The organism is Citrobacter sp. UYEF32, assembly GCF_040546205.1.
Taxonomy (GTDB): Bacteria; Pseudomonadota; Gammaproteobacteria; order Enterobacterales; family Enterobacteriaceae; genus Phytobacter; species Phytobacter diazotrophicus.
In genome coordinates this window covers 402,913-518,255 of the sequence record NZ_JBEPNI010000004.1, presented here as the reverse complement: position 1 = coordinate 518,255, position 115,343 = coordinate 402,913, and the positions used below count along the sequence as shown (strand labels likewise).

99 protein-coding genes and 1 tRNA gene (2 of these 100 only partly in view) are annotated in these 115,343 nt (G+C 52.4%); 55 read left to right on the top strand and 45 right to left on the bottom strand.

Going from position 1 to position 115,343, the window contains the following annotated elements:
• Positions 1 to 615, bottom strand: the start of a protein-coding gene (locus ABIB59_RS13780) for an MFS transporter (protein WP_039077524.1). Its footprint begins 687 nt before the window's first position; 615 of the gene's 1,302 nt are visible here — the first part of the coding sequence; its start codon is at positions 613 to 615; its stop codon lies off the left edge, out of view.
• A 455-nt stretch (positions 616 to 1,070) separates the two neighbouring features.
• Between ABIB59_RS13780 and uxaC (ABIB59_RS13775) the strand changes: the two genes are divergently transcribed.
• From uxaC (ABIB59_RS13775) to ABIB59_RS13765, 3 genes are all read left to right on the top strand, one after another.
• The gene (gene uxaC / locus ABIB59_RS13775; RefSeq protein ID WP_039077525.1) at positions 1,071 to 2,483 is read left to right on the top strand and encodes a glucuronate isomerase; all 1,413 of its coding nucleotides are present in this window, start codon (positions 1,071 to 1,073) and stop codon (positions 2,481 to 2,483) included.
• Positions 2,484 to 2,500: 17 nt separating this feature from the next.
• Entirely contained in the window at positions 2,501 to 3,988 is a 1,488-nt protein-coding gene (locus tag ABIB59_RS13770) for a UxaA family hydrolase (protein ID WP_071194465.1), read from the top strand.
• Positions 3,989 to 4,192: 204 nt separating this feature from the next.
• Complete coding sequence (locus tag ABIB59_RS13765) at positions 4,193 to 4,747, top strand: YgjV family protein (protein ID WP_039077527.1); 555 nt, start codon at positions 4,193 to 4,195, stop codon at positions 4,745 to 4,747.
• Here ABIB59_RS13765 and sstT read toward each other — a convergent pair.
• From sstT to ABIB59_RS13745, 4 genes are all read right to left on the bottom strand, one after another.
• Positions 4,744 to 5,988, bottom strand: coding sequence for a serine/threonine transporter SstT (sstT, locus tag ABIB59_RS13760; RefSeq protein WP_165157951.1), 1,245 nt, complete (start codon positions 5,986 to 5,988; stop codon positions 4,744 to 4,746). The two genes, ABIB59_RS13765 and sstT, sit on opposite strands and share 4 nt — an antisense overlap.
• Positions 5,989 to 6,171: 183 nt before the next feature.
• Positions 6,172 to 7,140: a TerC family protein gene (locus tag ABIB59_RS13755; protein WP_039077529.1), complete on the bottom strand. Its 969-nt coding sequence runs from the start codon at positions 7,138 to 7,140 to the stop codon at positions 6,172 to 6,174.
• Between the two features lie 430 nt (positions 7,141 to 7,570).
• A complete protein-coding gene (locus ABIB59_RS13750) occupies positions 7,571 to 8,569 on the bottom strand; it encodes a Gfo/Idh/MocA family protein (protein ID WP_071194468.1) in 999 nt (332 codons plus the stop codon).
• A 110-nt stretch (positions 8,570 to 8,679) separates the two neighbouring features.
• Positions 8,680 to 9,855 (bottom strand): aminotransferase class I/II-fold pyridoxal phosphate-dependent enzyme, encoded by a 1,176-nt coding sequence (locus ABIB59_RS13745; protein WP_110295711.1) that lies wholly within the window; start codon positions 9,853 to 9,855, stop codon positions 8,680 to 8,682.
• Positions 9,856 to 10,075: 220 nt separating this feature from the next.
• Between ABIB59_RS13745 and ABIB59_RS13740 the strand changes: the two genes are divergently transcribed.
• From ABIB59_RS13740 to ABIB59_RS13715, 6 genes are all read left to right on the top strand, one after another.
• Positions 10,076 to 10,882 (top strand): MetQ/NlpA family ABC transporter substrate-binding protein, encoded by an 807-nt coding sequence (locus ABIB59_RS13740; RefSeq protein WP_039077532.1) that lies wholly within the window; start codon positions 10,076 to 10,078, stop codon positions 10,880 to 10,882.
• A gap of 8 nt (positions 10,883 to 10,890) precedes the next feature.
• The gene (locus ABIB59_RS13735; protein WP_039077533.1) at positions 10,891 to 11,904 is read left to right on the top strand and encodes a methionine ABC transporter ATP-binding protein; all 1,014 of its coding nucleotides are present in this window, start codon (positions 10,891 to 10,893) and stop codon (positions 11,902 to 11,904) included.
• Complete coding sequence (locus ABIB59_RS13730; protein WP_039077534.1) at positions 11,897 to 12,565, top strand: methionine ABC transporter permease; 669 nt, start codon at positions 11,897 to 11,899, stop codon at positions 12,563 to 12,565. Before ABIB59_RS13735 ends, ABIB59_RS13730 begins: the two co-directional genes overlap by 8 nt.
• Positions 12,566 to 12,596: 31 nt before the next feature.
• On the top strand, positions 12,597 to 13,052 hold the full coding sequence (locus ABIB59_RS13725) for an S-ribosylhomocysteine lyase (protein ID WP_039077535.1): 456 nt from the start codon (positions 12,597 to 12,599) through the stop codon (positions 13,050 to 13,052).
• Between the two features lie 3 nt (positions 13,053 to 13,055).
• Positions 13,056 to 13,817 (top strand): SDR family NAD(P)-dependent oxidoreductase, encoded by a 762-nt coding sequence (locus ABIB59_RS13720; protein WP_039077536.1) that lies wholly within the window; start codon positions 13,056 to 13,058, stop codon positions 13,815 to 13,817.
• A 160-nt stretch (positions 13,818 to 13,977) separates the two neighbouring features.
• Entirely contained in the window at positions 13,978 to 16,302 is a 2,325-nt protein-coding gene (locus tag ABIB59_RS13715) for a molybdopterin-dependent oxidoreductase (RefSeq protein WP_354035804.1), read from the top strand.
• Between the two features lie 4 nt (positions 16,303 to 16,306).
• Here the strand turns inward: ABIB59_RS13715 and ABIB59_RS13710 are convergent, their stop codons facing one another.
• The 3 genes from ABIB59_RS13710 to ABIB59_RS13700 all read right to left on the bottom strand — a co-directional run bounded on the left by ABIB59_RS13710 (position 16,307) and on the right by ABIB59_RS13700 (position 18,884).
• On the bottom strand, positions 16,307 to 17,500 hold the full coding sequence (locus tag ABIB59_RS13710; RefSeq protein WP_317077204.1) for an amino acid aminotransferase: 1,194 nt from the start codon (positions 17,498 to 17,500) through the stop codon (positions 16,307 to 16,309).
• A gap of 38 nt (positions 17,501 to 17,538) precedes the next feature.
• Positions 17,539 to 18,153 (bottom strand): YitT family protein, encoded by a 615-nt coding sequence (locus ABIB59_RS13705; RefSeq protein WP_039077539.1) that lies wholly within the window; start codon positions 18,151 to 18,153, stop codon positions 17,539 to 17,541.
• Positions 18,154 to 18,404: 251 nt separating this feature from the next.
• On the bottom strand, positions 18,405 to 18,884 hold the full coding sequence (locus ABIB59_RS13700) for an Lrp/AsnC family transcriptional regulator (RefSeq protein ID WP_039077540.1): 480 nt from the start codon (positions 18,882 to 18,884) through the stop codon (positions 18,405 to 18,407).
• 335 nt (positions 18,885 to 19,219) lie between these two features.
• On the opposite strand from ABIB59_RS13700, the gene ABIB59_RS13695 reads away from it, so the two are divergent.
• Together ABIB59_RS13695 and ABIB59_RS13690 are read left to right on the top strand one after the other, a co-directional pair.
• Entirely contained in the window at positions 19,220 to 20,602 is a 1,383-nt protein-coding gene (locus ABIB59_RS13695; protein ID WP_071194474.1) for an amino acid permease, read from the top strand.
• 685 nt (positions 20,603 to 21,287) lie between these two features.
• Positions 21,288 to 22,472 (top strand): aminotransferase-like domain-containing protein, encoded by a 1,185-nt coding sequence (locus tag ABIB59_RS13690; RefSeq protein WP_039077542.1) that lies wholly within the window; start codon positions 21,288 to 21,290, stop codon positions 22,470 to 22,472.
• A 445-nt stretch (positions 22,473 to 22,917) separates the two neighbouring features.
• On the opposite strand, the gene ABIB59_RS13685 is transcribed toward ABIB59_RS13690, so the two are convergent.
• Positions 22,918 to 23,415, bottom strand: a complete 498-nt coding sequence (locus ABIB59_RS13685; protein ID WP_039077543.1) for a M48 metallopeptidase family protein — start codon at positions 23,413 to 23,415, stop codon at positions 22,918 to 22,920.
• A 69-nt stretch (positions 23,416 to 23,484) separates the two neighbouring features.
• Between ABIB59_RS13685 and rlmG the strand changes: the two genes are divergently transcribed.
• Positions 23,485 to 24,615 (top strand): 23S rRNA (guanine(1835)-N(2))-methyltransferase RlmG, encoded by a 1,131-nt coding sequence (rlmG, locus tag ABIB59_RS13680; RefSeq protein ID WP_354035800.1) that lies wholly within the window; start codon positions 23,485 to 23,487, stop codon positions 24,613 to 24,615.
• 113 nt (positions 24,616 to 24,728) lie between these two features.
• Here rlmG and ABIB59_RS13675 read toward each other — a convergent pair whose 3' ends face one another.
• The 3 genes from ABIB59_RS13675 to lsrR form a co-directional block, all read right to left on the bottom strand.
• A complete protein-coding gene (locus ABIB59_RS13675; protein ID WP_169038779.1) occupies positions 24,729 to 26,750 on the bottom strand; it encodes an NADPH-dependent 2,4-dienoyl-CoA reductase in 2,022 nt (673 codons plus the stop codon).
• A gap of 213 nt (positions 26,751 to 26,963) precedes the next feature.
• Positions 26,964 to 28,556 carry an autoinducer-2 kinase gene (gene lsrK / locus ABIB59_RS13670; RefSeq protein WP_079497077.1) on the bottom strand — a complete coding sequence of 531 codons (1,593 nt, stop codon included), beginning with the start codon at positions 28,554 to 28,556 and terminating at the stop codon, positions 26,964 to 26,966.
• Positions 28,557 to 28,599: 43 nt separating this feature from the next.
• Positions 28,600 to 29,571: a transcriptional regulator LsrR gene (gene lsrR, locus ABIB59_RS13665; protein WP_039078174.1), complete on the bottom strand. Its 972-nt coding sequence runs from the start codon at positions 29,569 to 29,571 to the stop codon at positions 28,600 to 28,602.
• Between the two features lie 216 nt (positions 29,572 to 29,787).
• On the opposite strand from lsrR, the gene lsrA reads away from it, so the two are divergent.
• The 6 genes from lsrA to lsrG are packed head-to-tail and all read left to right on the top strand — an operon-like array spanning position 29,788 to position 35,507.
• Complete coding sequence (gene lsrA / locus ABIB59_RS13660; protein WP_354035797.1) at positions 29,788 to 31,278, top strand: autoinducer 2 ABC transporter ATP-binding protein LsrA; 1,491 nt, start codon at positions 29,788 to 29,790, stop codon at positions 31,276 to 31,278.
• Entirely contained in the window at positions 31,275 to 32,309 is a 1,035-nt protein-coding gene (gene lsrC / locus ABIB59_RS13655) for an autoinducer 2 ABC transporter permease LsrC (protein WP_132438544.1), read from the top strand. The genes lsrA and lsrC overlap by 4 nt, the downstream gene beginning before the upstream one ends.
• A complete protein-coding gene (gene lsrD / locus ABIB59_RS13650) occupies positions 32,310 to 33,287 on the top strand; it encodes an autoinducer 2 ABC transporter permease LsrD (RefSeq protein WP_039078171.1) in 978 nt (325 codons plus the stop codon). It begins immediately after the preceding gene.
• Between the two features lie 16 nt (positions 33,288 to 33,303).
• Positions 33,304 to 34,317 (top strand): autoinducer 2 ABC transporter substrate-binding protein LsrB, encoded by a 1,014-nt coding sequence (gene lsrB / locus ABIB59_RS13645; RefSeq protein ID WP_071194480.1) that lies wholly within the window; start codon positions 33,304 to 33,306, stop codon positions 34,315 to 34,317.
• Positions 34,318 to 34,329: 12 nt separating this feature from the next.
• Positions 34,330 to 35,217: a 3-hydroxy-5-phosphonooxypentane-2,4-dione thiolase gene (lsrF, locus tag ABIB59_RS13640; protein WP_071194481.1), complete on the top strand. Its 888-nt coding sequence runs from the start codon at positions 34,330 to 34,332 to the stop codon at positions 35,215 to 35,217.
• Positions 35,214 to 35,507 (top strand): (4S)-4-hydroxy-5-phosphonooxypentane-2,3-dione isomerase, encoded by a 294-nt coding sequence (lsrG, locus tag ABIB59_RS13635; RefSeq protein WP_108700590.1) that lies wholly within the window; start codon positions 35,214 to 35,216, stop codon positions 35,505 to 35,507. The genes lsrF and lsrG overlap by 4 nt, the downstream gene beginning before the upstream one ends.
• A gap of 198 nt (positions 35,508 to 35,705) precedes the next feature.
• Here lsrG and ygjG read toward each other — a convergent pair whose 3' ends face one another.
• A complete protein-coding gene (gene ygjG / locus ABIB59_RS13630; protein ID WP_047373471.1) occupies positions 35,706 to 37,085 on the bottom strand; it encodes a putrescine aminotransferase in 1,380 nt (459 codons plus the stop codon).
• A 142-nt stretch (positions 37,086 to 37,227) separates the two neighbouring features.
• Here ygjG and ABIB59_RS13625 point away from each other — a divergent pair, with 142 nt between their 5' ends.
• The 3 genes from ABIB59_RS13625 to ABIB59_RS13615 all read left to right on the top strand — a co-directional run bounded on the left by ABIB59_RS13625 (position 37,228) and on the right by ABIB59_RS13615 (position 41,057).
• Entirely contained in the window at positions 37,228 to 37,383 is a 156-nt protein-coding gene (locus ABIB59_RS13625; protein ID WP_158276533.1) for a hypothetical protein, read from the top strand.
• A gap of 135 nt (positions 37,384 to 37,518) precedes the next feature.
• The gene (locus ABIB59_RS13620) at positions 37,519 to 39,039 is read left to right on the top strand and encodes a methyl-accepting chemotaxis protein (protein WP_039078167.1); all 1,521 of its coding nucleotides are present in this window, start codon (positions 37,519 to 37,521) and stop codon (positions 39,037 to 39,039) included.
• 455 nt (positions 39,040 to 39,494) lie between these two features.
• Positions 39,495 to 41,057 carry a methyl-accepting chemotaxis protein gene (locus ABIB59_RS13615; RefSeq protein ID WP_110295718.1) on the top strand — a complete coding sequence of 521 codons (1,563 nt, stop codon included), beginning with the start codon at positions 39,495 to 39,497 and terminating at the stop codon, positions 41,055 to 41,057.
• On the opposite strand, the gene ABIB59_RS13610 is transcribed toward ABIB59_RS13615, so the two are convergent.
• Positions 41,054 to 41,650: a PadR family transcriptional regulator gene (locus ABIB59_RS13610; RefSeq protein WP_079497081.1), complete on the bottom strand. Its 597-nt coding sequence runs from the start codon at positions 41,648 to 41,650 to the stop codon at positions 41,054 to 41,056. The two genes, ABIB59_RS13615 and ABIB59_RS13610, sit on opposite strands and share 4 nt — an antisense overlap.
• A gap of 236 nt (positions 41,651 to 41,886) precedes the next feature.
• Between ABIB59_RS13610 and ABIB59_RS13605 the strand changes: the two genes are divergently transcribed.
• Positions 41,887 to 42,660, top strand: a complete 774-nt coding sequence (locus ABIB59_RS13605; protein ID WP_354035917.1) for a siderophore-interacting protein — start codon at positions 41,887 to 41,889, stop codon at positions 42,658 to 42,660.
• 146 nt (positions 42,661 to 42,806) lie between these two features.
• Here the strand turns inward: ABIB59_RS13605 and ABIB59_RS13600 are convergent, their stop codons facing one another.
• The gene (locus ABIB59_RS13600; RefSeq protein ID WP_039078163.1) at positions 42,807 to 43,976 is read right to left on the bottom strand and encodes a coiled-coil domain-containing protein; all 1,170 of its coding nucleotides are present in this window, start codon (positions 43,974 to 43,976) and stop codon (positions 42,807 to 42,809) included.
• A 364-nt stretch (positions 43,977 to 44,340) separates the two neighbouring features.
• Here ABIB59_RS13600 and ABIB59_RS13595 point away from each other — a divergent pair, with 364 nt between their 5' ends.
• From ABIB59_RS13595 to ABIB59_RS13585, 3 genes are all read left to right on the top strand, one after another.
• The gene (locus ABIB59_RS13595; protein ID WP_039078162.1) at positions 44,341 to 46,227 is read left to right on the top strand and encodes a beta-glucoside-specific PTS transporter subunit IIABC; all 1,887 of its coding nucleotides are present in this window, start codon (positions 44,341 to 44,343) and stop codon (positions 46,225 to 46,227) included.
• A gap of 141 nt (positions 46,228 to 46,368) precedes the next feature.
• Positions 46,369 to 47,373 (top strand): LacI family DNA-binding transcriptional regulator, encoded by a 1,005-nt coding sequence (locus ABIB59_RS13590; protein WP_354035792.1) that lies wholly within the window; start codon positions 46,369 to 46,371, stop codon positions 47,371 to 47,373.
• A gap of 28 nt (positions 47,374 to 47,401) precedes the next feature.
• Positions 47,402 to 47,662: a hypothetical protein gene (locus tag ABIB59_RS13585; protein WP_079497083.1), complete on the top strand. Its 261-nt coding sequence runs from the start codon at positions 47,402 to 47,404 to the stop codon at positions 47,660 to 47,662.
• A 52-nt stretch (positions 47,663 to 47,714) separates the two neighbouring features.
• Here ABIB59_RS13585 and ABIB59_RS13580 read toward each other — a convergent pair whose 3' ends face one another.
• Both ABIB59_RS13580 and ssp4 read right to left on the bottom strand, forming a co-directional pair.
• Positions 47,715 to 48,245 carry a YoaK family protein gene (locus tag ABIB59_RS13580; RefSeq protein ID WP_165157961.1) on the bottom strand — a complete coding sequence of 177 codons (531 nt, stop codon included), beginning with the start codon at positions 48,243 to 48,245 and terminating at the stop codon, positions 47,715 to 47,717.
• A gap of 62 nt (positions 48,246 to 48,307) precedes the next feature.
• Positions 48,308 to 49,270: an Ssp4 family T6SS effector gene (gene ssp4, locus ABIB59_RS13575; RefSeq protein WP_039078159.1), complete on the bottom strand. Its 963-nt coding sequence runs from the start codon at positions 49,268 to 49,270 to the stop codon at positions 48,308 to 48,310.
• Between the two features lie 605 nt (positions 49,271 to 49,875).
• On the opposite strand from ssp4, the gene ABIB59_RS13570 reads away from it, so the two are divergent.
• The gene (locus tag ABIB59_RS13570) at positions 49,876 to 50,352 is read left to right on the top strand and encodes a hypothetical protein (RefSeq protein WP_354035789.1); all 477 of its coding nucleotides are present in this window, start codon (positions 49,876 to 49,878) and stop codon (positions 50,350 to 50,352) included.
• Positions 50,353 to 51,074: 722 nt separating this feature from the next.
• Entirely contained in the window at positions 51,075 to 51,398 is a 324-nt protein-coding gene (locus tag ABIB59_RS13565) for a DUF1889 family protein (protein WP_039078157.1), read from the top strand.
• Between the two features lie 360 nt (positions 51,399 to 51,758).
• On the opposite strand, the gene ABIB59_RS13560 is transcribed toward ABIB59_RS13565, so the two are convergent.
• The gene (locus ABIB59_RS13560; RefSeq protein WP_354035787.1) at positions 51,759 to 52,313 is read right to left on the bottom strand and encodes a hypothetical protein; all 555 of its coding nucleotides are present in this window, start codon (positions 52,311 to 52,313) and stop codon (positions 51,759 to 51,761) included.
• Between the two features lie 533 nt (positions 52,314 to 52,846).
• Here ABIB59_RS13560 and ABIB59_RS13555 point away from each other — a divergent pair.
• Entirely contained in the window at positions 52,847 to 53,101 is a 255-nt protein-coding gene (locus tag ABIB59_RS13555; RefSeq protein WP_354035785.1) for a hypothetical protein, read from the top strand.
• Between the two features lie 180 nt (positions 53,102 to 53,281).
• Here the strand turns inward: ABIB59_RS13555 and ABIB59_RS13550 are convergent.
• Positions 53,282 to 53,357, bottom strand: a tRNA-Ile gene (locus ABIB59_RS13550).
• A 1,167-nt stretch (positions 53,358 to 54,524) separates the two neighbouring features.
• Here ABIB59_RS13550 and ABIB59_RS13545 point away from each other — a divergent pair.
• Genes ABIB59_RS13545 through ABIB59_RS13535 form a run of 3 tightly spaced genes read left to right on the top strand, consistent with a single transcriptional unit; the run spans position 54,525 to position 58,239 of the window.
• Positions 54,525 to 55,301, top strand: coding sequence for an ABC transporter permease (locus ABIB59_RS13545; RefSeq protein WP_354035915.1), 777 nt, complete (start codon positions 54,525 to 54,527; stop codon positions 55,299 to 55,301).
• The gene (locus tag ABIB59_RS13540) at positions 55,298 to 55,969 is read left to right on the top strand and encodes an ABC transporter ATP-binding protein (RefSeq protein ID WP_354035783.1); all 672 of its coding nucleotides are present in this window, start codon (positions 55,298 to 55,300) and stop codon (positions 55,967 to 55,969) included. The genes ABIB59_RS13545 and ABIB59_RS13540 overlap by 4 nt, the downstream gene beginning before the upstream one ends.
• Positions 55,970 to 55,980: 11 nt before the next feature.
• On the top strand, positions 55,981 to 58,239 hold the full coding sequence (locus ABIB59_RS13535) for a capsular polysaccharide export protein, LipB/KpsS family (protein WP_354035781.1): 2,259 nt from the start codon (positions 55,981 to 55,983) through the stop codon (positions 58,237 to 58,239).
• Positions 58,240 to 58,416: 177 nt separating this feature from the next.
• On the opposite strand, the gene ABIB59_RS13530 is transcribed toward ABIB59_RS13535, so the two are convergent.
• The 8 genes from ABIB59_RS13530 to rpsU form a co-directional block, all read right to left on the bottom strand.
• Entirely contained in the window at positions 58,417 to 59,694 is a 1,278-nt protein-coding gene (locus tag ABIB59_RS13530; protein WP_354035913.1) for a capsule polysaccharide biogenesis protein, read from the bottom strand.
• A 26-nt stretch (positions 59,695 to 59,720) separates the two neighbouring features.
• Positions 59,721 to 61,763: a capsule polysaccharide biogenesis protein gene (locus ABIB59_RS13525; protein WP_354035779.1), complete on the bottom strand. Its 2,043-nt coding sequence runs from the start codon at positions 61,761 to 61,763 to the stop codon at positions 59,721 to 59,723.
• A 95-nt stretch (positions 61,764 to 61,858) separates the two neighbouring features.
• Complete coding sequence (locus ABIB59_RS13520) at positions 61,859 to 63,535, bottom strand: polysaccharide biosynthesis/export family protein (protein WP_107223698.1); 1,677 nt, start codon at positions 63,533 to 63,535, stop codon at positions 61,859 to 61,861.
• Between the two features lie 34 nt (positions 63,536 to 63,569).
• Entirely contained in the window at positions 63,570 to 64,721 is a 1,152-nt protein-coding gene (locus tag ABIB59_RS13515; RefSeq protein ID WP_071194530.1) for a capsule biosynthesis protein, read from the bottom strand.
• Positions 64,722 to 64,799: 78 nt separating this feature from the next.
• Entirely contained in the window at positions 64,800 to 65,003 is a 204-nt protein-coding gene (locus ABIB59_RS13510) for a hypothetical protein (RefSeq protein ID WP_079497092.1), read from the bottom strand.
• A 572-nt stretch (positions 65,004 to 65,575) separates the two neighbouring features.
• Positions 65,576 to 67,423: an RNA polymerase sigma factor RpoD gene (rpoD, locus tag ABIB59_RS13505; protein ID WP_039078118.1), complete on the bottom strand. Its 1,848-nt coding sequence runs from the start codon at positions 67,421 to 67,423 to the stop codon at positions 65,576 to 65,578.
• Positions 67,424 to 67,581: 158 nt separating this feature from the next.
• The gene (dnaG, locus tag ABIB59_RS13500; protein WP_079497196.1) at positions 67,582 to 69,327 is read right to left on the bottom strand and encodes a DNA primase; all 1,746 of its coding nucleotides are present in this window, start codon (positions 69,325 to 69,327) and stop codon (positions 67,582 to 67,584) included.
• A 239-nt stretch (positions 69,328 to 69,566) separates the two neighbouring features.
• Positions 69,567 to 69,782, bottom strand: coding sequence for a 30S ribosomal protein S21 (gene rpsU, locus ABIB59_RS13495; RefSeq protein WP_001144069.1), 216 nt, complete (start codon positions 69,780 to 69,782; stop codon positions 69,567 to 69,569).
• Between the two features lie 237 nt (positions 69,783 to 70,019).
• Between rpsU and tsaD the strand changes: the two genes are divergently transcribed.
• Together tsaD and ABIB59_RS13485 are read left to right on the top strand one after the other, a co-directional pair.
• Positions 70,020 to 71,033, top strand: coding sequence for a tRNA (adenosine(37)-N6)-threonylcarbamoyltransferase complex transferase subunit TsaD (gene tsaD, locus ABIB59_RS13490; RefSeq protein WP_039078116.1), 1,014 nt, complete (start codon positions 70,020 to 70,022; stop codon positions 71,031 to 71,033).
• 200 nt (positions 71,034 to 71,233) lie between these two features.
• Complete coding sequence (locus ABIB59_RS13485) at positions 71,234 to 72,460, top strand: zinc-dependent alcohol dehydrogenase (protein WP_354035752.1); 1,227 nt, start codon at positions 71,234 to 71,236, stop codon at positions 72,458 to 72,460.
• 47 nt (positions 72,461 to 72,507) lie between these two features.
• Here ABIB59_RS13485 and ABIB59_RS13480 read toward each other — a convergent pair whose 3' ends face one another.
• Positions 72,508 to 74,304: a thiamine pyrophosphate-requiring protein gene (locus ABIB59_RS13480; RefSeq protein ID WP_039078114.1), complete on the bottom strand. Its 1,797-nt coding sequence runs from the start codon at positions 74,302 to 74,304 to the stop codon at positions 72,508 to 72,510.
• A gap of 210 nt (positions 74,305 to 74,514) precedes the next feature.
• The gene (gene plsY / locus ABIB59_RS13475) at positions 74,515 to 75,117 is read right to left on the bottom strand and encodes a glycerol-3-phosphate 1-O-acyltransferase PlsY (RefSeq protein ID WP_039078113.1); all 603 of its coding nucleotides are present in this window, start codon (positions 75,115 to 75,117) and stop codon (positions 74,515 to 74,517) included.
• 107 nt (positions 75,118 to 75,224) lie between these two features.
• Here plsY and folB point away from each other — a divergent pair, with 107 nt between their 5' ends.
• The gene (gene folB, locus ABIB59_RS13470; protein ID WP_107223702.1) at positions 75,225 to 75,593 is read left to right on the top strand and encodes a bifunctional dihydroneopterin aldolase/7,8-dihydroneopterin epimerase; all 369 of its coding nucleotides are present in this window, start codon (positions 75,225 to 75,227) and stop codon (positions 75,591 to 75,593) included.
• A gap of 106 nt (positions 75,594 to 75,699) precedes the next feature.
• On the top strand, positions 75,700 to 76,518 hold the full coding sequence (gene bacA / locus ABIB59_RS13465; RefSeq protein WP_039078111.1) for an undecaprenyl-diphosphate phosphatase: 819 nt from the start codon (positions 75,700 to 75,702) through the stop codon (positions 76,516 to 76,518).
• An 11-nt stretch (positions 76,519 to 76,529) separates the two neighbouring features.
• Here the strand turns inward: bacA and ABIB59_RS13460 are convergent, their stop codons facing one another.
• Both ABIB59_RS13460 and ABIB59_RS13455 read right to left on the bottom strand, forming a co-directional pair.
• The gene (locus tag ABIB59_RS13460) at positions 76,530 to 77,771 is read right to left on the bottom strand and encodes a multifunctional CCA addition/repair protein (protein WP_039078110.1); all 1,242 of its coding nucleotides are present in this window, start codon (positions 77,769 to 77,771) and stop codon (positions 76,530 to 76,532) included.
• Positions 77,772 to 77,887: 116 nt separating this feature from the next.
• A complete protein-coding gene (locus tag ABIB59_RS13455) occupies positions 77,888 to 78,508 on the bottom strand; it encodes a TIGR04211 family SH3 domain-containing protein (RefSeq protein WP_039078109.1) in 621 nt (206 codons plus the stop codon).
• Between the two features lie 237 nt (positions 78,509 to 78,745).
• On the opposite strand from ABIB59_RS13455, the gene ABIB59_RS13450 reads away from it, so the two are divergent.
• The 3 genes from ABIB59_RS13450 to hldE are packed head-to-tail and all read left to right on the top strand — an operon-like array spanning position 78,746 to position 84,399.
• The gene (locus tag ABIB59_RS13450; RefSeq protein WP_169038814.1) at positions 78,746 to 80,047 is read left to right on the top strand and encodes a CYTH domain-containing protein; all 1,302 of its coding nucleotides are present in this window, start codon (positions 78,746 to 78,748) and stop codon (positions 80,045 to 80,047) included.
• 19 nt (positions 80,048 to 80,066) lie between these two features.
• Positions 80,067 to 82,919 carry a bifunctional [glutamate--ammonia ligase]-adenylyl-L-tyrosine phosphorylase/[glutamate--ammonia-ligase] adenylyltransferase gene (gene glnE, locus ABIB59_RS13445; protein ID WP_169038815.1) on the top strand — a complete coding sequence of 951 codons (2,853 nt, stop codon included), beginning with the start codon at positions 80,067 to 80,069 and terminating at the stop codon, positions 82,917 to 82,919.
• A 46-nt stretch (positions 82,920 to 82,965) separates the two neighbouring features.
• Positions 82,966 to 84,399, top strand: a complete 1,434-nt coding sequence (gene hldE, locus ABIB59_RS13440) for a bifunctional D-glycero-beta-D-manno-heptose-7-phosphate kinase/D-glycero-beta-D-manno-heptose 1-phosphate adenylyltransferase HldE (RefSeq protein WP_354035748.1) — start codon at positions 82,966 to 82,968, stop codon at positions 84,397 to 84,399.
• Between the two features lie 124 nt (positions 84,400 to 84,523).
• Here the strand turns inward: hldE and ABIB59_RS13435 are convergent, their stop codons facing one another.
• The 4 genes from ABIB59_RS13435 to ubiK all read right to left on the bottom strand — a co-directional run bounded on the left by ABIB59_RS13435 (position 84,524) and on the right by ubiK (position 87,667).
• Positions 84,524 to 84,583 carry a type I toxin-antitoxin system Ibs family toxin gene (locus tag ABIB59_RS13435; RefSeq protein WP_115464832.1) on the bottom strand — a complete coding sequence of 20 codons (60 nt, stop codon included), beginning with the start codon at positions 84,581 to 84,583 and terminating at the stop codon, positions 84,524 to 84,526.
• Positions 84,584 to 84,828: 245 nt separating this feature from the next.
• Positions 84,829 to 86,532, bottom strand: a complete 1,704-nt coding sequence (locus tag ABIB59_RS13430; RefSeq protein ID WP_079497097.1) for a flotillin family protein — start codon at positions 86,530 to 86,532, stop codon at positions 84,829 to 84,831.
• A 17-nt stretch (positions 86,533 to 86,549) separates the two neighbouring features.
• The gene (locus tag ABIB59_RS13425; RefSeq protein WP_039078105.1) at positions 86,550 to 87,179 is read right to left on the bottom strand and encodes an OB-fold-containig protein; all 630 of its coding nucleotides are present in this window, start codon (positions 87,177 to 87,179) and stop codon (positions 86,550 to 86,552) included.
• A 182-nt stretch (positions 87,180 to 87,361) separates the two neighbouring features.
• Positions 87,362 to 87,667: a ubiquinone biosynthesis accessory factor UbiK gene (gene ubiK, locus ABIB59_RS13420; RefSeq protein WP_039078104.1), complete on the bottom strand. Its 306-nt coding sequence runs from the start codon at positions 87,665 to 87,667 to the stop codon at positions 87,362 to 87,364.
• Positions 87,668 to 88,155: 488 nt separating this feature from the next.
• Between ubiK and ribB the strand changes: the two genes are divergently transcribed.
• Together ribB and ABIB59_RS13410 are read left to right on the top strand one after the other, a co-directional pair.
• A complete protein-coding gene (ribB, locus tag ABIB59_RS13415; RefSeq protein WP_039078103.1) occupies positions 88,156 to 88,809 on the top strand; it encodes a 3,4-dihydroxy-2-butanone-4-phosphate synthase in 654 nt (217 codons plus the stop codon).
• 202 nt (positions 88,810 to 89,011) lie between these two features.
• Complete coding sequence (locus tag ABIB59_RS13410; RefSeq protein WP_039078102.1) at positions 89,012 to 89,224, top strand: hypothetical protein; 213 nt, start codon at positions 89,012 to 89,014, stop codon at positions 89,222 to 89,224.
• 22 nt (positions 89,225 to 89,246) lie between these two features.
• Here the strand turns inward: ABIB59_RS13410 and zupT are convergent, their stop codons facing one another.
• Positions 89,247 to 90,026 (bottom strand): zinc transporter ZupT, encoded by a 780-nt coding sequence (gene zupT / locus ABIB59_RS13405; RefSeq protein WP_039078101.1) that lies wholly within the window; start codon positions 90,024 to 90,026, stop codon positions 89,247 to 89,249.
• A gap of 197 nt (positions 90,027 to 90,223) precedes the next feature.
• On the opposite strand from zupT, the gene ygiD reads away from it, so the two are divergent.
• Positions 90,224 to 91,012 (top strand): 4,5-DOPA-extradiol-dioxygenase, encoded by a 789-nt coding sequence (ygiD, locus tag ABIB59_RS13400; protein ID WP_354035745.1) that lies wholly within the window; start codon positions 90,224 to 90,226, stop codon positions 91,010 to 91,012.
• 51 nt (positions 91,013 to 91,063) lie between these two features.
• Here ygiD and ABIB59_RS13395 read toward each other — a convergent pair whose 3' ends face one another.
• The 3 genes from ABIB59_RS13395 to tolC form a co-directional block, all read right to left on the bottom strand.
• On the bottom strand, positions 91,064 to 92,224 hold the full coding sequence (locus ABIB59_RS13395; protein WP_039078189.1) for a glutathionylspermidine synthase family protein: 1,161 nt from the start codon (positions 92,222 to 92,224) through the stop codon (positions 91,064 to 91,066).
• A gap of 5 nt (positions 92,225 to 92,229) precedes the next feature.
• Entirely contained in the window at positions 92,230 to 92,904 is a 675-nt protein-coding gene (locus tag ABIB59_RS13390) for a DUF1190 family protein (RefSeq protein WP_039078099.1), read from the bottom strand.
• 159 nt (positions 92,905 to 93,063) lie between these two features.
• Positions 93,064 to 94,509: an outer membrane channel protein TolC gene (tolC, locus tag ABIB59_RS13385; protein ID WP_039078098.1), complete on the bottom strand. Its 1,446-nt coding sequence runs from the start codon at positions 94,507 to 94,509 to the stop codon at positions 93,064 to 93,066.
• Between the two features lie 205 nt (positions 94,510 to 94,714).
• Between tolC and nudF the strand changes: the two genes are divergently transcribed.
• The 5 genes from nudF to parE are packed head-to-tail and all read left to right on the top strand — an operon-like array spanning position 94,715 to position 99,127.
• Positions 94,715 to 95,347: an ADP-ribose diphosphatase gene (gene nudF / locus ABIB59_RS13380; RefSeq protein ID WP_039078097.1), complete on the top strand. Its 633-nt coding sequence runs from the start codon at positions 94,715 to 94,717 to the stop codon at positions 95,345 to 95,347.
• Positions 95,344 to 95,766 carry a DUF1249 family protein gene (locus ABIB59_RS13375; protein ID WP_039078096.1) on the top strand — a complete coding sequence of 141 codons (423 nt, stop codon included), beginning with the start codon at positions 95,344 to 95,346 and terminating at the stop codon, positions 95,764 to 95,766. The genes nudF and ABIB59_RS13375 overlap by 4 nt, the downstream gene beginning before the upstream one ends.
• A 24-nt stretch (positions 95,767 to 95,790) precedes the next feature.
• On the top strand, positions 95,791 to 96,618 hold the full coding sequence (gene cpdA / locus ABIB59_RS13370; RefSeq protein ID WP_039078095.1) for a 3',5'-cyclic-AMP phosphodiesterase: 828 nt from the start codon (positions 95,791 to 95,793) through the stop codon (positions 96,616 to 96,618).
• A complete protein-coding gene (gene yqiA / locus ABIB59_RS13365) occupies positions 96,618 to 97,193 on the top strand; it encodes an esterase YqiA (protein WP_039078094.1) in 576 nt (191 codons plus the stop codon). The genes cpdA and yqiA overlap by 1 nt, the downstream gene beginning before the upstream one ends.
• A 41-nt stretch (positions 97,194 to 97,234) precedes the next feature.
• On the top strand, positions 97,235 to 99,127 hold the full coding sequence (gene parE, locus ABIB59_RS13360) for a DNA topoisomerase IV subunit B (RefSeq protein ID WP_039078188.1): 1,893 nt from the start codon (positions 97,235 to 97,237) through the stop codon (positions 99,125 to 99,127).
• A gap of 48 nt (positions 99,128 to 99,175) precedes the next feature.
• Here the strand turns inward: parE and ABIB59_RS13355 are convergent, their stop codons facing one another.
• Together ABIB59_RS13355 and uxaC (ABIB59_RS13350) are read right to left on the bottom strand one after the other, a co-directional pair.
• Positions 99,176 to 100,708 carry an MFS transporter gene (locus ABIB59_RS13355; protein ID WP_071194541.1) on the bottom strand — a complete coding sequence of 511 codons (1,533 nt, stop codon included), beginning with the start codon at positions 100,706 to 100,708 and terminating at the stop codon, positions 99,176 to 99,178.
• A 20-nt stretch (positions 100,709 to 100,728) separates the two neighbouring features.
• Positions 100,729 to 102,135, bottom strand: a complete 1,407-nt coding sequence (gene uxaC, locus ABIB59_RS13350) for a glucuronate isomerase (RefSeq protein ID WP_354035741.1) — start codon at positions 102,133 to 102,135, stop codon at positions 100,729 to 100,731.
• A gap of 325 nt (positions 102,136 to 102,460) precedes the next feature.
• Here uxaC (ABIB59_RS13350) and uxuA point away from each other — a divergent pair, with 325 nt between their 5' ends.
• The 3 genes from uxuA (at position 102,461) to ABIB59_RS13335 (ending at position 104,471) form a co-directional block, all read left to right on the top strand.
• Entirely contained in the window at positions 102,461 to 103,531 is a 1,071-nt protein-coding gene (uxuA, locus tag ABIB59_RS13345) for a mannonate dehydratase (protein ID WP_079497099.1), read from the top strand.
• A gap of 258 nt (positions 103,532 to 103,789) precedes the next feature.
• A complete protein-coding gene (locus ABIB59_RS13340; protein WP_039078090.1) occupies positions 103,790 to 104,122 on the top strand; it encodes a TehB family protein in 333 nt (110 codons plus the stop codon).
• A gap of 10 nt (positions 104,123 to 104,132) precedes the next feature.
• Entirely contained in the window at positions 104,133 to 104,471 is a 339-nt protein-coding gene (locus tag ABIB59_RS13335) for a DUF1869 domain-containing protein (protein ID WP_039078089.1), read from the top strand.
• A gap of 183 nt (positions 104,472 to 104,654) precedes the next feature.
• Here ABIB59_RS13335 and ABIB59_RS13330 read toward each other — a convergent pair whose 3' ends face one another.
• Positions 104,655 to 104,969 carry a putative quinol monooxygenase gene (locus ABIB59_RS13330; RefSeq protein WP_039078088.1) on the bottom strand — a complete coding sequence of 105 codons (315 nt, stop codon included), beginning with the start codon at positions 104,967 to 104,969 and terminating at the stop codon, positions 104,655 to 104,657.
• 30 nt (positions 104,970 to 104,999) lie between these two features.
• Entirely contained in the window at positions 105,000 to 105,581 is a 582-nt protein-coding gene (locus ABIB59_RS13325) for an NAD(P)H-dependent oxidoreductase (RefSeq protein ID WP_047373098.1), read from the bottom strand.
• Between the two features lie 200 nt (positions 105,582 to 105,781).
• On the opposite strand from ABIB59_RS13325, the gene ABIB59_RS13320 reads away from it, so the two are divergent.
• From ABIB59_RS13320 to ABIB59_RS13300, 5 genes are all read left to right on the top strand, one after another.
• Positions 105,782 to 106,648 carry an AraC family transcriptional regulator gene (locus ABIB59_RS13320; protein ID WP_071194544.1) on the top strand — a complete coding sequence of 289 codons (867 nt, stop codon included), beginning with the start codon at positions 105,782 to 105,784 and terminating at the stop codon, positions 106,646 to 106,648.
• Between the two features lie 173 nt (positions 106,649 to 106,821).
• Entirely contained in the window at positions 106,822 to 109,080 is a 2,259-nt protein-coding gene (parC, locus tag ABIB59_RS13315) for a DNA topoisomerase IV subunit A (protein WP_039078085.1), read from the top strand.
• A gap of 174 nt (positions 109,081 to 109,254) precedes the next feature.
• Positions 109,255 to 109,992, top strand: a complete 738-nt coding sequence (locus tag ABIB59_RS13310; RefSeq protein WP_039078084.1) for a 1-acylglycerol-3-phosphate O-acyltransferase — start codon at positions 109,255 to 109,257, stop codon at positions 109,990 to 109,992.
• Positions 109,993 to 110,061: 69 nt separating this feature from the next.
• Positions 110,062 to 111,474: a cell division protein FtsP gene (ftsP, locus tag ABIB59_RS13305; protein WP_354035737.1), complete on the top strand. Its 1,413-nt coding sequence runs from the start codon at positions 110,062 to 110,064 to the stop codon at positions 111,472 to 111,474.
• Positions 111,475 to 111,658: 184 nt separating this feature from the next.
• The gene (locus tag ABIB59_RS13300; RefSeq protein WP_502910508.1) at positions 111,659 to 113,947 is read left to right on the top strand and encodes a YgiQ family radical SAM protein; all 2,289 of its coding nucleotides are present in this window, start codon (positions 111,659 to 111,661) and stop codon (positions 113,945 to 113,947) included.
• A gap of 97 nt (positions 113,948 to 114,044) precedes the next feature.
• Here ABIB59_RS13300 and ABIB59_RS13295 read toward each other — a convergent pair whose 3' ends face one another.
• Positions 114,045 to 114,578, bottom strand: coding sequence for a DUF3828 domain-containing protein (locus ABIB59_RS13295; RefSeq protein ID WP_354035735.1), 534 nt, complete (start codon positions 114,576 to 114,578; stop codon positions 114,045 to 114,047).
• A 105-nt stretch (positions 114,579 to 114,683) separates the two neighbouring features.
• Between ABIB59_RS13295 and ABIB59_RS13290 the strand changes: the two genes are divergently transcribed.
• Positions 114,684 to 115,154 (top strand): carboxypeptidase-like regulatory domain-containing protein, encoded by a 471-nt coding sequence (locus tag ABIB59_RS13290; RefSeq protein ID WP_110295740.1) that lies wholly within the window; start codon positions 114,684 to 114,686, stop codon positions 115,152 to 115,154.
• A 46-nt stretch (positions 115,155 to 115,200) separates the two neighbouring features.
• Here the strand turns inward: ABIB59_RS13290 and ABIB59_RS13285 are convergent, their stop codons facing one another.
• On the bottom strand, positions 115,201 to 115,343 hold the final stretch of the coding sequence (locus ABIB59_RS13285) for a DASS family sodium-coupled anion symporter (RefSeq protein WP_039078082.1). It continues 1,312 nt past the right edge of the window; only the last 143 of its 1,455 coding nucleotides appear in the window; its start codon lies beyond the right edge, outside the window — the gene reads right to left on this strand; the stop codon is at positions 115,201 to 115,203.

The following is a 115,343-nucleotide window of genomic DNA, read 5'->3' as shown; positions in this document are numbered from 1 at the left end:
ACCGCCAATGATGTATTCGCGTTCTTCTTCGGTCAGTTTTTTCTGATCGCGCGGGTGTTTGTAGAAAACCAACCATGCCATTGCCCAGGCGAAGCTCAGTACGCCAGAGATAATGAACGCGAGCTGCCAGCTATGCATGACGATTGCCCACACGACCAGCGGCGGTGCAATCATCGCACCAATAGAAGAACCGACGTTGAAGTAGCCCACTGCGATAGAACGTTCTTTCGCCGGGAACCACTCAGAAGCCGCTTTCAGGCCCGCCGGAATCATTGCCGCTTCGGCAGCACCAACGGCACCGCGCGCCAGCGCCAGACCACCCCAACTGCCTGCCAGCGCAGTAGCGCCACAGAAGATGGCCCAGGTCACGGCGAACACTGCGTAGCCGATCTTGGTGCCCAGGATGTCCAGTACATAACCTGCGACCGGCTGCATGATGGTATAAGCCGCCGAGTAAGCCGCAATAATGTAAGAGTATTGCTGTGTGGAGATATTCAACTCTTGCATCAGCGTGGGCGCTGCCGCAGCAATCGTGTTACGCGTCAAGTAACCCAGCACGGTGCCGATCGTCACCAGCGCTATCATGTACCAACGTAACCCTTTAATTTTACGCATGTAAACCTCATCGTTATGTTAATTCCGCTAGCGCGGTCACCTGCCGGTTGCGGTCGGGAGGTGAAAACGGAGGGCGTAACCGGTAAACACCGGAACGACCCGAACCTTGCTATTCAACGTGCTCAATTCGGTATCCGTACCGTAAAGACCGATGATTAATCACCGGCAATGCATTCCGTCGGCTGATGTATTCGACGGCAGAAAGATAACTTGTCATACAACTTCAAAAGGTGAGTGACATCACAAAAGCGTTTTTCTTTGTGTGGTTTTTAACTTTGCGGCACCAGACCAGAACTGGCGCGGCCTGGCGGTGATTTTGACGCGCATTCTTGTAAATATTTGTCATCGTTTATTGATCTAACTCACGAAAAAGCCTTCGGCCACTGGAAATTGGTGTGATAACTTTGTCAGCATTAAGGTAAGCATCAGACGCACTCGTTGAGAGGAAGACGATAATGACCCCGTTTATGACTGAAGATTTTCTGTTAGATACCGAATTTGCGCGCCGCCTGTACCATGACTACGCGAAAGATCAGCCGATTTTTGACTTCCATTGCCACCTGCCGCCGCAGCAGATCGCAGATAACTACCGCTTTAAAAACCTGTATGACATCTGGTTAAAAGGTGATCACTACAAGTGGCGTGCAATGCGTACCAATGGTGTGCCGGAACGCCTGTGTACCGGCGATGCCAGCGATCGTGAGAAGTTTGACGCCTGGGCTGCAACCGTACCGCATACGATTGGCAACCCGTTATACCACTGGACCCATTTAGAGCTTCGTCGCCCATTTGGTATTACAGGTAAGCTGCTTTCTCCGTCTACGGCGGATGAAATCTGGAATCTGGGCAATGAATTGCTGGCGCAGGATAAATTTACTGCCCGCGGTATCATGCAGCAGATGAATGTGAAGATGGTCGGTACCACTGACGATCCGATCGACTCTCTGGAACACCATGCTGCCGTTGCCAAAGACACCACCTTCACCATCAAAGTGCTGCCAAGCTGGCGTCCGGACAAAGCCTTCAATATTGAACTGGCTACGTTTAACGATTACATGAGCAAGCTGGGTGAAGTGTCTGACACCGATATCCGTCGCTTTGCCGATCTGCAAACGGCGCTGACTAAACGTCTGGATCACTTTGAAGCACACGGTTGTAAAGTATCGGACCACGCGCTTGACGTTGTGCTCTTCGCCGAAGCAAGCGACGCGGAACTGGACAGCATCCTCGCACGCCGTCTGGCGGGTGAAGCATTAAGCCAGCATGAAGTCGCGCAGTTCAAAACGGCCGTTCTGGTATTCCTCGGCGCGGAATATGCCCGTCGCGGTTGGGTACAGCAGTATCACATTGGCGCGCTGCGTAATAACAACCTGCGCCAGTTCAAACTGCTGGGGCCAGATGTGGGCTTCGATTCCATTAATGACCGTCCGCTGGCGGAAGAACTGTCAAAATTACTCAGCAAGCAGAACGAAGAAAACCTGCTGCCGAAAACCATCCTGTATTGCCTGAATCCGCGTGATAACGAAGTGCTGGGCACCATGATCGGCAACTTCCAGGGCGAAGGTATGCCAGGCAAGATGCAGTTTGGTTCCGGCTGGTGGTTCAACGACCAGAAAGACGGTATGGAACGTCAGATGACCCAACTGGCGCAGCTCGGTCTGCTGAGCCGCTTTGTGGGCATGCTGACTGATAGCCGCAGCTTCCTGTCTTATACCCGTCACGAATATTTCCGTCGCATTCTGTGCCAGATGATTGGCCGCTGGGTGCACGCGGGTGAAGCTCCGGCTGATATCCAGCTGCTGGGCGAGATGGTGAAAAATATCTGCTTTAACAATGCGCGTGACTACTTCGCGATTGAACTGAACTAAGGCCGTTTGAGGTTGATATGCAATACATCAAGATCCACTCGCTGGATAATGTCGCGGTAGCGCTGGCGGATCTCGCCGAAGGCACAGAGGTTGTGGTTGACGGTCATGAGATTCTGCTTCGTCAGGCAGTGGTACGCGGACATAAATTTGCCCTGCAGGCCATCCCGACGGGCGAGAATGTTGTTAAATATGGTCTTCCTATTGGCCATGCCACAACAGATATCGCCGCAGGTGAACACATACATTCTCACAATGTGCGTACCAATCTGAGCGATTTGGATGAGTATAGCTATCAACCTGATCTCATTGGTGAAAATGCACCGGCGGCCGATCGCGACGTTCAGATCTACCGCCGTGCAAACGGGGAGGTTGGGGTTCGCAACGAATTGTGGATCCTGCCGACAGTAGGCTGTGTTAACGGCATCGCCCGTCAAATCCAGACCCGTTTTCTGAAAGAGACGCACAACGCCGAAGATATCGACGGCGTGCACCTGTTTAGCCATACCTACGGTTGCTCACAACTGGGCGATGACCATATTAACACCCGTACCATGCTGCAAAATATGGTGCGTCACCCGAACGCGGGGGCGGTGCTGGTCATTGGTCTGGGCTGCGAAAACAACCAGGTGGATGCGTTTCGCGAAACGCTGGGCGAATACGATCCGTCCCGCGTCCACTTTATGATCTGCCAACACCAGGACGACGAAGTGGAAGCGGGCATTGAGCATCTGTACGAATTGTACGAAGCCATGCGCCACGACAAGCGCGAGCCCGGCAAACTGGGCGAGCTGAAATTTGGTCTGGAGTGTGGCGGATCAGACGGGCTTTCCGGTATCACAGCGAACCCGATGCTGGGACGTTTTTCTGACTACATTATCGGTAACGGCGGCACCACGGTATTAACCGAAGTGCCGGAAATGTTCGGTGCAGAACAGATTCTGATGAGCCATTGCCGCGACGAAGAGACCTTCGAGAAGACGGTCACCATGGTGAACGACTTCAAACAGTACTTTATCGCGCATAACCAGCCGATCTATGAAAACCCATCGCCGGGTAACAAAGCAGGCGGCATCACGACGCTGGAAGAAAAATCGCTTGGCTGTACACAAAAAGCGGGGGCCAGCCAGGTGGTCGACGTGCTCCGTTACGGCGAGCGCCTGAAAACCCACGGACTCAACCTGTTGAGCGCGCCGGGTAACGATGCGGTTGCAACCAGCGCACTGGCAGGGGCGGGTTGCCACATGGTGCTGTTCAGTACCGGACGCGGCACCCCTTACGGCGGCTTTGTTCCGACAGTGAAAATCGCGACGAACAGCGAACTGGCGGCGAAAAAGAAACACTGGATCGATTTCGATGCGGGCCAGCTTATTCACGGAAAAACCATGCCGCAGCTTCTGAGCGAGTTCGTGGATGTGATCGTGGATTTTGCCAACGGTAAGCAGACCTGCAATGAACGCAACGAGTTCCGCGAGCTGGCTATCTTCAAGAGCGGCGTAACGTTATAAGTTACCCTTCATCTTTCGCGCTACAGCGGTGTTGGCTACATCCACTCACCCCGGTCACTTACTTATGTAAGCTTCCGGGGGTTCCGGACTTGCCGCCTGGCTGTAGCACGACATCTTTTGGGTAACACAGCAGTAGAATTAAAAAACGACGTTTCATATTATGAAGCGTCGTTTCTTTTTTGGTGTCATTAACAAGGATCCTCCATGAGCGCGTATTGGTTAGCCCAGGGCGTTGGTGTACTTGCTTTTCTTATTGGTATTACCACGTTTATTAACCGCGACGAAAAACGCTTCAAACTCCAGCTTTCCCTTTACAGCGCCACCATCGGCGCGCATTTCTTTCTGATGGGCGCACTGCCTGCCGGTATGAGCGCAGAACTCAACGCCATACGCACAATTATCTCCATGCATACCCGCAAGCTGTGGGTTATGGCTGTATTTATTGCGCTGACGCTGTTTTTTGGTTTGATAAAATTACACCACCCGGTCGAACTGCTGCCGATTATCGGTACGGTTGCCAGTACCTGGGCGCTGTTTCGCTGCAAAGGGCTTTCCGTGCGTTGCGTCATGTGGTGTTCAACCGCCTGCTGGGTTACCCATAACCTGTGGCTGGGATCGATTGGCGGCACCCTGATCGAAGGCAGCTTCCTTGTGGTAAATGGGCTGAACATTATCCGTTTCTGGCGGATGCAAAAACGCGGCATCGACCCGTTTAAAGTCGAAACCGCGCTGCAAAAAGAGAGTACGTCTGCGCGTTAATCGCGCTGAGGCACTAACGACGCGCGCTCGCCGTCTGTCAGACAGGCGGCGGCGGTAAACAGCACATCGGTTGAGGAGTTGACGGCGGTCTCGCAAGAGTCCTGCACAACGCCAATAATAAAGCCGACGGCGACGACCTGCATGGCAACATCGGCTGAAATACCAAACAGGTTACAGGCCAGTGGAATCAGCAGCAGCGAGCCGCCCGCCACCCCGGATGCACCGCAGGCACAGAGCGAAGCCACTATGCTTAACAGCACCGCCGTGGGCAAATCTACGGCCACCCCAAGCGTATGCACCGCTGCCAGCGAAAGCACGGTGATGGTGATTGCTGCGCCTGCCATATTGACCGTCGCACCCAATGGGATCGAGACGGAATAGGTGTCTTTATCAAGCCCGAGCTTTTCGCACAACGCCATATTTACCGGAATATTCGCCGCCGAGCTGCGGGTGAAAAAAGCGGTCACGCCGCTTTCACGCAAGCAGATAAAAACAAGTGGGTACGGATTCCGGCGCATCTTCACCCAGACCAGTAGTGGATTGATCACCAGCGCAACCAGTAACATACAGCCGACCAGAACCATCAGCAGTTGCGCGTAATCCCAGAGCGCGCCAACGCCCGTTGTCGCGAGGGTGGATGCCACAAGGCCAAAAATCCCCAGCGGCGCAAAGCGAATCACTAGCGTGACCATAAACGTCACCGCTTGCGACATATCGTTAATCAGCTTCTTACTGGTATCGCTACTGTGGCGCAGGGCAAAGCCGAGACCAACCGCCCAGACCAGGATGCCGATGTAATTCCCTTTGACCAGCGAATCGACAGGGTTTGCCACGATATTCATTAGTAACCCTTCCAGTACGCCGACAATACCGGAAGGCGCAATGACATCGGTCGCGGCCGCCACCAGATGTAGCCGGGAAGGGAACAGGAAGCTGACGATCACGGCCGTTAATGCCGCAGAGAAAGTGCCGATTAAGTAGAGCAGCAGGATAGGGCGAATACTGATTTTTTGCCCCTGTTGGTGATTAGCCACCGAGGCCATTACAAGTACCAGCACCAGAATCGGGGCTACCGATTTTAGCGCGCCGACAAACAGCGTGCCCAGCAGGCCAACGGCGCGCGCTGAGTCAGGTGAAAGCCAGCTCAACAGAATGCCGAGTATCAGTCCGGCGAGAATTTGTTTGACGATATTGCCGCGCATCACGCGTTGCAACCATGTCGTAGCAGGTTGTGTTTGCATACCTTTTCCTTGGTTTTATTGGTGTTCCATCGGTGCTGCGCCAGCAGGCGTAACGGATTGAGTATAAAGAATTCGCTGCTCAGGGGGCTGTTTCAGGTACTGGCGGGGGAAAAAATCAGAAAAACGCCCTCTCCGAAAAGAGGGCGTACCAGGGACGTTGTGACCTCAGCCCCTTAGAGCTGCTTATTCAGCAAGCTTGCGTTTGTCGTTACGGTGATTAACCCATGCGTTAATCAGCAGCGTTACCATAAGAATGCCACCCACGATGCCAAGCGAGATGGCAATCGGGATATGGAAGAAATCGACAATCAGCATCTTGATACCGATAAATACCAGGATCACCGACAGGCCATATTTCAGCATGGAGAAACGCTCTGCCACACCCGCCAGCAGGAAGTACATCGCGCGCAGACCCAGGATGGCAAACAGGTTAGACGTCAGCACGATAAACGGGTCGGTGGTGACGGCAAAAATAGCCGGAATGCTGTCGACCGCAAATATCACATCGCTCAGTTCAACCAGAATCAGCACCAGCAGCAACGGCGTGGCAAACAGCAGGCCGTTCTTACGCACGAAGAAATGCTCGTTTTCGATCTTGTCCGTCATGCGCAGATGGCTGCGTAGCCAGCGGACCAGGGGTTTATCGCCAATGCCGCCTTCATCTTCTTTTGCCAGCGCCATTTTCACACCCGTGAACAGCAGGAAGGCACCAAAGACATACAGCAGCCATTCGAACTGGGAGATAAGCCAGCTTCCGGCGAAGATCATGATGGTACGCAGGACGATCGCGCCGAGCACGCCGTAGATCAGAACGCGACGTTGCAGCGCAGCAGGTACCGAGAAGTAGCTGAACAGCATCAGCCAGACAAAGACGTTATCCACCGCCAGCGCTTTTTCAATCAGGTAACCGGTCAGAAATGCCAGTGCCTGGGTGTCGGCAACGGCGCGGCCCTCGTTTTGTACCAGATACCACCAGAAGGCAGCGTTAAATAAGAGAGAAAGACTAACCCAGACCAGCGACCAGACGGCCGCCTGTTTCATGGACATCGTGTGCACGCCACGTCGCCCCTGAAGCAGGAGGTCGATAGCCAGCATGATAACGACAACAACGGCGAATCCGCCCCAGAGTAGCGGTGTACCGACAGTATTCATGTGAGGTTCCTCAGCACCTTACACTTCATCCTTCTGGCTGCCTCTTTGTTGGCTTCGGCTGCTCACGCCAGTCACTTACTTGAGTAAGCTCCTGGTGATTCTCAGTCTTGCCGCCGCGACGCATCCAGAATGATTATGTGTATAAACAAAAACGGCTAACGTCGAAAGACGTCAGCCGCATGCTTTAGGTGCAATTGGGTCCTCGCCTTTCGGCAAGGTCTCACTTACGTCACATGAATGACGCCCGGCGACCGGATGCTTATACCCGTTATATTTCGAACCGCCGTTGTGTGGCTGCAACTCGAAATCTTTAGGGTAGACGCATCGTAATGACGACCCACCGGCAACGAAGTTACTCCCCTTTGCTCGTAACAAAATATGACAGGCTATTCCTCCCGTCAATGATCTGTAACATCTGTTTTACATACCTTTACGCAGGCAGTTCCACGCTCACGTCGTCTGCCGGGAAAACCACCCCCGTTTGACGGCGGATTTCAGTCGATAGCTTCGCGGTAATACGGCTGACGGCCAGGCCTGCATGGTTGACTTCATTCTGCTCGACCAGGCTGGCGAAGGTTTCCGCCTCGTACAGCATGGTGTTGATATGTTGCGGCTGCGTCAGATCCTGGGCTTTACCGCCACGCGGCACGAAAGAGAGCTTCTGGCATTCTGAGATCTTCTCGATTAGCAGTGCACCCGCTTCGCCCTGAATTTCGCTTGGCAGCACCGAGTCGCTGACTTTGGAATGTTGCAGCGTGACGCTGAAATCGCCGTAGTCGAGTACCACCACGCCATGGGCATCAACGCCACTTTCCAGCAGGCTGGCGGTGGCCTGGAGGCCCTTCGGTTCGCCCCAAAGCGCAACAGACGCCGCCAGTACATAGAAGCCGATATCCATAATTGAGCCGTTAGAGAAGGCCGGGTTAAAGGTGTTCGGGTTTTCGCCATCCAGATAGCGCTGGTAGCGCGAAGAGTACTGGCAGTAGTTGAGAAACGCTTTGCGCAGTTTGCCCGCTTTCGCCAGCGACTGTTTCAGCAGCACAAAATTGGGCAGGCTGGCGGTTTTAAACGCCTCGAACAACACCACCTGGTTCTCTCTGGCGCAGGCAATCGCCTCTTCCACTTCGCGCAGATTCGACGCCAGCGGTTTTTCGCAAATCACATGCTTTTTGTGGCTGAGAAAGAGGCGGGTTTGCGGGAAATGCAGCGAGTTAGGGCTGGCAATATAGACCGCATCAATCTCATCGCTTTGCGCCATGGCCTCCAGCGAAGTAAAAAGATGTTCGACGGGGTAATCCCTGGAGAAATCCTGCGCCTGTTCGAGGCTACGGGAGTACACCGCCGTGAGTTTATATTTGCCCGTTTCATGGGCGGCATCGACAAACTGGCGGGTGATCCAGTTTGTGCCAATGACAGCAAAACGTATCATTAAGCGAGTTCCTTTAACTGAGCACTGTCTGGCACTGTAACATGATGCGCAGAGATGAAAAAAGGTTCATCTCCCGGTTATGGAAGACGTCTCGCACGTCACTCTTTTTGTTAAAAAAGATGCAGCCCGGCAATGCGATCCAGCGCGCTTTGCAATGCATCATCCCCCGCCGTCAGGCTAATGCGAATAAACCCTTCTCCCCCTGGCCCAAAGCCAGCGCCAGGCGCGACCAGCACATGCGATTCCTGCAATAACAACTGGGCAAATTGCTGTGAGCTAAACGCGGGCGGTACCGCAAGCCACAGAAAAAAGGTGCCCTGCTTTTCGCCTACCGGCCAGCGCAGCGCCGCCAGGCGGTGTAACACACGCTCGCGGCGCTGATGATAGACCGATACCAGTTGCGCTAAACGCGCAGTGGGTAGGGTGAGCGCCGTGACTGCCGCATCCTGAATTGCGCCAAACACGGTGCTGTAGCTGTGGGTATGCAGTTTTTTAAATGCCTTGATTATCGAGGCGTTACCGACCGCAAAACCAAAGCGCCAGCCCGCCATATTAAAGGTCTTCGAGAAGGTATACGTCTCTACTCCCCACGCTTTCGCATCAGGCTGAGAAAAGAGGCTCAGCGGAGTGTCTGCGGCATCGCTGCCAATAGCGGCATAGGCAAAATCATGCAGGATGGGCACGTGGTAACGCTGTGCAAATTGCAGTGCGCTGGCGAACAGCGCCGGTGTTGCCAGCGCACCCGTCGGGTTATGCGGATAGTTGAGGACAACCAACCCGGCATGGTCGGCAACGTCATCTGGCACGTCATTGAAATTGGGCAGGAACTGATTTTCAGCGTGAAGCGGCAGGCCGTAAAAATGTGCCTGCGACTGCAACGCCGCCGAGCGGTAAATGGGGTAGCAGGGGTCAGTAGAAATCAGGTATTGCCCTGGACTGAGTACCGCACGAGGGATCCCACCCACGCCGATATGCGATCCCTGAAAGACCGCCACTTCACTGTCGGGATCCAGTGTCACGCCATAATGACGCTGATAAAAGTCGGCTATCGCCTGGCGGACCTGTGGTTTGCCCCAGAATGAGGGATAACCGTGGTTTTCACGCCGCTGGATCGCCGCTTGCAGAGAGGCGATGATTTCCGGCGGCGTAGGTTGATCCGGGCTGCCGCTCGAAAGATCGATCAGCGGTAAATCGGGGGTGTTCACCTGGGCGGCCAGTTTTTCCAGTACACTGAATAAATTCTCTTCCAGCGCATCGACCAGCGGTGAGGCATTAAAATCAGGCATGGTGTTCTCGAATTTATTTATCAATATGTTTCCATCTTTAATTTATTTTTGTGGATTGTCTAAGCAACAAAATTAGCTATTCATTGGCGATTTTTAGATATGAATTTCCTGATTATATTTATGCTAAAAAAGCAAAATGAAATCCGGTAATGTGACTTACAACGCACAGTCGGCTGTGATTTAATCACTTTTAATTGCACACCAACAGGGAAATTGTGTTATGAAAAAGCCAGTTGTATTAGGTTTTGTCTTTGCTTTGTTGTCATCATCTTCTTTTCTGGCTGCGGCGCAGGATAATATTATTCGTGTTGGCTTTAATCCAGGACCCTATAAAGAACAGTTTGAAAAAGGTGTCGCACCTTTTCTGATTAAGAAAGGCTATAAAGTCGAATATAAAGATTTCAGCGATGGTATTCAGGTAAACGATGCGGTTGCCCGTGGCAACATCGAAGCTAATATCATGCAACATCCGGTGTATTTAAAATCGGTGAATGAGCGTCTGGGGATCGACAACATCGGTATCGTGCAGGTGCCCACACCGCCAATGGGGCTGTATGGCGGTAAAATCAAAACGCTGAAAACCCCGGCGGCAGGCACAGTGATTTCTGTTCCTAATCAGCCACCTAATGAATATCGTGCCCTGTTAGTGCTGCAAAGCCTTGGCTGGGTAAAACTCAAACCAGACAGCGACCCGGCCACCTTCTCGCAGCGTAATATCCTCGAAAATCCGTATAAAATTGTCCTCAAAGAGATGGATAACGCCCAGCAGGTACGTGCGCTGCCAGATGTGGATTACGGTTTGATTCAGGGGAATTTTGCCGTCTCCAGTGGCCTGAAACTTAATTCGGCATTACAGCTTGAAACCCCGGTGAGCCAGTTTATAAACGTTGTCACCATCGCCGGGAAAAATAAAGACGCGCAGTTTGCTAAAGATATTGTTGCCGGATATCACTCAGCCGATTTCAAAAATTACATTCTGACTCACGAGCAATATAACGGTTATCTGCAACCTGATTATTTGAAATGAACGATGCAATGATTGAGTTTCGCCATGTCAGTAAAACATTCTCCAGAAAAGGAAACCCGGTTCTGGCATTAAAGGACATTAACCTTAGTATTGCTAAGGGCGATATTTTCGGGATTATTGGTTATAGCGGTGCAGGGAAAAGTACCTTGCTACGTTTAATCAATCGTCTCGAATCGCCAGGCCAGGGAGAGGTGGTCATTAATGGCGAAGTGTTACAGGAATTTAGCGGTAAGCGTCTGCGTGCCATCAAGAAAGATATTGGCATGATCTTTCAGAACTTTAATTTGCTGAATTCAAAAACGGTTTTTCACAATGTGGCCATTCCGCTCATTTTACAGGGGCGTGATAAGGCGTTTATTCAGGCACGCGTGACGGAGCTGCTGGAGTTCGTCAATCTCAGCGATAAGGTGCATAGCTTCCCGAACGAGTTGTCAGGCGGGCAAAAACAGCGTGTCGGTATCGCCCGTGCGCTGGCGACCAACCCGTCAGTCCTGTTGTGTGATGAGGCGACATCGGCGCTGGATCCCCATACCACAGTGCAGATCTTACTACTGTTGCAGGAGATCAACCGCCGCTATGGCATCACTATCGTGCTGATTACTCACGAAATGTCGGTAATCCAGAAAATCTGTAACAAGGTCGCGGTGATGCAAAACGGCAGCATTGTGGAGCAGGGCGACGTTTTTAACCTGTTTGCCCAGCCGCAGCATCCGGTCACCGCCAGTTTCGTGCAGTCGGTGATTCACGACAAGCTGCCGGAGCGCGTCTCCGCTGTGCTGCAACGGGATAACGGCGCGCAGGCCCTGCGTCTTGAGTTTGTGGGCGCAACGGCGCAACAGCCCATTATCAACCGCATCATCAAGGACTATGCCATTGAGGTGAATATCCTCTTTGCCAGCATGTCCGAAGTCCAGAGCCGCATTCTGGGGTTCATGATCGTACAGATTCTTGGCGAGCCTGAGCAAACCGGGCGCGCCATTGCCCATCTTCGCGACGCAGGAGTGAAAATCACCCATGTTTGATTTTATTGACACCGCTGTCACCGGCGATCAATTCCTGCTGGCATTGCATGACACCCTGGTGATGATCGCTGTTTCGCTAGGTTTCGGTTCGCTGCTCGGTATTCCGCTGGGTATTGTGCTGGTGGTTTGCCGCCCTGGCGGCATTCTGCCCAACCGATTTGTGCACCAGGTGCTGAACCCAACAATCAACGTTGTCCGCTCGCTGCCGTTTATTATTTTGCTGATTACCATTCTGCCCTTCACCCGTCTGGTGGTGGGCACCACTATTGGTACGGCGGGTGCGATTGTGCCGCTGATTGTCTTTATTGCCCCCTATATTTCCCGGCTGGTGGAAAGCTCGCTGCTGGAAGTGGACGAGGGGATCCTCGAAGCCGCCGATGCCATGGGCGCCACCGCTTTACAGACCATCTGGCACTTTATGCTGCCGGAAGCCGCGTCATCTCTGATCCTGGCCCTCACGACCGCCACTATTGGCCTGCTGGGGGCGACCGCCATGGCCGGCACCGTGGGCGGCGGCGGTATCGGCGATTTGGCCATTACCTATGGTTACCAGCGCTTTGATGCCTTCGCCACGCTGGTCACCGCGCTGGTGCTGATTGTCATTGTCCAGCTTATCCAGACCCTCGGAACCCGCTTTGCCCGCCGTATTCGTCGCGAGTAAGGCCGCTATTTCATCTATTCAGGAGATAAACATGCCAGTTGTAGAGAGCTTTACCCTCGACCATACCAAAGTCAAAGCCCCGTATGTCCGCGTGGCAGGTTATGAACGCCACCGGCTTGGCAGCGTGGTGCAGAAGTTTGATTTACGTTTCCTGCAACCTAACGTGGATGCCATTCCCACTGCGGCGCTGCACACCCTGGAGCACCTGCTGGCATTTGGCCTGCGTGAAGAGCTGGAAGGAGTTATCGACATTTCGCCGATGGGCTGCCGTACCGGTTTCTATCTGATCCTGTGGGATGAGCACGATCCGAAACACATCGCCGCGGCGCTGACACGGGTCTTGCAGCGTGTGCTTACCGCAACGGATGTACCTGCGGTCACACCGCTTGCCTGCGGCAACTATCGCGATCACTCGCTGTTCTCCGCTCAGGAGTACGCGAAGCTGGTGCTGGAAGCCGGTATCAGTGACGACCCGTTTCGGGAATAAGCGATGATTGCCCTTGATTTTAGCGGCCAGACCGCGGTGGTGACGGGCGGTCTACAGGGCATCGGTAAAGCCATTGCGCAACTGTTGCATCGGGGCGGCGCGAACGTAGTGATCGGTGATATCGCCGCCAGAGCGCGGGAGCAGAGCCTGCGCCAGTTGGTGCTACGTACCGATGTTGCTTCGCGTGAACAGGCCCATCAGCTCATTGGCGCCGCCGTGGAGACTTTCGGCGGCGTGGACATCCTGGTCAACAGTTGCGGCATCTCGGCGATGAGCGCGGTCGATGCCATGAGCGAGGCGGACTGGCAGCGCATCCTGGATGTGAACGTCAAAGCGATTGGCTGGCTCTCTGAGGCGGCCATTCCGCTGATGCGGGCCAGAAAGGCGGGACGTATCATCAACATCGCCTCGCAGGCGGGCAAAAATGGCTACCGGCTAATGGGCCAGTACGTGGCCTCTAAACATGCGGTACTCGGCCTGACCAAAGTGATGGCCATTGAGCTTGCCCGTGACAATATTCTGGTGAACGCGGTCTGCCCCGGCATTGTCGAGACGGAGATGAAGTGGCGCGAGCGTCGGGAAGGTGCAGCGCTGCGCGGCATGACGCCGGAAGCCATCTATGCCGAAGACTGCTCGCAGGTGTTACTGGGCCGCACGGCGCAGCCAGCCGATGTAGCTGGCGTTGTGGCGTTTTTGGCGAGCCCGCTGGCAGCCTATATGACCGGGCAGGCGATTAATGTGACCGGTGGGATGACGATGCATTAAAAACCTGCCCATCAGGCTATCTCATTTGCCATTTTGGCGCAGGGCAGTGCTCACAAGCCTCACGAACTTCATGTACGTTCTGGTTGTTGCGCGCTGTCCGGGTCCAGACTGCCTGCAACCATAACTACCTGATTAACAGGTTTTATATCGAGGTATCACCATGAAACCCGAGCAACTTGCGGTAATGCACTGGGGAACCTATCGGGTGACCACCGATGACGGCAAACTGACTGCGGTCAGCCCGGTTGCGTGGGACAGCAACCCGTCACGGATTGGGCAGTCGTTGCCGGGCGCGGTGCAGGGGACATCACGCGTTCGTCGCCCGGCAGTGCGGGAAGGGTTTCTGAAAGGGGGCGCCGCCAGCCGGGAGGGGCGCGGGCGTGAACCCTTTGTCGAAGTGAGCTGGGAGCAGGCGTTGACGCTGGTGGCCGATGAACTCACCAGGGTTAAAGGCGAGCAGGGCAATGCGGCGATTTATGGCGGCTCTTATGGCTGGTCCAGCGCCGGCCGTTTTCATCATGCGCAGAGCCAGCTTCACCGTTTTCTCAATCTCTTTGGCGGCTACACCGGCAGCACCAACACCTACAGTATCGCCGCCGGGGAGCGCATTTTGCCGCATATTCTTGGCGATCTCGACACCTTACAACGCCAGCACACCCACTGGCCGGTACTGGCGGAACACTGCCAACTGTTTGTCGCTATCGGCGGTTTGCCGCTACGTAATGCGCAGGTTAACGGCGGCGGGGCCAACGACCACGCGCTACAGCACTGGTTGCAGACATTGCGCCGCAACGGCACCCGTTTCATCAATATCAGCCCGGTACAAAACGATCTTTCGGCCGTGCCGGATGCCGACTGGCTGGCGGTCAAACCCGGCAGCGATACGGCGTTGCTGCTGGCGCTCTGCCAGGTGCTGATTGCAGACGCGTTATACGACCAGGCCTTTGTCGACAGCCACACGGTCGGGTTCGCGCCATACCGGGATTATCTCTTTGGCCGGGACGACGGCGTAGTAAAAAGCCCGGAATGGGCCGAGTCCAGAACCGGACTCGCTGCCGGAGTGATTCGCCAGTTGGCACATGAGATGGCACAGCATCGCACGATGATCAACATTGCCTGGTCGGTTCAGCGAGCCCGCCAGGGGGAACAGGCTTTCTGGGCGACAGTGGCGTTAACCGCACTGTTGGGGCAGATTGGCACTCCCGGCGGTGGGCTGGGCTTCGGCTACGCCTCAACCAACCTGGCGGGGGCCAACCGTCGCGTCTTTTCCGGCCCGCGTTTGCCCCAGGGGCGCAATCCGGTTGAGGGGAAAATTCCGGTTGCCCGATTTTCCGACATGCTGCTGCACCCCGGCGAACCTTATGAATTTGACGGGCAGACCCACCTTTACCCCGATATTCGCTTTGTCTACTGGGCGGGCGGCAATGTCTTTCATCACCATCAGGATCTGAACAAACTGGTACGCGCCTGGCGGCGCCCGGAAACCATTGTGGTCCACGAGCAGTACTGGACCGCACAGGCGAAATTCGCCGATATCGTCCTGCCCGCCACCACTTCGCTTGAGCGGGAGGATATCGGCAGCGCCAGCAACGACGGTTTTATGATTGCCATGCGCCAGCATATTGCGCCGTTTGCCGATGCGCGTGACGACTATGCCATTTTCAGCGGGCTGGCGGCCCGTCTCGGGTTTGGTGAGGCTTACACCGAAGGGCGGGACGCCAGAGCATGGCTGGAGGTTATGTATGAACAGTCGCGCCCCCGTGCCGAGGCCGACGGGATCGCGCTCCCGGCCTTCGATGCGTTTTGGCAGCAGGGTGTTCTGGAATTTTCACGCCCCGTCCGGCCGCAGATCTTGCTTAAAGATTTTCGCGACGACCCGCTGAACGCGCCCCTTGCCACCCCTTCCGGCAAAATTGAGCTTTTTTCGCAGACCATTGCCGATTTTGGCTACGAAGAATGTCCGGGGCATCCGTACTGGCACGAGCCGGAGGCGCAATATCAGCAGGCGGTCGCCCGCGAATGGCCGCTGCATTTGCTCTCCAGCCAACCGCGTACCCGCCTGCACAGCCAGTACGACCACGGCAGCGTAAGTCGGGAGACCAAAATTGCCGGGCGTGAACCTCTGTGGATGCATCCGTATGATGCCGCTGAGCGCGACATTCACGACGGCGAAGTGGTGAAAGTGTTCAATACGCGAGGTGCGTTACTGGCCGGGGTGAAACTGAGCGAGGCCATCCGGCCCGGCGTGGTGCAGATGTCCACCGGCGCCTGGTATGATCCGCAGAATACAGAAGATGCGCAGCCACTCGATAAACATGGCAATCCCAACGTTTTAACAGAAGATCGCGGCAGTTCGCGTCTGGGACAAGGATGCAGCGCGCAGAGTTGTCGGGTGGACGTGGTGAAGTTTGAAGGGCCGTTACCGGCGATAACGGCCTGGGAACCGCCTGTTTTTGTCACGCTCGCGCAACAAAAACAGGCCTGATGCCTTACTGAACGGCGGCGAAGGCTGAGGCCACGCGACCGATATTGCTGTGGTTAAGGCCCGCCACGCAGACGCGGCCGCTGGCAATCAGGTAGACCCCAAAGGCTTCGCGCAGTTTATCCACCTGTTCAGCGCTGAACCCGGTGTAACTGAACATCCCGCGCTGGGTCAGCAGGTAGGTAAAGTCGTGCGTCGGCAGGGCATCTTTGAGGACATCCACCAGCGCCTGGCGCATTTCGCTGATGCGGGTGCGCATGGCGTCCACTTCGGCACGCCACAGGGCGTTAAGCTCCGGGTCATTGAGCACCGTGGAGACGACCTGCGCGCCAAAATTCGGCGGGCTGGAGTAGTTGCGACGTACGGTGGCTTTCAACTGGCCCAGCACGCGTCCGGCGGCGTCAGCATCTTCACACACCACGGACAGCCCACCCACGCGCTCGCCATACAGCGAGAATATTTTGGAGAAGGAGTTGCTGACCAGCGCAGGCAGGCCGGTGCTGGCGATAGCGCGAATGGCGTAGGCATCATCTTCCAGACCCGCGCCAAAGCCCTGATAGGCAATGTCGAGGAACGGAATCAGATCGCGGGAAATCAGCACCTCTATCACTTCATCCCACTGCGCATTCGTCAGATCCGCGCCCGTCGGGTTGTGGCAGCACGGGTGGAGCAGCACGATACTGCGCGGCGGCAGTTGTTTTAAGCTGTTGAGCATGCCGCTGAAATCGACACCGCGCGTGGCGTTATCGAAGTACGGGTAGGTGTGAACCTTAAACCCGGCACCGGCAAAAATAGCGATATGGTTTTCCCAGGTCGGGTCGCTCACCCACACCCCGGAGTCCGGGAAGTAGCGTTTCAGGAAATCGGCACCCACTTTCAGCGCGCCGGAACCGCCCAGCGTCTGGATGGTGGCGATACGCCCGGCGTTCAGTGCCGGATGGTTGTCGCCAAACAGCAGCGTCTGAATGGCGCTGCGATAAGGGGCGAAACCTTCCATCGGCAGATAGAGGCTGGCTTTTTGCGGCTGGCTCTGCAGGCGGGTTTCGGCCTGTTGTACTGCCTTAAGGCAAGGAATGATAGCCTGCTCGTCATAATACAGCCCGATGCTAAGGTTCACTTTGTCAGTACGGGGGTCCTGATGGAAAGTCTCCATCAACGACAGGATAGGATCGCCCGCGTAGGCGTCAACGTTCTGGAACACAGTCACTACTCCTGATATTACTGTCAGAGGTCAATCCATTACACCGCATAGCGTCCCGGGCGGTGGTTCATGGCAATAATGGAATTCAGAATCACGGCGCCCACAATGGAGGCCGCCAGCATCGGCAGGCTCACGAAGAACAGCGATGCGGTCACAATGCAGGCATCGACCACCATCTGGAATTTACCGGCGCGGATACCGCTTTTATCCTGCAGATAGAGCGCCAGAATATTCACGCCGCCGAGACTCGCTTTATGACGGAACAGCACCACAAAACCAATGCCGACCATGATGTTGCCAAACAGCGTGGCGTAGTAGGGGTTAAGCTGATCGAAATGGATAAAGCGCCCGTGCAGATCGGAGAACAACGACACCAGCGCCACGGCGCAGAACGTTTTCAGCGTGAACTGCATGCCCATCCGGCGAACAGAGAGCCAGTAAAAGGGCAGGTTGATCAAAAAGAACGCCACGCCAAACGGCAGGTGAGTTGCGTAATGGATCAGAAAAGCGATACCCGCCGTACCGCCAGTGAGCGCGCCCGCCTGGCGAAACATTATCACGCCAAAAGAGATCATTAGCGTACCGAACAGCAGCGCCAGCGCATCTTCCAGCCAGGTATGAGCAAGTTTATTGGGAGTCAGGACGTTATCCATAAGAAAGTACGATTCAACAATTGCTAAAGATAAGAAATATCCTGCAAAAACCGCACCAGATCCGCTTCCTGATGCGATTGAATGGAGGAAAAACAGGCGGCCATATCGCTAACGTATTGATATGGCAAAAAGAGAAGATTGCGTGTTTTGTGCGTTTTCACGCTGTTATTCGGTTGAGATGTGTATTTTTGTCTCACCGGATACATTAATTAACCGATTGATTGCACCAAAATAAGGCGTGTTGCCCTGTATTAGGGCGCAAGACCACTGCCCGGCATCAACTGGCCATTCTCTTTCAGGCGGTTAAGGACAACCGAAGTTTTCAAATGAGCGACCCCTTTATTTTGCGCCAGAATATGGCTGATTAAATGGCTCAGACCTGGCAAATCCGGCACGGCTACCCTGAGCAGGTAATCGGCATCGCCCGTGGTTTTCCAGGCATCCAGAATCGCGTCCACTTCGCTCACCATCTGGTGGAAGCTTTCCACATACTCCTGCGTGTGGTTTAAAAGACGCACCTCAATCAGACCCAGCATCTCGCGCCCGGCGGCATCCGGTGCAAGCCGCGCATGGTAGCCCAGAATCAGTTGCGCCTGCTCCAACGCGATACGACGCCGTGAACACTGGGAAGCAGAAAGGCCGATGAGATCGCTCAGCTCCTGGTTAGTTAAACGGCCATTGGCCTGCAACAAGGTGAGGATTTTCAGATCAAAGTCGTCGATGTTATACATGTGCGCCAATACCGGAACGAAAGAGTGGCTACCAGACTAACAGCTTTTTTGATGACGAGAAGCCTGACGGCGCTGCGCTTTTTTCCGCTGCACCAAAACGGTTCGATTTCATGCATGCAGAGGCTGTTTTTCTCATACATCGTGCGATTTAACCGTGCTTATTGCGCGAAGTTGCTGAAAATTCAATCGCCGCGCTCAAGCTGTGGATGTGACTGGAAATTTATATCTCCCGCTTATTCAGATAGTTAGCCTGCCATTGTCGTGTTCTCCCCGCTGGCTGGCCTGAAAGTTGCTCTGGCCGAAGGTGACGTTTACAGACAGGGGAGAGGTCAGAGGTGGCAGCACAACACACTAACGAATTAAAACGCGGGTTAAAAAACCGTCATATCCAGTTGATTGCGCTCGGTGGGGCCGTAGGCACCGGGCTTTTTTTGGGCATTGCGCAGACCATTCGCATGGCCGGGCCGTCCGTACTGTTGGGGTACGCCATCGCCGGGGTGATTGCTTTTTTCATTATGCGCCAGCTCGGTGAAATGGTGGTTGAAGAGCCAGTGGCGGGCTCTTTCAGCCATTTTGCCAACCGCTACTGGGGACCTTTTGCCGGATTTATGTCCGGCTGGAACTACTGGGTGCTCTATGTGCTGGTGAGTATGGCGGAACTGACGGCGGTTGGGATTTATATTCAATACTGGTGGCCGGACGTGCCAACGTGGGTCTCAGCGGCCATTTTCTTTGTGGCAATTAACGCCATCAACCTGACGAACGTCAAAGTGTACGGCGAGATGGAGTTCTGGTTCTCCATTATCAAAGTTGCGGCCATCATCAGCATGATTGCTTTTGGCGGCTATCTTTTGTTTAGCGGCAGCGGTGGTCCGGATGCATCGGTGGCGAACTTGTGGCAGGACGGTGGATTCTTCCCGAATGGCATCAGTGGCCTGGTCATGGCGATGGCGGTGATCATGTTTTCCTTTGGCGGTCTGGAACTGGTGGGGATCACGGCGGCAGAGGCCGACGATCCGCAAAAGAGCATTCCCAAAGCCACTAATCAGGTTATCTACCGTATTCTGCTGTTTTATGTGGGTTCACTGGCCGTCTTGCTGTCGCTCTATCCGTGGAAAAACGTGGTGGAAGGCGGCAGCCCGTTCGTCCTGATTTTCCATGCGCTGGACAGCAACATCGTCGCGAACGCCCTCAATCTGGTGGTGCTCTCCGCCGCGCTGTCGGTCTATAACAGTTGTGTTTACTGCAATAGCCGCATGCTGTTTGGCCTGGCGCAGCAGGGTAACGCGCCGCGTTCGCTGCTCAAGGTGAACCGACGGGGGATCCCGCTGACCGCGCTGGGGGTATCGGCTTTGGCCACGGCGCTGTGCGTGCTGATCAACTATGTGATGCCGGGCAAAGCCTTTGAATTGCTGATGGCGCTCGTGGTGGCGGCCCTGGTGATCAACTGGGCGATGATTTGTATCACCCACCTGAAATTCCGTCTCGCCATGCAAAAAGCCGGAAAAACCACCGCTTTTCAAAGCCTCGGTTATCCGCTGACTAACATCATTTGTCTGCTTTTCCTGGCGGGGATCCTGGTGGTGATGTTTATGACACCGGGGATCCGTATCTCTGTATGTTTGATCCCGGCATGGCTGCTGGTGCTGGGGGCGGGCTATATGTTCAAGAAAAAACGCGCCGCCGCCGTTCTGGTAGCGGAAGTGAATCAAGGCTAAAGATGATAATGCCGGAGCAATGCTCCGGCAGTACGGTGGAAAACGGGTGGGGAACGTCACCAGCCGTATTCGGAATAAACGTGTGAAATAAGGATATTGTCGATAGCCTGCCTGACATAAGGAATGGCGATGTGTGGCCGCACACGCTGCTGCGGCGGTCACTGTTTCACCTTCCTTAAGCCCCTAGGCTGTAAAAGCCATCCATCCACCCTGTGCCCGTGCGTTTGAATATACATATCTGATTACCTTTCCTGAGCAGGATAAAAACCGCAACAGAAAGGCAGTATCTTTCTCTTTTCATTTGCCTCGACCTTGTGTGTACATTGACTGTGTATAAATACAGTTACTGAACACACACAAGAGACGGGCCGCAATTCAAATAATAATGCTGGCTGGATGGTTGAGCGCAGATAAGCCTTCTGCATTGTTTTAAAATGATCGGACGATGATCAGAAGAAATCCCGGACACTTGCCGGTTATAGATATCTATTTAATTAATATTTAGCGTCATGTGCGGAATATTTAACCAGAAAAAATAAAAATACTGGCATAGTATAAATAAAACGAGTGGGCGGGCGGCTCCGTTTACGGCCTCTTTTTATTGCTGTATAACGGAAATGCTTAGCATGAAAACTATCGCAACATAATAAGATCGAACGGCAAAACAAAGGGTAAGGTTAAGGTAATGTCAGACGAGAGAATCTCCGATAAAGTCAAAAATGTGCAGTCATCTGCCATCCGCGAATTATTAAAACACAGCAAAATGGAAGGGGTTATCTCTCTTGGCGGGGGCATTCCTAATCCTGATCTCTTTGATCGCGAAGGGCTCCAGATGGCGATGGATAAAGTGTTATCCGTTTCCTGGAAAGATGCTTTTCAATATGGCCTGAGCGAAGGCAGCCCGGATTTGCGTGAGGCAATTTGCCAGCTTCTGGAACAGCGTCTGATTACCTGTAACCCTGATGAAGTCGTGATTACCTCCGGTTCTCAGCAGTCTCTGGATATGCTCGCCCGCGTGCTGATTAACCCTGGCGATGTCATTGTTGTGGAAAGACCCACCTATCTGGCCGCGTTGCAGGTTTTCCATCTGGCGGAAGCTCAGCTTGCATCTGTTGGTACAGACGGGGAAGGCATGAAGGTTGATGAGCTGGAAGAGCTGGTCAAAACCACCACCATCAAAGCCGTTTATATTGTGCCGACCTTCGGCAACCCTGGCGGGGTCACACTCTCTGATGAGCGCCGCAAAAAGCTGGTGGCGCTCTCTAAGCGCTATAACTTTGTCATTATCGAAGATGATCCCTATAGCGAAATTAATTTTACCGACAAACTGTTCAAGCCATTAACTGCCTGGGCAAAAGAGATAGACAACAGCGAGAACGTTATTTACACCTCGACGTTTTCCAAAATTCTGGCGCCGGGTGCGCGTGTCGGCTGGGTTGTTGCGCCGGAGTGGATTAAAAAGCAGATTGTGACCCTGAAACAGGCTACGGATTTGCATACCAGCTCCCTGTCGCAGTCGCTGGCCTATCACTATTTGCAGACGGGCCGCCTGCCTGAGCAGTTAAAAATTATCCGCGCTTCTTATAAAGATAAATGTCAGGTGTTATGCGAAGAGATCGAACGTGAACTGGGTGAGCATCTGACCTTTCACCGTCCGCAAGGGGGCATGTTCCTGTGGGCCAAATTTAAGTACGAGAAGAACACCACCGACTGGCTGAAAAAGACGCTGGCAAATGGCGTGGTCTATGTGCCGGGCGAGTTCTTCTATGCGGATAACCCGGATGCATCGACGCTGCGTATGTCTTATGTGTCAGTGGCGGATGAAAATCTCAGAAAAGCCGTCGCCCGCCTCAAAGCCTCTCTTGAATAAGTTCAGACATAAAAATACCATGTATCCCATCAGGGATACATGGTGAGTAAAGGGTTTATATCCCTATTCGCTGACATAAATGTGCCCGAGTGCGAACAGGTATTAAAACCAATCATCTAAATGCTTCGAGAATACTTCTACAACAAACTGTAAAAGTATTTCTACATAATGATTTTATTGTCCCTTTGCGTCAAATTCGAATCTTGAATCATATGATTCAAAAATAAGATAAATAACGCTCTGGATGTTTATGTGAATCCACTTTGGTAGATAGTGATACGGAATTTTTTAAATAACTTATTATTTACAGAGAGTTACGGGTTTTTTATGTCATCGTGTAAAGATTAACTCGTTGCATTATTAGCGACAGGGATCGCATATTAATAAATGCAGAATAAATGACTTTAATTATTTTTGGGTCGTTGATGTTTTATTTAATTTCATATCAAAGCCACCCTTCGTCTTTACATAAAAGCCACAAACGCATATCAAATTCCAGTTGATGATACTGAGGTTCCATATGGCAACATAATTGATAAAACGCTTTGTTGTGCTCTTTCTCTTTCAGGTGCGCCAGTTCATGCACCACGATCATGCGCAGAAAGGCTTCCGGTGCCTGGCGAAAAACGGTGGCGACGCGGATTTCTGCTTTCGCTTTGAGCTTACCGCCCTGCACGCGCGACACCGCGGTATGCAGCCCTAACGCGTTTTTGAGCACATGGATTTTGCTGTCATAAGCGACTTTGTTGATTTGCGGCGCGTTACGCAAAAACTGATTTTTAAAATCCTGCGTATAAACATAGAGCGCTTTATCGGTCGTGATGTCGTGCGTATCGGGGTAACGCTTGAGCAAAACCTCGCTCAGCCGATTTTGCGCGATCAGCGTTTGTACCTGTGCCAGCAGTGATTCGGGGTAACCCTGCAAATAAGTGAGTGTTGTCATGTTTAAGGGGTTTACAACTCCGGATAATTAAGCGATAAAACGCGCGAATTCTAGCACCCCGGAGGGTCGATGGGCCAGGTTGAGTTAATTGGACAGTCATTTGCATTAGAGCGTTTCCCACCCAATGCCGAAGAAGCGTCGTTACAGGCGTGGGATGCGGCAGATGAATATCTGCTAAATCAGGTAAATGAGACCGAAGGCACGACGCTCATCTTTAACGATAGCTTCGGCGCGTTGGCCTGTGCCCTGGCGGCATATCGTCCTGCCAGCGTGAATGACTCGTTTATCGCGGAGCAGGCTACCCGCCATAACCTGCGTCTGAACGGGATGGACGAAGACGCCGTAACTTTCCTGGATAGCCTGAGCGAACTGCCGGCTGCCCCTGCGCGCGTGCTGATTAAAGTACCCAAACAGCTTGCGCTGCTGGAGCAACAGCTTTGTGCGTTGCGTCGCGTCGTGACCCCACAAACGCAGATTATCGCCGGTGCCAAAGCGCGTGATATTCACAACTCCACCATGGCGTTGTTTGAAAAATACCTCGGCCCGACCACTACGTCGCTGGCGTGGAAAAAAGCGCGTCTGATCCACTGTACTTTTACTGCTCCGGCGGTAGCTGATGCGCCGCAGACCTATGACTGGCAATTAGAGGGAACGGACTGGACCATCCATAACCATGCGAATGTATTTTCACGCAGCGGGCTGGACATTGGTGCGCGTCTTTTCCTCAAGCATTTGCCGGAAAACGTGGAAGGGGAGATGGTCGATCTCGGCTGTGGTAACGGCGTGATTGGTCTGCAACTGCTGGCGCAGAACCCGCAGGCGCGTGTGCTCTTTACCGACGAATCCCATATGGCCGTGGCCTCCAGCCGCCTGAATGTGGAACGTAACATGCCGGACGCGCTGGAGCGTAGCGAGTTTATGGTCAATAACGGGCTGTCGGGTATTGAACCGGACCGTTTTGATGTGGTGCTGTGCAATCCGCCGTTCCATCAGCAAAGCGCCATCACCGATCATATTGCCTGGCAGATGTTCCACGATGCTCGCCGCAGCCTGAAATATGGCGGTGAATTAATTGTGGTGGGCAACCGTCATCTTGATTATTTCCGTAAGCTTAAGAAGATTTTTAGTAACTGCAGCAACGTGGCGTCTAACGGTAAGTTTGTGGTGCTAAAAGCGGTGAAATTGCGCAGACAGCGCTGATTTTCCCCCGGTGGCGCTGCGCTTACCGGGGCTACAAAAGCGCGCCCGAATACCGGAAACAACCCCTGGCCCGGATAAGGCGCTTGCGCCGCCATCCGGGTCGTCATAACACATCAAATCGTCAGCGCTAACGTCGTGCCCTGGGCTATCGCCCGGCGGGCATCAAGCTCCATTGCCACATCGCAGCCGCCAATCAAATGCACCGTTTTTCCCGCTGCCTGTAACGGCTCTGCCAGCTCGCGGCGCGGCTCCTGGCCTGCACACAGGATCACATTGTCTACCGCCAGCAACTGCGGTTCGCCGCCGATCAAGACATGCAGCCCCTCGTCGTCGATCTTCTGATAACTGACCGCCGGGATCATTTTCACCCCGCGCGACAGCAGGGTGGTACGGTGGATCCAGCCGGTGGTTTTCCCCAGACCTTCACCCGGTTTGCTGGCTTTACGCTGGAGCATCACGATCTTACGCGGACTTTTCGGCAACTGTGGGCCTTCCGGGCGCAAACCGCCCACATGGTTGAGGCTGGTATCGATGCCCCATTCCACACAAAATTCTGCGATATTCTGGCTGGTGGGTTCGCCCGGCTGGCTAAGATACATCGCGGTATCAAAACCAATTCCCCCGCAGCCGATAATCGCCACCTTCTCGCCGACCGGCACTTTATCGCGCAAAACGTCAAGGTAACTTAGTACTTTAGGATGGGTGATCCCCTCGATCTCCGGCGTGCGCGGCACAATACCGCTGGCGAGGATCACCTCGTCAAAGGCTTCCAGCATGGTGGGCTGCACAAACTGATTGAGCCGTAACGTCACGCCGGTGATGTCGATCATTTTGCGGTAGTAGCGCAGGGTTTCGTAGAACTCCTCTTTGCCGGGGATCTGTTTGGCGATATTGAACTGACCGCCAATCTCGGCAGCCGCATCAAACAGCGTCACGCTATGCCCACGGGCAGCGGCGTTGACGGCAAAGGCCAGACCGGCGGGACCTGCGCCAATCACGGCCAGCGTTTTCTGGCGGGTGGCTGGTGTGAGCGGCATTTTGGTTTCGTGGCAGGCGCGCGGGTTGACCAGGCACGAGGTCACTTTGCCCACGAAGATCTGATCGAGGCAGGCCTGGTTGCAGCCGATGCAGGTGTTGATCTCATCAGCGCGACCGCTTTGCGCTTTGGAAAGGATCCCGGCATCGGCAAGGAACGGGCGCGCCATCGACACCATATCGGCATCGCCGCGAGAGAGAATATCGTCTGCCACCTGCGGATCGTTAATGCGGTTGGTGGTGACCAGCGGGATGCCCACTTTGCCTTTCAGCTTGCGGGTAACCCAACTGAATGCCGCGCGCGGCACCGGGGTGGCAATGGTCGGGATACGGGCTTCGTGCCAGCCGATACCGGTGTTGATGATGGTCGCGCCCGCCGCTTCAACGGCGTTCGCCAGTTGGACGGTTTCCTCAAAGACGCCGCCGCCTTCCACCAGGTCGAGCATCGACAGGCGGTAGATAACAATAAAATCACGGCCTACCCGTTCACGCACCGCCCTGACCACTTCCACGGCAAAGCGCATTCGCCGGGCGTAATCGCCGCCCCATTCGTCTTTCCGCTGGTTGGTGCGTGCGGCGAGAAACTCGTTAATCAGATAGCCTTCTGAGCCCATCACTTCCACGCCGTCATAACCGGCCTGCTGTGCCAGATGTGCACAGCGGGCAAAATCGTCGATCAGCGCCAGGATTTCGTCATGACTCAGAGCGTGCGGGGTAAAACGGTTAATCGGCGCCTGAATGGCGGACGGCGCCACCAGGTTTGGCTGAAAGCTGTAACGCCCGGTATGCAAAATTTGCAGGGCGATTTTGCCGCCTTCCTGATGTACGGCATCGGTTATCAGGCGATGATGCGGAAGCTGATGTTCATCGTTAAGTACCGCACCACCCTGCATCGTTACACCCGAAAGCGCCGGCGCCACACCGCCAGTGACAATCAGCGCCACACCATGGCGTGCTCGTTCGGCATAGAAGGCCGCCAGCCGGGCCGCGCCGTCAGGGCGCTCTTCCAGACCGGTGTGCATTGACCCCATTAATACGCGGTTCTTTAACGTGGTAAAACCCAAATCCAGTGGGGCAAATAACGACGGGTAATGGCTCATATCGCTTCCAGTGTTAATTTTTTGTTATGTGGTCGGATGAGTTGTAATTTAGCGTTTGGCGGAGAAAAGGGAAAAGGGGAATGCGGCGATTGTGATGGGATTCAAAGATTGGTGCGGCCTGATGCCCTCACCCTGGCCCTCTCCCACGGGGAGAGGGGACCGATCGAGCGTTTCTGCCTCGCCGTAGCGCATCAGGGGTTGCGGCCTGGGCCCTCAGACAGAAAGACGGGGTGATGATGCGCGTACCAGCCCAGGTGCCTGCCACATGGATGTTGTCAGCCCGCTATCCACCAGACCAAGCTGATCGGCATACACCGCCTGCCACTTCTGCATCATCTCGTCATATAACTCGCGATGCTGCGGGTTCGGCGTGAACTCCCGGCTCCATTTCACCAGTCGTTCACCGGTTGCCGCCATATCGTCATACAGACCCGCCCCGACGCCTGCGGCAATGGCGCAGCCCAGCGCGGTGGCCTCTTTGACTTCCGGCACGCGTACAGGAAGGCCTGTGACGTCACTTAAAATCTGGCTCCACAGCGCCCCTTTTGAACCGCCGCCCGCAAACACCAGGCTGTCGAACTTCACGCCGGAAAAGCGGGAAATCTGTGCCAGGTTACAGGCTGAGACGATGGCGGCATTCTCTTCCAGCGCACGGAACAGCGTCGCTTTATTGCATTTTTCCGGGTCGATGGAGAGGTTAATAAACGACGGCGCCGCGTGGTACCACTGCTTGAAATGCATCGCATCGGAGAAGATCGGCATCACGCCGTGGGAGCCCGCCGGAACGCGAGCAGCCATCTCTTCCAGCAGGCTATAGGTGTCCATTCCCATACGCTCGGCAATCAATTTTTCTTCCGCGCAGAAGGCATCACGGAACCAGCGCATGGTTAAGCCGGTAAAGAAACTGATCGACTCCGCCTGCGCCATGCCTGGGATCACATGCGGGTTTACGCGAATATTCATCTCCGGGTCGGTCCGCACCTGCGGCAAGTTGACCACCTGTTGCCAGAATGTCCCCCCCAGCACTGCCGTCTGTCCGGGGCGTACCACCCCCAGCCCCAGACAACCCAGTTGGACATCGCCGCCGCCCATGATTACCGGCGTGCCTTCGCGCAGACCGCTCTCCTGTGCCGCCTCTCTGGTCACTTCGCCCAGCACGCTGCCGGTCTCTTTTACCGGCGAGAGAATATCGGCGCGCAGTCCGGCCATATCCAGCAGGGAAGGCCGCCAGTCACGGGTAAATAGATCGAGCATGCCGGTGGTGCCCGCGTTGGAAGGATCGACCGCCAGCCAGCCGGAAAGGCGCGCCGCCAGCCAGTCGCTGATCATGGTGATCGTGACCGCGTTGCGATAGATATCCGGGCGATGGTGAGCCAGCCAGAGCAGGCGGGGCATCGCGCTCAGGGCCAGCGTCTGCCCGGAGACCTCATAGACTTCGGATTCGAAGCGATCGTTGTGGATCTCTTTGAGTTCGGCCACTTCCCGGCTGGCGCGCGCGTCGACGTTGGCGCAGGCCCAGATGGCATCACCGTACTGGTCATACAGCACAATGCCTTCGCGCATGGAACAGCAGGCGATGGACTTGATATCCGCACCGGAAAGACCCGCGTTCGCCAGCGCCTGGCGAATGCACTGGCAGGCCAGTTGCCAGTTGGTGGCGAGATCGAACTCCATTGAGCCCGGCACATTTTCCACGCTCAGGTGTTTCCATTCCGCCTGGCCGACGGCAACCTGTCTCCCGGTTAAATCGAAGATCACTGCACGAATGCTGCCGGTCCCTGCATCTAACGCTAAAAGGTAACTCATGAGCTTGCCTCGCTGTTATCAGCGCAGCGCGGCAAGCGGCGCGTTATTGCGCCAACGCCAGGACCGCGCGTGCTGTTGTTTCTTCCGTCACCAGGCCATTGATACGGCGGCCTTTGAGTGCGGCATAAATCGCGTCTGCCTTTTCCACGCCCCCGGCGGCACCGATGATGGTCGGCAATTGCGCCAGCTCATCGAGGGTGACGCCGAGTAATTCCCGATGAATCTCCAGCCCTTCGACCCGTTCACCATCGGCCTGCAAAAAGAAGCCCAGGATGTCGCCGACGGCCCCTTTGCGCGCATACATCAGTTGTTCACCTTCGCTGATATAGCCCGAGCGCAGGATCGTGGCGTCGCGCTTCTGGTTCACTGATCCAATACCCACCACGGCAACATCGGCAGCGGTGGCGGCGAGGATCACATCCCGCACGCTCGATTCCCGTTTCAGGATCTCTGCCACCTCCGGCGACGATACGCGCAATGGCGCGGGGATCATGCTGACGCTACAGGCGGCATCCAGTTGGCCAATCCCGGTCATGTAGGGGCCGACCCCGCCGGAGAGCGTCACCAGGCGAATTTGCTGCGAACTGATAAACCCGCTCAGGTGCTGCAGACAACTCATAGTGGTTTCGCCAAATCCCACCGCCAGAAGCTGACCCGGCTCCAGCACTCCCATTAACGACTGTGCGGCGCCAATCCCGAGCCGCACGCTCATGGGCGGGGTATTCAGGGCTGGCAGCACGCGGGTCAGGCGTAAGCCAAACTGGCGTTGCAGCTCCGTTTCCAGCGCCAGACATCCTTCATACCGGGAGTTAATCTGTACGCGGATCACCCCGGACTGCCGCCCCTTCTCCAGCAGGCGCGAAATCTTGAGGCGCGGTAAACCCAGCCGCTCGCCGATATCGTTTTGTGTCAGGCCGTCGTGGTAGTAACACCAGGCCACACGGGCCACCAGCTCTTCTTCTGCCAGCGCCAGACCTGCAAAGCGTCCTTCTTCTAATGTTCTTTTTTCGCTCATATCTGAACTCTTATAAAAATTTAGATCATATGTTCGTGCTTGCCTGCGGTGAAAATGTGAGCCGCCTGGCAAAACAGATCTTTTGATGTCGCTGTTGGAATAGAGAGATCCAAATACATAAAAGTGTGATCACTGCACGGTTGTAAATATAGTTCACCGTCTACGCTTTTGAACATTATTGAAATAAAAAATCATTTGTTCAATAGCGGGGCTGCAATGAATCCACTGATTGAAGCGCGAGGTATCAATAAGCAATTTTCAGGCGTCACGGTCCTGAAAGGCATTGATTTCACGCTGTATTCAGGCCAGGTCCATGCGCTGATGGGCGGTAACGGCGCGGGAAAATCGACGCTAATGAAAATTATCGCCGGGGTGGAAACGCCAGACAGCGGTGAACTTTTCGTTTGCGGCAAGGCGTTTGCGCGCCTTAAGCCGAATCAGGCGCATCAGCTTGGTATCTATCTGGTCCCGCAGGAACCGATGCTGTTTCCCAACCTGAGCGTGCGGGAAAATATCCTGTTTCGCCTGCCGCGCAGCGCACAACATGACGCGTTGCTCACTGAGAAACTGCAGCAGCTTAACTGCCAGCTTAACCTGGAGGCTGCCGCCAGTACGCTGGAAGTGGCCGATCAGCAAATGGTGGAGATCTTACGCGGCCTGATGCGCGACGCGAAGATCCTGATCCTCGACGAACCCACCGCCTCTCTTACGCCCGGCGAAACTGACCGGCTTTTCCGCCAGATCCGCGCCCTGCAAGAACTGGGTGTTGGGATTGTTTTTATCTCTCATAAATTGCCGGAAATCCGCGCGCTCGCAAGCCACGTGTCGGTAATGCGCGACGGGGCAGTGGTGCTGAGCGGTGAAATCGCCAGCCTCGACGACAACGCCCTGATTACCGCCATGACGCCCGCGAGCCGCGAAAAAAGCTTAAGCGATACCCAAAAACTGTGGCTGGCGCTGCCGGGCAATCGCCGTACCCAGCCGCAGGATTTCCCGGTGCTGCGGGTGGATGATCTGACGGGGGAGGGGTTTATCGATCTCAGCCTTGAGATCCACGCCGGGGAGATCGTTGGTCTGGCAGGGCTGGTGGGATCCGGGCGTACCGAGTTTGCTGAAACTCTTTATGGCCTGCGCCCGATACGCGCGGGGCGTATCTGGCTGGAGAACCGTGAGATCAGTGGCGATTCCACCCGCGCACGCCTGGGGCGCGGGCTGGTTTATCTGCCGGAAGACCGCCAGGTGTCGGGGTTGTTTCTTGATGCCCCGGTACGCTGGAACACAGTTGCCCTGAATGAACCCTCTCTCTGGCAGCAGCGCAAACGTGAAGCTGCAGTGGTGGAGCGCTATCACCGGGCGTTGGGGATCAAGCTGAATCATGCGGATCAAATTGTCCGCACCCTCTCCGGCGGGAACCAGCAAAAGGTGTTGCTGGCGCGCTGCATGGAGGCCAACCCGCTGTTGCTGATTGTCGATGAACCGACGCGCGGGGTGGACGTGGCGGCGCGGGCGGATATCTATCAATTGATCAAAAGCGTGGCGGCGCAAAACGTGGCGGTGCTGATGATCTCAAGCGATCTGGATGAGTTTCCAGGGCTGGCCGACCGGGTGCTGGTTATGCATCAGGGCCGACTGAGCGGGGAACTGCCGCGCCATGCGGTGAGTGTGGATCGCATGATGACACTGGCTTTCGGCGGGGGACAGCCATGAAAACATTACTGAAAAACCGTGAGCTCAGCGCGTTTCTGGCTATCCTGGCGCTGTTTGTGGTGCTGGTGGCGCTGAACCCTTCCTTTTTCAGCCTGCAAACCGTGGGCATGATTTTCGCCAGTAGCCAGATCCTGATGTTGCTGGCGCTCGGCGCAACGCTGGTGATGCTGACCCGCAATATTGATGTGTCGGTGGGCTCTACAGTGGGGCTGTGCGCCATTGCCGTCGGGGTGGCGCTGAACAGCGGCTACAGTCTGCCTGTCGCCATGCTTTTCTCCCTGGCGATTGGCGCCCTGGCCGGGGCCTTTAATGGCCTGCTGGTGGTGGGACTGAAAATTCCGGCGATTGTGGCAACGCTGGGTACGCTCGGGCTGTATCGCGGGGCAATGTTGCTGTGGACAGGCGGTAAGTGGATTGAAGGGCTGCCTGCCAGTCTGAAATCACTCTCTGTGGCGGGGGCGACGGGGGTTTCCCCTCTGGGCTGGCTGGTGCTGCTGATGCTCGGCGCAGGGACCTGGGTACTGGCGCGCACGGCGTTTGGCCGCGACTTTTATGCGGTGGGGGATAATCTCGCGGCCGCCCGCCAGCTCGGTGTCGGTGTGAACCGCACGCGGATGCTGGCCTTCACCCTGAACGGCGTGCTGGCGGCCTGCGCCGGGATTGTCTTTGCCTCGCAGATTGGCTTTGTACCGAATCAGACCGGCAGCGGGCTGGAGATGAAAGCCATCGCCGCCTGCGTGCTCGGCGGTATCTCGCTGCTCGGCGGGACGGGAACGCTTGTCGGCGCGTTTCTCGGTGCCTTTTTCCTCACCCAAATCGACACCGTGCTGGTGCTCTTTAAGCTCCCGGCCTGGTGGAATGACTTTATCGCGGGTCTGGTGCTGCTCGGCGTGCTGGTGCTGGACGGACGTTTACGCCAGGCGCTGGCCCGCCATCAACGGCAACTGAAATACAGCCGCTTTATGCCCGGCAATAAGGGGAGCAAAAACGTGGCCCCTTTTCCCAAACGTAAAAACAAAGAGGTGGCGTAAATGAAGCTCAACTGGGAATTTGCGCTGCTGCTGTTACTGGTGCTGGAGATCCTGCTTTTTGGCGCGCTGAACCCGCGCATGCTGGACGTCAATATGCTGCTGTTCAGCACCAGTGATTTTATCTGTATTGGCATTGTGGCGCTGCCGTTGACGCTGGTGATCATCAGCGGCGGTATCGATATCTCGCTTGGCTCGACTATTGGCCTGTGCGCCATCGCGCTGGGAGTGATGATGCAGGCGGGCTGGCCGATGAGCGTGGCCATAGTGCTGACGCTGGCGCTTGGGCTGCTATGCGGGCTGGTCAACGCGGCGTTGATTCACTACACCGGCATCAGTCCGTTGGTCATTACCCTCGGCACGCTTTATCTCTATGGCGGTGGCGCGCTGTTGCTCTCCGGCATGGCGGGCGCGACGGGTTATGAAGGTATCAGCGGTTTCCCGGATAGCTTTACCGCCTTTGCCAATCTCACTTTGCTGGGCCTGCCCGTACCGCTGGTGCTGTTTGCGGTGATCACGCTGTTTTTCTGGCTGATCACGCACCGGGCGCGTTTTGGCCGTCACCTCTTTTTACTCGGGCAGAACCCGCGTGCGGCGCGCTATGCGGCGCTGTCGGTGAACGGTATGCCTTACGCACTTTACGGGCTGGTCGGGGTGGCATCGGCCATTGCCGCCGTGGTGCTGGTCTCTTATTTCGGTTCAGCGCGTTCCGATCTGGGGCGCGATTTGCTGATGCCTGCACTTACCGCCGCAGTGTTGGGCGGGGCCAATATTTATGGCGGTTCAGGTTCGGTGCTGGGTACTGCGCTGGCAGCGTTGCTGGTGGGGTATTTACAGCAGGGGTTACAGATGGTCGGCATCCCCAACCAGGTGTCGAGCGCGTTGTCAGGGGCGCTGTTGGTGGTGGTGGTGATGGGACGTTCGCTGAGTCTGCACCGGGAATGGGTGCGTATGACCTGGCATCGGGTTCTCTCGCGTTAATTTTTTGGAGCATGAGATGAAGACAAAACTGATAGTGCAACTGAGCGCGCTGGCGCTGGCGGGTAGCGTCATGGCTGCCCAGGCGGCTGACCGTATCGCCTTTATTCCCAAACTGGTTGGGGTGGGCTTCTTCACCAGCGGCGGCAACGGCGCGAAAGAGGCGGGCAAAGACCTGGGTGTGGATGTGACCTATGACGGCCCGACCGAACCGAGCGTTTCCGGCCAGGTTCAGCTCATCAACAACTTCGTCAACCAGGGCTACAAGGCCATTATTGTCTCCGCGGTTTCGCCGGATGGGCTGTGCCCGGCGCTGAAACGGGCGATGCAGCGCGGTGTGAAAGTGCTGACCTGGGACTCCGATACCAAGCCTGAGTGTCGCAGCATCTACATCAATCAGGGGACGCCAGAGCAACTGGGTGGTCTGCTGGTGGAGATGGCTTCAAAACAGGTAACCAAACCGAATGCCAAAGTCGCTTTCTTCTATTCAAGCCCAACGGTGACCGACCAGAACCAGTGGGTAAAAGAGGCGAAAGCCAAAATCGAGAAAGATCATCCCCAGTGGCAAATCGTCACCACCCAGTTTGGCTATAACGATGCGACCAAATCGCTGCAAACCGCAGAAGGGATCTTAAAAGCGTATCCGGATCTGGACGCGATCATTGCGCCGGATGCCAATGCTCTGCCAGCGGCAGCGCAGGCTGCGGAGAACCTGAAACGGGAAGGGGTGGCGATTGTCGGCTTTAGTACCCCGAACGTCATGCGCCCGTATGTAGAGCGCGGTACGGTGAAAGCCTTTGGCCTGTGGGATGTGGTGCAACAGGGGAAAATTTCGGTGAATGTCGCCGAACATCTGCTGAAAAAAGGCGATCTTAACGTGGGCGACAGCGTCGACGTGAAAGATATCGGCACGCTTAAAGTCGAGCCAAACAGCGTGCAGGGCTATCAGTATGAAGCGAAAGGCAACGGGATTGTGCTGCTGCCGGAACGCGTGGTGTTCACCAAAGAGAACATTGGCAAATACGACTTCTGATGGGAGGAAACGATGGCGGATTTAGATGACATCAAAGATGGCAAAGATTTTGGCCTCGACCGGCCGCAACAGAATGTGCCGTTTACGCTTAAAGGCTGCGGGGCGCTGGACTGGGGGATGCAGTCGCGTCTGTCGCGCATCTTCAACCCGAAAAGCAACCGCACGGTGATGCTGGCGTTTGACCACGGCTATTTTCAGGGGCCGACTACCGGCCTTGAGCGTATCGATTTATCCATCGCCCCGCTGTTTGGCGAAACGGACGTGCTGATGTGTACCCGTGGGGTGCTGCGAAGCCAGGTGCCGCCCGCTACCAATAAACCGGTGGTGCTGCGGGCGTCGGGAGGTAACTCTATTCTGACCGAACTGTCGAACGAGTGCGTGGCGGTAGCGATGGAGGATGCCCTGCGGCTGAACGTCTGTGCGGTGGCGGCCCAGGTTTATATCGGCAGCGAGCATGAGCATCAGTCGATCAATAACATTATTAAGCTGGTGGATGCCGGGAACCGTTACGGTGTCCCTACGCTTGCGGTCACCGGCGTCGGCAAAGAGATGGCGCGGGATGCACGCTATTTTTCACTGGCCAGCCGTATCGCCGCCGAGATGGGGGCGCAGTTTGTCAAAACCTACTTTGTCGAAGAGGGGTTTGAGAAAGTCACCGCCAGTTGCCCGGTGCCGATTGTGATTGCCGGGGGCAAGAAATTGCCTGAGCTGGAGGCATTAGAGATGTGTTTTCGCGCCATCGACCAGGGGGCGTCCGGCGTGGACATGGGGCGCAATATCTTCCAGTCCAGCGCGCCGCTCGCCATGCTCAAAGCAGTAAAAAAAGTGGTACACGAGAATATGAGCGCCCGTGAGGCGTATCAGTTCTGGCAGGAAGAGAAACAGGGAGAGCAACAATGAATGTGACGCTGGTGGAAATTAACATCAAGCCGGACAAGATCGATGAGTTTCTTGAGGTGTTTCGCGCCAATCACGAGGGGGCAGTGAAGGAGCCGGGAAATCTGCGTTTTGATGTGTTGCAGGATCCGAAAGTGAAGACGCGGTTTTTTATCTACGAGGCGTATAAGGATGAGGCTGCTGTGCTGGCTCACAAGGAGACGCCGCACTATCTGGCCTGCGTGGCGAAGCTGGAAGATCTGATGTCGGAGCCGCGTAAGAAAAGGGCGTTTGTGGGGCTGATGCCGGAATAGCGGTTTGGAGTGGTGCGCGGTGTTTACCTCACCCTGACCCTCTCCCCAAAGAGGAGAGGGGACCGTTCGTGCTCGCATTTTTGTGGGGATTCCTCAACCCGACAGGGAAGAGGGAACCGATCGAGCGGGTGGGGGCTGTTTTTCACCCTCTCCCTTGAGGGAGAGGGCAGGGGTGAGGGGGAGAAGGGCGCACCGTCTTTACGCTTCTTCCACCGCCACGCGCATCGCTGCCAGCGCGGTGCGTGCCGCTTTGAGTACCTGTTCACACTGTTCAATCGTCAGTGTTAACGGCGGTTCAATACGAATAGTTTTCGAATTGTTGAGTGTCCCGGCAACCAGTACACGCTGGCGGAACATCTCGCTCGCAAACGTATAGCCGATTTCGTTATCCACAAACTCGATAGCCATCAGCATCCCTCTGCCGCGTGCATCCTGCACCAGGTCCGGGTATTCACGCGCCAGCAGGCGGAAGCCGTCAAGCAGCATGTCACCTTTCTGCTCTGCCTGTGCCGGTAAGTTCTCTTCCAGCAGCACGTTGATGGTCGCCAGCGCGGCCGCACAGGCCAGCGGGTTACCGCCAAACGTAGTGGTATGCAAGAAAGGATTATCGAACAGGACGGAGAAGACCTCTTCGGTCGCGATAGTCGCGCCGATCGGCATCACGCCGCCGCCGAGCGCTTTCGCAAGACATAAAATGTCCGGCTGGACGTTCTCATGCTCGCAGGCGAACATCTTGCCCGTACGGCCCATCCCGGTCTGCACTTCATCAAAGATAAGCAGCGCACCAAACTCATCACACAGCTTACGCACGGCCGGCAGATAACCCTGCGGTGGCAGGATAACGCCGCCTTCGCCCTGAATGGGCTCAAGGATCACCGCAGCGACATCATCGCCGGTTTTATGACATTCACTGAGCAGGGTACGCATGGCCTCGATATCGCCAAACGGCACATGACGGAAGCCCGGCAGCAACGGCATAAACGGTTTACGGAAGGTCGATTTCGCCGTCGCAGACAACGCACCCAGGGATTTACCGTGGAACGCGCCGCTGGTCGCGACAAAGGTAAATTTGCCCCGTGGCGACTGATACGCTTTAGCGAGCTTTAATGCCGCTTCGACGGATTCCGTGCCGCTGTTGCTAAAGAAGCTGTATTTGAGTTTGCCTGGGGCTAATGCCGCCAGCGTTTTTGCCAGCATCGCCCGCAGTGGGTCGAGAAGCTCCTGGCTATGCAGAGGTTGTTTTGCGAGTTGATTCTGTACGGCGGAAACCACTACTGGATTACGGTGCCCCACATTGAAGATACCAAACCCACCCAGACAATCTAAAAACTCCTGTCCCTGGGTGTCGACAAGCGTATTCAAACTTCCCGCTTGCCACTCTACGGCTCCGTAATCCCCGCCGGCAGTAACAGATTTTCGATACTCTAAAAACCCCGGATTGACATGCTCTTTAAAGTATTCTCGTACCTCTCGGTTTAATTCTTTCATCTCCTCATGATCAAGCTTTCGTTTCTCTATGAGGTTCAGTGCGTGTGCGCTGCAGGCAAGAGCCGATGCGCTGGAAGGTAATCTGTTCAAAATATGCTCCCGGGGCTCGCGTATCACATGATACTGATTTAAGTATTGCAGGGATTGCGCCACATCGAAGCCGTAAATGAAAATCGGGATAAACACCAGGGAAAAATGCATTTGTACGAGATTAGATCCCGGATCTTACCCTTTGTTACGCTCTGAAATAGAGGAAAAGAAAACGCGCAGTGCGCGTTTTTTAAGCGAAATGCACCGTGGTGGTGCGATTATTGCCTCATTTTCGCGCAGCGATAAATCAGGAAAACTTGGTAGTTTCAAGGCGTTACTATATAAATCAGCAGCTTAAAAACATACAAATAGTGCGGTTTAATCGCAAATTGCGATCTAAATCAAATTTAACAACTAAAGATAAATTCATTATCGCCGAAATAACATTCGATAAAATTTTTAACAGCCGAATAACTTGCAAAGGATGCTTATCATGTCTGCTCCGCCGTTTGTCACGCAACGGGAATACACCCTTGATGCTGACACCACCCTAATGTCAACCACCGATTTGCAAAGCTATATCACCCACGCCAATGACACCTTCTCTCAGGTAAGCGGCTTTGAGCTGGACGAACTGATCGGCCAGCCGCACAACCTGGTACGCCACCCTGATATGCCGAAAGCCGCCTTTGCGGACATGTGGTACACCCTGAAACAGGGCGAACCCTGGAGCGGTATTGTTAAAAATCGCCGTCGGAATGGCGATCATTACTGGGTACGGGCTAACGCTGCGCCAATGGTGCGTAACGGAAAAGTGACGGGCTATATGTCCATTCGTACCCGCGCCACCCAGGAAGAAATTGCCGCTGTCACACCTTTATATAAAGCCATTCAGGAAGGGCGAGCTAAAAAGCGGATCCATAAAGGGCTGGTGGTTAGCCGGGGCTGGCTGGGTAAACTGCCCTCTCTGCCATTACGCTGGCGGACACGCGGGGTGATGGCGCTCTTGTGGATGGTGCTGGCGGCTGGTCTGTGGCTTTCCGGGAATGGTCCGGCGACGATTTTGTTGAGTGCCGCGATCTTGCTGTTGGGCTGTGCCTGCCTTGAATGGCAAATTGTGCGTCCGGTTGAGGAAGTCGCCCGTCAGGCCCTTAGCGTGGCGACCGGTGAACGTAACAGCGTGACGCATCTGAAACGTAGCGACGAACTGGGTCTTACTCTGCGGTCCGTTGGGCAGTTGGGGTTAATGTGTCGCTGGCTGATTCACGATGTTTCCGGTCAGGTGAGTAGCGTGCGCAGCGGTAGCGAAACGCTGGCAAAAGGTAACGACGATCTGAACGAGCGTACTCGGCAGACCGTCGTCAATGTGCAGCAGACCGTTGCCACGATGAGCCAGATGGCCGCCTCGGTGCAAAATAATTCCCATACCGCAACAGAGGCTGACAAACTCTCCAGCTCCGCCAGCAGCGCGGCGGCGAATGGAGGAAAAGCGATGGAAACGGTGGTGAAAACGATGGACGAAATTGCTGACAGTACGCAGCGCATCGGTTCAATCACCGCATTGATTAATGACATTGCTTTTCAGACCAACATCCTGGCGCTCAATGCCGCAGTGGAGGCCGCCCGTGCCGGTGAACAAGGCAAAGGCTTTGCGGTGGTGGCCGGGGAAGTTCGCCACCTTGCCAGCCGTAGCGCCAGTGCGGCAAATGATATTCGCAAGTTGATTGATGCCAGCGCCAGCAAAGTGCAATCGGGCTATGAACAGGTCCATGCGGCAGGCAGGACGATGGACAATATCGTCACCCAGGTTCAAAACGTGACCTCCCTGATTGGCCAGATTAGCCAGTCAACTTCTGAACAGGCGCAAGGGCTGTCAGAGCTGACACATGCCGTGGCAGAGCTGGATACCATCGCGCAAAAAAATGCCGGGCTGGTAGCCGAAAACGCCAATGTTTCCTCAATGGTAAAACACCGCGCCAGCCGTTTGCAGGACGCCGTTTCCGTGCTGCATTAATTCTTCTCCCTCTCTATTTATAGAGAGGGAATTTTCTCTTTGTATTTATTTAATCTTGTTTTTTATATGGTTATATTGCATCTTTTAATTTGTTCTATTTATATTTATAAAATGTTAAGTTAATATTAAATATAGTTTCTTTTTTGATCAATTATATTCCATTTAATTTAACTTGTTATTCCTATTAAAAGACAATTAAGTGGCGTTAATATACGTTGCGCAACTTCTTCCCTCAGAACATATAACGATCGATAGATCTCAATTAATAGCTGATAACTATCAGAATAATCACAACTGAAATAAAAAAAACGATCAATCTCATAAAGTTAGCGCAGCGGTTACCGATAACATGCAGTGGAGATATTATTTCTGGCGTCTCTTTTAAAGCAACGCATCTAACTCTTTGTTGAAAAGGGTTTTTTCGCAAAATTATAATCATGTGCATGGGGGAATATATGTTTTTACATGATGTAAAAATTGGTGCGAAATTATTTTTCGCGTTCGGATTTTTTATTGTCTTGATGGTAGCCAGCTCCGCTCTTTCACTGTTCAGTCTGAATCGTGCTAATAATGGAATGCAGGATATTATTCACAATGATTATCCGACCACCGTAAAAGCCAATCAACTCATCGATAACTTCCAGAGCTTTGTCAGTACGCAGCAACTTATGTTACTGGACACGGATGGCAAATGGCAGGCAGAGACCGAGAAGCAGCTCGGCGAAATTAGTTCCCGCGTAACGGTTCTTCTGGACGATCTGACAAAAAACCTCCATGACAGCGAATCGCAAAAGATCCTCGCCGAGATTAAAGATATCCGTCAGCAATTTCTGGACTCGCGTTTTCGTATTCTGGAAGACGTGAAGAAGGATGATCATTCGGCGGCTATCACTGAAATGATGACCAAAATGGTGCCAATCCAAAAAGCCTACAAAGAGAAAGTGCTGGCCCTGATTGCTATCCAGGATGCGCAGATGCGTCATGGTAGTGAGCAGGTTCAAAGTGATTTCAGCACCAACCGTTTACTGCTGATTGCCCTGGCGATTATCAGTATCGGCGTGGGTACGCTTTTGGGATGGGTGATAGTGCGCGCCATTACTCGCCCGCTGCGTGAAGCGGTGACGTTCGCCGAGGCGATTGCCAGCGGTGATTTAACCCGCACTATCCACTCCGACTATCGTGATGAGACCGGTATCCTGCTGCGTGCTTTGATGGAGATGAAAACCCGCCTGGTGGACATTGTTCAGGAAGTGCAGTTTGGCTCGGCCAGTATCTCAAGCGCCGCGGCGCAAATTGTGGCCGGAAACCAGGATCTGGCGGCCCGCACAGAGGAGCAGGCCAGCTCTGTCGAACAGACTGCATCGTCCATGGAGCAGATTACCGCGACCGTGAAAAACACGGCCGATCACACCACCGAAGCCACCAGCCTGTCTGCGGATGCGGCCAATGTGGTTAAAAACAATGGCGAGATGATGAAACAGGTCACCGAGAAGATGCGTGTGATCAATGAGACCTCCAACCGCATGTCTGACATCATCAACCTGATTGACGCCATCGCCTTCCAGACCAATATCCTGGCGCTAAACGCGGCAGTGGAAGCGGCACGTGCAGGCGAGCATGGTCGTGGCTTTGCGGTTGTGGCCGGTGAAGTGCGTCAACTGGCGCAAAAGAGTGCCGCATCTGCCAATGAAATCCGCCAGCTTATTGAAAACTCCACCAGCCAGACCCGTGAGGGCATGGCGCTGGTGGAAAAAGCCAGCAGTTTGATCAACGGCATGGTGAGCAACGTTCAGGAGATGGATGTGATCCTGCGCGAGATTGGCCAGGCAAGCCGCGAGCAGACCGACGGTATTTCACAAATCAACAGCGCTATCGGGCTGATTGATTCCACCACGCAACAGAACTCAAGCCTTGTGGAAGAGTCCGTTGCGGCGGCGGCGGCGCTTAATGAGCAGGCGACGCACCTGCGCGAACTGGTGCAAGTTTTCCGCCTGCGTGAAGAAGGGGCGATGGCTTAATCCAGTTGAGAGATATCCAGCGCCGCCCGGTCGATAATACCGATAATTTGTTTTAACTGGGCGGCGCTGATTTCTGACTGGTTAACTTTCAAATCCAGCACCGCCTTGAAGTTTTCCAGCGCGCGCTTCATTTGCGGATCTTTTCGTAACTGATAACCCACGCTTCGCGCCTTGATACGCGCCTGAATATGCTGCAGATGCTCGCTATTTTCGGCAAGCCACGCCTGACCTTGCGAGGTAATGGCTATCTTTTTACGTCCGCCGTCTTCCTCGTGAATAATAATAAACTGCTGATCCTGCAAGAGATCCAGTGTCGGGTAAATCACGCCCGGACTGGGTGTGTAATTTCCCTGGGTCAGGGTTTCGATCTCTTTAATCAACTCATAACCATGGCTGGCATTACGGGTCAGGATATCCAGGATAACCAGGCGTAATTCGCCGTGGCCGAAAAAGCGCTGACGGCGTCCGCCGCCGCGCCCATGATGGGCTTCGCCGTGGTGGCCGCGATGATGTTCCCCGCGACGCCCGGCGTGACACTCGCTGTCGTGACCCTGCTGGCATTCTTCATCGAATGCATTGTGATGATGTCGCATGTTCTGCTCCCTGGTGAATTTGATATATCTAATTTATATCTAAAATTGAAAATATGACAAGCATGGTTCTGTTTATTTTTATATATCATTGATTTTAATGGTTTTTAATTTTATTTTTTGCAGGTTGTGCGTTTCTGATTTTATGTATCTAAAAAAGGCTTGCCATCTCAATAAACAGCAATCATTATCATTTAAAAATCAATTTAGATATATCGTATTCAATTTCACGAAGGCCGATTATGACAATCAAACAACAACGTTATCCGCAGCGTGTACGCAATGAGTTGCGTTTTCGCGAGTTGACTGTGTTACGCGTCGAGCGTGTGGGGCCCGGATTTCAGCGCATTGTGCTGGGCGGCGAGGCGCTGGAGGGGTTTATCTCTCGCGGGTTCGACGACCATACCAAAGTCTTTTTCCCACAGCCGGGTAGCGCGTTTACGCCTCCACAGGTAACCGATGAGGGTATCGTTTGGGCTGAGGGCCCACGCCCTGCAACGCGTGATTACACACCGCTGTATGATGAGCGTCGCCAGGAGCTGGCGATCGATTTCTTTATTCATGAAGGTGGTGTGGCAAGCACCTGGGCGATGCAGGCCCGGGCAGGCGACAAGCTGACCATCGGCGGACCGCGTGGATCGCTGGTGGTGCCGGAAGATTACGCCTGGCAGTTGTATGTGTGCGATGAGTCCGGGATGCCGGCGTTGCGTCGTCGGCTGGAAGGGTTAAACCGCCTGACGGTGCGCCCGGAAGTCAAAGCGGTGGTCACCGTAGGGGACGCCTCGTACAAAGATTATTTCGCCCATTTGAGTGATTACAACATTGATTGGGTGGTTGGCCATGACGGGCAGACGGTGGTGGAAAAGCTGACGCCGGTTGCTGTGCCGTCGGAAGACTATTTTATCTGGCTGACGGGCGAGGGTGCGGTCGTGAAAGCGTTGCTGGATCACTATGCGACTGACGCTATCGACCAGCAACGGGTTCGTGGTCAGGCTTATTGGCATAAGAAGTAGTTCGCTACACTTTTCTTCACCAGGAAGGGGAGTGTTGCATCTGTGCCTCTCCCCGGTGGCGCTTCGCTTACCGGGGCTACGGTTGTGCGGTGGGTATCGATAAGAGCCCGGATAAGGCGCCTGCGCCGCATCCGGGAGGTTGCAGATTACGCCACTTCGTCGTATTCGGCTTCGCTCACCTGCTGCTCCAGAGATTGACGAATCTCGGCAAGGGCTTTCTCTTGCTGGCGGAAATACCCTTCCTGATCGGTCAGTGACGACACCAGTTGCCACGACTCCTCTTTCTCCAGCGCATTCAGCTCATCGATCAGGCTGGCAATATGCTGCTTCACCTCATGAATACGCTGGCGCAGGCGGGCAAGATCGTTAAGACGATCGCTGGCCATTAACGGCTCCAGCCCTTTTTGCAGGCGGGTTAACAAAAGGCGAATTGCCCCCAGATCGCCGCGCTGCCTGGCCTGATTCAACTGAACCATCATGGCATGCGCCTCTTCTTTAAAGGCATCGTCCACCAAATCCGGGTGGCAAAGTTTACTGGCCTGGCGCCACAAGCGTTTCAGCTCAACGCGCTCATCCGGTGACATTTTCTGCTCGAAGCCAAAACGCTGCTCGGCATCGTGCTGTTGTTCCTGGTAATCTTCATACTCCTGGCGCGCTTCATCCCGCGCCTGACGCGCCGGTTCATCTTCACGCGTTAAGCCTTGCTCCAGCTCCTGCGCTTCGGCCAGCAAAGAGGCGATCAGCGCATTCTGCTGCTGCAAATGCTTACGCGCTTCCGCCGCCTGCGGGGACTGGGGCGGAAAACTTTGCCAGCGGCGGGTAAGGGTGACCAGCACCTCCACCGCCTGCGACAGATATTTCTGGCAGCGAAGATAATCGGCCTCACGACGATGCGCTTCGGCTTCCTGGCGACGCACGGCGGCTTCGGCGAGGATCTTACGCAGGCGCAGGATCTGTGACATCAGTGGCCCAAGACGGGTGAGGTACAGATCGTTGAAATCATCCAGCAACTGAATGCGGGTGTTACGTTTATCGATTAACTCACGCAATTGCTCTTCCAGCGCTTTCAGTTCCAGTTTGCTGGCGGCAACCTGGGGATCCTGCCACTGCACCACTGAACGCTGGCTCTGCAGCCAGGCATTGATAGTGCGCAACGCATCGGAAAAGTTTTTCTCTTCAAGCGCCCATACGATGAACGCCAGTTCACTGTCGGTGACTTCGTTTTTTAGAAAAGGAAGCTGGCTCTGAATAATGCCTTCGTCTTCCAGTTCAATGGCGTACTTAATGATCTCAAGCCGTTTTATGGGTTTGTTCATGGTCTTTCGCTAAGGCGCTTAAAGATTGAGTTAATGGTAGTTGGTAATGATCAAACACGAAATAAGCTCATTGTCGTACCCGCAGCCGCTGCGTTCAACCCTGAAAGATTAGCATCAGTTCAGCTAAGCAGATATGGTTGAAATCATAATACAGGTCACAAGTTACAGGCGTTAGCATTCCTGAAAGAAATACTTTCCCGGTACGTTTTTTCCCCACTTCCCGGCTGTTTCATATTCACCTCATCAAGTGATTTAGCTCTCATATTTCCATGAAACCGGTTGCATGGCTGGTTGTCCAGGTTAGCATGAAACCGGTTTCATTCATTGCATGACTCAGTTACCGAAAATAAAAGGTAGAAAAAAGATGGCTGTTATTCGGGATTACAATAAGTTAGCAAGTGATATCCTCCGGGAAGTCGGAGGGGAAGAGAACATCAACAGCTTTACCCGTTGCGCCACGCGTTTACGTCTGGTCCTTAATGAAACGCCCGCTGATGCGAAACGTCTGGTGCAAAGCCTGCCTGGGGTCATTGCGGTGGTGGAAAGCGGCGGACAGTTTCAGGTGGTGATCGGTACCCACGTGGCAGACGTCTTCAACGCGATGTCAGGTCTGGTAAAAGAGAATGGTTCCATAAGCAGCGCCCCGAAAAAAACGCGTAAGCTTGACGCGGTGATTGCCACCATGTCGGCAGTGTTCGCGCCGATTGTCTACATTCTGGCGGCGGCAGGTATTCTGCAAGGGCTGCTGATTGTTGTCAGTCTGATGGATGCCGATATCAAAACCACCGGCACTTTCGCCGTGCTCAACTTTATGTCCTGGACGCCGTTTGCCTTCCTGCCGGTGTTTATCGCCATTACGGCGGCGCGCCATTTCAAATGTAACCCGTTTATCGCGGTTCTCTGCTGTTGTGCGCTGATTAGCCCTGACTGGGCTGCGCTGGCGGGGCGTATTGCTGGCGGGGAGAGCATCAATTTTCTTTTCTTCCCGCTTTCTAAAACGGTGTATACCTCCTCGGTTTTGCCACCGCTATTCCTGGTGTGGGCGCTCTCCTGGTTTGAACGCCGGGTAGAAAAGTGGATCCCGGACGTGGTCAGCCCGCTCTTTACGCCGTTGATCTGTTTCGTTGTCATCGTGCCGCTGACCCTGATTGTGATTGGCCCCATTACCACCTGGGCGGCAATGGGGGTGGCAAATGGCTATAACGCGCTCTTTCACGCAGCACCGGCCGTTGCGGCGGCGGTGATTGGCGGCGTGTGGCAGATTATTGTTATCTTCGGGGTTCACTGGGGGATTACGCCAGTAATCATGGCCAATTTTGACACCCAGGGTTACGACTCCTTCCAGGCTTACCAGACCATTGCGGTTATTGGTCAGATGGCGGCGGTGTTTGGCGTGTTCCTGAAAACCCGCAATACCCAGTTAAAAGCGACCTCAATGTCTGCCGGGATCACAGCGATTTTTGGTATCACCGAACCGGCGATTTACGGTGTGACGCTGCGTTTTAAAAAGCCGTTTATTTGCGGCTGTATCGGCGGGGCGATGGGTGCGGTCGTCGCCAGTCTCTTCGGTAGCCTGTACTACGCGTATGCCGCGTTGCCTGGCTTGTTTACCCTGGTCAACGCTATCAGCCCGAATGCGCCGATGTCGTTTGTCGGCGAACTGGTGGGGGCCGGAACCTGTATCGTGCTGACGATTGTGATGGTGCAGTTCGTGGGCTTTGAAGATCCGGCAAACGAAGAGGAGACGAAACCGGCAACACCTGTCAAAGCGCAAGCGACGTCAAATACCGCTGCGGCCAGTGCAGTGAAGATGCTTAGCCCCTTAAAAGGGGAAGTGGTGGCGTTGGAGAGCGTGGCAGATGAAGCCTTTGCCGGTAAAGCGCTTGGCGATGGTATTGCCATCAAGCCCGAAGAAGGCAAAGTTGTGGCACCGTGTGACGCGACGGTGGCGACCGTGATCGCATCACATCATGCCATTGGGTTATTGTGCGATAATGGAGCAGAGTTATTGATCCATGTTGGGTTAAATACCGTCAACCTGCAGGGGCAGCATTTCCGTCCGTTGGTGAAAGAGGGGGATGTGGTCAAAGCGGGTACGCCTCTTCTTGAATTCGACAAAGCCAGCATCGAACGCGAAGGCTATGATCTGACAACCCCGGTTCTGGTGGTTAACAGTGAAGATTTCACGCTGACAAAGCACCAGCTTGATGGCGCGATTGGTATGGGGGCGCCGCTGATGTCTCTCGCATAAGGAGGCACGGGCGCACGAACATGGTGTCAACGGCGTCACGACGTAACCCGTCGGGCTTCGCGAGTCGCACTCTTTTGCAGCATGTTTCTGAGCCGGATGTTTCTGGCTCAGTGTGAGCCACCCATTGATTGAGGTTTTCTTATGGTAACGATACTGGACGTCGCCAGAATGGCAGGAGTGTCAAAGGCGACGGTATCGCGCGCGCTAAACGGTAAGGTATTTGTCCGGGAAGAGGTGAAGGCCAGAATTTTACAGGCCGTTGCTGATACCGGTTATCGGCCAAACCAACTGGCGCGCAATCTTGCTAATAACAAAACGAATTCGATTGGGCTGGTTATCACCAACGGGTTGTACAACGGCCCGTTCTTCTCAAGCATGGTTTATCAGGCGGCGACGCGCAGTGAAGGTCACAGCCGTCAACTGGTGCTTGCAGACGGGAAACACAGCGCTCAGGACGAGCGCGATGCGATTGGTTTGCTCCTCGAGCTTCGCTGTGAAGCCATCATGATCTACCCCAAATATCTGTCGGTCAGTGAGCTGGATGACGTCATTGACGGCAACCAGACTCCGATAGTTGTCATTAATCGTGAACTTATCAGAAACCGAAACCGCTGCGTGTTTACCGATCATCGCCGCAGCAGCGAGGAGATGGTGGAACATTTACTGGCGCAGGGGCATACCCGGATTGCATTTGTGGCGGGCGTATGTGGTTCGCCGACCGGTGAACGCCGTTTACGCGGCTACCGCGATGCGTTGCGAAAAGCGGGTATCAGCCCCGATCCGCAACTGATGGTGCGGGGAGCCTGGAGCACCGAAAGCGGTTATGAGGCGGGACGCCAGTTGCTGGCGCTCAATATTCCGTTCACCTGCGTGCTGGCCGCCAATGATGATATGGCCATTGGTCTGGCGAAAGCGTTTCAGGATGCGGGGAAATCGGTGCCGGGAGAGATCTCGTTGGCCGGGTTCGATGATTCGGTGATTGGTAAGTACTACACGCCTTCTTTGACAACTATCCACGTCCCGATGGACGAAATGATCCGCGATGCGGTCGAAATTTTACTGCATCCCGACAAAAAAACCGTGTTTTCCCATCAGGGAACCCTGGTGAGCCGGGATTCAGTTGCCCGACGCGTTGACGCGGAGTGAACATTCACACGTCATAAGGCGAAGCGTGATGTTGTACGCAAGAGCGCATGCTGTTGTGGGCTGGGTGGCGACCATTGCCTGCTGTTTTATGTATATCTCGTATATACCGTTGATTCTGGATAATCTGCACGGGGTGAAAACTAACCCGCTACAACCGCTGGCCGCCGCCGTGAACTGCGTGTTGTGGGTGACGTACGGTTTACTGAGTGAAAGGAAAAACTGGCCGATTGTGATAGCCAATTCGCCCGGTATTGTGCTCGGACTGATTACCTTTAGCACTGGCTTATAGCCATCAGCTTAAAAAAGCCGCCATGCGTTACGCACCGGCGGCTTTTTTGTCCTTATTGGCCCGATCGTATGCGCATTCCGCGAGATAGTGTTGCGATACGCTGCGTGCGACCGTAGAGCACGAATAAAATAAACCCGCGTCCATTAAGCACATAGCGGCAGGCCAGCATGATGAGCAGAGCCACCAGCATGATGACCGCATGATGCGTCTGCCCATCCAGCACGGTAAACACCAGCAGCAGCGCACTGAGCACGGTAAGGACGCCATGCACCAGGCCATACCAGGCCAGCCCGGATGTTTTACCGCGTGCGATCATATAGGTGGCGGTCAGGTTGCTGAAAATAAACAGGATAGCGGGCAGGAAGAAAATAAGCGCCCGGACTGGCGGTGTCTGTTTTGGCAGTATCGCCATCAGCGTCAGTAAATTACAGGCGAAGGCTACCAGAAACAACAACAGCACAAACGCCAAAGGAAATCCGTTCTGCCGGGGCAGTTCAGATGGCGGTTTATCAAACCAGCGCTCCAGTTCGGGCGTTGAATGTTGCAACAGGCTGTTATCGCCACGGGCAATAACCTTTTCCATCTCCCTTCCATGGGCCAGTAGATCACAAAAAAGCCATCCGGAAATGAGCGTGGCCAGGCGCATTACAGTACCGCCAGTGACTGAATGGTGCCCACAATATAGCGGCCTGTTTTGGGAATATTGCCCGGCGAGGCGACGACACCGCTCACTGCGCTTCCCGCCAGCGCCGCCGCACTGGTCACCAGGTTACCCAGTTGCCGGGCGAGTTCCACCTGCACCGGCTCGACCGGGAAGCGTTTAGGATAAATGCCTGCGCGGATAAGGGCTTTGATTTCTTTATTACTGATGCCAGGGTTTTGCAGCTTGATGATGAGCTCCGTCAGGCGTTTGCGATCCTGGCGGGGGTACTCTTTCAGCCACTGAGACGCTTTTAACGACGAAACGGATTTCATTGCGCGCCACGTCGTGACCACCTCTTTCAGTACGCCGCCTGCGCTTGCCAGCGAGATAAGATCGAGCGCGGTAGAGGTGGCATTATACCAACCTTGCGAATCCAGCCAGGCCACATCTTCGCCGCCATTCTCCACCAGGTCATATAAACGGTAGAGGCCGTTGATGCATTGCAGACCCGTGGCAGCGGCGCCGGCATAGCCCAGGGCGACCAGCGCGCCGCTGGCTCCTGCAGTGAGCGGGACGGCGGCGCCCGCGGTGGCCATCACCCCGGCGGTAATGATCATTGCGCCGCAGGAGAGGACGGTTGAGGCGATTTCCGGACCGAGAGAGGTTGCGGAGACGGCGTCGGTCAACGATTTACCCACCGTGGTTTTTGACCCTTGTGCGGGAGGCTTTGTCACAACCACATGCGTTACGATGCCGCTTTGTCCATTCGGGTGACGTTTGCTGGGGCGCACCAGGTACCGCTCCGTGCCATCGGCGTAGATAATTCCAGCCTGCGCAAAATCACGTGTACAGTCCATCGCTGCGCCAAGCGCATCGAAATTGAAATCTGTCGCACCTTTACCGCTAAAGCGCGCAAAATCATAGCCAGGCATATTTGCTTCGGGGTTGAGTCCGGGCAGCGTCATTTTTCATTCCTTGTAATGATGAGTACAGAAGTATTAATCCAGGATTATTCCTGGACTCCCAGGGCTAACAAACAGATGTTTTTTTCCGGTGTACAGGTTTATTTCGCCGCACACTATTCAGGCCAGACGAAGAAAATAGCTAAATATCATGTACTGTCTGGCGCAACTGAAAACATGCAGATTTTTCATAACCTTCTGATTTAATTGTTCTCTTTCTGGTTTTTATCTTGCCGTTTTTGCTGGCGAATGGTAAAGGAAACCTTGAGATTCCTTATTTTAGACAGCGAACAGGCAAAGTTCACCCCGCCAAAAAATGGGCTTTTATCCTTTCAGCGTGATGAGATAGGGTATTTTCTATATGAATAATTTCGAGGTGAAATTAAGATGCGGCAATCTATTTAGCAACGGAAAAACACTTTTTTAGCGGCATTAACATAACTGCAAATGCAGATGCGCAGTAAGCCTATTCCGGGCGGGATTGGGGGCTAATTCTCAAAATAGACAAAACGCTCACGCCGCCACGTTTTCACCGCTGGCGGCCTGGTGCATTGTGCATTACCTTAGAGCCGAAAATTATTCTCGCATTTGAAAAGGAGTCAGGTTCGATGTCTGATCAACACATAATGAAAGCCATGTTCACGCAGCAGCGAATTCAGATCATGCATTTGGGTAAGCATCACGAGGAATATACCGACGCGTACATCTTTGCCTGGGAGTCCGGTGTTTATCCGTTTTTGCATGATTTGGGTGGCGAACATCAGTATCTTCCCCATGAATTATATGGCGACTTTTTTGAGGTCAGCGCACAGAAGGGCGCATCCATTTATGAACGTCTTAACCGGGCATGGGCAGATGAAGAGGATAATTTAACGTATAGCAGACTGGAGTCTGACCTGATGGGCATTGGCAGTTCGCGTGAATGGCGTCCCGATGAGGTCATGAATGTGTGTCGCTATCTTTTCCTGACGGGCTGTTTTGACGAGGTATTCTGGAAGGCGCTGTGTAAGCCAACGGCAGATTCATCATGGGTTGAGTTCGTGCGGGACGTGTACAGCCGGGAGCATGATACGGCGTTTATGTGAGCACATAAGGGGCAATGAAGAGCACATTGAATGAAGTGTGGGTTATCACGGAAAGAGGGCCGTCAGAATATAACCGTGAACCCCCGCACGAGCCATTGAACATCTTATACCAGACGAATATCGACTCAAATCGTGATCGCAACCAGAGCCAGCTACACTAATACCAGCGGTTATACTTGATATAAAAAAATGAGACGATAATAAGCCACAAAAAGGTCAGTATCCCAAAATAATCAGGTATAAATCTCGCGAAGATATATGCCCCTGCCACAATAAGGGCCAAAGGGATTAAATAGATATATGACTGTAAAAACCATAAAATTGCCTGCTTCATTTTTTTAATAACTCATATAAAGCTTTACCGATCATGATAGTCCCTCTACTTCATACCCGCCTGGCGATAGTCAGGTGGAGGACTAACTTACCTGATATTTCAGCATACTTGTAAGCCTTATAAGAGCATTGTGTTGTATGTACCCTTCCTGAGGACTGTACTGGCCGTTACCACAATGACTGGCGTGGGCTAACGCGCTAAAGTCCCGGCCCCTGGTCAATGAGGAAAAGTCTTTGCGCTTGTGTGGGGCGTCATCGCGCAGAAAAACGTCACATGTGAAGCTGATTTTGGGGCCAGGTAACAGATTTGACCATCAATTGCAGACTCTTCGCCATTTCAGGTCATAGTGAAGAGGTGATTATTAGATGGTTAATTTAAGGATACGAATATGCCAACAGTAATTGAGAAAGCATTGGACTTTATTGGCGGTATGAACACATCAGCCTCAACACCACATTCCATGGATGAGAGTACAGTGAAGGGGATGTTTAAGTATCTGAAAGAGCTTGGTGTTCCAGCTCACGCCGAGGAGATTATCGCGCGAGGGGAGCGGGAAGGGTGGCACCCGGAGTTCACAAAAAAAGTGGCGGGATGGGCGGATAAAATCGAGTCCGCTGACCGCGTGGTGATTAAAAACCCTGAATACTTTACTTCGTATATGAAGGAAGAGCTGCGCGCGCGGGTGAACGTCGAGTTTGACCCGGCAAGTTAAGCGCATTTCAGTTCGCTTCTCACATGGATTTTAATACGACAAAGGGCCTCTGTTTTCACTTAGGCCCTTGAATTTGGTGGCCCCTGCTGGTGTAAGTATCCGCATAATCGTGCCATTCACATTTAGAGATCTTCCGGCATACTCAATCTGCCAACGAAGGAGCATTTTAGCTGTAATAAATGCGGTGCTAATACCAGCGATTATATTTGATATAAAAATAAGAGACGATAATAAACCATAAAAAAGTAAGTATCCCTGAATAGCTGGGAATGAACTGAATAAACAAAAATGCCCCGGCAAGAATGAGTGCGATGGGTACTAAGTGTGAGTGGGCTCCCCACAAGAATAATAATAATTTCTTCATCTTTTCAATATTTCATATAAAGCGTCGCCAATGACTTCCTCGTTGTTCCTGCCAGACTCTACTTCATGGATTATTTTAGGCATTTGAAGTTCAATAAGAAAGTATAGCATTTCCAGCTTTTCTCGATAAAGTAATTGGTAATATTCCGCATCCTGAAATTTCAGTTTATTTGCTGCTAATGCAGCTATCTGAACTTTAGCATACAATGCCGTAGCTTTCACAAACCAAGTGGACATTTCATTTACTTTCTTAATATAAGATTCCTGAAAATCATTGCTACTTACAATCAATTTAGCAATTGTCAGAGAAAGAGCTAGTTTGCTTGAACGATCAGCAGCTTCATATGCTTTCTCTCCGATTTTCTGCTTTATATAGGACACCAGCGTATTACTTTTCTCATCTCCCAGACGCTTGAATGTTTTTTGGAAATAGAGTTGAACCATATCAAGAACGACATCGTTTCTTTTGTATATTTCTAACAAAGATAAATACAAACGTTTATCTTCACTCCATTGCTCATGGCACGTACTCCCGTAGTACTCGTCAGGCACTAAGCAGGAGCCATAGTTAATAAGCCGTTGACTGCCAAGTTTAACGTTTGCGAGGTCTCCATATGACTGGCGTGGATCTCCCTTAACGCTTTAGTTAAAGCAAATGCCATCCTTCTATCTGACGGAGTTTCCAATTTAAGATAGTTTTCTGCCATTTCCATTTGCATTGTTGTAACATTAATATTTAATGATTGATCATAGTCGCTAACATGGGCAACGTTACGAATGAAAAAAAATCGAAAAATTCTTATTTATATTTTAGCGGCAATTATTTCTTTTCTAATAATTCCTGAGGTCATCTTAAGGAAGGTTCCGAATGACATACTTGCCAGACTTAGCGATTTTACAAGTTTGGATGGTTTATTCAGTCCATTCCTCTCGGCGATGATTTTCATTGGTCTGTCATCCATCTTTATCGGAATTATTGGCGTGTATGTCGTTGGAAAAGTTTATTGTGCTTTAACTCAGGTTAAGCATGAGTGAAACAGTCAGTTGATAATCGATCACAATATACGGGCCAGGCAGGGAACGCTATGAAAAAACATGGAAACGCGGTAATTAGTTTTTTGGTCGTGATTATTTTCTTTCTAACTATCCCGGAAATAGTGATACGTGTAATGACGCCTAAGCAATTCGCACGGCTGAGCGATTTCACAAGCCTCGGTGGGCTTTTCAGTCATACTCTCTCGGTGCTGATTTTTCTTGGATTGATGTCTGCGTTGCTCGGTGTGCTTACCGTTTTCTTAATAACAAAAATTAACCGGCGTTTATCCCTATCCAGCCGTTAATCAATATCTAATAATCTTGCTTCCACTTCATTCCATACCCTCGCGGGCTGACGGAAAACTGATCCTATCCGGGGATGTTGCAGCGGGATGAAGAGTGTAGGGGGCAATTCCTTACCTGACCCAGATTGCATCCAAAGAAAAAAGAGTCAGACGATTTCTCATCTAACTCCTTGTTTTGTCTGGTGGCCCCTGCTGGGTTTGAACCAGCGACCAAGCGATTATGAGTCGCCTGCTCTAACCACTGAGCTAAGGGGCCGTGGCGGGCAATTATAAAGTAACTTCTCCAGGCGATCCAGCATCAACATTCCATCTGGCTGTTTTATAAACAACGCATTATCAATCCTTTATACTTAAGTTCCGCATCCAACATCGGGGAAATAGATAGCCTCGATATTCTTGTGCCAGGGCTGCGCGTTGCTTTCTACAGAATGAATTTTGGCAACCCCCACGGAACACATACAACGAGCGGTGGAAGATCAACAGATCCTGTGTGGCTTAGGTTCGGCTTTAAAAGCCGATGGCAGTGGGTAGTATGAGCGACGTTCAAACGGGTGAAGTCTGCTTAAACATAATGATGACTCTTAACTCTCGGTACTCATTGCTCCGTACTCTGGAAATTTTGAAGAGAATGCCGCGCAGGTAGACTCCCGAAGACGACAACATTTTACTATCGATGCGACTCAAATTTGGGAGCTTCGAAAGCTCAGCAGCCTAAACAGAACAACATACAAGATTTATCATGAACCACCCGCCACGTGATTGGTGAGGCGCTATAAAACTAAATTTTGCACTAAAGCATCACTACAACTAATGAATGAAATCTATTTTAAATAACCATCAACTTGTCTTTTTTTCAAGTTAGGTGATTAATGAGGTTCTTAATTATCCTTTATCGTAATACGTTAGCTCAATGCATATTCAATGTTAAATGCAATATGTTTTGGTTGTAAAAATGTATAAGTTTGGCAGGCGGAATAAACATCATGAAATATTTTTCATATCAATATTATTCATGAAATGATTAAATATTTCCAAGTTATTCGTTTTGTGAATTTTAAATATTTTTAACTAACTGATATTAAAAGATTTTATTAATTTTTCGAACGAGCTTCTATAATTATAGAACTTATTAATTAATATCGTTATATTAATAGATTATAACTTATAGGATCTATCCGGATACCTCGCTACATTTATAGCTGATTTGGATGTTCAGTAAGTTTGTATCAGGAAGATACCCGCAATTTTTATCCTTTTGTCTTTACCTTCCTGTCAGGAATTTCATTCCCAAAATGCGAAAATTCGCCAGGTTAAAAAATTAGCAAGATAAATTTTTAATTTTTATTTATACGCATCCCCGAGCATGCTGGTAGCTAAAGCCAGGGGCGGTAGCGTGTCTCATGACATCAAGGTTGCATCACTAATGGTCAGAAGTGGGTTAGAAGTTCAGCAAGCGGCTGTGAAAGCGCTGTTCCTGCGCGAGATTAAAACGCGATTTGGTAAGTACCGTTTGGGGTATCTGTGGGCGATACTGGAGCCAGCGGCACATTTGCTTATTTTATTAGCAGTCTTTGGGTATATTATGCATCGCACTATGCCTGATATTTCGTTTCCAGTATTTTTACTGAATGGGTTAATTCCTTATTTTTTATTTAGTAATATCTCTACGAGATCTATTGGTGCTATTGAGGCTAACCAAGGGTTATTTAATTATAGACCAGTAAAGCCCGTTGATACAATTATTGCTCGTACATTACTCGAAACACTTATATGCAGCGGTGTATATATTGTTCTTATGTGTATTGTAGGAGTGTTTGGTGAAAAAATTTCAATTACTAGTATCCTCACTCTAATTCTTACCTGGAGTCTACTTATTCTTTTCGCTTTCGGTTTTGGCCTGATTTTTATGGTCCTTGGAAAAACGTTTCCCGAGGCCGAAAAATTCTTACCAATCGTTCTCAAACCTCTTTACTTTATATCTTGCGTCATGTTTCCACTTCATGCCATTCCGAAGGAGTTTTGGCCGTATCTACTTTGGAACCCCATTATTCATGCTGTTGAGTTAAGCCGGGAATCTGTCGTTGCAGGCTACGTTAGCGAAGGCGTAAGTTTGAACTATTTGGCTCTTTGCGCTCTGGTTGCTCTCTTTTTAGGTCTGGCAGTTTATCATAAACGCGAAGAGGCAATGTTAACCTCATGATCAAAATAGAAAACCTGACTAAATCATATCGAACTCCTAAAGGAAGGCACTACGTTTTTAAAGACTTAAACATCGAATTGCCATCGGGGAAAAGTATTGCGTTGATAGGGCGTAATGGTGCAGGTAAATCGACGTTATTAAGAATGATCGGTGGTATAGATCGTCCCGATAGTGGAAAAATTGTTACTGACAGCTCAATCTCATGGCCTGTAGGGCTCTCTGGTGGTTTTCAGGGAAGCTTAACGGGGCGAGAAAATGTGAAATTCGTTGCCCGGTTATATGCAAAAAAAGAAGAGCTAAAAGAGAAAGTCACCTTTGTAGAAGAATTTGCCGAGTTGGGTAAATATTTCGATATGCCAATAAAAACGTACTCATCAGGAATGCGTTCTCGTCTTGGGTTTGGGTTAAGTATGGCTTTCAAATTTGATTATTATCTGGTTGATGAAATTACAGCTGTTGGTGATGCAAGATTTAAGAAAAAATGCCTGGATATATTTAACTCAAAGCGGAGACATTCCAATTTTTTAATGGTAACACATAGTTTAAATTTATTAAAACAATATTGCGATATAGCAATCTATATAGGAAGAAGCAATGAAGTAACTTACTTCGAAGATGTTGGTGATGCGATTGATACATATACAAAAGATGTTAGTAAGTACAGTTAGGTAAAATGAATATGAAAGTTACTGTTATAATACCATTAAGAATTACCGAAGGACTTTACCAGGCTGAAGAGAGGCTAAGTCGTATTATCGGAAACATTCCATCTGAAAAATTTAATATTCTCATTGTTAATTACGGAACCCCTAAAAAATTCTCTAATATTTTAAAGGGATTGGGTTCTCATTCTCATTTGAAAATATTAGATATTGATACGGGCTCTCAAATTTTTAGCATAGGCCATGCTAGAGATTTAGGGGTTCAATATTCAGAAGATAATGTCGTTTTATTTAACGATATTGATTTCTTTGGAAACAAAGATATGTATGAACGTATCCATACTGAGGTCCTGGCAAGAGATATGGTTAATTCAATATACGATTTCTTTTGCGTTCCTGTCTTTTTCCTGACTGAGAATGGGACTAAAGAGACTTTATCTTCTTCTCATAATTCAGAATGTAGTGAAAATAGCTATATACATAGAAAAATTTATGAATCACATAAAGATTTTGTAGCGTTTCCCGCTTATGGCAGTTCTGCGATGGTGGTTAATAAACATCACTATTTAGCTATTGGAGGGCATAGTAGAGAATTTTATGGTCATGGTGCAGAAGATTATGATGTATTACATAGGCTTAGCAGCTATTATGCTAAAGGCCCCAAGACTGCGGATTATTACAATAATACCAAATCAAATAGCATTGATAATTATCGTGGTTTTAGAGCTTATTTTGCTTTATATGGGATAGATGTTTTTAATCGGGGGATCTTCTTTCAGCATCTGTGGCACCCTACGAGATCAATTCCGGGTTATCATCAAACGCAAAGGAATTTTTCTTTATTAGAAAATCTAATGAAGAAATTTGATCAGGATAAAGAACAACCTTTTCCTTTAAGTAACGCTAATGTTAAGAGTAAAACGTTATTTTTAATTGATACAAAATCTCGTACTTTCAAAGCAATAAGACATTTAACTCCACTTTTTGGTAGTTTGGTTTTTATGTCTGAGAACTTATTTTCTAATATTGATTCATTATTTCGTTACATTAGTAAAAATGAAATTGATAGAGTATTCTTCCTAAATCCTTATGGAAATGAGCACCGTTTGGCATTATATGCAGGTGTTAAAGAAAGAAATATTCCGTTTGTTGTTTTTGATCGTGGTGCTCTGCCAGATTCGTGGTTCTTAGATCATAATGGGTTTAATTACGACAGTAAAAGTTATTCGCCAGAGGCCTGGCAACGAAAATTAACTCAAGAACAAGAAGATGAAGTTGAAAATTATCTTTTCAATTTAAGGAATGGCGAGCACACATTAGAACATAATTCACCGAGAAAAACATCTGGATTTTTAAAAGAATTATACCAGATTGGTGATCGGAAAGTGTTATTCGTGCCGTTTCAAAGACCAACGGATACCGTTACAACCTATTTTGCAGGTGCTGCTGGATCAGTTGGTAGATTTCAGAGTTGGGTTGAATATATAGCTGAAAACCTTCCCAAAGAAGAATGGGTTGTAATTTGTAAGAATCATCCTCTAGAAAAAGATCTTCCTAGAATAAATGGTGTCTTATATGCAGAAGATGATACGCATATACATGACCTAATTGATTTGGCAGATAAAGTATTATTAATGAATTCTGGGGTTGGTTTAATTTCCCTTGCTTTTATGAAACCGGTTATTTGTGCGTCTGACGCTTTTTATGCACACGAAGGTTTAGCTATTCCTGCATTTGATGCCATGCACGCTCAAGAACTCATTAATCAAGATTTGCTAGTTGATAAAAGAAAAGTATTGCAATTCTATTGGCATATGCTTAATAGAGTCTACTCATTTGGCCAATCAAATTACAAGAAAACAAAAGCAAGTGATGGTACAGAACGGAAAATTATTAATGAGATTTTATTTAATAAAATTAACTATAATAATAAAACGATTATTTTAGGATCCTCTGCGGAAGGGATCAGTCTGGATGCGCCGCTTTTTTACTCTTTTGGTGGTCGTGAGAAAATTAAGGAAACACTCAAATCATCTAATGCAAAATCCAATGGAACAAATGTATTAGTCGAAAATAGTATCGTTAAAGAATCCAAATTACATATTGAAAGTAATTCGGGAAATAGTGCCGAGCTTAAAGTAAATAATCTAAAGGAAGATAAGAAAAAGATTGGAAAATTTAGCAGGAAAGTGAGGAAATTGATAAGAGCTCCAGGTGGTTTTTTTAAAGATGCCATCAAAAACAGAAAGAGTAATGCTAAAGTTTTAAAAAAATGACATGTCATTGTACCCATTTTTAATTTTATTATTCCCTTTGTGGTTTATTTCATAACGCTTACTACAGAATGGCTTTTTTAAACGGAGGGTGCAAAAACTTTCCTGGCATAAAAAGCCGTGAAGGTTAAGAAGAAAATGATTCAATAGTGATTGTTCAATTATTACCTTCGTCGGGTTTTATTTTATGTCCAATTTTGAATGCTCGCGTGAACAAAAAAAAGAGGATTGATTATTTCCAATTTCTGTTTTGTAAAATAAATGGATGTGTTTATAGTTTAAGCTATTAGTATAATACACCGCATTTATCTGCGTGTTCTCCAGCAAATACTCACGAAATTTCTTAAACAACTTCATGTCCGGCTTGAAATTTGCCGTCCAGAACTGGTGCAAGTGTCCCTGATATGTCATCCCTTTGATGTCATACAGGGCGTTGCCCATCACCTTCAACGGTTTGTTATGCACTAACGCTGAAATTCCCGCCGTACTGTTAATAGTCACCACGGCTTTGGCATGCGTCAGTAATTCCGGCATCGGTAAATCGTGGACATAAATTATGCGATTGGTCACGCCATACTTTTTACTCAGCCGCTTAATCAACGGGCCATACAGACGATGCCCGCGATCCATAGGGTGGTGCTTAATGATCAGCACATCGTCTTTCGGCGCTTTGCGTGCAAACGAGAAGATCACATCGTTAATATAATCCCGGACATCAGCGTATGGGCTATGGTTGCGGATCTGACTATCGTTATAGACCTGCAAAATCGCAAGGTAATAGCGTTGATCGAATGTCGTCTGCAGCGTCTCCATTACGCCACGTTGTTTCCAGCCATACCATTGCTTACGCCACCACGCGCGCACCCAGCATTTTGCCTCGTACCATGGTGAAAAAGATTTGTGATGGCGATAATGCATGAACTCGTGTCTATAACGCCAGCCGATAAGATAATACCATGTCGCGTGGATGTAACGGCGGCCTGAGGACGGTTTCAGTGGCTGGGGTTCTGAGGGCGGGAAATCTGGCAAGCTCCGGTAAAAATCAGGATCACGGGGCAGGGGGGAGAAAGCATTCACTCCGCCTTCTTCAAGTGTAATAAAATGAGGCCGCAGATAGCCCTCTTCGAAAGCCAGGAAACGAATACCTTTCGCTTTCGCCCAGGCATGCGCCGCCCTATGCAATGGACGGCAGTCTCCGAAGCACAAGATGGTGTCGAATGGATAAACCTTCCAGGTCTCTTTCAGCCAGGTCGGGAATTCCTTCGGCGTTTGTGTATAAGTAAGGTGCTGACGATGTCGACAATAAAAACGATCGCCACCATTAAATACAACATTTACCGCTTCGCGTTCCAGCGTCTCCAGCCAGTTGGCGACATCGTTGAAGAAAGGCCCCATTGGTCCTTGCAACAGCAGATATTTTTTCCCAGCGAGTAATGTCTTAACGGTATTATTTTGCATCATCGTCCATGAGTCTCAAATTAACACTAACCAAAACGAACTTTGTAAAACATCAATAACTTGCGGTACTGTCTGGCTAATCGACCAATATTTTTTTTCGTGATTTTCATTTCACCGCGTGGAGCGGTGCTCAGCCATATTACGGCCTCTTCTGCCTGCATTGGCTCCAGTCGCTGTGGATGGATATAAGTTGGGTACGCGATAAGCGTTTGCCACACTAAATCCGTAAGACTGAGCTGTCGGGCGCGCCGGGGAATATTGTGCTCATCCTGAGTGAGTCCCCAGCCGGCATAAAAAGGCAGGCCATAGCAAAATACTCGCTTACCGTGCATTAAGGCTTCGAAGCCGGAAAGAGAGGTCATGGTGTGTAACTCATCAGCGAGTTGAATGCACTGAATGATATCGGCATCCAGCGCCTGGCAGTCGGCCCAACGGGCGATATCTTCCGCCACGACTTGCCCTTTACGGTTGCCAACCAGCACATCCGGGTGCGGTTTAAAGACAACAAACGCGTCAGGATTGCGCTCGCGTACCGTACGCAATAAATCCCGGTTGGTGTTAACAGATCTCGCCCCTGTCAGAATCGATGCGTCATCCTCCACCTGACCGGGTACCAGAATAATTTTTTTACCGGTAGCCTCGGGCGGTAAGTGCCACTCCTGTCCAAGGTTGTATTTACTGACTTTGTTGCGCACAAGTTGTTGCAGAAGGGCTTGCGCACGCTCCCGCTGATGTTCGCTCAGGCTGCTGGCGTTCAGCAGGTTTTCCAGATCGCTTGGACGGGATGCGTCGTAATAGATACCGGTTTTATCCAGCACTAAAGACAGGGGGGCGAGCAAATCGGAACCCAGGCCGGAGGAGCGGATAAACCCGTCTTCCATCCGCCACAGTGGAATGCGCTGTGCATCTGCCTGCGCCTGCCATTTTTTCTCTCCCCTTGTACCCCAGGCAATAAGCGCGCTGGCTTGTCGACACTGCTTCGCAAAGCGTACCCGGTTCTCCGCTGTTTTCAGAAACGGCCTCAGTATTGCTGTTTTCCACAGGCTTAATCCCGGCGCCCATAGCGTGCCACGGCGTGACTGGTTGTGGTTACGCTGTAAGACCAGCCAGTCGACAACGCAGGCCAGCGTTGCAGGTTTTCCGCTTACCGGGTGTCGGTAACGGCAGTAGCGCAAATAGGCGGCGGTAAATAGATTGCTCAGTGTGGTCGGTTGTCGGCGTGCGGCAAGCTCACGGGCCTTTGGGTGACGGTCATCTGTTAGTCCCCAGCCCGCATACCATGGCTGCCCAAAGCAGACGACGGGTTTGCCTGCCAGCAACGCTTCAAAACCATACTGCGAGGTGACCACATACACCTTTTGCATGTGCCGCAGTAGCGATTGCGGGCTGATATCTTCGGCAAATACGCGCACACGGTCGTCGGATTTCAGGTTCGCAAAGTACCCCGCCTTTTTGCCGCATAGCACATCTGGATGCACCTTCACCCAAACCTCTGCGCTCGGATTTTCCTGCTTTGCTGTCTCAAGCATCTGCTGGAAGCTTTCCGGGCCGGCGTTGCCTTTGGTGACAGACATATCGCCAAACGTCTGGTCAATCACCAGCACGGCCTCTGGCATAATATCCGGTGCGACAAACGGCGGCGCCTGGTTGTATTTCGACAAATCATTGTCAACGATGGCGCGCATCATCGCCTGCGCTTCAGCCGCGAGCGGCTTATTGCCGTCATTATCTTTTACCAGGCATTCAAGCGAGCTCGGAACCGAAGCGTCGTAATAGATGCCTAAATGATCAACGACGATGGAGAGAGGCGGGCAACCCTGAACGCCTAACCCGAGAGAACGAATAAAGCCATCTTCCAGGCGAATAACCGGGAGACCAACGGATTGTGCCAGGGCAACAGGCTTTTGCGCGCTGGGGCGGTGGCCCCAGACGGCGATAGCATTCACCTGCTCGGGAATGGTTTTATAAGGCGAAAGCCGCACTGGTTCTCCAGGCAGAAAACTGGCCAGATGCGGAATGCGCCAGATCCCCCCGGAATAAATACCCAGTCTGTTTCTCGTTCGTTCCATCAATATCAATCCGTTGATTAAAGAAGAAAACGTTTTTACCGCTGCTTGTTTCGCTTTCCCCGGCATGCCGGGAAAAGCATCTGCGACAGAGCTGATTAGATTGTCAGCACAACCCTGGCGGCAACGGCAAGCTGATAAAGAATGGTCGAAATACCACGCGTAACTTCAATGTTTTTCGATTCGTATTTCGGCAGAACCATGATTTCGTCACCGGGTTGCAGTTTTCCTGCATCGTCAGCATCAACCGACTCGCCGTTCTGGTGAATCACAATGATTTTTGAATTGCCGGATTTCTGCGTCAGCCCACCGCATTTTTTGATGTAATCGTCCACATCCATTCCGTCCTGCCAGGAGACGGCGTTCGGGAACAGCACTTCCCCGTGCACCATAACCAGCGACGTTTTTTCCGGAATCATTATGACGTCACCATCTTCCAGCAGCACCGAGTCGATGTTGCTTTCGCTAAGCACGACTTGCCCTTTCGGAACGACAGCACGCGCTTTATTGACGAACCGGCTAACCAGTTGTGCTTCCTGCATGCGCAAACGGGCCTCTTCCTGCGTTGAGGATTGTGCTGAAAGAGAGGCCTCTTCCAGTTTCTGCAACGACAGGTTCAGCATCTCTTTCTGACGCTCCGCAACAGATGTTCTGTACAACTGGATGGCCTTCATCTGCGACATGCTATTCGGGCGGATCTGCGATAGCACCTGACGCATGGTCGAACCGTATGGCAGAACTATCGCATGTTCGCCGGAATGGGCACCGTCAACACGTACCTGAATGGTGCCTGCATAGCGGTCTGAACTCACGATAAGACGGTCGCCATCCTGTAGAGAGCGGCCCGCTGCGGAGCCGAGAGGATAGTATTCGCTACGTTTTACGGTACCTTGCTGACGGATAATGGTCATGTGGGTGGCGCCGGGTTTCGGACGCGCCCAACTGAGTGCCTCTGTGACCGGAATCGTACTGTTGGCGAATTCAAAGTCGTAACTGTTAAACACATCGCCTTCTACGCTGAATGTATGCTGACGTGGACCAACGACGATGGTATCGCCATCGACAAACTGCGACAGGCCCAGCTTACCGTTCAGCAGAAAATCGTACAGGTTCACGCGTGAGATAACCGATTTGCCACGTTTGACGATGATATTAACGTAGCTGCCGCGCTCACTGTCGACGCCGCCAGCTTTGCTCAGATAAGAGAGCAGGGAGTCAGATGCCACGCCACCATATAAGCCTGGGCTTCGCACATAGCCGGTCACGAAAACTTTCACCGGCTGAGCCTGCAGCAGGGAGGCATAGACGTTAACGTTCGACGTATAAACTTCTTTGATCTTACTGGTGACGGTATTGTTCAACTGCGCATTGGTCATACCCGAGACTTTCAGCGGGCCAATATTAGGCAGGAAAATATTGCCTTTCGGGTCAACGGTGAGCGCCCCGTCATACTGGAATGCGCCCCACAGTCGAATCTGGATGGTATCACCGAGACCAATCACATAGCCTGGGTTGAACCCCAGACCTGCGCCTGAAGCTGCGCTGATAGAGGTAAACAACTGTGCGCCGAACATGCGGCTGGGCAGTGCGGCAGCCACGGGTGGCGGTGTGTTGTCAAACCCGGTTGCGTTCTGAGTTTCTTCTGTCTTGCCGGAGATAATCGACGGCAACGGCGCCGCCCCTGTCAGATTTGGATCGGCTGTAATACCTGTCGGACCTGCCGCCCAGGCCGCATGGCAGACCAGAAGGAGCAGTGCCGATTTTAATAATTTCATGTTCAACTCTGTAAAATTCACTGTGCGTCCAAAATTAGTCTTTGTGATCTTCAATCACGGCCAGCAGCAATTTGATGGTGCCGAAGAGTAGGCAGCAGACTAACAACCAGCTTGCCAGCAGGTAGCCGCTATTGGGAAAACTGGACTCTTCCGGTTGTTGCGGTGAACTGATGACCGACAACACTTTGAGTTTACGTGCCGCTTCCAGGCGTGTTTTTTCAATGGCTTTGATCGCCATCGTGTAGATTTCGGTATCGAAGGTGACGCGTGCTTTAATCTCGTCAAAGTCAGCCGCCATGCTGTTGAGTTTCTTATCGCCTGGCGCGGTGATTTTGCTCTGCTCTGCGTCGATCTGTGCCTGCAGGGCTTTTATTGAATTACGAAGGCTAATGACCTGGGGCGCATCTTCACGCAAGTAACTCAATAAATTACGCAGCTCGGCTTCCAGCTCAACTTTTTTACCTTGTAAGGTCATCACCAGAGAGGTGGCAGCAGTGGCGGAGGCTTCGGGATCGAGGATATTGTTCTGATTCTGGTAAGCCAGTAATTCTGCTTTACTTTTATCAAGGCGGATACGGGCCTGCTGTAGTTCTTCCTGGGCGAAGTTCAACTGCTCTCGCGCGATTTTATGGGAGAGCTCGTTAATAAAACGCTCTGACTCTTTCAGGACTGCTTTATTGAACTGCTGTGAGAATTCCGGCGTAAAACCCTGGGTCTGAATCGTCAAAAGACCGGTTTTGTCATCAAAGACCACAGAGATTCGGTCGCGGTAGTAATTGAGGAACTGTTCTGCCGTTGTATCTTTAGAGAGATGATGAATGAAGTCCAGCCCGCTATGGCTCCATGCATCGTGAAAATCGAGCTGTTTATCGAGTACTTTCAGCATATCTGCTGAGTTGATGTACTCCTTGAGATACAACGCGTCTTCGGTGGAACTGGGGTTGGATGCACCCAGCAGCAAGCCGACATTCAGGCTGGCGCCTTCAATATCACTGGGACGTTTTACCGCGACCTTTGATTCGCTCATATATCGCGGCTGGCTGAAAATCACCAAATAGATGACGAGCAGCGCCATCGGGGCGGCAATAACAATCCAGGCAAGATGCTGCTGGATCCAGGCAAGATTAAATTTGGCCGTACGTGCGCGTAACGAGGACGCCAGCAACTTTACTTTATGTGTAGACATGTCACTTTCAACGTTATTCTCCCCGGCAAAAATTTGCTGAGGGGAAGACTTTTTATGTCGGTATAAACAGGTGAGGTGTCAGTCGAAAATCCTGACTGAACCAATCACATCCTGTGAATTATCGGTGATGAGTAGGGTGGAGATGCGGTGTTTAGTCATCTTCTCTTCCGCATTGATGACTTCTGCCAGATGGCGGAGTGCATCACCTTGCTCCGTCAATGTGCTGCGTACGCTGTTAATCAGCGCTTGCTCTTCTGTTTCCGTGTTCACGTTAAAATCCATTTTGTTTCCTGTTGGTAATCTCTACGTGACGGTTGGTGTCCAGGCCATAGTTAACAGGCGCACCGTCACAGCAACCGATTTAGGACATACCACTCAGTTATCATCCTGTTCCTTGAAATGCAAAAAAATACCCAGTCGCCATGGTGGTGACGTTTACCAGGTACATTTGAAACTTGCGAGTTCGGGGACTATCTTTTATTTTTCCGTTTTTTAGCACAAGCAGCCCTTATATACAACTGCAACGAATTTAGTAATGCTGAGTATAATAGCTTTTACTATTGTTCTTTTAAGATTAACTGTTTGTAATTTTTGGGTTTTTTGTTGTTTTTAATGTGGTTTGTAATTCTTTTTATTGCCTGTTTATAAATTTTAAAAGCGTAATAAATTAATGCTGACTCGCAGGGTTGTATTTATTTTATCAAGCAGTTTTTCCAAAGTATTCATATTGGAAATATATTTAAAATAATGTGAAATAGTCTGGCATTGATATCTGGATTTATTTTTCCATTAATACGGATAAAAAAACGCCACCCCGAAGGATGGCGTCTGATAAGGCAGAAAATACGGACGAATTAATCGTCGAGGAAGCTACGCAGAACCTCAGAGCGGCTTGGGTGGCGCAGTTTACGCAGCGCCTTCGCTTCGATCTGACGGATACGTTCGCGGGTAACGTCGAACTGTTTACCCACTTCTTCCAGCGTGTGGTCGGTATTCATATCGATACCGAAACGCATACGCAGCACTTTTGCTTCACGGGCGGTCAGGCCAGCCAGAACGTCGTGCGTAGCGGCACGCAGGCTCTCGGTGGTCGCAGAGTCCAGCGGCAGCTCGAGGGTGGTGTCCTCGATGAAATCACCCAGATGCGAATCTTCATCGTCGCCAATCGGCGTTTCCATGGAGATCGGCTCTTTGGCAATCTTCAGCACTTTGCGGATCTTATCTTCCGGCATCAGCATACGTTCGGCCAGCTCTTCCGGCGTCGGCTCACGGCCCATCTCTTGCAACATCTGGCGGGAGATACGGTTGAGCTTGTTGATAGTCTCAATCATATGCACCGGAATACGGATGGTGCGCGCCTGATCCGCGATAGAACGGGTGATTGCCTGACGGATCCACCAGGTTGCATAGGTGGAGAACTTGTAACCGCGACGGTATTCAAACTTATCTACCGCTTTCATCAGGCCGATGTTGCCTTCCTGAATCAGATCGAGGAACTGCAGACCACGGTTGGTGTATTTCTTGGCGATAGAGATAACCAGACGCAGGTTCGCTTCAACCATCTCTTTCTTCGCACGGCGCGCTTTCGCTTCACCGATGGACATACGACGGTTAATGTCTTTCACCTGCTCGATGGTCAGGCCGGTCTCTTCTTCAATCTGCTGCAGTTTCTGCAGGCCGCGCTGAACGTCCTCAGACACTTCATGCAGTTTTTCAGACCACGGCTTGTTCATCGCCAGGGCTGCATTGAACCAGGTCTCGTTGGTTTCGTTGCCAGTAAACAGCGTAATGAAGTTTTTCTTCGGCATTTTGCACTGTTCAACGCACAGCTTCATGATAATGCGTTCCTGGGTACGCACGCGATCCATCATGGTGCGCATGCTGTTTACCAGGTAATCGAACTGTTTTGGTACCAGACGGAACTGTTTGAAGACTTCGGACAACTGCAGGATTTCGGCTGCGGCATCAGCGTGGCTACGGCCTTTCGCTTTGATGGTGTCACGGGTTTTTTCGTACTGTGTACGCAGTTCGGCAAATTTTTCGCGCGCCAGCTCAGGATCGATGCTGTTGTCATCGTCGCTGCTGTCATCGCCATCTTCGTCTTCATCTTCGTCTTCATCGTCGTCCAGCTCTTCCTGAGAGAGCTCAGAACCGACGTGAGTCGCCGTAGGTGCCAGATCTTCTTCCGCGTTCGGATCGACGAAGCCAGTGATCAAATCAGACAGGCGAGCCTGCTCCGCTTCAACACGATCATATTGTTCCAGCAGATAGGTAATGGCTTCCGGGTACTCGGCAACGGAGCACTGAACCTGGTTGATCCCGTCTTCGATACGCTTAGCGATGTCAATTTCGCCTTCGCGGGTCAACAGTTCAACGGTACCCATTTCGCGCATGTACATGCGCACCGGATCGGTTGTACGACCGATTTCAGATTCAACACTGGAAAGAACCTGTGCAGCCGCTTCTTCTGCATCTTCATCAGTGTTGTTGGCGGTTTCGGCAAGCAGTAGATCATCGGCATCCGGTGCTTCTTCCATCACCTGAATGCCCATGTCGTTGATCATTTGGATGATGTCTTCGATCTGATCGGAGTCGACGATATCTTCCGGCAGATGGTCATTGACCTCGGCATAGGTCAGATAGCCTTGCTCCTTACCACGTTGGACAAGAAGTTTCAGCTGTGACTGCGGGTTTTGCTCCATAAGACGGTATCCACACTTAATTCAAGAGGGTTGGTGTCGGTCAGCGAAATAAAACCGCCAACTTGGTGTAACGAGGGCTTACTTATATTTTTGCCGCTGCCTCTCAATGCGGCTGTCGGGCGCTTCCCGAACGATTATCGGCACTTAAGCCGTTGAATTTACTTTTTCGCCAGTTCCTGGTTTAGTTGCCAGAGCTCCCGGCGTTCTTCGCTGCTTAAACCATGTGTGCGGTCACGAGCTATCAACTCTTCTTGCCGCTGTACAAGCATCGAATCAAACATATGATTGAGCGCGTCGTTGAACGTTTTTTCTGCAATGTCTTTATCTGCTATATCGTCCCACATCGCCAGTTTTTCAAGGGTTGCGGCTTCTTTTGTTCCGCGATACTGTTCCAGAAGCTGCCCTGTGGTTAATCCAGGCTGTGACAAACAAGTGTTGACCAGTTCTGTAAATAAGCCAAGTCCAGCCATTCTGGATTTATCCAGCCCCTCCAGCGGAGGCACTAACGGCGCGAGTTCCGGGCTCTGGACCAGCAATCCTATCAGTATACGCATGGTTGTGCGTTTTAGCTGAGGCGCCGGGCGGGCCGTGGCATTTTCCGCCTGTTTTGGCATTAAACGATCAAGCTGCGCGTCGTCAAAGATGCCAATTTTGTTACCCAGTAACTGCCTGAGCTGGATACGTAGCGTTTCACCCGGAACCTGAGAAATCAACGGCAGCGCCAGCGCGGCAAGTTGCGTTGTCCCGTCCGGCGTGGTTAAGTCCGCCTGCGGCAGTAAGCTGTTAAACAAAAACGTGGAGAGCGGCATCGCCTGCTCCATCCGCGCTTCAAATGCTGCTTTACCTTCCTTACGTACCAGCGTATCCGGGTCTTCACCGTCCGGCAGGAACATAAAGCGTAGCTGACGTCCGTCGCTCATGTACGGCAATGCGGTTTCCAGCGCACGCCATGCGGCATCGCGGCCTGCACGGTCGCCGTCATAACAGCAAATGACGTTTTTCGTTACCCGAAACAACAGTTGAATATGGTCTGCTGTGGTCGAAGTTCCGAGTGACGCAACGGCGTAGTTAATGCCATATTGCGCCAGCGCAACCACATCCATGTAACCTTCCACGACTAAAAGCCGCTGCGGTTCATCATTGTCCTGCTGCGCTTCATAAAGCCCGTATAACTGGCGGCCTTTATGGAAAATATCGGTCTCTGGTGAGTTGAGATATTTGGGGGTATCGTTACCCAGCACTCGGCCACCAAATCCCATTACCCGACCACGCTTGTCGCGGATGGGAAACATCACCCGTTCGCGAAAACGATCGTAACTGCGTCCCTGATCGTTAGTGACTAGCATGCCCGCATCAATCAAAGATTGACGATTTTCCTGATTTGCACCAAAACGCTTTAAAACGTTGTCCCAGCCGGGAGGGGCGTAACCAATCGCAAAACGGGCGATGACATCGCTGCTTAAACCGCGCCTTTCCAGATACTGGCGCGCCGGTTCAGCGGCAGGTTGCATCAGGGATTGCTGATAAAACGCATTCAGGCCATCCATCAACTGATAGAGACTTTGCCGCTGGTGGCGCTCTATCTGACTTGGCCCGTTGCCTGCTTCATAGGGCACTTCCAGGTTATGCATGGCGGCCAGCTCTTCGACGGTTTCCACAAACTCGAGCTTGTCGTAGTTCATGAGAAAGTCGATCGCGTTGCCGTGCGCCCCACAGCCGAAGCAGTGATAAAACTGTTTTTCACCGTTTACGGTGAAGGAAGGACTTTTTTCGTTATGGAATGGACAGCATGCGTGCCAGTTCTTGCCCTGCTTTTTCAGTTTCACACGCGCATCGATCAGATCGATGATGTCGGTGCGAGCCAGCAGGTCATTGATGAAAACGCGTGGAATTCGTCCAGCCATATGCCCCATAATTACACTTTGTCAGTCGAACTGCCTCTGCGTTGGCTACGATCGTTCACTCCTGTCACTGACTGACTACAGTAAGCTCAGGGAATTCACGCTCTTGCCGCCTTGATGCATCCTGAATGATTTTGTGTACTTGCTAATGCATAAACGAAAATAAGCCGCGCATTCCTTTCGGAAGCACGGCCTTACAACTACAACTCGGTCTGAAACTGAGAGCTAAACTCTCAGAAGACTTAGTACAGACGAGTGCGGCGTGCGTTTTCGCGAGCCAGTTTCTTCGCGTGACGTTTCACAGCAGAAGCTTTAGCGCGCTTACGTTCGGTAGTCGGTTTTTCATAGAACTCACGACGACGAACTTCCGCCAGAACACCTGCTTTTTCGCAGGAACGCTTGAAGCGACGCAGTGCTACGTCGAACGGCTCGTTTTCACGTACTTTAATTACCGGCATGTGCCTCTCACCTTTGATAAATTCGGTTTGCCGCTGGCGTCAACGCCAGCTTATTTCAAAATGGTGCGGAATTTTACTTCAACAGTTGCTGCTTTGTAAAGCACCGCTGCCTTTTTTGAAAGGGACTTTTGTAAGGGTGGGGAGTATACACGAAGTCCTTCAAGGGGGTGAGTAAAGTTTACAACAAGGGGCATTGATCCTACACTGCGCGGCATTGAAGCGAGGTAAAAAACAGCCATGCGTGTACTGGGAATTGAAACATCCTGCGATGAAACCGGCATCGCTATTTATGACGACAAGAACGGCCTTTTAGCCAACCAATTGTATAGTCAGGTAAAACTGCATGCCGACTACGGCGGCGTTGTGCCTGAACTGGCCTCCCGCGATCATGTACGTAAAACCGTACCGTTGATTCAGGCGGCGCTCAAAGAGGCAGGGCTGGCGGCAAAAGATATCGATGCGGTTGCCTATACCGCAGGTCCGGGTCTTGTCGGCGCGTTGCTGGTCGGCGCAACGGTCGGCCGGGCGCTGGCATTTGCATGGGATGTTCCGGCCATTCCGGTTCACCATATGGAAGGCCACCTGCTGGCGCCCATGCTGGAAGATAATCCACCACAATACCCGTTTGTGGCGCTGCTGGTCTCCGGCGGACACACGCAACTGATTAGCGTGACGGGGATTGGCGAGTACCAGTTGCTTGGCGAATCCATTGATGATGCCGCCGGTGAGGCGTTTGACAAAACGGCCAAATTGCTCGGTCTTGATTACCCTGGTGGGCCCATGTTATCGAAACTGGCGTCGCAGGGGACGGAAGGGCGCTTTGTCTTCCCGCGTCCTATGACGGACAGGCCCGGTCTTGATTTCAGTTTCTCTGGCCTGAAAACCTTCGCGGCGAATACCATTCGTGAAAATGAACCGGATGAGCAAACGCGTGCCGATATCGCCCGTGCATTTGAAGACGCGGTGGTCGATACGCTGATGATCAAATGTAAACGTGCGCTGGACCAAACAGGTTTTACCCGTCTGGTTATGGCGGGTGGCGTTAGCGCAAACCGTACGCTTCGCGCAAAACTGGCTGAGATGATGAAAAAACGCCGTGGTGAGGTGTTCTATGCTCGCCCGGAATTTTGTACCGATAACGGCGCAATGATTGCCTATGCCGGAATGGTGCGTCTGAAAGCCGGTGGCGTTGCCGGACTTGGCGTAACTGTGCGCCCGCGCTGGCCGCTGGCGGAATTACCCGCTGCGTAATCTATTCCCCCGGTGGCTACGCTTACCGGGGTTATCGTTTGGTTTCCCTCTTTTTATCTTCCCATTTCCTTGCCGCTATCGTCCGCATCTCCACAGATCACTGACTATACTTTCCCCTTTGCGAGTCAAAATCGGCTGCCATAGCCGGCAGGGATGTTCAGTTATGACGCCTCTTCTACATCACCGAAAGAGGAGACATTATGAAAGCTCTCGTCTGGCACGCTACTGGCGATATTCGTCTTGATGACGTCGCCGAACCACAGATTGAACAACCCACTGATGCGGTTATTCGTCTTACAGCCTCGGCCATTTGCGGTACCGATCTGCACTTTATCCGTGGCACCTTTAGCGATATGAAAGCGGGCACCATCCTCGGCCATGAAGGCGTCGGCATTATTGAGCAACTGGGCGACCAGGTGCGTAATTTTGATGTCGGCGATCGGGTGGTGGTTTGCTCGACGCTCTCTTGTAGCTACTGCCCTCCCTGTCGCAGCGGTAACACCGCGCAGTGTGATAATGCCAATCCGAACGGCCCACAGGCCGGTACCTGTTTCTTTGGCGGCCCGCAAGCGACCGGTCCTGTCAACGGCTTACAGGCAGAAAAGGCGCGTATTCCCTTTGCCTCTAATACGCTGGTAAAAGTCCCGCAGGAGGTCAGTGATGAACAGGCGATTCTTGTCAGCGATATCTTTCCGACGGGCTGGTTTGGCGCGGAGATAGCAGACATTACGCGCGGCGACACGGTGGCGGTGTTTGGCTGCGGGCCTGTTGGTCAGTTTACGATTGCCAGCGCACTGTTGATGGGCGCCGGACGCGTCATTGCCGTCGATTCACATGATGACAGACTGGCGATGGCGCGCCGACAGGGGGCCTTTACCGTCAATTTCGATAAAGAAGATCCGCTGGAAGCCATTGCATTACTCACCGGTGGGCTGGGTGTTGATATTGCTATTGACGCCGTTGGTGTTGATAGCGAGCACGCTCACCATGGCCCGGCGGCTCAGCAAGCCGAACAGAAAGCAGAGCAATACCGTCAGGAAGTGCAACAGGTGGCGCCGGACAATGCGGAGCATCAGCATGTCCAGGACGGAAACTGGGTTCCGGGCGATGCGCCGAGCCAGGCGCTGGAATGGGCGATTCAGGGGCTGAAAAAAGCGGGGACACTGAGCATTATCGGCGTTTATCCTCCCGCCGCGCAGACCTTTCCCATTGGGATGGCGATGAATAAGAATCTGACCATGAAAATGGGTAACTGTAATCACCACGCGATTATTCCGCACCTGCTGGAACTGGTGCGCGTGGGGGCTATCGACCCCACCCAGGTGCTGACTCAGGTGGAGCCATTGTCAGATGTGGTATCCGCTTATCAACATTTTGATAAGCGTGAGACCGGGTGGATTAAAACGGAATTGCTGCCTTCGCACTAACTCCCCGGCAGGCCGGGCTTCTGACACGCCCGGCCTGTTTTTTGTCGCTACGATTTTTTGCCCGGCAATATTTCACTCATCAACTGGTTTGCCGTGTCGGCGAAAATCTTCCCGGCAGAGCGATCCCCTTTGGCCATTGAGGCCATAAAGGCTTTTGCCTGTTTCAGGGTGATATGCGGCGGTAGCGGCGCCACTTCCGGATCGGTTTTCACTTCCAGTACAACGGGGCGCTCTGCTGACAAGGCTTGCTGCCAGGCAATCGGTAACTGTTGTGGATCATTCACGAAAATCCCTTTGAGGCCCAGCGACTGGGCGAAGCGGGCATAACCCACATCGGGAATGTCCTGGGTTGCCTCAAATCGCGGATTGCCCTCCATTACGCGCTGCTCCCAGGTCACCTGGTTAAGATCCTGATTATTGAAGACACAAATGATCAGGCGCGGATCGCTCCAGCTTTGCCAGTATTTCTGAATGGTGATCAGTTCTGCCATGTTGTTCATTTGCATGGCACCATCCCCGACCAGCGCGACCACCACTTTCTGCGGGTAGGCAAATTTTGCGGCGATGGCGTAAGGTACAGCGGCACCCATACAGGCAAGGCCGCCAGACAGTGAGGCGCGTTGGCCCTGCTTCACTTTATAATCGCGTGCAAACCAGTTGGCACACGAGCCGGAATCGGACGTGACGATGGCATCGTCCGGCAGCAGCGGTGACATTTCCCAGACGACGCGTTGCGGGTTAACCGGTTTGGCGTCGGCCATCGCTCGTTCCTCAAGGGTCTCCCACCATGATTTCACCCCTCTGGCAATTTCCTCTTGCCAGCTACGGTCAGTTTTATGCGTCAGCAGCGGCAGCAGTGCGCGAAGGGTTTCCGCTGCATCGCCATGAAGATTAACTTCGACCGGGTAGCGTAGCCCCAGCATTGCCGGATCGATATCGACCTGCACCGCTCGGGCCTGCCCCTCTTTCGGCAGGAATTCTGTCCATGGAAAACCGGTACCAATCATCAGCAGCGTGTCGCAATTCATCATCATGTCGTAAGACGGTTTCGTACCCAGCAAACCGATCGCGCCGGTGATAAAAGGCGCGTCATCCGGTAGTACATCTTTGCCGAGCAGCGCTTTTGCCACGCCAGCACCAAGCAGATTGGCCAGTTGCACCACTTCCAGTGCTGCGCTACGGGCACCCGCCCCAACCAGTATCGCCACTTTCTTTCCGCTATTAAGAATATCCGCGGCACGTTGCAGATCGGCCTCATAAGGCACGATTTTCGGACGTTGATAGCCCGCTCCTGAGTGGGTGAAACCATGGGTATGCGGCGGCGCCTGCCAGGGTTCGTCCTGAATATCCTTCGGCAATATCAGGACCGTTACACCGTTTTGCGCCACTGCGATACGTACGCCGCGATCGACAAGGTGGCGTACCTGGCTGGGGGAGGCGGCTTCTTGTACAAAGTTCGCCACGTCGGCGAAAACACGATCGAGGTTTAATTCTTGCTGATAGCTGGCGCCGCGTGCGGTGGCCTCTGCCTGACCGGCGATGGCCAGCACCGGAGCATGGTCCATTTTCGCGTCATACAGGCCGGTCAGCAGATGGGTGGCGCCTGGGCCTCCGGTTGAGAGACACACGCCCAACTCGCCGGTGAATTTGGCATGTCCTGCTGCCATAAACGCCGCCATTTCTTCATGGCGTACCTGGATAAACTCAATGCCATTGCCCGCTTTATTCGCGCGTTGCAGCGCACCGAGCACACCGTTGATGCCATCACCGGGGTAGCCATAAATTCGGCTGACACCCCAGGCTTTCAGGCTCTCAATGAAAAAATCACTGGTCATTTTTGTCACTGTGTTGCCCCCTGGCTCAAAAAGTTAATCGAGCGTTAAGGATAGACGACATCATCAGGATATGGGGGAGGGGCGCGGGACGTGGCTTAGCGCGCCGTTACGCCTGACGCGATACAGGCGTAACGGCAGAATTCAGTCCATTCAGGCAATGAAAGGGATGAACAGGGCATTTTCCCGGATATGATACTTTTTATCCGGGAGGGGATCCGTCTACTTTTTTTTCTTCAGTTTGTGCCAGATTTTTGTCTCCTGACGACGCCATAACCGCTGAATGTTGTCATGGTGACGTATCAGGATCAGGCAGGAGAGCATGGCAACCGGAAAGGTAAACTGGGGTTTAAACCACCAGACATAGAAGGGCGCAATCAGCGCGCTGACAATCGCACCTAACGAAGAGTAACCGCTAAGCAGGACGGTCAGCAGCCAGGTTCCCGCCATCACGCCCGTTAAGTCCCAGCCAATGGGCGCAATCGCACCAAAGGCAGTAGCAACGCCCTTTCCGCCCTGAAAATGGAAAAAAACAGGCCAGATATGCCCAAGGCAGGCGGCGATAGCAATAAGGCCAAGCCAGAAGGGGGTGATGCCAAGCGCATAGGCTCCCCATACCGGCAGCATGCCTTTTAGCACGTCAAAAATCAGTACCGTTACGGCTGCTCCTTTGCCGCCAATTCGTAATACGTTGGTCGCCCCTGGGTTGCCAGAGCCACTCTCACGTGGGTCAGGCAGACCTGCGATGCGGCAGACCAGAATGGCGCTGGATATTGAGCCGCAAAGATACGCGAGGATGATCATTCCAGGCGCGATTGCACTCATAACGCTGTTCCATTGTGAAAATGTCGTTTTATTATCTGCATCAGTGGATAATACGCATAAATTATGGAAAGTGGTATCCAGGTTAGCCAAAAAGCAGGTGGGGCGTGATGGACATTGTATTTATAGAGCAACTTTCGGTAATCACCACTATCGGTGTGTATGACTGGGAGCAGACGATTGAGCAAAAGCTGGTGTTCGATATCGAAATGGCATGGGATAACCGCCAGGCGGCAAAGAGCGACGATGTTAATGATTGTCTGAGCTATGCAGACATAGCAGAAACCGTGATTGCGCATGTCGAAGGAAACCGTTTTGCGCTGGTGGAACGGGTCGCCGAAGAGGTCGCTGATTTACTGCTGAGCCGTTTTAACTCTCCATGGGTGCGCATCAAATTGAGCAAGCCAGGGGCTGTCGCCCGGGCCGCCAACGTTGGCGTCATCATTGAGCGTGGCAATAATCTGAAAAAAATTATTTAAATTCATAATTATTAAACCAAGCGCTAGTCTTCTGGTCATACGTCATGGCCATACGCGGCTTCCCTTGTGGTAAGCCGTTTTTTATGTCTGTTTAGGGGTTTATTTGATGAGCGATATGCACTCGCTGCTGGTGGCAGCAATTTTGGGTGTTGTCGAAGGATTGACGGAGTTTTTACCGGTTTCCAGTACGGGCCACATGATTCTTGTGGGGCATTTACTGGGTTTTGAGGGAGATACCGCAAAAACGTTTGAAGTTGTGATTCAGTTAGGGTCGATTTTGGCTGTGGTGGTGATGTTCTGGCGTCGCCTGTTTGGATTGATTGGTATTCACTTTGGTCGTACCCCCCATGAAGGCACAGGCACAGGTCGCCTGACGCTCATTCATATCCTGCTGGGCATGGTTCCCGCCGTTGTTCTCGGCCTTGTTTTCCACGATGCCATTAAATCTCTCTTTAACCCCATTAACGTGATGTATGCGCTGGTGGTGGGTGGGGTACTGCTGATTGCGGCGGAATGCCTCAAACCAAAAGTGCCGCGCGCCGAAGGGGTGGACGATATCACCTTGCGTCAGGCATTTATGATTGGCTGCTTCCAGTGTCTGGCGCTATGGCCGGGGTTCTCCCGTTCTGGAGCAACAATTTCAGGTGGTATGCTCATGGGCGTGAGCCGTTATGCGGCTTCGGAGTTCTCGTTCCTGTTGGCGGTGCCAATGATGATGGGCGCCACCGTACTGGATTTGTATAAGAGTCTTAAGTTCTTGACCGTGGGTGACATTCCGATGTTTGCCGTCGGCTTCGTGACGGCGTTTATCGTCGCTCTCATTGCGATCAAAACCTTCCTGGAGTTGATCAAACGTATCTCGTTTATCCCGTTTGCGATCTATCGCTTTATTGTCGCTGCCGCGGTCTACTTCATCTTTATCTAAATAATATGCCCTCAGTCTTTTGGCTGAGGGCAACGTTGTTCTTTCCAGTCGGCCACGGCCTGAATGCGACGGCGCGTTAACTCTTCACGCACTTCAATGCCTTTGAAACCTGCCTCAACAACCGCTTTGCTGGAGACCGCTTTTGCGACATCCCAGGCCTCACGCAGCAAACGTCCCTGCGGGTAGTCGCACGCCTCAAACCCCGCACGTCCGCGCACGTCGGCCTCGCTGGTCAGGGCGATTTGCTCAACCCGCTGCGGCTTGCGCCAGGCGTCAATCGAATCGAACAATTTAACGATGGTCTTTGGCTGCAGGATCGGGAAGGTATGGATCAGATCGTGGAATTCCGCCACCAGTTTGGCCAGATCGCGGATATCGTTCGGTACGCGCAATCGCTGGCAGACGCCCTCGACAAGTTTGACGCCCGCCGGGCCATGCCCGTGATGGCGTGGCCAAAGTTCCGGTGGGGTTAACCCTTTTCCCAGGTCGTGGCAGAGAGTGGCAAAACGCACATCGACCTCAGGGCTGAGCATCGCAGCCATGCTCACGGTCATCAGGGTATGAAGACCGGTATCGATTTCAGGATGCCATTTTGCCGGCGCGGGTACGCCAAACAGCGCGTCCACTTCCGGGAACAGCACTTTTAGCGCCCCGCAGTCACGCAACACCTGGAAAAAGACCTGTGGATTACGGGTCTTGAGGGCGTTCTCCGTCTCTTTCCAGACGCGTTCAGGAGTCAGATGCGCCAACTCACCTGCGGTGGTCATATCGCGCATGAGCGCCATGGTTTCGTCGGCAATGCGAAAACTTAAATGCGCATAGCGGGCGGCAAAACGCGCCACACGCAGAACACGCAAGGGATCTTCGGCAAACGCGGGGGAAACATGGCGCAGCAGGCGGCGGTGCAAATCGTTCTGACCGCCATAGGGATCGATTATGTTGCCGTTATCATCCTGCGCAAGTGCATTGACGGTTAAGTCGCGGCGTAACAGATCTTGCTCAAGCGTTACATCCGGCGCGGCATAGCAGGAAAAACCGGTATAACCGAAGCCTGATTTTCGTTCAGTACGGGCAAGAGCGTACTCTTCGTGACTTTGTGGATGGAGAAACACGGGAAAATCGCGGCCTACCTGCTGGTAGCCCGCGTCGAGCATCTCTGCTGGCGTGGCGCCAACCACCACCCAATCTTTGTCTTTGACCGACAGGCCCAGTAACGCATCGCGAACTGCGCCACCGACCAGATAACTCTTCACGCCGCCTGACTCCTCACATCTGTGACTTTTCATTAACCTGCCTTATCAGAAATTGAGACAGGTTCTTATTTTTGCCGACAGATAATACGTAAGTGTAGAGAAGATGGCTAATCAGCTTAGTTCATCCAGCGATCTTTGCGTTTACGGCGCGGGATTAAATGCGGCAGCACAAGGCCCAGGAAGAGACCCGCACCCAATACGCCGCCGCCATACATAAACCACTGCATGATAATGGTGCGTTGTTTGTCGTCGAGTTGCAGGTTAGCGGCGTTCACTTTCTTCTGCGCGACAATAAGCTCGTTCTTAAGCTTCTGATTTTCTTCTTTCAGGCTGTTAATGACCCCATCGCTACCGGCCACTTTTTGCTGCATATCCGCCGTGCGCTGGTTCCAGGTATTGTCGATATTGTTGAGCTTATCGGTCAGGGTCTTCACCTGGTTTTCCAGTTCCGGCACGCGCGTGCGCAGGCTGGGCTGCGTATTGAGTTCTTTAAGAGGGATCCAGGCCGTACGGCCACTGCTGTCGCGTACCTGTGCGTAGTTAGACGCTTCATTGGTTTGCAACAGCACCACTTCCTCGCCGGCGTTTACCGTGCCCACGAGGCGGTAGTTATCTCCCGGGCCACTGCGAACCCAGGTGTTCAATTCATCAGAGACGTAACGTTTTTCTTCGGCATGGGCCAATGTGGAAACGCTAAGCGCAAATAAGGTCATTCCAATCAGGCGTAATTTAAGCATCAGGCGTCGTTATTATCTTTAAGCGTGAATAAAAACAGTGCCAACAGTCTGACGATAGCTGGCAGGCGGCATCAATCGGAATCATCCGGGTCGAACAAAGCGCATAAGTGAACTTTTACACCCATGATATCGCGCATTGCATGGCAATCTGACACAAAATACTATCTACTGACAAACATCGGGCGCGTTAGTTCGCCGAAATTTTGACTGAAGTGACATAACCATAAGTGCAAAGCCATGGCTCAGGAAATCGAATTAAAATTTTACGTACATCCCGACAGCGTTGAAACGCTTCGTAACCATCTTCATTCGCTCACCGACGATCGCGTAGCGCCCACCCAGTTACTCAACATCTATTACGAAACGGCAGATAACTGGCTGCGTCGTCATGATATGGGGCTGCGTATCCGCGGCTTCGACGGTCAGTACGAAATGACGATGAAAATCGCCGGACGCGTTGTCGGCGGGTTACATCAACGTCCTGAATATAATATCGCGCTGGATAAACCGGAGCTGGATCTGGCTCGCTTTCCGCAGGAAGCCTGGCCGGATGGCGCGCTGCCAGAAGATCTCCAGGCGCAGACACAGCCGCTCTTTAGCACCGATTTCTACCGGGAGAAATGGCTGGTTAACGTCGGTGAAAGCCGTATTGAGATTGGGCTGGACCTGGGTGAAGTTAAAGCCGGCGAGCTGGCTGAGCCTATCTGTGAGCTTGAGCTTGAACTGCTAAGCGGTGATCCGGCGGATATCCTCAAACTTGCCCGTCAGCTCGTGACCCAGTCAGGGCTGCGTCAGGGAAGCCTGAGTAAGGCCGCACGCGGCTATCATCTGGCGCAGGGTAATGCCGAACGTCATCGCCGCCCGACGCCCATACTCAAAGTTCAACCGAAAGCCACAACGGAGCAGGCTTTTACCGCCGCGCTGGAGCTGGGACTTTCGCAGTGGCAGTACCATGAAGAACTGTGGGTTCGCGGCGATACCCGGGCCAAAGCGGACGTACAGTCTGCAATTACGCTCATTCGCCATACTCTTATGTTGTTCGGCGGCATTGTGCCGCGTAAAGCGAGCGCACGCCTGCGCGATTTGCTGACTCAGGCGGAAGCAACGTTGACGTCAGATGTCTCCGCAGCGACGGCCGCATGGAGCGCAGAGGCGGCAACGGCGAAACTGCTGTTGACAGAGTGGCTGGTTTCCCAGGGCTGGCGCACCTTCCTCGATGACAAAGCGCAGGCGAAATTTGCCGACTCCTTCAAACGTTTTGCCGATACCCATTTGTCCCGCTGCGCCGCTGAACTCAAAAGTACGTTCGCGCATCCGTTGGGAGACAGTTATCGCGACCAGTTGCCACGTCTGGCACGAGAAATAGACAGTGTGCTGTTGCTTGCTGGCTATTACGATGCGGCGCAGGCAAATGCCTGGCTGGAAAACTGGCAAGGCTTGCTCCACGCCATTGAGACACGCCAGCGTATTGAAATCGAACATTTCCGTAACGAAGCAATCTGTCAGCAGCCCTTCTGGCTGCACAGTGGACAACGCTAACCCGGTCAAGGAACCCCCGATGATGCCGCACTCTCCACAGCTACAGCAGCACTGGCAAACTGTACTGGCTCGCTTGCCTGAGTCATTCAGTGAAACACCGCTTAGTGAACAAGCGCAGTTAGTGCTTACTTTCAGTGATTTTGTGCAGGATAGCCTTGCCGCGCATCCTGACTGGCTGGCTGAGCTGGAAAGCGCACCGCCACAGGCGGACGAGTGGAAGCAGTATGCGCAAATCCTTCGCGAATCGCTGGAAGGTGTGGGAGATGAGGCATCATTAATGCGTGCGCTGCGCCTGTTCCGTCGCCATATGATGGTGCGCATTGCCTGGGCGCAGTCGCTGGCGCTGGTGGCAGAAGAGGAGACGTTGCAGCAGTTGAGCGTACTGGCGGAGACCCTGATCGTCGCTGCACGCGACTGGCTTTACGATGCCTGCTGTCGCGAGTGGGGAACGCCGTGCAATCAGCAGGGGGAACCGCAGCCGTTGCTGATCCTTGGCATGGGCAAGCTGGGTGGCGGGGAGCTTAACTTTTCGTCCGATATCGATCTGATTTTTGCCTGGCCGGAAAACGGTTCAACGCGCGGTGGGCGACGCGAACTTGATAACGCCCAGTTTTTTACTCGCTTGGGACAGCGCCTGATCAAAGTGCTCGACCAGCCGACGCAGGATGGCTTTGTCTATCGCGTGGATATGCGGCTGCGCCCGTTTGGCGACAGCGGTCCGCTGGTGCTGAGTTTTGCCGCGCTGGAAGATTATTATCAGGAGCAGGGGCGCGACTGGGAACGTTATGCGATGGTGAAAGCCCGCATTATGGGCGATAAGGACGATGTTTACGCTGGCGAATTACGGGCCATGCTGCGGCCGTTCGTCTTCCGTCGCTATATCGATTTCAGCGTTATTCAGTCTCTGCGTAACATGAAAGGGATGATTGCCCGCGAAGTGCGCCGCCGTGGTCTGAAAGATAACATTAAGCTGGGCGCGGGCGGCATCCGTGAGATTGAGTTTATCGTTCAGGTGTTCCAGTTGATACGCGGTGGGCGCGAGCCGTCGTTGCAGTCCCGTTCTCTGTTACCGACGCTGGACGCTATCGATAAGCTGGGTTTGCTGCCGCCTGGCGATGCACCGGCGTTACGCCAGGCCTATTTGTATCTGCGCCGTCTGGAAAACCTGCTGCAAAGCATTAACGACGAACAAACGCAGACGCTGCCGACAGATGAACTCAATCGCGCGCGTCTGGCCTGGGGGATGCGGGTCGCTGACTGGGAAACCCTGACCGCTGAGCTTGAAAAGCAGATGTCTGCCGTACGAGGGATATTCAACACCCTGATTGGCGATGACGAAGCCGAAGAGCAGGGGGATGCGCTCTGCGGGCAATGGAGTGAGTTGTGGCAGGATGCGTTTCAGGAAGATGACAGCACGCCTGTGCTGGCGCACCTTTCTGACGATGATCGCCGCCGCGTGGTCGCGATGATTGCTGATTTTCGCAAAGAGCTGGATAAGCGCACCATTGGCCCACGCGGCCGCCAGGTGCTCGACCATCTGATGCCGCATCTGTTGAGTGATGTCTGCTCCCGTGAGGACGCCCCTGTACCGTTGTCTCGCGTGACGCCGCTGTTAACGGGAATTGTCACGCGTACGACGTATCTTGAGCTGCTCAGCGAGTTTCCTGGTGCGCGTAAGCATCTGATTTCACTCTGTGCCGCCTCGCCGATGGTGGCCAGTAAGCTGGCGCGCTATCCGTTATTGCTGGATGAGTTGCTCGATCCGAATACCCTTTATCAGCCCACGGCGATGAATGCCTACCGGGATGAGCTACGTCAGTATCTGCTGCGTGTGCCGGATGACGATGAAGAGCAGCAACTGGAGGCGTTACGCCAGTTTAAACAGGCTCAATTGTTGCGTGTGGCGGCAGCAGATCTGGCAGGCACACTCCCCGTGATGAAAGTGAGCGATCACTTAACATGGCTTGCCGAAGCCATCATTGAAGCCGTGGTACAACAGGCGTGGAGCCTGATGGTATCGCGTTATGGGCAGCCGAAACACTTACGCGACCGTGAAGGCCGTGGGTTTGCAGTGGTCGGTTACGGCAAACTGGGCGGTTGGGAGCTGGGCTATAGTTCCGATCTGGATTTGATTTTCCTTCATGACTGTCCGGTGGACGTGATGACTGACGGCGAGCGGGAAATCGATGGCCGCCAATTTTATCTGCGCCTTGCCCAGCGCGTGATGCACCTGTTCAGTACGCGCACCTCATCCGGGATCCTGTATGAAGTGGACGCGCGCTTGCGCCCGTCCGGTGCGGCGGGAATGCTGGTGACCTCAACCGAATCCTTTGCCGACTACCAGCGCACCGAAGCCTGGACGTGGGAACATCAGGCGCTGGTTCGCGCCCGTGTTGTCTATGGCGATCCACAATTGAACGCGCAATTTGATGCCATCCGCCGCGATATCACCATGACCGTGCGTGATGGTGCAACGTTACAAACCGAGGTGCGCGAGATGCGCGAAAAAATGCGCGCCCACTTGAGCAATAAGCACAAGGATCGCTTTGATATTAAAGCCGATAAGGGTGGAATTACCGATATCGAATTTATCACCCAGTATCTGGTGCTGCGTTATGCCCATGCAAAACCGAAACTGACGCGCTGGTCGGACAATGTCCGCATTCTGGAAGGGCTGGCGCAAAACGGCATTATGGAAGAGCAGGAAGCGCAGGCACTTACCACCGCCTATACAACGTTGCGTGATGAGCTGCATCACCTGGCGCTACAGGAGCTGCCAGGGCATGTTCCGGAGGCATGTTTTGTCGCTGAACGCGCGATGGTGCGAGCCTGCTGGAACAAGTGGTTGGTGGAGCCGTGCGAGGACGCGTAAGTGTGCTATTATCGCGCGCAAATTTTGTATCTCTCAGGAGACAGGAATGAAAGTAACGCTGCCAGAGTTTAATCAAGCGGGAGTGCTGGTCGTAGGCGATGTGATGCTGGATCGCTACTGGTACGGTCCAACCAGCCGTATTTCACCGGAAGCGCCGGTGCCAGTGGTGAAGGTCGAAACCATTGAAGAGCGTCCGGGTGGTGCGGCGAACGTAGCAATGAACATCGCTTCTCTGGGCGCGGGCGCGCGTCTGGTTGGGTTGACCGGTATTGACGATGCGGCGCGTGCACTGAGCAAAGCGCTGGCGGACGTCAACGTAAAATGCGACTTCGTTTCTGTTCCAACTCACCCCACCATCACTAAGCTGCGCGTACTGTCGCGTAATCAGCAACTGATTCGTCTCGATTTCGAAGAGGGCTTTGATGGTGTGGATCCTGAGTCGCTGCATGAACGCATTAATCAGGCGCTGAGCAGCATCGGTGCGCTGGTGCTCTCCGATTACGCCAAAGGGGCGCTGACGAGCATTCAGCAGATGATCACGCTGGCGCGCGGTGCAGGCGTGCCTGTACTGATCGACCCGAAAGGGACCGACTTTGAACGCTACCGTGGTGCCACCCTGTTGACGCCGAATCTCTCCGAATTTGAAGCCGTGGTCGGCAAATGCAAAGACGAAGACGATATTGTTGAACGTGGCATGAAGCTGATTGCCGATTTCGACCTGACCGCGCTGCTGGTCACCCGTTCTGAACAGGGAATGACGCTGCTACAGCCGGGCAAAGCACCACTGCATCTGCCGACGCAGGCGCAGGAAGTGTATGACGTGACCGGTGCAGGTGACACAGTGATTGGTGTGTTGGCTGCTACGCTTGCCGCAGGTAATTCGCTGGAAGAAGCCTGCTTCTTCGCGAACGCTGCTGCTGGCGTTGTGGTGGGTAAACTCGGGACTTCAACGGTTTCGCCTGTCGAGCTGGAAAACGCGGTGCGCGGGCGTTCGGAGACGGGTTTTGGTGTGATGACCGAAGAAGAACTGCGCGACGCCGTGGCGGCAGCACGCAAACGTGGCGAAAAAGTGGTCATGACCAACGGCGTGTTCGACATCCTGCACGCGGGCCATGTGTCATATCTGGCGAATGCCCGTAAGCTCGGCGATCGTCTGATCGTTGCGGTGAACAGCGATGCTTCCACTAAACGGCTGAAAGGGGATTCGCGCCCGGTTAACCCGCTTGAGCAACGTATGATAGTTCTCAGCGCGCTGGAAGCCGTGGACTGGGTGGTCCCGTTTGAAGAAGATACGCCGCAGCGTCTGATTGCCTCCGTTCTGCCGGATAAGCTGGTGAAAGGAGGGGACTACAAGCCGGAGGAGATCGCCGGGAGCGAAGAGGTGTGGGCCAACGGCGGTGAAGTGCTGGTGCTCAACTTTGAAGATGGCTGTTCGACCACCAACATCATCAGGAAAATCCAGAAAGACAGCGAGAAGTAAGCAATGCGGGAGATGCATCGAACATCTCGTTATGAGGCTCTCCTCGCTGTTGACGGTGCTGCTTTTTCGACCTAAATTAAAGGAACAAGGGTGAGAGGGGATTTCACCCCCCTCTGATTGGCTGTTAGTAAGCTGCGAAACTTATCGTTAACAGAACAATCAGTATGATGATGTGCTTCATCATAACCCTTTCCCTATTAAAGCCCCTTCCTCGGGAGGGGCTTTCCCGTTTCAGCCCCTTGCTGACCCAGTGATTGTTGGTGAGTGCTTCTACAGGGACAAGAGCTTTTCCCCTCGGATGTTTTATTACTGGATCGTTCACGCAAAACGGCCCCCGTTCCGAACGTTACGTACTGAAAAGGCGTGTTCAGAATAAAAAAATCCCCGGCTTTATGGGCCAGGGATGGGGTTACATAAGGTGGGAAGAAACTATTCCTCTTTTACCGTTTCTTCTTTTACCGTTGTGATCGCGATTTCTTCATTTGGCCCGACCGCAGGTGATGAATTTAACGGCGTTGCCATGGCTGCCAGCGAGCCGCCGGAAATCCCAATTTCATTAAGCAGCGAATCAATCAGCGGCGCCTGGGTTCGGTAGGCGAGGGCGGCAGAGAGTGCCTGCTCCGCCAGATTGCCACCGTTAACCGTACCTGTGGTCACTTCGCCTGCCGCTCCGCCGCGGTTCAGCCCATCTACCTGAATGATTTTGATACCTTCGATGGACTTCATTGGCTCAACGGATTTCTCGATAACCGCAGGCAGAGATTGCAGAAGTGCCAGTTTGAATTTGAGGCTGGTTTGTTCGTTGGAAAGCACGTTGATCGCATCGTTCAGCGCGCGCTGCGCTTCGGCTTCCGCCAGCCCTTTTTTCCGCGTTGCTTCCGCCAGTTCGACGATGGCTGCAGCCTGCAATTCTGCCGCTTCTTTCTCGGCTTTGGCGCGTACTGTCAGCTCAACCGCTTTGGTTTCCGCATCCTGAGCTGCGGCAATCAGCGCAACCTGTTTTGCACGATCGGCTTCTGCGGTCTGGCGCGTGGTTTCTACGTTTTGCTGGGCACGAACGGCTTCCGCCAGCGCGTCGTTGGCTTTTGCTTCCGCCTGTGACTGTTGCTCTGACTTGGCCGCGATGGCGATGGATTTCGTCTGGTTGGCAATCTCCGTCACCTGCTGTTGCTCGATCTCTTTAATGCGAACTTCACGCTCAGCCTCAACTTTTCTGGAACGTACTGCCTGTTCACGTTCGATTTCACTTTCCTGAATTTGTCGTTCCGCCAGGATACGTGTTTGCTCGGCTTCACGATGGCGCTCTGCTTCGAAGGCGGCGATTTTGGCATTCTGCTCGGCGGTGCGGGTTTTCACCTGCTGCTCCTGCTCAAGCGTCATAAATGCCTCTTGCTGTTCAATCTCAAGTTTGCGCGCCAGGGCATCGCGGTTCTTCTCACGGACTGCGACTTCAACGTCCTGCTCGACTTCGTTACGTTCACGGCGACGGCGCTCAGTTTCCTGAGTCAGTTTGGTGAGGCCTTCGGCATCAAAGGCGTTGTTCGGGTTGAAATGCACTTTTTCCGTCTGGTTGAAGTTGGTTAACGAGACGCTTTCCAGCTCCAGACCGTTCTTCGACAGATCTTCCGCAACGGTGTTTTGCACACCCTGAACGAAGTTCTCGCGAGTGTCCTGTAACTCATGCATGGTCATCTGGGAGGCCGTAGCACGCAGGGCATCAACGAATTTATCTTCAATCAGCACGCGGAGATCTTCTGGTGACAATGTACGCTGCCCCAATGTCTGTGCGGCAGTGGCAATCCCCTCAATCGACGGTTTTACGCGTACGAAGAAGGCAACAACGACATCAACGCGCATACGATCTTTAGTGATCAGGCTGTCAACCGTAGAACGGCTCACCTCGAGTTTAAGGGTGTTCATGTTAATCGGAATAATTTCGTGGAAGATAGGCATCACAATCGCGCCGCCACTCATTACCACTTTCTGCCCACCTAAACCTGTTCGTACAAACGCCTGCTCAGCCGAGGCCCGACGGTATAACCGGGCAAAAATAATCCCGATGACCAACAGGACAAAAACGGCTATCAGGGCATAACTCATCCATGAGGGAAATAGATTCAAGAGATTTTCCATAATACTTCCTTTTGTTTTTACAATTCATTCGGCCAGGGGTTCAGTTCCGCCAAATAACGGCTGGCGGACAACCGACAAATAATGAGGACTTTATCGCCTCGTTTAAACGTCTTTCCTTCTTCGGGTTCCAGAAGTAAATAATGTACCTGCCCAAACTTATCTTTAAATTTTCCTTCGCAAGGGCGTTGAGGCTCCGCACTGTGACCCGTGATAATGGCCATAGCGCCAATAAAATCATCTTCTGTGATCGCACTGGTTTCATCTCCCGGTAGCCAGCGCCCTAAAAGTTTACCGGTATAGTGTGTGCAAATACCTGAAAAAATAAGGCAAAAAGGGGTCAGGACTATATTGGGAAGCGGGGTTTGCAGCAGTGTCACGCTCATGTGCTGTAAAAAAATGCCAGACAAGCCGAAGCAACCGGCGATAAGGCAAAGGACAACCAGTGCGGGAACGCGACCAAAATTAAGGTAATGGAAAAACTGGTTCAAATGGCCTGAGGCGACGCCGTCATAATCACCCAGATGTGAATCAATAACACCAGAAATAACATTCCCAAAGAACAGTGAGACAATTTCCACAATACCTATAAGCGCCACAAATGCGAGGGCGAAAAAGTAGGGCGAGTAGTATTCAGGAAAAATATCCATATATTCTCCTTGGGTTATTTTTTAAATCAGACGCATATTTTCGTTAGTATTGAAGGCGATATTATCATAAATGGGGAAGTAACAAAAAGACAGATGGACTCCCGGAATATCGTAGGGTAATCGATGAAAACCTTATCGATTACCCCTTTGCGGTTGGCTATGCGGGGGATGCCAGAATTGGCTTAAACGCCTGTGTCTGGCGAATCAACCGGAGGAATTGCCGGAGCCGGTTTCACCTCTGCTGACGCATTGCGATTTTCCAGTTCGTTCAGACGTTGCTCGAGCAGCGCTAGTTTTTCACGTGTACGGAGCAGTACCTGTGTCTGTACGTCAAACTCCTCGCGGCTGACGAGGTCAAGGCGAGTCAGTTGCGCCTGCAGAGACTGGCGGATTTTTTTCTCAACATCTTCCCCGAACTCGCGAATCCCTTTTGGCATCGATTCGTGGACCTGACGCGCAATCTGTTCAATTTTTTTCGGGTCAATCATTTGTATGTTCCCTGTTCGGATAGGTTCTGACAATTATTGTAGTGTGATATGCCATAACGATAAACCAGATTTGTTTGAAGGTTACGCGTTGCCGAAGGTAATCAATAGCGTTATAGTTATCCCGCTTATTCTCAGGGCGGGGCGAAATTCCCCACCGGCGGTAAATCAGCGATGTCCAATAGATTTCGCGTAGCGGCAAGGCGGCAACTGAGCGAATTCCAGGAACATAGTCAACTATGTGACTGGGATGAGTGAAGGAAGCAACGCAGCAGCGGCGTGAAAGATGGAGGACAGGTTGAAAGCCCGCGAGCGCTTTCGATGCAAATCGAAAGGTCAGCAGATCCGGTGTAATTCCGGGGCCGACGGTTAAAGTCCGGATGGGAGAGAGTAACGATTCAGTTGGGCCTGGAGGCCTGCTCGCGTTATTTTTTTATACTCCTAAGACTGCCCTGATTCTGGTAACCATAACTTTATTGAGGTCTTTTACCATGAATCAGACGCTGCTTTCTTCTTTTGGCACGCCATTCGAACGTATTGAAAATGCTTTAACTGCACTGCGCGAAGGTCGCGGTGTAATGGTTCTCGACGATGAAGATCGCGAGAATGAAGGCGACATGATCTTTGCCGCTGAAACCATGACCGTTGAGCAGATGGCGCTGACCATCCGTCACGGTAGCGGCATTGTTTGCCTGTGCATCACCGAAGATCGTCGTAAACAACTTGATCTGCCGATGATGGTTGAAAACAACACCAGCGCTTACGGTACCGGCTTTACCGTTACCATCGAAGCGGCTACGGGGGTTACTACCGGTGTTTCGGCTGCCGATCGTGTTACTACCGTGCGTGCTGCCATTGCCGATGGCGCTAAACCTTCTGACCTGAATCGTCCGGGCCACGTGTTCCCGCTGCGTGCGCAGCAGGGCGGTGTATTGACGCGCGGTGGTCATACCGAAGCGACGATTGATCTGGTGACCCTGGCAGGGTTCAAACCGGCCGGCGTGCTGTGTGAACTGACGAACGATGATGGCTCCATGGCGCGCGCGCCGGAGTGTATCCAGTTCGCTCGCGAGCACAACATGGCTGTTGTCACCATCGAAGATCTGGTGGCTTATCGTCTGGAGCATGAGCGTAAAGCCAGCTAAGTGATAGCCGCACAATGAAAAAAATCCGAAGCCGGGCACCGACTTCGGATTTTTTTATTTCCCCGTGAGTACCTTACTGAAAATACCTCATTTATCCGCTTTGTTGATCTCGCTAATGGCGACAACGGCTTGCTACTTATAAAGTGGTACCCATGACGTAATGGCTCGCGCAACCTCATGTGGAGCGTGATAAGGAAGGGGTATGCTGATTTATTGGTGCGGTTTTTTTGTCGTTGTGCTCGTGATGTTCGCGCATATCATGTGCCTGCGCCGGAATTGCAGGGCATTTCGCCAGGATCGTGATGCACAACAGGAAGGCTATCAGCGCGCGTTAAAGATCATCCAGTCCATGCAAGCAAATGAGCAAGGGCAGGCGAAACCCGAAGCGGCTTCTGAAAGCGGCGTTGCTCAATAGGCGCGAGCAACGCCTGATTGTATTAACCAAATCCCATCGTTTGCAGCGCAACCAGGCTAAGGCCCATTACTGACATCCCGCAAAGCACGCCATAGCTTGGGTTGTTGTTGGGGTCTATCTCTTTAGCCAGCGGCATCAGTTCATCAACAGAGAGCGCGACCATAATGCCGGCAACCGCTGCCATGACCGCCGCCATCACCATCGGGGAGACCAGGCTTCCCAGAATCAGCCAGGCTAGAACCCCACCGAGAATCTCGGCAAAGCCGGATATCCCCGCCCAAAAAATTGCCGTTCGTTTTGAACCCGTTGCCGCATAAACCGGTCCGGCAACCGCAAGACCTTCTGGAATATTGTGCAAGGCTACCGCCAGGGCAATACCGAAACCGAGTTCAAGGTCGTTACTGGCCGTCACAAAGGTGGCGATCCCCTCCGGAAAGTTATGCAGGCTGATGCCCAGCGTCAATAAGATCGCTGTACGTTGGATCTTGCGGGGGACCGGGTGCTGCGAGCACGAACCCTGCATTAAATCCTGCGGGTGTGCATGGGGGAGCATACGGTCAAGGGCAAAGTAGCCCAACAGGCCGATGACGAACATGCCATAGCCCAGCATGGGTGACATGCCTTCGGTAGCCAGTGCGGCTGGCAGCATCTCCATAAGGGAGATAAGCAGCATAATACCGGCGGCAAATCCCAGCGAAAATGCCAGTACACGGTTTGACGGTTTCTGGCCAAGAACCCCCAGAAAGGCGCCGATAAAGGTAGCAGCGCCGGCAAGTAACGTCAGAATCAGTGGGGCTGACATGTATCACTCCTTATGATAATGATTCTCATTAATGTTAAATATTAATGGGTTCCAAAGCGAGGCCGCCGCATCACCTTTACGCAATTCTTACATTCAAAAATTCTGAATATCTTCATCATGCTTATCTGAGTTCATCACCCGATGAATAAGCGTAATGTGTGTTCATTAAATATGACACACTCAGTAAGGATATCATCATGTCTGCACCTCGCATGCCAGCACTGTTTTTGGGCCACGGCAGCCCGATGAATGTTCTGGAAGATAACGTTTATACCCGCGCCTGGGCTCAGCTTGGCGAAATACTGCCGCGTCCTAAAGCTATTGTGGTTGTCTCAGCACACTGGTTTACGCGTGGTACCGGGGTAACCGCAATGGAAGCGCCGCAGACAATCCATGACTTTGGGGGATTTCCTCAGGCATTGTACGACACCCATTACCCGGCACCGGGCTCGCCTGCGCTGGCCCAGCATCTGGTTGAACTGCTGTCGCCCGTGCCGGTCACTCTGGATAAAGAAGCCTGGGGTTTTGACCACGGCTCCTGGGGCGTGTTGATCAAAATGTATCCGAATGCCGATATCCCGATGGTGCAATTGAGTATCGACAGTACCAAACCAGCGGCATGGCATATGGAAGTAGGGCGTAAGCTGGCGGCACTGCGCGATGAAGGCATAATGCTGGTGGCGAGCGGTAACGTGGTGCATAACCTGCGTACGGCACGCTGGCATGGCGATAGCTCGCCTTATCCGTGGGCGACCGCTTTCAACGAATTTGTGAAGAATAACCTGACATGGAAAGGGCCGACCGAACAGCATCCGCTGGTCAATTATATGGAGCATGAAGGTGGTTCGCTTTCTAACCCTACACCGGACCATTTCCTGCCGCTGCTCTATGTTTTGGGGGCGTGGGATGGGGTGGAGAATATCTCGATTCCGGTAGACGGTCTGGAAATGGGCAGCCTGAGTATGCTGTCGGTGCAGGTAGGCTAAGGCTTTGTAGCCCCGGGAAGCGTATGCGCACCCAGGGCTCCTTGTCGCACGTTACTCAACAAAAATATGCGGATAGAAACGTGACAGATCCTGGGTGATCAACGCCCGGTCTTCACGAATACCAATACCCGCAGGTTGATCGTTGATAAGCCAACTGCCAATCAGCGTGTAGCTGTCGCCAAACCTGGGTAACTGACAGAACTGCTGGACGATCATCCCTTCTTCGCCGTATGGGCCTTCGACTTCTTCGATCGTTTTGCCATTTTCGATAATGGACACATTTGCCCCTTCGCGAGAGAAGATAGGCTTAATGACGTATTTTTCCATTTCCGGGTGAGCATCTTCAGCAAACCAGGCGGGTAACAGGTTCGGATGGTTGGGGAACATCTCCCACAGCATTGGCAGGAGCGCTTTGTTCGAAATAATGCTCTTCCATGCCGGTTCCAGCCAGCGAACGCCTGCATCTTCCAGCTTGGTCGAGAAGTCTTCGCGCAGCATATACTCCCAAGGGTACAGCTTAAACAGATTACTGATCACCTGATCCTGCAGATCGGTAAACTGCCCTTTTTCCCCCAGGCCAATATCTTCAATATAGAGAAACTCGCTGGCCACATCCGCTTCTGCGGCGCAGTCTTGCAGATATTGCACGGTACCTCGATCTTCAACGGTATCGCGACAGCAAGCGAAATGCAGCAGGTTAAAGCCATGCTGTTCGCGTAGCTCTGCAAAACGCTCAATAAGTTTTTCCTGCAGGCTGTTGAATTGATCGCAGCCTTCCGGCAGCTTGCCGGCGGTTATCTGATCTTCCAGCCAAATCCATTGAAAAAATGCCGCTTCATACAATGAGGTTGGTGTATCGGCATTATTTTCCAGCAGCTTCGGTTCGCCGGTACCATCCCACGCCAGGTCAAGGCGTGAATAAAGCGACGGCTGCCCGGTTTTCCAGGACTGACGTACAAAGCCCCAGGTGTGCTTTGGAATGCGGAATTTCGCCAGCAGTTCATCACTGGCGATAACCTTGTCCACAACCTGCAGACACATCTGATGGAGCTCGGCGGTGACCTCTTCCAGTTTCTCCACCTGGGCGAGCGTCAGTTTGTAGTAGGCATCTTCACACCAGTATGGCTCGCCATACATGGTGTGAAAGTTGAAACCATACTCGGTGGCTTTCTCGCGCCAGTCGGGACGTTCGACAATGTTGATTCTTTCCATGGTCATCAGCCGCCCATTGAACGGGTTGAGGTGCCGCTGGCGCTACGCTGCATAGAGGCGGCTTGTTTGGCCACGGACTGACCAAAACCGCCACGCGTGATGGTGGAGGTCGTTGCAGGTTTTGGTGCCATCGCGGTTTTCGAAACCGTTGCGCTACGGCCAGGCTGGGCTGCACCATAGCTTTTGCCGCTGGCATCGGTGTATTGACCATAGGCCGGGCTGGCCGGGTTTTTGGAGCTGAACAACGGCTGCTGGGCATAACCCGCGCCGCCGCCCATCAGGCGACCCATCATGTAACCTGCCATCAGCGGCATCCAGAAACTGCCACCAGACTGTTGTGCCTGCGCCTGGTTTTCCGTCGCCATACCTGCCTGAGCAGGAGCTTGCTGACACTGACCTTCGCCAAACTCAGCGACGCAATCCTCGCGCGATGCATATTTCGGCGCGGTACGCGCTGCTTCTTTCAGCGCATTGTCATAGGTGGTTTTACATTCGGCGCTTTTGTCCGGGTTCGCCGAAGCACAGTCATCGGCATTTTGATACATTTTTACTGTTTCATCGTTTTGTTCGCACCCTGCCAACATAAAGACGGCAGTCACGGCCAGCGCTACGGGCGTCAGGTGACGCGCGCCCCAGCTTTTGCGAAACATCGCATGATTAATATTTTTTGTCCGTTTCATATTTGTCTTCCGAGACCCACAGGTATTAATAAAAGGTCAGGATAGTGGATGAGTGTCTGAAAATGAAGCAGGAGGCGGGTCAGCAGGGGGGATCTTTACGTTGCCTTACGTAAAAACGGGGGCTGTATGCCCCCGTACGATAATAATGGGAAAAAAGAATTAATGCGTTGTTTTGCGCACGCTGGCCGGCTGTGTCTGAGGAGCCTGTCCGTTTGCCATCTTCTCAACGCGAGCTTCTTGCTCTGGGTTTTCCGGCGCCACATTTTCTGGCGAGGTAGAGATAGGTTTACCCAGTGTATTGTTCAGCGCCAGGAGATCCTGTTCATTCAGGGTGCCGAGAGCAGATTTAATATTCAACTGGTTAATCAGATAGTTATAACGCGCGCTGGAAAGTTGCTGCTTCGCGTTATACAGCGTGGTAGTTGCGTCCAGTACGTCCACAATGGTACGTGTACCCACGGAGTAACCTGCTTCCATCGCATCCAGAGAACTTTGCGCAGAAACAACGGCTTGTTTATACGCGTTGATGCTACTGATGGAGGCATTCACGTTGTTGAAGGAGGAACGAACGGTCTGTACAACGCTGCGGTGTGCGCTTTCCAGTTGCTCGCTTGCGCCAACAAAGTTGTACTGTGCCTGTTTCACCTGCGAATTCACCATCCCGCCCTGATACAGCGGCAGGGAGAAGCTCAGGCCCACTTTATTCTGACCAATTTTGCTGTCGTCATACTGGGCGCTGTTGGTACGGGAGCCGCTGTAAGAAGTATTCGATACCGCAGTAGACGCGGTCAAATCGAGCGTCGGCAGGTGACCATCTTGCGCCTGGCGAATCTGCTCACGCGCCAGATCCTGGCTCAGACGTGCCTGCAGCAACGTCAGGTTGCGGCTTTCTGCGTCCTTCAGCAGTGTGTTCACCGCCTGAGGTTTGTCTGTTTTGAAGCCATCAACGTTCAGTGATGCCAACTGCGGATAGTAATTACCGGTGACCTGACGCAGTGACTCGACGGCATTGTCGAGATTGTTACGGGCGGTCACTTCGTTAGCCAGTACGGTGTCATACTGTGAACGGGCGTTCTGTACGTCGGTAATCGCAACCAGACCCACATTAAAACGCTGGGTAGTTTGGTCTAACTGACGGTAGATGGCCTGTTTCTGCGCTTCGGTATAAGAGAGCGAGTCAATCGCGCTTAATACGTTAAAATAAGCGGTGGCAGTATTCAAAATGAGCGTTTGCTGATCGGTCTGGTACGTCACATCCTGGATGCCTGCGGATTTTTCCTGTAACGTCAACGCACGCCATTTGGACATATCAAACAAGGTTTGCGTAAGCTGCAGGGAGCCGCTGGTGGCGTTGGAGTTCACACCATTGCTGTCGCGATAGCCATTGCTGTAGGTGTAATCCGCACCCAAACCCAGCTGTGGCAGTAACGGGCTGCGCGCTTCGTTAATTTTCTCGAAAGCTGCATCACGATCGGCGGCGGATTTACGCAGATCGGGGTTGCTTAAACGCGCCTGCTGATAAACCTGCAACAGGTTTTCTGCCTGGCTCATAGCACTGAAACCTGTCAGGCTCAGGCCGATAAGAATGGGGAGCAATTTCTTCATTTGCATTCCTTGTTGTGAAGCATGAATAGCGCTGATCTAAATTCAGAAATATTCGCCGATTCTAACAGAGAGCGCCACCGCTGAAGGTTGGCGTAAAGTGCCATCCGACGTAAATTTGCCCCAATCTATCACATGGCGCTTTAAACGGCAGTCAAACAGGCTTGAAAACCACAAAATCAACATTAATTAATAACAGGATATCCGCATGAGTAAGCCAGAAACCTCTGCTGTGACTTTCACAAAAAACGATGTAGAAATTATTGCACGGGAAACGCTCTATAGCGGTTTTTTTTCGCTCGAACTCTACCGTTTTCGTCATCGTTTGTTCAATGGTGAGATGAGCGGTGAGGTACGGCGCGAAATTTTTGAACGCGGCCACGCTGCAGTCTTGCTACCCTTTGACCCAGTAAGGGATGAAGTGGTGTTAGTCGAACAGATTCGCATTGCTGCGTTTGATACCAGCGAAAGCCCATGGTTGCTGGAGATGGTGGCCGGCATGATCGAAGAGGGCGAGTCTGTTGAAGATGTCGTTCGACGTGAGGCGGTAGAGGAAGCCGGGCTGACCGTGGGGCGGGTAAAAAAGATGTTGAGCTATCTGGCAAGCCCTGGGGGCACCAGCGAGCGCTTATCCATATTGGTTGGCGAAGTGGACGCCACGCAGGCCGAAGGTATTCACGGTCTGGTGGATGAAAACGAAGATATTCGTGTTCATGTGGTGAGCCGGGAACAGGCTTACCAGTTGGTAGAAGAGGGGAAAATCGACAACGCAGCGTCTGTCATCGCCCTGCAATGGCTGCAACTGCATTATGAGAGCTTACGAAACGAGTGGAAAAAATGAAGCGTTATACACCTGACTTCCCTGAAATGATGCGCCTGTGCGAGACCAATTTCGCGCAGCTCCGCCGCCTGTTGCCGCGTAACGACGAGGCAGGCGAAACAGTGAGCTATCAGGTGGCGAATGCGCAATACCGGTTAACGATTGTCGAGTCCACCCGCTACACTACGCTTGTGGAAATCGAACAGACCCTGCCCGCAGTCAGCTACTGGAGCCTGCCATCAATGACAGTGCGCCTGTATCACGACGCGATGGTAGCCGAAGTGTGTTCGAGTCAGCAGATCTTTCGTTTTAAAGCGCGTTATGATTATCCGAATAAAAAGTTGCATCAACGCGACGAAAAGCATCAAATTAATCAGTTTCTGGCCGACTGGCTACGTTACTGTTTAGCACATGGAGCAATGGCGATTCCGGTTTGTTAGCGTAGTGAAACCTAAGGACACCATTTGGAAAGCCTGTTAAACCTTCCTCTGGCTGGTGGGGCCAGAGTCAGGATATTACAAATTACAGACACTCACCTGTTTGCCGAAAAACATGAAACGTTGTTAGGTGTGAATACCTGGGAAAGCTATCAGGCCGTACTGGATGCCATTCAGGCCCAGCAGCGTGAGTGTGATTTGATTGTCGCCACGGGCGACCTGGCGCAGGATCAGACCGCTGCGGCTTATCAGCATTTTGCTGAGGGCATCGCAAGATTTGGCGCGCCTTGTGTCTGGCTGCCAGGCAATCATGACTTTCAACCGGCGATGTATACCGCACTGCAGGAAGCAGGAATATCCTCATCCAAACGGGTAATCACTGGCGATAACTGGCAAATTCTCCTGCTTGATAGCCAGGTATTTGGCGTTCCGCACGGTGAGTTGAGTGAATTCCAGCTCGACTGGCTGGAAAAAAAACTGAGTGCCAGTCCTGAACGTCATACGCTGCTATTGTTACATCATCACCCGTTGCCTTCGGGATGTAGCTGGTTGGATCAACACAGCCTGCGCAATGCCGCAGAGCTGGATAACGTGCTGGCGCGTTTCCCACATGTTCGCTACCTGTTATGCGGGCATATTCACCAGGAACTGGACCTCAACTGGAATGGCCGCCGCCTGTTAGCGACGCCATCGACCTGCGTGCAGTTTAAACCGCATTGCGCCAATTTCACGCTCGACACAATCGCGCCGGGCTGGCGCTGGTTGGATCTGTACCCGGACGGAAGCCTGCAAACTGAGGTCTGTCGTTTGCAATGCACGCGGTTCAACCCGGATACCGCGTCAGAAGGATACTGATGGCCACGCTCCTTTATTTGCATGGTTTTAACAGCTCGCCGCGTTCTGCGAAAGCGACGCAGTTGCGTCATTGGCTGGCTGAACATTACCCTGATATCAACGTTGTCGTTCCCCAGTTGCCCGCTTACCCGGCGCAGGCTGCGGAACTGCTGGAATCGTTGGTGATGCAACATGGCGGGCAGCCGCTGGGTATTGTCGGTTCGTCCCTTGGGGGCTACTACGCAACCTGGCTCTCTCAGTGCTTTACGCTGCCAGCGGTAGTGGTGAATCCTGCCGTTCGCCCGTTTGAATTGCTGGCAGAGTTCCTCGGTAACAACGAGAACCCCTACACCGGGGAGCAATATGTGCTAGAGTCTCGCCATATTTACGAGCTCAAAGTGATGCAGGTCGACCCGCTGGACGCGCCGGATTTAATCTGGTTGCTGCAACAGACAGGGGACGAAGTGCTGGATTACCGCCAGGCCGTGGCGTATTACGACGCATGTCGTCAGACGGTAGAAGAGGGCGGTAACCATGCATTTGTGGGCTTTGAGAATCATTTCACACAGATTGTCGATTTCCTTGGGCTCCATTGAGCCCGCCGGGAAACGAAGCGGTCACTATCTACGAACACACCATGACGCAATCCTATAACGCTGATGCCATAGAGGTACTCACCGGGCTTGAGCCGGTTCGCCGCCGTCCGGGGATGTATACCGATACCACCCGTCCCAACCATCTTGGTCAGGAAGTTATTGATAACAGCGTGGACGAAGCGCTGGCAGGCCACGCGAAGCGCGTGGATGTCATTCTGCACGCCGATCAATCTCTCGAGGTCATTGATGATGGTCGCGGTATGCCGGTGGATATTCACCCGGAAGAGGGGGTGCCTGCGGTCGAGCTGATTCTTTGCCGTCTGCACGCTGGCGGCAAGTTTTCCAACAAGAACTATCAGTTCTCCGGTGGCTTGCACGGCGTAGGGATTTCTGTGGTCAACGCCCTGTCTCGTCGCGTGGAAGTGAACGTGAAGCGTGACGGTCAGATTTACAATATCGCTTTCGAAAATGGCGAGAAGGTCAGCGACCTCAAGGTTGTCGGGACCTGCGCGAAACGCGCGACCGGTACCAGCGTCCACTTCTGGCCGGACGAGAAGTTCTTCGACAGCCCGCGTTTTTCCGTCTCCCGCCTGAGCCATCTGTTGAAAGCGAAAGCCGTGCTGTGCCCTGGCGTGGAAATCACCTTTAAAGATGAGGTGAACAACGCCGAGCAGCGCTGGTGCTATCAGGACGGTCTGAATGACTATCTTGCCGAAGCGGTAAATGGCCTGCCGACGCTGCCGGAAAAACCGTTTATTGGCAACTTTGCGGCTGAAACCGAAGCCGTGGATTGGGCACTGCTCTGGCTGCCGGAAGGCGGTGAGTTGTTGACGGAAAGCTACGTCAACCTGATCCCTACCATGCAGGGCGGTACTCATGTAAACGGTTTGCGTCAAGGGTTGCTCGACGCGATGCGTGAGTTTTGCGAATACCGCAATATTCTGCCGCGCGGCGTGAAGCTCTCGGCGGAAGATATCTGGGAACGCTGTGCATATGTGTTGTCGGTGAAGATGCAGGATCCGCAGTTCGCCGGACAGACCAAAGAGCGTCTGTCATCGCGCCAGTGTGCGGCCTTTGTTTCCGGCGTAGTGAAAGATGCCTTTAGCCTGTGGCTGAACCAGAATGTGCAGGCCGCAGAAATGCTGGCGGAAATGGCGATTTCCAGCGCCCAGCGTCGCCTGCGTGCCGCGAAGAAAGTGGTGCGTAAAAAGCTCACCAGTGGCCCGGCGCTGCCAGGCAAACTCGCTGACTGTACCGCTCAGGATCTCAACCGTACCGAGCTGTTCCTGGTGGAAGGTGATTCGGCGGGCGGTTCTGCCAAGCAGGCGCGCGATCGTGAATATCAGGCGATCATGCCGCTGAAAGGTAAGATCCTGAATACCTGGGAAGTCTCCTCTGATGAGGTGCTGGCTTCGCAGGAAGTGCATGATATCTCTGTGGCGATCGGTATCGATCCGGACAGTGACGATCTGAGCCAGTTGCGTTACGGCAAGATCTGTATTCTGGCGGATGCTGACTCGGATGGTCTGCACATTGCGACGCTGCTGTGCGCGCTGTTTGTGAAACATTTCCGCACGCTGGTGAAGAACGGCCATGTCTACGTTGCTCTACCGCCGTTGTATCGTATCGATCTGGGCAAAGAAGTTTACTATGCCCTGACCGAAGAAGAGAAAACGGGTGTGCTGGAGCAGCTTAAGCGTAAGAAAGGCAAGCCAAACGTGCAGCGCTTTAAAGGCCTGGGTGAAATGAACCCGATGCAGTTGCGCGAGACGACGCTTGATCCTAACACTCGCCGACTGGTGCAGCTCGTCATCAGTGATGACGATGATCAGCGGACGAATGCAATGATGGATATGCTGTTGGCCAAGAAACGTTCGGAAGATCGTCGCAACTGGCTGCAGGAAAAAGGTGATATGGCGGATATTGAAGTTTAAGCCACTGAGACTCTTCAGGCCTGGTGGCCTGAAGAGTGTTTGCCTCAGTTAGTCCATTATCGCTTTCTGTTTCGGCGAGAGGGGCTGTGTTTCAGGGGCAATTTCCGGCCAGAGTTTTTCATATTTTACCCCAGTCAGATCTTCCACAATGCTGCGTGTTTCAGGTGTTACTGCGGCACGTGAACCATTCTTTTTCAGTCTATCTACCTCATCAACAAACACTTTGTGGGTCTGTTTATTCAAATGGAAGGTCAGAGCCTGCCATAAGGCGAGAACCAGCAAACCTGCGGTACCGATAAACAGTGTCATGGCAATGGTATGCACTGCTTGTTCTGGCTGGACCTGGCTGCCTTTTACAAAACCGCCCTCCTGCAAAATAAAACCGACAACAAAGGTCGCAATAGCGACGGTAGTTTTGCGAGAGAAGGTCATCACCGCTGCAAACAGACCTTCACGGCGCTGACGCGTAATCATCTCATCAATATCCGGAATAAACGGGAAGACATTCCACGGGGTAAATTCCAGAACACAGCGACCGACCTGGTACAAACCGGCCAGGATAATCAGCAACAGGGCTTTTTGCTCCGTCGGGAAGAGATAAATCAGCAGAATACCGCCAAGGCAAAGCATCATCGTACTGTAGGCAAAAACATAAAGTTTTGATGGGCCAAATTTGATGATAGCGAAACCGGCCACCAGCGTAACGGGCAGACCGATGATACTCATCGACAGCAGGCTTCCCGCAAACGCGGAGGAAACTTGCAGGCAATAGACGCAGAAAAAGACGAAAACGGTATTGTAAATGTCTTTGGCGGTAAACGAGAGCAGATAGATGGCCAGATGTTTACGGAAGGCTCTCACTTTCAGCGTTGACAAGTAGTCCTTAAAAAGGCCCAGAATATTGACCCGTGAAGCTGAGCGATCGCTTTCCAGTTCGGCAAGCATTTCCGGCGTTAATTCGCGCTCCCAGGTCACTTTCCACGAGATAAATACGCAAACCATAAAAGCCACGGCAAATACGATGCCGTTTATCAGATAGGCTTCCGCACTCTTTTCGCCGAGGTAGCCAATCAGCAGCCCCGGAATAAATGTGGCGAGAAAGGTTCCCGTTGCAGAAAGAAACATACGCCCGGTGGATAGTTTTGTCCTGGCGTTGAAATCTTTGGTCATTTCAGAGGGCAGCGTTTCCCACGGGATAAGCACCATGGCAGCGATAATTTCAAAGGCAAGATATACGCTGAGATAGAACCAGTAGTTCATGCCATTAAGCCAAAGAAGAGCATAAACCAGCATTAACGGTGAACCAATCAGCAGGAAAAATCGGCGACGACCAAATTTCTTACCCAGTCTATTTTTATAAAAATGGTCTGTGAATGTTCCCATGAACAAACTGATAATAGCATCGACAATTCGCGCTATAGCTACGATGGAAGCGGCTTCTAATGGCGAGAGGCCCACAAACGTTGTGTAATAAAATAATAGCCATGCGCCAATGACGGTAAAAGCACCACCACCCATAATATCGGTAAGACCATAACCGATACTGACAGGTATGGTAATTTTTCTTTCTGAGTTCTTCATGTTTTATCTCGATTATAAAATCAGAAATTGAAATAAGAACGGGCGTTGTCAGCGCAAATCCCTTTGATCATACTGGATAAAATATCCATATCTTCTGGTACTTCGCCCCGATCCACCCAACCGCCTATAAGATTGCAAAGAATACGTCTGAAATAATCATGGCGGGTATAAGACACAAAACTACGGGAATCCGTAAGCATGCCAATAAAATTGGCAAGTAATCCCTGGTCGGCCAGAGTCATTAATTGATTGTTCATGCCGCGTTGGGTATCGTTAAACCACCAACCAGAACCGAACTGCATGGGTGATTTAATCCCTTCTTCGCCGCTCTGAAAATTAGCCAATGCCGAGGCTACAATATCGTTATAACCAGCGTTTAAATTATAGAGAATGGTTTTAGGCAGACCATTATTTTCCGCCATTGCGTTAAGCAGGGCATTTAAATTCGCAGCCAGGTTCTGTTGGTCGGCAATTGAATCAAAACCACTATTAATACCAATAGCGTGATATTGCGGCATATTATTATTTCGGATAGCACCGAAATGAATCTGCATTGCCCACTCTTTTTGCTTATAGAGAGCAGCGAGTTTCACAAAGATAATGCTGTTCCATGCCTGCATCCCTTCGGCGGGAAGTGTTTGTTGCGCCATTCTGGCCGCAAAAAGCGCCTCTGCTTGTTCATCGCTGACGCGCTGATAGCTCACTTCTACCGGGCCATGATCGGAAATACGACAGCCAACCTCATGGAAGAAATCGATACGCGCAGCAATCGCAGCAATGAATGATGAAAAATGCGTAATATTGACTGAGCTTATTTCAGCGAGTTGAGTGACAAATTGGCTAAACCGGATAGGATCCGTTTCGAATAACTCATCGGGGCGAAATGTCGGTAATACGCGCGTAGCGAACCCTTTCTCATTTTTAAGACGCTGGTGGTATTTCAAATCATCCAGGGGTTTATCCGTCGTGCAAATAATTTCAACATTTGACCGCGAAATAAGTGCGCGAGGTGAAAAATCACTACTTTTTAGTTTATTGTTACATTCATTCATCACTTCACGCCAGTTGTTACGGTTTAGCGGGGTGTGAATATCAAAATAGGTGGCGAGTTCAAGATGTGTCCAGTGATATAACGGATTGCCAAAGCTGGATTCAACCGTTTTAGCCCAGGCTTCAAACTTCTCCTCAGCAGAAGCATTGCCTGTAATATATTTTTCCTGAATGCCATTGGCGCGCATGGCTCGCCATTTGTAGTGATCACCTTCAAGCCAGAGCTGGGTGATATCGCGAAAAGGTTTGTTTTCGAAAATGTCCCGGGCTTCAAGATGACAATGATAATCCAGTATCGGCTGTTTCTTCGCATAGCGCGTATATAGTATTTTTCCTGCTTTACTGTTAATCATAAAATCGTCGTTAATCAACGTCATGATCGACTTGCTCCTGAAATTTTTACCTAAGGTTTTTTTATAAATGCAATAACTGAGCTGTATTTACGGTATACCTAAAAACCGCACAGTCTACTACCATACCAGATAAGTTTTTAATTATGTGAAGGGTGTCAAATTTTGAAATAGTGTTTTAACTGTGCTTGTAGTTAGATTGTTAACGGGTGCTTAACATATTGTTCAATATATTTAACCTCGTTTATTGATTCAGAAAATCTATTGATTATTAAAGCCCGTCGTTTTACTGTACTGCTCATCAGCTACTAGTATGGTAGATATTTTTGCTCATTCGGGTTGAGGTTGTTCTATGCAGATGACAATGCGGTGGTTTGGGTCAACAGAGGACAAAGTTTCTCTGGAATATATTCGTCAGGTTCCGGGCGTAGAAGGGGTTGTCGGTGCGTTGTACGACATCCCGGTGGGTGAAATATGGCCCGAAGATAAGATTGAAGCGCTGGTCGGCCAGGCCACTGCCGCCGGCCTGAAAATGGAAGTCATCGAGAGCGTTAATATTCATGATGACATCAAAATTGGCCTACCGAGCCGCGACCGTTACATTGAAAATTACAAGCAAACCATTCGCAATCTGGCGCGGTTTGGTGTGAAGGTCATTTGCTACAACTTCATGCCTGTTTTTGACTGGATGAAGACTGACATGAACTATGTTCTGCCAGACGGCTCCCTGACCATGGCCTTTGAGAAAAAGGATATTGATAAAAGCCTGGAAGAGGTGGTGAGTGAGGTGCTCAGTAATTCAAACGGCTTTGCACTGCCTGGGTGGGAACCTGAACGTCTGGCGCAGGTACAGAAATTATTTGCCAGTTATAAAGGTGTCGACGACGAAAAATTACGGGAAAATTTAGTTTATTTTCTCAAGGCAGTCATTCCGGTTTGTGAAGACGTTGGTGTCAAAATGGCAATTCATCCGGACGATCCGCCGTACTCTATTTTCGGCCTGCCGCGCGTTGTCAAAAATCGTCAGGATCTGGATTGGCTCTGTAACGCCGTCGATTCAGAAGCCAATGGTATCACCCTGTGTACGGGCTCAATTGCCGAAGACCCTGAAAATAATGTCTACGAGATTCTGGCTGAATTTACCCGTCGCAAGCGTATTCATTTTGCCCATGTGCGTAATATTAAACTGATTAAGGATAAAGACTTTTATGAGTGCGCACATCCGTCACAGTACGGATCTCTGGATATGTACAAAGTGATGCAAGCGCTGCACGACAATGGTTTTGATGGTTATATTCGCCCGGATCATGGCCGTTTTATCTGGGGGGAAACCGGTCGTCCGGGCTACGGATTATACGATCGCGCGCTGGGTGTCACTTACCTGGTGGGCCTGTGGGAAGCGTTGCAAAAACAGTCGGCGTAATGTTCTGAAACTGGCGGTATTGCCTCGCCAGATCCCTGCGGTTCTGAAATCAGGCACGCCTGAATAAGGCGTTTTACGGCGCAACCGGATGTCCCGGCTGCGCTTTTTCATAACCGTTATCTCTCTCCTTCCCGGTCTACTCCCCCTCTACTCCTCATGGCGTACAACGCCGCTTCAACGCTTTTATTCTCACTTTAAAGGTGTATTTTATTTGCAATATATCGTTTCAACCGACGCATATTTTATTAAGGATGAAACATGCAACGCATTGTTATACCAACACATTATGTGCACGTGCGCTCAACACCGTTATGGACTAAAGAGACTGCCCCCGCCTCTATCTGGCAGCGGCATCTGGATGCCGGTACGCGCCAGGGGGTAAATCCACGCTTGTGCGTTATGCAGGGGGCGATTCGCTATTACGGCTATGCCGATGAAACCAGCCCGCAACCGGTGGAAACGATGACCATCGAAGCCGGACAGTTTGGCGTATTTCCGGCAGAAAAGTGGCACCGCATTGAAGCGCTATCAGACGATACGGTATTCAACGTCGATTTTTGGGTCGATCCCAAAGTACTGATTGAAGGTTGAGGGGGATGTCATGACAACGGAAAACAAAGGCTATTCGCTGGCCGTCACAAACCGTGGCAGCAAAACAACGGCAGAAAAAGTGTATCTGAAACCGATGGCGCTCTATGTGCCGGATATCGCCGTCGCGGCGGTGGCTGAGCTGGTTGAAAAATTGGCGGATAAGAGCGCAAGCGAGAAGGGTTTTATCCTGACGGTGACCAATAACAACAACGGCGTGTCAGTGGATAAAGATTTCTCTGCGCTGGCAGAGCTGCACGATGCTACTGTGGCGGCGGATGCGGTCAAAGATCTGATCAACATCGTGCGTGGCTATGAGTCTGATGAAGAGACCAACGTCTGCGGATGGTGAATCGCTTTTGATGTCGCATGAAGGATGATGTCATCGTGATTTACCCCTGTGAGATGAAAATTTAAAGCCTTTATCTCACAGGGTTAATGGCAACGCGTATCGCCGATCCCTTGTATAGCCCGGACAAGACGCTTACGCCGCATCCGGGAAACCCTGAGACAAGATCGGGGGACGACGAGGGGATTAGACCCCTTGTTCCAGAATGCGGATATGCGTTTCCAGCACATCGCCTTTCACGGCTTCGCTCCAGGCTTTCATATGTGGCGTTTGCAGATGCGCTTCTAAATGCGCCACGCTCTCCCAGTTTTCCACCATGATAATGGAGTCCGGTGCGCTCGTCTGGAAACTGACGCCTGCGGCATGGTCAACCCACGGCGCATAGCCATGGCAACCCTCTTCCTGCAATACAGTCGGGATAATTTTTGCGAATTGATCAAGGACCGCCTGGCGATGGTGCTGGCCAGGACGGGTACGAATTTCAGCAATCACTGTCAACATGGTTAACTCCTTCTAAGTCCAGCTTCACAGTTAAGCAAAAATCTCCGCAAGATGCTTGCGATATTCCTCAATATAACGCGGCACATCTGGCATTTTGATCACGTCATTCGCGATAAAGCTCGGCAGAGCTTCCATCCCAAGGAACTGATTCGCTTTGTGGAACGGCAGATAAACACCGTCAACGCCGACGCCATGGAAGAACTGCTCTTCATCGGTAAAGGCATCAAGCGGTGCGTTCCACGTCAGAGAAAGCATGTATTTTTTCCCCTGAATCAGACCACCGGAACCGTACTTTTTCGCGCCGTCAGAACGGGTTCGCCCATCGCTGGCATACAGCGAGCCGTGGCCTTCGGTAAACACATCGTCCATGTATTTTTTTACGGTCCAGGGAGCACCCATCCACCAGCCTGGCATCTGCCAGATAACCACATCGGCCCAGAGAAAATTCTGCACTTCTTCTTTAACATCATAATCTCCGTCGGTACGTACGCTTTTTACTGCGTGTCCGTTATCGCGCAGAAAACTTTCGGCGACAGAGGTGAGGGTGTCATTGAGTTGACCTTTAGAGTGGGCGAATTTTTTTGCGCCGTTGATAATCAGGATATTGCTCATTTTTTGTCCTTAGCGAAACGTTAATGCCGGTAATTTTATCCCGCATGCGTCAATGACAAAACTGGCAAAGCGTGCAAAGACTTTTGCATTTAAAGCAATAATCGCTTTCGGAGTGGGACTGAAACGACTGCGCGTATTGCGCAAGATCGGTCAGGATTAACCGTCGTCGAACCGCCAAAGTAGCGCCTCAGGAGGATGCGATGAACGACACGCGTAAGGCGGTTTATTCAGCACGTTTCAGAATGGTTTGTCACTACATTGAACGTCATCTGGATGAGCCCTTATTACTGGAGGCATTGAGTGCGATTGCGCACTGCTCGCCTTTTCACTTTCACCGGATGTTTACAGCCTGGAGCGGAATGCCGCTTTATCGCTATATCCAGTGGCTGCGGCTGCGTCACGCCTCATGGCGGCTGGCGTTTAATCCGCACGATAAAATTATCGATATCGCCCTGGATGCGGGTTTTCAAAATCCGGAGTCGTTCAGTCGCGCCTTCAAAACGGCGTTAGGCGCCAGTCCCCGTCAGTTTCGTCGTGAACCGGACTGGGTGAACTGGCACCGACGCGTACCGAAAAACGTTTCTCAGGAGCGAACGATGAAAGAGATCAACATAGTCCTGTTTCCGACCACGCCAGTGGCGATGCTAAAACACCGGGGCGACCCGGCGCAGGTGAATGCCAGCGCCGCGACATTTATTGAGTGGCGGCGAAGTAGCGGACTTTCGCCGGTTGAGCGTTATCCGACATACGGTATTGCATGGGACGATCCCGAGTCAGTGCCTGCCGACGCGTTCCGCTTTGATATTTGTGCGGCCGTGGAGCAGGCAGTACCGGCAAATACGTTTGGCGTCGAAAATGGCGAAATCCCCGGCGGGCGCTGCGCGGTCATCCGTCATCATGGCTCGCTCGACTCCGTGGGAGAGAGCGTGTATCACCTTTTTCGGCACTGGCTGCCGGAGAGTGGTGAAACCGTGCGCGATTTCCCGGTCTTTTTCCACTATCTGAATTTTGTGCATCAGGTGCCTGAGCACGAACTCAAGACCGATATTTACCTTCCCCTCGTGTAAGCCTGACGCGGCCACCAGCCTTCGGTGGCCGCCAGATGCCTGAACAGGCGAAAGTCCCCCGGCGCGATAGGTTTTGTACGCGCATCACTATGCCTTAACGTCACAGATAGGGTAGTATCTGCGGCAATATTGCCGCCGAAAAGGCGGACGCACATGTTGAGGAATCACACTTAATGAGCGATATGGCAGAGCGCCTTGCGCTACATGAATTTACGGAAAACGCGTATCTGAACTATTCCATGTACGTCATCATGGACCGTGCGTTGCCGTTTATCGGTGATGGCCTGAAACCTGTTCAGCGTCGCATTGTTTACGCTATGTCTGAATTGGGGCTGAGCGCCAGCGCCAAATTCAAAAAATCCGCCCGTACCGTGGGCGACGTACTGGGTAAATATCACCCGCACGGCGACAGCGCCTGTTACGAAGCCATGGTCTTAATGGCACAGCCATTCTCCTATCGCTACCCGCTGGTTGACGGGCAGGGGAACTGGGGGGCGCCGGACGACCCGAAATCCTTCGCCGCAATGCGTTATACCGAATCCCGTTTGTCCAAATACGCCGAAGTGCTGCTGGGTGAACTGGGGCAGGGGACGGCGGATTGGGTTCCAAACTTTGATGGTACGCTGCAGGAGCCGAAGATGCTACCTGCGCGCCTGCCGAACATTCTGCTAAACGGCACCACCGGGATTGCAGTCGGGATGGCGACCGATATCCCGCCGCATAACCTGCGTGAAGTGGCAAAAGCGGCGATCACCCTGATTGAACAGCCGAAAACCACCCTCGACCAGATTCTGGATATCGTTCAGGGGCCGGATTACCCGACCGAAGCAGAAATCATCACGTCGCGAACTGAAATCCGTAAAATTTACGAGAACGGTCGCGGCTCCGTACGTATGCGTGCGGTGTGGAAAAAAGAAGACGGCGCCGTGGTGATTACCGCGTTGCCGCACCAGGTTTCCGGTGCGCGCGTACTGGAGCAGATTGCCGCCCAGATGCGCAACAAAAAGCTGCCGATGGTGGATGACCTGCGCGATGAGTCCGACCACGAAAACCCGACCCGTCTGGTGATTGTGCCGCGCTCCAACCGCGTGGATATGGAGCAGGTTATGAACCACCTGTTTGCCACCACCGATCTGGAAAAAAGCTACCGTATTAACCTCAACATGATCGGTCTGGACGGACGTCCGGCGGTGAAAAACCTGCTGGAGATCCTCACCGAATGGCTGACTTTCCGTCGCGATACGGTACGTCGTCGCCTGAATTATCGTCTGGAGAAAGTGCTCAAGCGCCTGCATATCCTTGAAGGCCTGCTGGTAGCATTCCTCAATATTGACGAAGTGATTCATATTATTCGCACCGAAGATGAGCCGAAGCCGGTTCTGATGTCGCGGTTTGGCATCAGCGAGACCCAGGCCGAAGCCATTCTCGAACTGAAATTACGCCACCTCGCCAAACTCGAAGAGATGAAAATTCGCGGCGAGCAGGACGAGCTGGCAAAAGAGCGCGATCAACTGCAGGCTATCCTTGCCTCTGAGCGCAAGATGAATAATCTGCTCAAGAAAGAGCTGCAGGCGGATTCCGATGCCTTTGGCGACGACCGCCGTTCACCGCTGCATGAACGCGAAGAAGCGAAAGCGATGAACGAACACGATATGCAGCCGTCTGAGCCAGTGACTATCGTACTGTCGCAAATGGGCTGGGTACGTAGCGCTAAAGGCCATGACATTGATGCACAGGGCTTAAGCTACAAAGCAGGCGATAGCTGGAAAGCGTCGGCGAAGGGCAAGAGCAATCAGCCGGTGGTCTTTATCGACTCGACCGGGCGCAGCTATGCCATTGACCCGATCACGTTACCTTCTGCGCGTGGGCAAGGGGAGCCGTTAACCGGTAAACTGACCCTGCCGCCGGGTGCCGTTGTTGAGCATATGGTCATGACCAACGAAGACCAGAAACTGCTGATGGCGAGCGATGCCGGTTACGGTTTTGTCTGCACATTCAACGATTTGGTGGCGCGAAACCGTGCGGGTAAGACGCTGATCAGTCTGCCGGACAACGCCCGTGTGATGCCGCCGCTGGAAATTGAAAACGACGCGGATATGCTGCTCGCGATCACCACGGCAGGCCGCATGCTGATGTTCCCGGTGGGCGATCTGCCGCAGTTGTCAAAAGGCAAAGGCAACAAGATAATCGGCATTCCGTCGGCCGAAGCCGCCAAAGGCGAAGACGGCCTGGCGCATCTCTACCTGCTGCCGCCGCAGAGCACGCTGACGATTCATGTGGGTAAACGTAAAATCAAACTGCGCCCGGAAGAACTGCAGAAAGTGCAGGGAGAACGTGGCCGTCGCGGGACGCTGATGCGCGGCTTGCAGCGTATCGATCGCGTTGAGATTGATTCACCGTCCCGCCCCAGCGTCGGAAACAGCGAAGAGTAATTGTTCTGCATTCATCCCCCACACATCGTTGGGGGAATGACTAATTTTTCCCGTAAAAGCGTTGTTTATTCCAGAGTTGCGATTAACAATACGTTTTTACGACCCCGCATCTAACCAGGCCTGAGTGTTGCAGGCTAGTGTTTATGCACATAGGGATGGGTTTTCGAGGTAGCTATGCTATTTATTGTTCGCTTCATCATCGTTGTTATTTATTCCATTCTGGTGTGTGTCTTTGGTTCTCTTTACTGCCTGTTCAGCCCACGTAATCCGAAGCATGTTGCTACCTTCGGGCATATGTTTGGCCGCCTGGCTCCGGTATTTGGTTTAAAGGTCGAAAAGCGTTTCCCGCAGGGTTACGAGCAGCATGGCAAGGCTATCTATATCGCGAATCACCAGAACAACTACGATATGGTCACCGCGTCTAACATCGTTCAACCGCCAACCGTCACCGTCGGCAAAAAAAGCCTGCTGTGGGTGCCGTTTTTTGGTTTGCTTTACTGGTTAACGGGCAACCTGCTGATCGATCGTAATAACCGGGCAAAGGCGCACGGCACCATTGCACAGGTGGTGAAACATATTCAGAAGCGCAATATTTCTGTCTGGATGTTCCCGGAAGGCACCCGCAGCCGTGGGCGTGGGTTGCTGCCGTTCAAAACAGGGGCGTTCCACGCAGCCATCGCCGCTGGCGTGCCGATTATTCCGGTTTGTGTCTCTGGTACGTCGAATAAAATCAATCTTAACCGCCTGAAAAACGGGTTGGTGATTGTCGAAATGCTGCCCCCCATCGATACCACTGGTTACGGTAAAGATCAGATTCGTGAACTGGCCGCGCATTGCCATGAGCTGATGAAAACGAAAATCGATGAGCTGGACAAAGAAGTGGCTGAGCGCGAGGCCACAGGAAGGGTCTAATCCTTTTGCTATATTGATGCCGGGAAATGATTTCCCGCGCGGTTTATTCAGTTTTTACACGGAGCAACTATGTCACTCAGTCGGCGTCAATTTATTCAGGTATCCGGGGCTGCATTCTGCGCAGGCGCGATACCGCTGAGGGCGAACGCCGCCGGGCAGCAACCGCCGCTGCCGATACCTCCGTTAATTGAATCCCGTCGCGGGCAGCCGCTTTTCCTGACTCTTCAGCGTACGCACTGGTCATTTGCCACCGGAACGCGCGCGCAGGTCTGGGGGGTTAACGGGCGTTATCTTGGGCCGACTATCCGGGTCTGGAGCGGCGATGACGTCAAAATGATTTACAGCAACCGTCTGGCAGAAAATGTCTCTATGACGGTGAGCGGGCTGCAAGTGCCTGGGCCATTAATTGGCGGCGCCGCGCGGATGATGACTGCGAATAATGACTGGGCGCCAGTGCTGCCGATTCGCCAAAGTGCCGCCACGCTCTGGTATCACGCCAACACGCCGAACCGTACCGCACAGCAGGTTTACAATGGCCTCGCCGGAATGTGGCTGGTGGAAGATGACGTCAGTAAATCGCTGCCCATTCCGAACCACTACGGTGTGGATGATTTCCCGATTATTATCCAGGATAAACGGCTGGATAATTTTGGTACGCCGGAATACAGCGAGCCAGGCAGCGGCGGCTTTGTCGGCGATACCCTGATGGTCAACGGCGCGCAAAGCCCGTTTGTCGAGGTGTCGCGCGGCTGGGTGCGTTTACGTCTGCTCAATGCCTCAAATTCTCGTCGTTATCAGTTGCAGATGAGTGACGGACGTCCCCTGCATGTGATCTCCGGCGATCAGGGGTTTTTGCCTGTTCCCGTGTCGATCAAGCAACTGGCGCTGGCGCCGGGTGAACGTCGTGAGGTGCTGGTTGATATGACCAACGGTGATGAGGTTTCTGTCACCTGCGGTGAAGCGGCTGGCATTATGGATCGTCTGCGCGGCTTTTTTGAGCCCTCCAGTATTTTGATTTCCACCCTGGTACTGACGCTGCGGCCTACCGGACTGCTGCCACTGGTCACCGATACTTTACCGATGCGGCTTTTGCCATCGGACATCATGACCGGTACGCCTGTGCGCAGCCGCGATATTACACTGGGCAGCGATCCGGGGATCAACGGGCAACTGTGGGATCCGCAGCGTATCGACACTACCGCTCAGCAGGGCTCCTGGGAGCGCTGGACAGTGCGTGCGGACATGCCGCAATCATTCCATATGGAAGGCGTACAGTTCCAGGTGCGTAACGTCAATGGCGCAATGCCGTTCCCGGAAGATCGTGGCTGGAAAGATACCGTGTGGGTTGATGGCCAGGTGGAGTTGCTGGTCTATTACGGGCAACCGTCATGGCCGCATTTCCCGTTCCAGTATGGCAGTCAGACCCTGGAGATGGCGGATCGCGGCTCGATCGGGCAGTTGCTGGTGAATCCGGCGGCCTAGTCGATATGGATGCTACTCTGTCGCCCGACAGCGTTCCCGGATGACGGCGTAAACGCCTTATCCGGGCTATATCCTCTTCGGGTTCTGAGGCGAAAACCCCACACATATTCCTTCATTTCATGTATTGATCCAGCGTATAATCCACGCCCTTTGTTTATTTTTTTGCCACTTTTTTGGAAGCAAGATGAGCGCAATATCCCTGATCCAGCCGGATCGCGACCTTTTTTCATGGCCCCAGTACTGGGCGGCCTGCTTTGGTCCGGCTCCGTTTTTACCTATGTCCCGCGATGAAATGGATCAACTCGGCTGGGATAGCTGCGACATCATTCTGGTAACGGGCGATGCGTATGTCGATCACCCGAGCTTCGGTATGGCTATCTGTGGTCGTATGCTCGAAGCCCAGGGCTTTCGCGTTGGCATCATTGCCCAGCCTGACTGGAACAGCAAAGACGACTTTATGCGTTTGGGTAAACCAAACCTGTTCTTCGGTGTGACCGCAGGCAACATGGACTCGATGATCAACCGCTATACGGCGGATCGTAAGCTGCGCCATGACGATGCCTACACCCCGGATAACGTGGCGGGTAAACGTCCGGATCGCGCGACGCTTGCGTATACCCAGCGTTGCAAAGAAGCCTGGAGAGATGTGCCGGTGATCCTCGGTGGCATTGAAGCGAGCCTGCGCCGTACCGCCCATTACGATTACTGGTCCGATACCGTGCGCCGTTCGGTGCTGGTGGACTCCAAAGCCGACATGCTGATGTTCGGTAACGGTGAACGTCCGCTGGTGGAAGTGGCGCATCGTCTGGCACAGGGCGAGCCTATCTCAGAGATTCGCGATGTCCGTAACACCGCGATCATGGTGAAAGAAGCGCTGCCGGGCTGGAGCGGCGTGGATTCACGTATTATTGATATGCCGGGTAAAATCGACCCGATTCCGCATCCCTACGGCGAAGATTTGCCGTGCGCGGATAACAAACCTGTCGAGCCGAAGAAAGCCGAAGCGAAAGCTGTCGTTGTTCAGCCACCGCGTCCGAAACCGTGGGAAAAAACCTACGTGCTGCTGCCCTCCTTTGAGAAGGTCAAAAGCGACAAAGTGCTGTATGCCCACGCTTCGCGTATTTTGCATCATGAAACCAACCCCGGCTGTGCTCGTGCACTGATGCAAAAACATGGCGATCGCTACATCTGGATTAACCCGCCGGCTATCCCGCTTTCTACCGAAGAGATGGACAGTGTGTTTGCCCTGCCGTACAAGCGTGTTCCGCATCCGGCCTACGGTAACAGCCGTATTCCGGCGTACGAAATGATCCGTTTCTCCATCAATATCATGCGCGGCTGCTTTGGTGGCTGCTCCTTCTGTTCGATCACCGAACACGAAGGGCGCATTATTCAGAGCCGTTCGGAAGATTCGATCATTAACGAGATCGAAGCAATTCGTGACACGGTTCCGGGTTTTACCGGCGTCATCTCCGATCTGGGTGGCCCAACGGCCAACATGTACATGCTGCGCTGTAAGTCGCCGCGCGCGGAACAAACCTGTCGCCGTTTGTCCTGTGTGTACCCGGATATTTGCCAGCACATGGATACCAACCATGAGCCGACGATCAATTTGTACCGCCGCGCACGCGATCTGAAAGGCATCAAAAAGATCCTGATCGCCTCCGGGGTACGTTACGACATCGCCGTAGAAGATCCGCGTTATATCAAAGAGCTGGCGACGCACCACGTGGGTGGCTATCTGAAGATTGCCCCGGAACATACCGAAGAAGGGCCGCTGTCGAAGATGATGAAACCGGGCATGGGGAGCTATGACCGTTTCAAAGAGCTATTTGATACCTTCTCGAAGCAGGCCGGTAAAGAGCAGTATTTGATCCCGTACTTTATCTCTGCTCACCCTGGTACGCGCGATGAGGATATGGTCAATCTGGCACTGTGGCTCAAGCGCCACCGTTTCCGCCTCGACCAGGTACAGAACTTCTATCCGTCACCGCTCGCTAACTCAACGACCATGTATTACACCGGGAAAAACCCGCTCGGTAAGATTGGTTATAAGAGTGAAGATGTGGTGGTGCCGAAGGGCGACAAACAGCGTCGTCTGCATAAAGCGCTGCTGCGTTACCACGATCCGGCGAACTGGCCGATGATCCGTCAGGCGCTGGAAGAGATGGGTAAAAAGCACCTGATTGGTTCACGTCGCGATTGTCTGGTACCGGCCCCGACGCTGGATGAAATGCGTGAAGCGCGTCGCCAGAATCGTAATACCCGTCCGGCGCTGACCAAACACACCCCGATTGTTCATCAGCGTCAGAACGGTTCCACACGCAGCGAAACCGCAAAGCGTGGCGTTGCGAAAAACGGCGCAGTGAAAAGTGATGCTGTGAAAACGGGGGCTGTGAAGAGTGGCGCGGTGAAAAGCGGCGTAATGAAAAATGATAACGCGAAAAAAGCGGTGAAGCGTAAGGGGAGCTAACGATTCACCTGCCCCTTACCCTTCGGGAGAGGGGCTGTAGCCCGGATAAGGCGTTTAGCGCCGCATCCGGGAACGCGCTAAATTGCCTGCCACTCTGCTAGGGAGAAGGCTGGGAAGAAGGTGCGCTGGTGACATGTTTTTCGTCCGCTTTATCGCTCAGCGCTTCCTGCTGTCGCTCGCGGTTATACTCTTTAATCCCCTGGTATAAGCTCTGGGTTTCATTGACGATGTCGTCAATCAGCCAGCGGCCGTTTTCATCCACCAGAGAGAGCGTCTGTGTAACGGTCTCCGGCCCATCGCTGAATGGGCGGAAGCGGACCACCGCGTCAACGTGCTGACTATCATGGGGCACGATATCGACCTGCTCCAGCACCAGGTTGTCATAATCCTGGCAACCGCAGATAGGATCGTAATTCAAATAGCCTACATCTCCCTCCGCCGTCAGCCTCTGATCCTCTGCGACCTCTTTCATGAGCCGGCTGGAAATCACCTGATCCTTGCCGGAAGCATCAAAAATGACCCCGGCTTGATTATCCTTATAGTGCTGATAAAGCAATTCCACGCTACGCTGAGGAGATTCACCAAACGCGGAAAAGCTGCAAATAAAAAGCAATACCAATAGTTTTCGCATAGTCGATTCTTCTTGTGGGGCACTGTACCCAGAGTAGCATTGCCTTTGTGCAGGCGTAAGTCTTCATATACGAAGAGATGTTTATCTGAATTCAAGGAGCGAGTGATGGCAACACGATTCTGGCCGGGTATCGCGCTTTTAGCGCTATTGCAAAGCGGGTGTGTGGCATACACCCAGTCTCAACCCGCACTGGAAGGCCGCCTGGTGGATAGCAGCGGAAAACCTATAACTGCGGCCACTATTACGCTGAAAAGCTATCATCCAGGGGCCAGCACCGTAACCGATAGCAAGGGCTTCTTCGCTTTTGCAGGCGAGCATGAATGGTCGTTCTTTTTACCCGTTGGGCCAATCGACAAGATTAACCTTTCCCGCTTGCTTATCAGTGCGCAGGGGCAGCAATACGATGTGTTGCTCTCATACGGGCTGAGTGGACCTTACGGCTCGGGTCCGTCGGAAGTGGGTGTACTGTGTACGCTACCTGAAACGCAACTGCCAACGGATAAAGAGGGCACAACGCCGGATATCTGCCAGCGGGTGCCGTATAAAGAAATACAGGCATCCCGCACGGCTGAGTGAGTCGGTGGAAATCAGCCCGGCACTCAGGCCGGGCTAAAAGGACTCATTAGTACAGCCCCAGCATTTTCCACCAGACAAGGCCGATGGTCATAAACACAGCCTGATTGAACAGGCTAATCAAGAACCCTGTTCGCCACCAGGTGCCTGTTGGCACGTAACCGGCGCCAAACAGAATAGGACCGCGTGCGT

Coding starts and splice junctions, on each gene's coding strand:
- uxaC (WP_039077525.1), top strand. CDS start 1,071: ATGACCCCGTTTATGACTGAAGATTTTCTGTTAGATACCGAATTTGCG.
- ABIB59_RS13770 (WP_071194465.1), top strand. CDS start 2,501: ATGCAATACATCAAGATCCACTCGCTGGATAATGTCGCGGTAGCGCTG.
- ABIB59_RS13765 (WP_039077527.1), top strand. CDS start 4,193: ATGAGCGCGTATTGGTTAGCCCAGGGCGTTGGTGTACTTGCTTTTCTT.
- sstT (WP_165157951.1), bottom strand. CDS start 5,988: ATGCAAACACAACCTGCTACGACATGGTTGCAACGCGTGATGCGCGGC.
- ABIB59_RS13755 (WP_039077529.1), bottom strand. CDS start 7,140: ATGAATACTGTCGGTACACCGCTACTCTGGGGCGGATTCGCCGTTGTT.
- ABIB59_RS13750 (WP_071194468.1), bottom strand. CDS start 8,569: ATGATACGTTTTGCTGTCATTGGCACAAACTGGATCACCCGCCAGTTT.
- ABIB59_RS13745 (WP_110295711.1), bottom strand. CDS start 9,855: ATGCCTGATTTTAATGCCTCACCGCTGGTCGATGCGCTGGAAGAGAAT.
- ABIB59_RS13740 (WP_039077532.1), top strand. CDS start 10,076: ATGAAAAAGCCAGTTGTATTAGGTTTTGTCTTTGCTTTGTTGTCATCA.
- ABIB59_RS13735 (WP_039077533.1), top strand. CDS start 10,891: ATGATTGAGTTTCGCCATGTCAGTAAAACATTCTCCAGAAAAGGAAAC.
- ABIB59_RS13730 (WP_039077534.1), top strand. CDS start 11,897: ATGTTTGATTTTATTGACACCGCTGTCACCGGCGATCAATTCCTGCTG.
- ABIB59_RS13725 (WP_039077535.1), top strand. CDS start 12,597: ATGCCAGTTGTAGAGAGCTTTACCCTCGACCATACCAAAGTCAAAGCC.
- ABIB59_RS13720 (WP_039077536.1), top strand. CDS start 13,056: ATGATTGCCCTTGATTTTAGCGGCCAGACCGCGGTGGTGACGGGCGGT.
- ABIB59_RS13715 (WP_354035804.1), top strand. CDS start 13,978: ATGAAACCCGAGCAACTTGCGGTAATGCACTGGGGAACCTATCGGGTG.
- ABIB59_RS13705 (WP_039077539.1), bottom strand. CDS start 18,153: ATGGATAACGTCCTGACTCCCAATAAACTTGCTCATACCTGGCTGGAA.
- ABIB59_RS13700 (WP_039077540.1), bottom strand. CDS start 18,884: ATGTATAACATCGACGACTTTGATCTGAAAATCCTCACCTTGTTGCAG.
- ABIB59_RS13690 (WP_039077542.1), top strand. CDS start 21,288: ATGTCAGACGAGAGAATCTCCGATAAAGTCAAAAATGTGCAGTCATCT.
- ABIB59_RS13685 (WP_039077543.1), bottom strand. CDS start 23,415: ATGACAACACTCACTTATTTGCAGGGTTACCCCGAATCACTGCTGGCA.
- rlmG (WP_354035800.1), top strand. CDS start 23,485: ATGGGCCAGGTTGAGTTAATTGGACAGTCATTTGCATTAGAGCGTTTC.
- ABIB59_RS13675 (WP_169038779.1), bottom strand. CDS start 26,750: ATGAGCCATTACCCGTCGTTATTTGCCCCACTGGATTTGGGTTTTACC.
- lsrK (WP_079497077.1), bottom strand. CDS start 28,556: ATGAGTTACCTTTTAGCGTTAGATGCAGGGACCGGCAGCATTCGTGCA.
- lsrR (WP_039078174.1), bottom strand. CDS start 29,571: ATGAGCGAAAAAAGAACATTAGAAGAAGGACGCTTTGCAGGTCTGGCG.
- lsrA (WP_354035797.1), top strand. CDS start 29,788: ATGAATCCACTGATTGAAGCGCGAGGTATCAATAAGCAATTTTCAGGC.
- lsrC (WP_132438544.1), top strand. CDS start 31,275: ATGAAAACATTACTGAAAAACCGTGAGCTCAGCGCGTTTCTGGCTATC.
- lsrD (WP_039078171.1), top strand. CDS start 32,310: ATGAAGCTCAACTGGGAATTTGCGCTGCTGCTGTTACTGGTGCTGGAG.
- lsrB (WP_071194480.1), top strand. CDS start 33,304: ATGAAGACAAAACTGATAGTGCAACTGAGCGCGCTGGCGCTGGCGGGT.
- lsrF (WP_071194481.1), top strand. CDS start 34,330: ATGGCGGATTTAGATGACATCAAAGATGGCAAAGATTTTGGCCTCGAC.
- lsrG (WP_108700590.1), top strand. CDS start 35,214: ATGAATGTGACGCTGGTGGAAATTAACATCAAGCCGGACAAGATCGAT.
- ABIB59_RS13620 (WP_039078167.1), top strand. CDS start 37,519: ATGTCTGCTCCGCCGTTTGTCACGCAACGGGAATACACCCTTGATGCT.
- ABIB59_RS13615 (WP_110295718.1), top strand. CDS start 39,495: ATGTTTTTACATGATGTAAAAATTGGTGCGAAATTATTTTTCGCGTTC.
- ABIB59_RS13610 (WP_079497081.1), bottom strand. CDS start 41,650: ATGCGACATCATCACAATGCATTCGATGAAGAATGCCAGCAGGGTCAC.
- ABIB59_RS13600 (WP_039078163.1), bottom strand. CDS start 43,976: ATGAACAAACCCATAAAACGGCTTGAGATCATTAAGTACGCCATTGAA.
- ABIB59_RS13595 (WP_039078162.1), top strand. CDS start 44,341: ATGGCTGTTATTCGGGATTACAATAAGTTAGCAAGTGATATCCTCCGG.
- ABIB59_RS13590 (WP_354035792.1), top strand. CDS start 46,369: ATGGTAACGATACTGGACGTCGCCAGAATGGCAGGAGTGTCAAAGGCG.
- ABIB59_RS13585 (WP_079497083.1), top strand. CDS start 47,402: ATGTTGTACGCAAGAGCGCATGCTGTTGTGGGCTGGGTGGCGACCATT.
- ABIB59_RS13580 (WP_165157961.1), bottom strand. CDS start 48,245: ATGGAAAAGGTTATTGCCCGTGGCGATAACAGCCTGTTGCAACATTCA.
- ssp4 (WP_039078159.1), bottom strand. CDS start 49,270: ATGACGCTGCCCGGACTCAACCCCGAAGCAAATATGCCTGGCTATGAT.
- ABIB59_RS13570 (WP_354035789.1), top strand. CDS start 49,876: ATGTCTGATCAACACATAATGAAAGCCATGTTCACGCAGCAGCGAATT.
- ABIB59_RS13565 (WP_039078157.1), top strand. CDS start 51,075: ATGCCAACAGTAATTGAGAAAGCATTGGACTTTATTGGCGGTATGAAC.
- ABIB59_RS13555 (WP_354035785.1), top strand. CDS start 52,847: ATGAAAAAACATGGAAACGCGGTAATTAGTTTTTTGGTCGTGATTATT.
- ABIB59_RS13545 (WP_354035915.1), top strand. CDS start 54,525: ATGGTCAGAAGTGGGTTAGAAGTTCAGCAAGCGGCTGTGAAAGCGCTG.
- ABIB59_RS13540 (WP_354035783.1), top strand. CDS start 55,298: ATGATCAAAATAGAAAACCTGACTAAATCATATCGAACTCCTAAAGGA.
- ABIB59_RS13535 (WP_354035781.1), top strand. CDS start 55,981: ATGAAAGTTACTGTTATAATACCATTAAGAATTACCGAAGGACTTTAC.
- ABIB59_RS13530 (WP_354035913.1), bottom strand. CDS start 59,694: ATGCAAAATAATACCGTTAAGACATTACTCGCTGGGAAAAAATATCTG.
- ABIB59_RS13525 (WP_354035779.1), bottom strand. CDS start 61,763: ATGGAACGAACGAGAAACAGACTGGGTATTTATTCCGGGGGGATCTGG.
- ABIB59_RS13520 (WP_107223698.1), bottom strand. CDS start 63,535: ATGAAATTATTAAAATCGGCACTGCTCCTTCTGGTCTGCCATGCGGCC.
- ABIB59_RS13515 (WP_071194530.1), bottom strand. CDS start 64,721: ATGTCTACACATAAAGTAAAGTTGCTGGCGTCCTCGTTACGCGCACGT.
- ABIB59_RS13510 (WP_079497092.1), bottom strand. CDS start 65,003: ATGGATTTTAACGTGAACACGGAAACAGAAGAGCAAGCGCTGATTAAC.
- rpoD (WP_039078118.1), bottom strand. CDS start 67,423: ATGGAGCAAAACCCGCAGTCACAGCTGAAACTTCTTGTCCAACGTGGT.
- dnaG (WP_079497196.1), bottom strand. CDS start 69,327: ATGGCTGGACGAATTCCACGCGTTTTCATCAATGACCTGCTGGCTCGC.
- rpsU (WP_001144069.1), bottom strand. CDS start 69,782: ATGCCGGTAATTAAAGTACGTGAAAACGAGCCGTTCGACGTAGCACTG.
- tsaD (WP_039078116.1), top strand. CDS start 70,020: ATGCGTGTACTGGGAATTGAAACATCCTGCGATGAAACCGGCATCGCT.
- ABIB59_RS13485 (WP_354035752.1), top strand. CDS start 71,234: ATGAAAGCTCTCGTCTGGCACGCTACTGGCGATATTCGTCTTGATGAC.
- plsY (WP_039078113.1), bottom strand. CDS start 75,117: ATGAGTGCAATCGCGCCTGGAATGATCATCCTCGCGTATCTTTGCGGC.
- folB (WP_107223702.1), top strand. CDS start 75,225: ATGGACATTGTATTTATAGAGCAACTTTCGGTAATCACCACTATCGGT.
- bacA (WP_039078111.1), top strand. CDS start 75,700: ATGAGCGATATGCACTCGCTGCTGGTGGCAGCAATTTTGGGTGTTGTC.
- ABIB59_RS13455 (WP_039078109.1), bottom strand. CDS start 78,508: ATGCTTAAATTACGCCTGATTGGAATGACCTTATTTGCGCTTAGCGTT.
- ABIB59_RS13450 (WP_169038814.1), top strand. CDS start 78,746: ATGGCTCAGGAAATCGAATTAAAATTTTACGTACATCCCGACAGCGTT.
- glnE (WP_169038815.1), top strand. CDS start 80,067: ATGATGCCGCACTCTCCACAGCTACAGCAGCACTGGCAAACTGTACTG.
- hldE (WP_354035748.1), top strand. CDS start 82,966: ATGAAAGTAACGCTGCCAGAGTTTAATCAAGCGGGAGTGCTGGTCGTA.
- ABIB59_RS13430 (WP_079497097.1), bottom strand. CDS start 86,532: ATGGAAAATCTCTTGAATCTATTTCCCTCATGGATGAGTTATGCCCTG.
- ABIB59_RS13425 (WP_039078105.1), bottom strand. CDS start 87,179: ATGGATATTTTTCCTGAATACTACTCGCCCTACTTTTTCGCCCTCGCA.
- ubiK (WP_039078104.1), bottom strand. CDS start 87,667: ATGATTGACCCGAAAAAAATTGAACAGATTGCGCGTCAGGTCCACGAA.
- ribB (WP_039078103.1), top strand. CDS start 88,156: ATGAATCAGACGCTGCTTTCTTCTTTTGGCACGCCATTCGAACGTATT.
- ABIB59_RS13410 (WP_039078102.1), top strand. CDS start 89,012: ATGCTGATTTATTGGTGCGGTTTTTTTGTCGTTGTGCTCGTGATGTTC.
- zupT (WP_039078101.1), bottom strand. CDS start 90,026: ATGTCAGCCCCACTGATTCTGACGTTACTTGCCGGCGCTGCTACCTTT.
- ygiD (WP_354035745.1), top strand. CDS start 90,224: ATGTCTGCACCTCGCATGCCAGCACTGTTTTTGGGCCACGGCAGCCCG.
- ABIB59_RS13395 (WP_039078189.1), bottom strand. CDS start 92,224: ATGGAAAGAATCAACATTGTCGAACGTCCCGACTGGCGCGAGAAAGCC.
- ABIB59_RS13390 (WP_039078099.1), bottom strand. CDS start 92,904: ATGAAACGGACAAAAAATATTAATCATGCGATGTTTCGCAAAAGCTGG.
- tolC (WP_039078098.1), bottom strand. CDS start 94,509: ATGAAGAAATTGCTCCCCATTCTTATCGGCCTGAGCCTGACAGGTTTC.
- nudF (WP_039078097.1), top strand. CDS start 94,715: ATGAGTAAGCCAGAAACCTCTGCTGTGACTTTCACAAAAAACGATGTA.
- ABIB59_RS13375 (WP_039078096.1), top strand. CDS start 95,344: ATGAAGCGTTATACACCTGACTTCCCTGAAATGATGCGCCTGTGCGAG.
- yqiA (WP_039078094.1), top strand. CDS start 96,618: ATGGCCACGCTCCTTTATTTGCATGGTTTTAACAGCTCGCCGCGTTCT.
- parE (WP_039078188.1), top strand. CDS start 97,235: ATGACGCAATCCTATAACGCTGATGCCATAGAGGTACTCACCGGGCTT.
- ABIB59_RS13355 (WP_071194541.1), bottom strand. CDS start 100,708: ATGAAGAACTCAGAAAGAAAAATTACCATACCTGTCAGTATCGGTTAT.
- uxaC (WP_354035741.1), bottom strand. CDS start 102,135: ATGACGTTGATTAACGACGATTTTATGATTAACAGTAAAGCAGGAAAA.
- uxuA (WP_079497099.1), top strand. CDS start 102,461: ATGCAGATGACAATGCGGTGGTTTGGGTCAACAGAGGACAAAGTTTCT.
- ABIB59_RS13340 (WP_039078090.1), top strand. CDS start 103,790: ATGCAACGCATTGTTATACCAACACATTATGTGCACGTGCGCTCAACA.
- ABIB59_RS13335 (WP_039078089.1), top strand. CDS start 104,133: ATGACAACGGAAAACAAAGGCTATTCGCTGGCCGTCACAAACCGTGGC.
- ABIB59_RS13330 (WP_039078088.1), bottom strand. CDS start 104,969: ATGTTGACAGTGATTGCTGAAATTCGTACCCGTCCTGGCCAGCACCAT.
- ABIB59_RS13325 (WP_047373098.1), bottom strand. CDS start 105,581: ATGAGCAATATCCTGATTATCAACGGCGCAAAAAAATTCGCCCACTCT.
- ABIB59_RS13320 (WP_071194544.1), top strand. CDS start 105,782: ATGAACGACACGCGTAAGGCGGTTTATTCAGCACGTTTCAGAATGGTT.
- parC (WP_039078085.1), top strand. CDS start 106,822: ATGAGCGATATGGCAGAGCGCCTTGCGCTACATGAATTTACGGAAAAC.
- ABIB59_RS13310 (WP_039078084.1), top strand. CDS start 109,255: ATGCTATTTATTGTTCGCTTCATCATCGTTGTTATTTATTCCATTCTG.
- ftsP (WP_354035737.1), top strand. CDS start 110,062: ATGTCACTCAGTCGGCGTCAATTTATTCAGGTATCCGGGGCTGCATTC.
- ABIB59_RS13300 (WP_502910508.1), top strand. CDS start 111,659: ATGAGCGCAATATCCCTGATCCAGCCGGATCGCGACCTTTTTTCATGG.
- ABIB59_RS13295 (WP_354035735.1), bottom strand. CDS start 114,578: ATGCGAAAACTATTGGTATTGCTTTTTATTTGCAGCTTTTCCGCGTTT.
- ABIB59_RS13290 (WP_110295740.1), top strand. CDS start 114,684: ATGGCAACACGATTCTGGCCGGGTATCGCGCTTTTAGCGCTATTGCAA.